Origin of the sequence: Pseudomonas sp. B21_DOA (genome assembly GCA_030544685.1) — a bacterium.
Taxonomy (GTDB): domain Bacteria; phylum Pseudomonadota; class Gammaproteobacteria; order Pseudomonadales; family Pseudomonadaceae; genus Aquipseudomonas; species Aquipseudomonas fluorescens_AO.
Map to the genome: position 1 here is coordinate 2,249,187 of CP086683.1, position 115,343 is coordinate 2,364,529.

General features: G+C 60.1%; 94 protein-coding genes, 2 tRNA genes and 24 pseudogenes (2 of these 120 cut by a window edge). 79 read left to right on the forward strand and 41 right to left on the reverse strand.

The features are described 5' to 3' along the window. The 8 genes and pseudogenes from dnaE to ispD all read left to right on the forward strand — a co-directional run. A pseudogene (gene dnaE, locus LJU32_10190) lies at positions 1–1,690 on the forward strand (DNA polymerase III subunit alpha) (it extends 1,831 nt beyond the left edge of the window). A 139-nt stretch (positions 1,691–1,829) separates the two neighbouring features. Then, the gene (locus LJU32_10195) at positions 1,830–2,777 is read left to right on the forward strand and encodes an acetyl-CoA carboxylase carboxyltransferase subunit alpha (GenBank protein WKV90483.1); all 948 of its coding nucleotides are present in this window, start codon (positions 1,830–1,832) and stop codon (positions 2,775–2,777) included. A 148-nt stretch (positions 2,778–2,925) separates the two neighbouring features. Continuing rightward, positions 2,926–4,254 (forward strand): tRNA lysidine(34) synthetase TilS, encoded by a 1,329-nt coding sequence (tilS, locus tag LJU32_10200; protein WKV90484.1) that lies wholly within the window; start codon positions 2,926–2,928, stop codon positions 4,252–4,254. Between the two features lie 274 nt (positions 4,255–4,528). Further along, a pseudogene (locus LJU32_10205) lies at positions 4,529–6,159 on the forward strand (CTP synthase). A 4-nt stretch (positions 6,160–6,163) separates the two neighbouring features. Continuing rightward, positions 6,164–7,009, forward strand: a complete 846-nt coding sequence (gene kdsA, locus LJU32_10210) for a 3-deoxy-8-phosphooctulonate synthase (GenBank protein WKV90485.1) — start codon at positions 6,164–6,166, stop codon at positions 7,007–7,009. Between the two features lie 155 nt (positions 7,010–7,164). Then, entirely contained in the window at positions 7,165–8,454 is a 1,290-nt protein-coding gene (gene eno / locus LJU32_10215; protein ID WKV90486.1) for a phosphopyruvate hydratase, read from the forward strand. Between the two features lie 169 nt (positions 8,455–8,623). Then, the gene (gene ftsB, locus LJU32_10220; GenBank protein WKV90487.1) at positions 8,624–8,902 is read left to right on the forward strand and encodes a cell division protein FtsB; all 279 of its coding nucleotides are present in this window, start codon (positions 8,624–8,626) and stop codon (positions 8,900–8,902) included. Next, positions 8,899–9,606, forward strand: coding sequence for a 2-C-methyl-D-erythritol 4-phosphate cytidylyltransferase (gene ispD / locus LJU32_10225; GenBank protein ID WKV90488.1), 708 nt, complete (start codon positions 8,899–8,901; stop codon positions 9,604–9,606). The genes ftsB and ispD overlap by 4 nt, the downstream gene beginning before the upstream one ends. A gap of 143 nt (positions 9,607–9,749) precedes the next feature. Here the strand turns inward: ispD and LJU32_10230 are convergent, their stop codons facing one another. Continuing rightward, entirely contained in the window at positions 9,750–10,646 is an 897-nt protein-coding gene (locus tag LJU32_10230; protein ID WKV90489.1) for a LysR family transcriptional regulator, read from the reverse strand. 116 nt (positions 10,647–10,762) lie between these two features. Between LJU32_10230 and LJU32_10235 the strand changes: the two are divergent. From LJU32_10235 to rpoS, 8 genes and pseudogenes are all read left to right on the forward strand, one after another. Continuing rightward, positions 10,763–11,873: pseudogene (locus tag LJU32_10235) on the forward strand (S-(hydroxymethyl)glutathione dehydrogenase/class III alcohol dehydrogenase). Positions 11,874–11,969: 96 nt separating this feature from the next. Next, positions 11,970–12,815 (forward strand): S-formylglutathione hydrolase, encoded by an 846-nt coding sequence (gene fghA / locus LJU32_10240; GenBank protein ID WKV90490.1) that lies wholly within the window; start codon positions 11,970–11,972, stop codon positions 12,813–12,815. Between the two features lie 43 nt (positions 12,816–12,858). Beyond that, on the forward strand, positions 12,859–13,332 hold the full coding sequence (gene ispF / locus LJU32_10245; protein WKV90491.1) for a 2-C-methyl-D-erythritol 2,4-cyclodiphosphate synthase: 474 nt from the start codon (positions 12,859–12,861) through the stop codon (positions 13,330–13,332). Then, positions 13,329–14,386 (forward strand): annotated as a pseudogene (gene truD, locus LJU32_10250) (tRNA pseudouridine(13) synthase TruD). The gene ispF and the pseudogene truD overlap by 4 nt, the downstream one beginning before the upstream one ends. Continuing rightward, positions 14,374–15,123 carry a 5'/3'-nucleotidase SurE gene (gene surE / locus LJU32_10255; GenBank protein WKV90492.1) on the forward strand — a complete coding sequence of 250 codons (750 nt, stop codon included), beginning with the start codon at positions 14,374–14,376 and terminating at the stop codon, positions 15,121–15,123. The pseudogene truD and the gene surE overlap by 13 nt, the downstream one beginning before the upstream one ends. A 38-nt stretch (positions 15,124–15,161) precedes the next feature. Then, a complete protein-coding gene (locus tag LJU32_10260; protein WKV91078.1) occupies positions 15,162–15,797 on the forward strand; it encodes a protein-L-isoaspartate(D-aspartate) O-methyltransferase in 636 nt (211 codons plus the stop codon). A gap of 212 nt (positions 15,798–16,009) precedes the next feature. Next, a complete protein-coding gene (locus tag LJU32_10265; GenBank protein ID WKV90493.1) occupies positions 16,010–16,879 on the forward strand; it encodes a peptidoglycan DD-metalloendopeptidase family protein in 870 nt (289 codons plus the stop codon). A gap of 106 nt (positions 16,880–16,985) precedes the next feature. Then, positions 16,986–17,992: pseudogene (gene rpoS / locus LJU32_10270) on the forward strand (RNA polymerase sigma factor RpoS). A gap of 531 nt (positions 17,993–18,523) precedes the next feature. On the opposite strand, the gene LJU32_10275 reads toward rpoS, so the two are convergent. Both LJU32_10275 and mutS read right to left on the reverse strand, forming a co-directional pair. After that, positions 18,524–18,847 carry a ferredoxin family protein gene (locus tag LJU32_10275; protein ID WKV90494.1) on the reverse strand — a complete coding sequence of 108 codons (324 nt, stop codon included), beginning with the start codon at positions 18,845–18,847 and terminating at the stop codon, positions 18,524–18,526. Positions 18,848–19,010: 163 nt separating this feature from the next. Beyond that, the gene (gene mutS, locus LJU32_10280) at positions 19,011–21,593 is read right to left on the reverse strand and encodes a DNA mismatch repair protein MutS (GenBank protein WKV90495.1); all 2,583 of its coding nucleotides are present in this window, start codon (positions 21,591–21,593) and stop codon (positions 19,011–19,013) included. A gap of 202 nt (positions 21,594–21,795) precedes the next feature. Here mutS and LJU32_10285 point away from each other — a divergent pair. From LJU32_10285 to recX, 41 genes and pseudogenes are all read left to right on the forward strand, one after another. Next, a pseudogene (locus tag LJU32_10285) lies at positions 21,796–22,538 on the forward strand (helix-turn-helix domain-containing protein). A gap of 515 nt (positions 22,539–23,053) precedes the next feature. Then, the gene (locus LJU32_10290) at positions 23,054–23,470 is read left to right on the forward strand and encodes a phage tail assembly chaperone (protein WKV90496.1); all 417 of its coding nucleotides are present in this window, start codon (positions 23,054–23,056) and stop codon (positions 23,468–23,470) included. 130 nt (positions 23,471–23,600) lie between these two features. Beyond that, positions 23,601–24,005, forward strand: coding sequence for a tail fiber assembly protein (locus LJU32_10295; protein WKV90497.1), 405 nt, complete (start codon positions 23,601–23,603; stop codon positions 24,003–24,005). 138 nt (positions 24,006–24,143) lie between these two features. Next, positions 24,144–24,482, forward strand: coding sequence for a pyocin R2, holin (locus LJU32_10300; protein ID WKV90498.1), 339 nt, complete (start codon positions 24,144–24,146; stop codon positions 24,480–24,482). Positions 24,483–24,552: 70 nt separating this feature from the next. After that, a complete protein-coding gene (locus LJU32_10305; GenBank protein ID WKV90499.1) occupies positions 24,553–25,074 on the forward strand; it encodes a hypothetical protein in 522 nt (173 codons plus the stop codon). 3 nt (positions 25,075–25,077) lie between these two features. After that, positions 25,078–25,686 carry a phage baseplate assembly protein V gene (locus LJU32_10310; GenBank protein WKV90500.1) on the forward strand — a complete coding sequence of 203 codons (609 nt, stop codon included), beginning with the start codon at positions 25,078–25,080 and terminating at the stop codon, positions 25,684–25,686. 14 nt (positions 25,687–25,700) lie between these two features. Then, positions 25,701–26,033 (forward strand): phage baseplate protein, encoded by a 333-nt coding sequence (locus tag LJU32_10315; GenBank protein ID WKV90501.1) that lies wholly within the window; start codon positions 25,701–25,703, stop codon positions 26,031–26,033. Next, positions 26,030–27,025 carry a baseplate J/gp47 family protein gene (locus LJU32_10320; GenBank protein WKV90502.1) on the forward strand — a complete coding sequence of 332 codons (996 nt, stop codon included), beginning with the start codon at positions 26,030–26,032 and terminating at the stop codon, positions 27,023–27,025. Before LJU32_10315 ends, LJU32_10320 begins: the two co-directional genes overlap by 4 nt. Beyond that, positions 27,022–27,657, forward strand: coding sequence for a phage tail protein I (locus LJU32_10325; protein ID WKV90503.1), 636 nt, complete (start codon positions 27,022–27,024; stop codon positions 27,655–27,657). Before LJU32_10320 ends, LJU32_10325 begins: the two co-directional genes overlap by 4 nt. Then, positions 27,658–30,081, forward strand: coding sequence for a phage tail protein (locus LJU32_10330; GenBank protein WKV90504.1), 2,424 nt, complete (start codon positions 27,658–27,660; stop codon positions 30,079–30,081). 13 nt (positions 30,082–30,094) lie between these two features. Then, the gene (locus LJU32_10335) at positions 30,095–30,523 is read left to right on the forward strand and encodes a phage tail assembly chaperone (GenBank protein WKV90505.1); all 429 of its coding nucleotides are present in this window, start codon (positions 30,095–30,097) and stop codon (positions 30,521–30,523) included. A gap of 101 nt (positions 30,524–30,624) precedes the next feature. Next, positions 30,625–30,810, forward strand: a complete 186-nt coding sequence (locus tag LJU32_10340) for a hypothetical protein (protein ID WKV90506.1) — start codon at positions 30,625–30,627, stop codon at positions 30,808–30,810. Positions 30,811–30,812: 2 nt separating this feature from the next. Then, positions 30,813–31,979 (forward strand): phage tail protein, encoded by a 1,167-nt coding sequence (locus LJU32_10345; protein ID WKV90507.1) that lies wholly within the window; start codon positions 30,813–30,815, stop codon positions 31,977–31,979. Then, positions 31,979–32,485: a phage major tail tube protein gene (locus LJU32_10350; GenBank protein ID WKV90508.1), complete on the forward strand. Its 507-nt coding sequence runs from the start codon at positions 31,979–31,981 to the stop codon at positions 32,483–32,485. The genes LJU32_10345 and LJU32_10350 overlap by 1 nt, the downstream gene beginning before the upstream one ends. A gap of 158 nt (positions 32,486–32,643) precedes the next feature. Then, positions 32,644–33,224 (forward strand): annotated as a pseudogene (locus LJU32_10355) (phage tail assembly protein). Between the two features lie 129 nt (positions 33,225–33,353). Beyond that, positions 33,354–34,961 carry a phage tail tape measure protein gene (locus LJU32_10360; protein ID WKV90509.1) on the forward strand — a complete coding sequence of 536 codons (1,608 nt, stop codon included), beginning with the start codon at positions 33,354–33,356 and terminating at the stop codon, positions 34,959–34,961. Then, complete coding sequence (locus tag LJU32_10365; GenBank protein WKV90510.1) at positions 34,958–35,551, forward strand: hypothetical protein; 594 nt, start codon at positions 34,958–34,960, stop codon at positions 35,549–35,551. Before LJU32_10360 ends, LJU32_10365 begins: the two co-directional genes overlap by 4 nt. Next, complete coding sequence (locus tag LJU32_10370) at positions 35,551–35,934, forward strand: phage tail protein (protein WKV90511.1); 384 nt, start codon at positions 35,551–35,553, stop codon at positions 35,932–35,934. The genes LJU32_10365 and LJU32_10370 overlap by 1 nt, the downstream gene beginning before the upstream one ends. Further along, positions 35,927–36,139, forward strand: a complete 213-nt coding sequence (locus LJU32_10375) for a tail protein X (protein WKV90512.1) — start codon at positions 35,927–35,929, stop codon at positions 36,137–36,139. The genes LJU32_10370 and LJU32_10375 overlap by 8 nt, the downstream gene beginning before the upstream one ends. Positions 36,140–36,147: 8 nt before the next feature. Continuing rightward, positions 36,148–37,170 carry a phage late control D family protein gene (locus LJU32_10380; protein WKV90513.1) on the forward strand — a complete coding sequence of 341 codons (1,023 nt, stop codon included), beginning with the start codon at positions 36,148–36,150 and terminating at the stop codon, positions 37,168–37,170. Positions 37,171–37,327: 157 nt separating this feature from the next. Then, positions 37,328–37,912, forward strand: a complete 585-nt coding sequence (locus LJU32_10385) for a hypothetical protein (protein WKV90514.1) — start codon at positions 37,328–37,330, stop codon at positions 37,910–37,912. Further along, complete coding sequence (locus tag LJU32_10390; protein ID WKV90515.1) at positions 37,909–38,091, forward strand: DUF2635 domain-containing protein; 183 nt, start codon at positions 37,909–37,911, stop codon at positions 38,089–38,091. The genes LJU32_10385 and LJU32_10390 overlap by 4 nt, the downstream gene beginning before the upstream one ends. Beyond that, positions 38,091–39,587: a phage tail sheath subtilisin-like domain-containing protein gene (locus LJU32_10395; protein WKV90516.1), complete on the forward strand. Its 1,497-nt coding sequence runs from the start codon at positions 38,091–38,093 to the stop codon at positions 39,585–39,587. The genes LJU32_10390 and LJU32_10395 overlap by 1 nt, the downstream gene beginning before the upstream one ends. A gap of 67 nt (positions 39,588–39,654) precedes the next feature. Beyond that, positions 39,655–40,002 (forward strand): phage tail tube protein, encoded by a 348-nt coding sequence (locus LJU32_10400; protein WKV90517.1) that lies wholly within the window; start codon positions 39,655–39,657, stop codon positions 40,000–40,002. Continuing rightward, positions 39,999–40,295 carry a phage tail assembly protein gene (locus LJU32_10405; protein ID WKV90518.1) on the forward strand — a complete coding sequence of 99 codons (297 nt, stop codon included), beginning with the start codon at positions 39,999–40,001 and terminating at the stop codon, positions 40,293–40,295. The genes LJU32_10400 and LJU32_10405 overlap by 4 nt, the downstream gene beginning before the upstream one ends. Positions 40,296–40,425: 130 nt before the next feature. Beyond that, positions 40,426–42,314, forward strand: a pseudogene (locus tag LJU32_10410) (phage tail protein). After that, the gene (locus LJU32_10415) at positions 42,311–43,546 is read left to right on the forward strand and encodes a DNA circularization N-terminal domain-containing protein (GenBank protein ID WKV90519.1); all 1,236 of its coding nucleotides are present in this window, start codon (positions 42,311–42,313) and stop codon (positions 43,544–43,546) included. The pseudogene LJU32_10410 and the gene LJU32_10415 overlap by 4 nt, the downstream one beginning before the upstream one ends. 4 nt (positions 43,547–43,550) lie before the next feature. Beyond that, positions 43,551–44,600 (forward strand): baseplate protein, encoded by a 1,050-nt coding sequence (locus LJU32_10420; GenBank protein ID WKV90520.1) that lies wholly within the window; start codon positions 43,551–43,553, stop codon positions 44,598–44,600. Between the two features lie 151 nt (positions 44,601–44,751). Next, entirely contained in the window at positions 44,752–45,261 is a 510-nt protein-coding gene (locus LJU32_10425; GenBank protein ID WKV90521.1) for a phage baseplate assembly protein, read from the forward strand. Beyond that, positions 45,261–45,659, forward strand: coding sequence for a phage GP46 family protein (locus LJU32_10430; protein WKV90522.1), 399 nt, complete (start codon positions 45,261–45,263; stop codon positions 45,657–45,659). The genes LJU32_10425 and LJU32_10430 overlap by 1 nt, the downstream gene beginning before the upstream one ends. Then, positions 45,649–46,692, forward strand: a complete 1,044-nt coding sequence (locus tag LJU32_10435) for a baseplate J/gp47 family protein (GenBank protein ID WKV90523.1) — start codon at positions 45,649–45,651, stop codon at positions 46,690–46,692. Before LJU32_10430 ends, LJU32_10435 begins: the two co-directional genes overlap by 11 nt. After that, positions 46,680–47,279, forward strand: coding sequence for a YmfQ family protein (locus LJU32_10440; GenBank protein ID WKV90524.1), 600 nt, complete (start codon positions 46,680–46,682; stop codon positions 47,277–47,279). The genes LJU32_10435 and LJU32_10440 overlap by 13 nt, the downstream gene beginning before the upstream one ends. Positions 47,280–47,291: 12 nt before the next feature. Then, complete coding sequence (locus LJU32_10445; GenBank protein ID WKV90525.1) at positions 47,292–48,845, forward strand: phage tail protein; 1,554 nt, start codon at positions 47,292–47,294, stop codon at positions 48,843–48,845. 1 nt (position 48,846) lies between these two features. Then, entirely contained in the window at positions 48,847–49,314 is a 468-nt protein-coding gene (locus LJU32_10450; protein ID WKV90526.1) for a tail fiber assembly protein, read from the forward strand. Between the two features lie 133 nt (positions 49,315–49,447). After that, on the forward strand, positions 49,448–50,236 hold the full coding sequence (locus LJU32_10455) for a phage tail protein (GenBank protein ID WKV90527.1): 789 nt from the start codon (positions 49,448–49,450) through the stop codon (positions 50,234–50,236). A 98-nt stretch (positions 50,237–50,334) separates the two neighbouring features. Beyond that, positions 50,335–50,781, forward strand: coding sequence for a phage tail assembly chaperone (locus tag LJU32_10460; protein ID WKV90528.1), 447 nt, complete (start codon positions 50,335–50,337; stop codon positions 50,779–50,781). A gap of 111 nt (positions 50,782–50,892) precedes the next feature. Continuing rightward, on the forward strand, positions 50,893–51,459 hold the full coding sequence (locus LJU32_10465; protein ID WKV90529.1) for a glycoside hydrolase family 19 protein: 567 nt from the start codon (positions 50,893–50,895) through the stop codon (positions 51,457–51,459). Continuing rightward, positions 51,438–51,956, forward strand: coding sequence for a lysis protein (locus LJU32_10470; protein ID WKV90530.1), 519 nt, complete (start codon positions 51,438–51,440; stop codon positions 51,954–51,956). The genes LJU32_10465 and LJU32_10470 overlap by 22 nt, the downstream gene beginning before the upstream one ends. A 67-nt stretch (positions 51,957–52,023) precedes the next feature. After that, positions 52,024–52,524 carry a CinA family protein gene (locus tag LJU32_10475; protein ID WKV90531.1) on the forward strand — a complete coding sequence of 167 codons (501 nt, stop codon included), beginning with the start codon at positions 52,024–52,026 and terminating at the stop codon, positions 52,522–52,524. A gap of 83 nt (positions 52,525–52,607) precedes the next feature. Then, entirely contained in the window at positions 52,608–53,666 is a 1,059-nt protein-coding gene (recA, locus tag LJU32_10480) for a recombinase RecA (GenBank protein WKV90532.1), read from the forward strand. 8 nt (positions 53,667–53,674) lie between these two features. Then, positions 53,675–54,142, forward strand: coding sequence for a recombination regulator RecX (recX, locus tag LJU32_10485; GenBank protein ID WKV90533.1), 468 nt, complete (start codon positions 53,675–53,677; stop codon positions 54,140–54,142). Positions 54,143–54,199: 57 nt separating this feature from the next. Here recX and LJU32_10490 read toward each other — a convergent pair. After that, positions 54,200–55,314, reverse strand: a pseudogene (locus tag LJU32_10490) (TIGR00730 family Rossman fold protein). 339 nt (positions 55,315–55,653) lie between these two features. On the opposite strand from LJU32_10490, the gene LJU32_10495 reads away from it, so the two are divergent. After that, positions 55,654–55,851 carry a hypothetical protein gene (locus tag LJU32_10495; GenBank protein WKV90534.1) on the forward strand — a complete coding sequence of 66 codons (198 nt, stop codon included), beginning with the start codon at positions 55,654–55,656 and terminating at the stop codon, positions 55,849–55,851. Here the strand turns inward: LJU32_10495 and LJU32_10500 are convergent, their stop codons facing one another. Further along, entirely contained in the window at positions 55,852–56,277 is a 426-nt protein-coding gene (locus tag LJU32_10500) for a quorum-sensing-regulated virulence factor family protein (protein ID WKV90535.1), read from the reverse strand. Between the two features lie 189 nt (positions 56,278–56,466). Here LJU32_10500 and LJU32_10505 point away from each other — a divergent pair. The 3 genes and pseudogenes from LJU32_10505 (at position 56,467) to LJU32_10515 (ending at position 58,521) form a co-directional block, all read left to right on the forward strand. Continuing rightward, a pseudogene (locus LJU32_10505) lies at positions 56,467–57,212 on the forward strand (DTW domain-containing protein). Between the two features lie 222 nt (positions 57,213–57,434). After that, a pseudogene (locus tag LJU32_10510) lies at positions 57,435–58,084 on the forward strand (response regulator transcription factor). A 74-nt stretch (positions 58,085–58,158) separates the two neighbouring features. Further along, positions 58,159–58,521 carry a diacylglycerol kinase gene (locus LJU32_10515; GenBank protein ID WKV90536.1) on the forward strand — a complete coding sequence of 121 codons (363 nt, stop codon included), beginning with the start codon at positions 58,159–58,161 and terminating at the stop codon, positions 58,519–58,521. On the opposite strand, the gene LJU32_10520 is transcribed toward LJU32_10515, so the two are convergent. Further along, a complete protein-coding gene (locus LJU32_10520; protein ID WKV90537.1) occupies positions 58,518–59,444 on the reverse strand; it encodes a LysR family transcriptional regulator in 927 nt (308 codons plus the stop codon). The genes LJU32_10515 and LJU32_10520 overlap by 4 nt on opposite strands. Before the next feature lie 132 nt (positions 59,445–59,576). Between LJU32_10520 and fpr the strand changes: the two genes are divergently transcribed. Next, entirely contained in the window at positions 59,577–60,356 is a 780-nt protein-coding gene (fpr, locus tag LJU32_10525; GenBank protein WKV90538.1) for a ferredoxin-NADP reductase, read from the forward strand. Between the two features lie 171 nt (positions 60,357–60,527). Here fpr and tsaA read toward each other — a convergent pair whose 3' ends face one another. The 6 genes from tsaA to rimO all read right to left on the reverse strand — a co-directional run bounded on the left by tsaA (position 60,528) and on the right by rimO (position 65,806). Continuing rightward, positions 60,528–61,226 carry a tRNA (N6-threonylcarbamoyladenosine(37)-N6)-methyltransferase TrmO gene (tsaA, locus tag LJU32_10530; protein WKV90539.1) on the reverse strand — a complete coding sequence of 233 codons (699 nt, stop codon included), beginning with the start codon at positions 61,224–61,226 and terminating at the stop codon, positions 60,528–60,530. Between the two features lie 182 nt (positions 61,227–61,408). Continuing rightward, positions 61,409–62,179, reverse strand: coding sequence for an SDR family oxidoreductase (locus tag LJU32_10535; protein ID WKV90540.1), 771 nt, complete (start codon positions 62,177–62,179; stop codon positions 61,409–61,411). Between the two features lie 169 nt (positions 62,180–62,348). Then, a complete protein-coding gene (locus LJU32_10540) occupies positions 62,349–62,816 on the reverse strand; it encodes a DUF1456 family protein (protein WKV90541.1) in 468 nt (155 codons plus the stop codon). Positions 62,817–62,885: 69 nt separating this feature from the next. After that, entirely contained in the window at positions 62,886–63,596 is a 711-nt protein-coding gene (locus LJU32_10545) for an rRNA pseudouridine synthase (GenBank protein ID WKV90542.1), read from the reverse strand. Between the two features lie 188 nt (positions 63,597–63,784). Then, on the reverse strand, positions 63,785–64,258 hold the full coding sequence (locus LJU32_10550) for a GNAT family N-acetyltransferase (GenBank protein ID WKV90543.1): 474 nt from the start codon (positions 64,256–64,258) through the stop codon (positions 63,785–63,787). A gap of 210 nt (positions 64,259–64,468) precedes the next feature. Further along, entirely contained in the window at positions 64,469–65,806 is a 1,338-nt protein-coding gene (rimO, locus tag LJU32_10555; protein ID WKV90544.1) for a 30S ribosomal protein S12 methylthiotransferase RimO, read from the reverse strand. Between the two features lie 289 nt (positions 65,807–66,095). Here rimO and LJU32_10560 point away from each other — a divergent pair, with 289 nt between their 5' ends. After that, positions 66,096–67,997 carry a potassium transporter Kup gene (locus LJU32_10560; GenBank protein WKV90545.1) on the forward strand — a complete coding sequence of 634 codons (1,902 nt, stop codon included), beginning with the start codon at positions 66,096–66,098 and terminating at the stop codon, positions 67,995–67,997. Between the two features lie 197 nt (positions 67,998–68,194). Here LJU32_10560 and LJU32_10565 read toward each other — a convergent pair whose 3' ends face one another. The 5 genes and pseudogenes from LJU32_10565 to LJU32_10585 form a co-directional block, all read right to left on the reverse strand. After that, a complete protein-coding gene (locus LJU32_10565; protein ID WKV90546.1) occupies positions 68,195–68,521 on the reverse strand; it encodes a DUF3077 domain-containing protein in 327 nt (108 codons plus the stop codon). 685 nt (positions 68,522–69,206) lie between these two features. Beyond that, positions 69,207–70,501, reverse strand: a pseudogene (locus LJU32_10570) (virulence factor family protein). Next, a pseudogene (gene mprF / locus LJU32_10575) lies at positions 70,501–73,139 on the reverse strand (bifunctional lysylphosphatidylglycerol flippase/synthetase MprF). The pseudogenes LJU32_10570 and mprF overlap by 1 nt, the downstream one beginning before the upstream one ends. A 278-nt stretch (positions 73,140–73,417) precedes the next feature. Continuing rightward, positions 73,418–73,494: transfer RNA gene (locus LJU32_10580), tRNA-Met, on the reverse strand. Between the two features lie 217 nt (positions 73,495–73,711). Beyond that, positions 73,712–73,788 (reverse strand) — tRNA-Met (locus LJU32_10585). A 279-nt stretch (positions 73,789–74,067) separates the two neighbouring features. On the opposite strand from LJU32_10585, the pseudogene dinB reads away from it, so the two are divergent. Then, positions 74,068–75,127: pseudogene (gene dinB, locus LJU32_10590) on the forward strand (DNA polymerase IV). Between the two features lie 110 nt (positions 75,128–75,237). Here dinB and LJU32_10595 read toward each other — a convergent pair. From LJU32_10595 to LJU32_10610, 4 genes and pseudogenes are all read right to left on the reverse strand, one after another. Then, complete coding sequence (locus LJU32_10595; GenBank protein ID WKV90547.1) at positions 75,238–76,191, reverse strand: hypothetical protein; 954 nt, start codon at positions 76,189–76,191, stop codon at positions 75,238–75,240. A 17-nt stretch (positions 76,192–76,208) separates the two neighbouring features. Next, positions 76,209–77,924, reverse strand: a complete 1,716-nt coding sequence (locus LJU32_10600; protein ID WKV90548.1) for a proline--tRNA ligase — start codon at positions 77,922–77,924, stop codon at positions 76,209–76,211. Between the two features lie 129 nt (positions 77,925–78,053). Beyond that, positions 78,054–79,612, reverse strand: a pseudogene (locus LJU32_10605) (AmpG family muropeptide MFS transporter). A gap of 43 nt (positions 79,613–79,655) precedes the next feature. Then, positions 79,656–80,009, reverse strand: coding sequence for an MGMT family protein (locus LJU32_10610; GenBank protein WKV90549.1), 354 nt, complete (start codon positions 80,007–80,009; stop codon positions 79,656–79,658). Between the two features lie 165 nt (positions 80,010–80,174). On the opposite strand from LJU32_10610, the gene LJU32_10615 reads away from it, so the two are divergent. Next, complete coding sequence (locus tag LJU32_10615) at positions 80,175–81,182, forward strand: DUF481 domain-containing protein (GenBank protein ID WKV90550.1); 1,008 nt, start codon at positions 80,175–80,177, stop codon at positions 81,180–81,182. A 116-nt stretch (positions 81,183–81,298) separates the two neighbouring features. On the opposite strand, the gene LJU32_10620 is transcribed toward LJU32_10615, so the two are convergent. After that, entirely contained in the window at positions 81,299–81,508 is a 210-nt protein-coding gene (locus tag LJU32_10620; GenBank protein ID WKV90551.1) for a cold-shock protein, read from the reverse strand. Positions 81,509–81,863: 355 nt separating this feature from the next. Here LJU32_10620 and dcd point away from each other — a divergent pair, with 355 nt between their 5' ends. Both dcd and LJU32_10630 read left to right on the forward strand, forming a co-directional pair. Beyond that, entirely contained in the window at positions 81,864–82,430 is a 567-nt protein-coding gene (dcd, locus tag LJU32_10625) for a dCTP deaminase (protein WKV90552.1), read from the forward strand. A 107-nt stretch (positions 82,431–82,537) separates the two neighbouring features. Further along, the gene (locus tag LJU32_10630) at positions 82,538–82,747 is read left to right on the forward strand and encodes a hypothetical protein (protein ID WKV90553.1); all 210 of its coding nucleotides are present in this window, start codon (positions 82,538–82,540) and stop codon (positions 82,745–82,747) included. 44 nt (positions 82,748–82,791) lie between these two features. Here LJU32_10630 and pdeM read toward each other — a convergent pair. The 10 genes and pseudogenes from pdeM to LJU32_10680 form a co-directional block, all read right to left on the reverse strand. Continuing rightward, positions 82,792–83,450: pseudogene (gene pdeM / locus LJU32_10635) on the reverse strand (ligase-associated DNA damage response endonuclease PdeM). Beyond that, positions 83,441–85,919, reverse strand: a pseudogene (locus LJU32_10640) (ligase-associated DNA damage response DEXH box helicase). The pseudogenes pdeM and LJU32_10640 overlap by 10 nt, the downstream one beginning before the upstream one ends. A 199-nt stretch (positions 85,920–86,118) precedes the next feature. Beyond that, positions 86,119–86,882, reverse strand: a pseudogene (locus LJU32_10645) (ATP-binding cassette domain-containing protein). Between the two features lie 12 nt (positions 86,883–86,894). Continuing rightward, a pseudogene (locus LJU32_10650) lies at positions 86,895–88,012 on the reverse strand (M14 family metallopeptidase). 27 nt (positions 88,013–88,039) lie between these two features. Next, positions 88,040–88,750, reverse strand: coding sequence for an ABC transporter permease (locus tag LJU32_10655; protein ID WKV90554.1), 711 nt, complete (start codon positions 88,748–88,750; stop codon positions 88,040–88,042). Further along, positions 88,747–89,475 carry an ABC transporter permease gene (locus LJU32_10660; protein WKV90555.1) on the reverse strand — a complete coding sequence of 243 codons (729 nt, stop codon included), beginning with the start codon at positions 89,473–89,475 and terminating at the stop codon, positions 88,747–88,749. Before LJU32_10660 ends, LJU32_10655 begins: the two co-directional genes overlap by 4 nt. A gap of 56 nt (positions 89,476–89,531) precedes the next feature. After that, entirely contained in the window at positions 89,532–90,314 is a 783-nt protein-coding gene (locus tag LJU32_10665; GenBank protein ID WKV90556.1) for a transporter substrate-binding domain-containing protein, read from the reverse strand. Positions 90,315–90,681: 367 nt separating this feature from the next. Continuing rightward, complete coding sequence (locus tag LJU32_10670) at positions 90,682–92,370, reverse strand: ATP-dependent DNA ligase (protein WKV90557.1); 1,689 nt, start codon at positions 92,368–92,370, stop codon at positions 90,682–90,684. After that, positions 92,367–93,399 (reverse strand): annotated as a pseudogene (locus tag LJU32_10675) (ligase-associated DNA damage response exonuclease). Before LJU32_10675 ends, LJU32_10670 begins: the two are co-directional and overlap by 4 nt. Positions 93,400–93,670: 271 nt before the next feature. Next, a pseudogene (locus LJU32_10680) lies at positions 93,671–96,146 on the reverse strand (penicillin acylase family protein). A gap of 201 nt (positions 96,147–96,347) precedes the next feature. Here LJU32_10680 and LJU32_10685 point away from each other — a divergent pair. Continuing rightward, positions 96,348–96,905, forward strand: a complete 558-nt coding sequence (locus tag LJU32_10685; GenBank protein WKV90558.1) for a cysteine hydrolase — start codon at positions 96,348–96,350, stop codon at positions 96,903–96,905. A gap of 201 nt (positions 96,906–97,106) precedes the next feature. Here the strand turns inward: LJU32_10685 and LJU32_10690 are convergent, their stop codons facing one another. The 4 genes and pseudogenes from LJU32_10690 to LJU32_10705 form a co-directional block, all read right to left on the reverse strand. Then, a complete protein-coding gene (locus LJU32_10690; GenBank protein ID WKV90559.1) occupies positions 97,107–97,310 on the reverse strand; it encodes an SEC-C domain-containing protein in 204 nt (67 codons plus the stop codon). Between the two features lie 5 nt (positions 97,311–97,315). Next, positions 97,316–97,800: pseudogene (locus tag LJU32_10695) on the reverse strand (LEA type 2 family protein). Between the two features lie 100 nt (positions 97,801–97,900). After that, on the reverse strand, positions 97,901–98,377 hold the full coding sequence (locus LJU32_10700; protein WKV90560.1) for a YchJ family protein: 477 nt from the start codon (positions 98,375–98,377) through the stop codon (positions 97,901–97,903). A gap of 4 nt (positions 98,378–98,381) precedes the next feature. Next, a complete protein-coding gene (locus tag LJU32_10705; GenBank protein ID WKV90561.1) occupies positions 98,382–98,879 on the reverse strand; it encodes a DUF6231 family protein in 498 nt (165 codons plus the stop codon). Positions 98,880–99,078: 199 nt separating this feature from the next. Between LJU32_10705 and LJU32_10710 the strand changes: the two genes are divergently transcribed. From LJU32_10710 to LJU32_10725, 4 genes are all read left to right on the forward strand, one after another. Beyond that, entirely contained in the window at positions 99,079–99,774 is a 696-nt protein-coding gene (locus LJU32_10710) for an OmpA family protein (protein WKV90562.1), read from the forward strand. 89 nt (positions 99,775–99,863) lie between these two features. Beyond that, complete coding sequence (locus tag LJU32_10715) at positions 99,864–100,586, forward strand: OmpA family protein (GenBank protein WKV90563.1); 723 nt, start codon at positions 99,864–99,866, stop codon at positions 100,584–100,586. Between the two features lie 159 nt (positions 100,587–100,745). Then, positions 100,746–101,027 (forward strand): DUF1145 domain-containing protein, encoded by a 282-nt coding sequence (locus tag LJU32_10720; GenBank protein WKV90564.1) that lies wholly within the window; start codon positions 100,746–100,748, stop codon positions 101,025–101,027. Then, complete coding sequence (locus LJU32_10725; GenBank protein WKV90565.1) at positions 101,020–101,778, forward strand: collagen-like protein; 759 nt, start codon at positions 101,020–101,022, stop codon at positions 101,776–101,778. The genes LJU32_10720 and LJU32_10725 overlap by 8 nt, the downstream gene beginning before the upstream one ends. A 197-nt stretch (positions 101,779–101,975) precedes the next feature. Here LJU32_10725 and LJU32_10730 read toward each other — a convergent pair whose 3' ends face one another. Continuing rightward, complete coding sequence (locus LJU32_10730; GenBank protein WKV90566.1) at positions 101,976–102,440, reverse strand: DUF2269 family protein; 465 nt, start codon at positions 102,438–102,440, stop codon at positions 101,976–101,978. Positions 102,441–102,538: 98 nt separating this feature from the next. Between LJU32_10730 and dinG the strand changes: the two are divergent. The 6 genes and pseudogenes from dinG to LJU32_10760 all read left to right on the forward strand — a co-directional run bounded on the left by dinG (position 102,539) and on the right by LJU32_10760 (position 111,133). Then, a pseudogene (gene dinG, locus LJU32_10735) lies at positions 102,539–104,682 on the forward strand (ATP-dependent DNA helicase DinG). Between the two features lie 94 nt (positions 104,683–104,776). Continuing rightward, complete coding sequence (locus LJU32_10740; protein ID WKV90567.1) at positions 104,777–107,245, forward strand: beta-galactosidase; 2,469 nt, start codon at positions 104,777–104,779, stop codon at positions 107,243–107,245. Between the two features lie 208 nt (positions 107,246–107,453). Continuing rightward, a complete protein-coding gene (locus LJU32_10745; GenBank protein ID WKV90568.1) occupies positions 107,454–108,599 on the forward strand; it encodes a beta-lactamase family protein in 1,146 nt (381 codons plus the stop codon). Positions 108,600–108,712: 113 nt separating this feature from the next. Then, complete coding sequence (locus LJU32_10750) at positions 108,713–109,816, forward strand: OmpA family protein (protein ID WKV90569.1); 1,104 nt, start codon at positions 108,713–108,715, stop codon at positions 109,814–109,816. A gap of 24 nt (positions 109,817–109,840) precedes the next feature. Continuing rightward, positions 109,841–110,488 carry a pyridoxamine 5'-phosphate oxidase gene (pdxH, locus tag LJU32_10755; GenBank protein ID WKV90570.1) on the forward strand — a complete coding sequence of 216 codons (648 nt, stop codon included), beginning with the start codon at positions 109,841–109,843 and terminating at the stop codon, positions 110,486–110,488. Positions 110,489–110,668: 180 nt separating this feature from the next. Further along, a complete protein-coding gene (locus LJU32_10760) occupies positions 110,669–111,133 on the forward strand; it encodes a glycine zipper 2TM domain-containing protein (GenBank protein ID WKV90571.1) in 465 nt (154 codons plus the stop codon). Positions 111,134–111,203: 70 nt separating this feature from the next. On the opposite strand, the gene LJU32_10765 is transcribed toward LJU32_10760, so the two are convergent. The 4 genes and pseudogenes from LJU32_10765 to nhaA all read right to left on the reverse strand — a co-directional run bounded on the left by LJU32_10765 (position 111,204) and on the right by nhaA (position 114,571). Next, entirely contained in the window at positions 111,204–111,455 is a 252-nt protein-coding gene (locus LJU32_10765) for a hypothetical protein (GenBank protein WKV90572.1), read from the reverse strand. Between the two features lie 20 nt (positions 111,456–111,475). Then, positions 111,476–111,721, reverse strand: a complete 246-nt coding sequence (locus LJU32_10770; protein ID WKV90573.1) for a cloacin immunity family protein — start codon at positions 111,719–111,721, stop codon at positions 111,476–111,478. 283 nt (positions 111,722–112,004) lie between these two features. Then, positions 112,005–113,215: pseudogene (locus LJU32_10775) on the reverse strand (S-type pyocin domain-containing protein). Positions 113,216–113,386: 171 nt separating this feature from the next. Next, complete coding sequence (nhaA, locus tag LJU32_10780) at positions 113,387–114,571, reverse strand: Na+/H+ antiporter NhaA (GenBank protein WKV90574.1); 1,185 nt, start codon at positions 114,569–114,571, stop codon at positions 113,387–113,389. A gap of 250 nt (positions 114,572–114,821) precedes the next feature. On the opposite strand from nhaA, the gene LJU32_10785 reads away from it, so the two are divergent. Next, on the forward strand, positions 114,822–115,343 hold the 5' end (the start) of the coding sequence (locus LJU32_10785) for a PLP-dependent cysteine synthase family protein (GenBank protein WKV90575.1). The gene runs 573 nt beyond the window's last position; the window shows 522 of its 1,095 coding nt (coding positions 1–522); it begins with the start codon at positions 114,822–114,824; its stop codon lies off the right edge, out of view.

Consider the following 115,343-nt stretch of genomic DNA (forward strand, 5'->3'; position numbering starts at 1 on the left):
TCCAGCTTGAATCGCGAGGCATGAAAGAGCTGATCAAAAAGCTCAAGCCCGACTGCCTGGAAGACCTGATCGCACTGGTGGCCCTGTTCCGTCCAGGCCCGCTGCAATCGGGCATGGTGGACGACTTCATCAACCGTAAGCACGGTCGCGCCGAGCTGGCGTATCCGCATTCGGACTACCAGTACGACGGCCTCAAGCCGGTACTGGCGCCGACTTACGGCATCATCCTGTATCAGGAACAGGTGATGCAGATTGCCCAGGTCATGGCCGGTTACACCCTCGGCGGTGCGGACATGCTGCGTCGAGCGATGGGTAAGAAAAACCCGAAGAAATGGCCAAGCAGCGCGGCGGTTTCATTGAGGGCTGCGCGACCAACGGCATCGACGCGGATCTCGCCGGTAACATTTTCGACCTGGTGGAAAAATTCGCCGGTTACGGCTTCAACAAATCCCACTCCGCCGCTTATGGTCTGGTGTCGTACCAGACCGCCTGGCTGAAAGCCCACTACCCGGCGCCGTTCATGGCCGCGGTACTCTCGGCGGATATGCACAACACCGACAAGGTCGTGACCTTGATCGAAGAAGTGCGGACGATGAAGCTGCGCCTCGACGCGCCGGACGTGAACACTTCGGAGTTCAAGTTCACGGTGAACGACGACGGCCGCATCGTTTACGGCCTCGGCGCGATCAAAGGTGTCGGTGAAGGTCCGGTTGAGGCGATCACCGAAGCGCGTCAGGCCGGTCCGTTCAAGGATCTGTTCGATTTCTGCGCGCGGGTCGACCTCAAGCGCATCAACAAACGAACTCTTGATGGCTTGATTCGCAGCGGCGCGCTGGATCGCCTCGGCCCGTATTTCCACGACGAACAAAAGGCCTATCAGGCCAACATCGACCGTAACCGCGCGGTATTGCTGGCGGCGATGGAAGAGGCGATCAAGGCGGCCGAGCAGACCGCGCGGACCCACGACTCTGGCCACGCCGACCTGTTTGGCGGCTTGTTCGTCGAAGAAGACGCCGACGTTTACGCGTCCCATCGCAAGGCCAAGGAGCTGACCCTCAAGGAACGCCTCAAGGGTGAAAAAGACACCCTGGGCCTGTACCTGACCGGCCACCCGATCGACGAATACGAAGGCGAGATCCGCCGTTTTGCCCGTCAGCGCATCATCGACCTGAAACCGGCGCGCGACACACAGACCGTGGCAGGGATGATCATTGCCCTGCGGGTGATGAAGAACAAGAAGGGCGACAAGATGGGTTTCATCACCCTCGACGACCGCTCCGGGCGGATCGAAGCGTCGCTGTTTGCCGATGCGTTCCATTCGGCGCAATCGCTGCTGCAGACCGACGCGATGGTGGTGGTCGAAGGCGAGGTCAGCAATGACGACTTCTCCGGCGGCCTGCGCCTGCGGGTCAAGCGGGTGATGAGCATGGAAGATGCGCGGACCAATCTGGCCGAAAGCCTGCGCCTGAAGCTGCACACCCAGGATCTGAAAGGCGATCAGCTACGCTGGTTGGGCGAACTGCTCAAGCGTCATCGCGGCGCGTGCCCGGTGACCATGGAGTACACCAGCCCGGATGCGAAGACCTTGCTGCAGTTCGGCGAGACTTGGCGGATCGACCCGGCGGATACCTTGATTCAAGCCCTGCGTGACCAGTTCGGGCGAGACAACGTCTTCCTCCAATACCGTTGACCGGCAAGTGCCATCATGGCGCTTGCCCGCGACCTGAATTTTTAATCTCGACCTCAGCGCGCCTCTCCCTTAAGGTAGGGCGCGAATAGACAACCGGCCGGCCCAAGCTCACTTGGGACACGACCCAAGACGGACGCCTATGAACCCGAATTTTCTAGATTTCGAACAGCCGATCGCCGACCTGCAAGCCAAGATCGAAGAGTTGCGCTTGGTCGGTAATGACAATTCGCTGAATATCGGCGATGAGATCTCCCGCCTGCAGGACAAGAGCAAGACGCTGACCGAAGACATCTTCGGCAAGCTGACCAGCTGGCAGATCGCACGTCTGGCGCGTCACCCGAAACGCCCTTACACCCTCGATTACATCGAGCACATTTTCACCGAGTTCGACGAACTGCACGGCGACCGTCACTTCTCCGACGACGCTGCCATCGTTGGCGGTATCGCCCGTCTGGAAGACCAGCCGGTGATGATCATCGGCCACCAGAAGGGCCGTGAAGTGCGTGAGAAAGTTCGCCGCAACTTCGGCATGCCGCGTCCGGAAGGCTACCGCAAGGCCTGCCGTCTGATGGAGATGGCCGAGCGCTTCAAGATGCCGATCCTGACGTTCATCGACACCCCGGGTGCCTACCCTGGCATCGACGCTGAAGAGCGCAACCAGAGCGAAGCGATTGCCTGGAACCTGCGTGTGATGGCGCGGTTGAAGACCCCGATCATCGCCACCGTAATTGGTGAGGGTGGTTCCGGCGGCGCACTGGCCATCGGCGTCTGCGACCAACTGAACATGCTGCAATATTCGACGTATGCGGTGATCTCGCCGGAAGGTTGCGCTTCGATTCTGTGGAAAACTGCAGAAAAGGCCCCGGATGCCGCTGAAGCAATGGGCATCACCGCTGAGCGTTTGAAAGGCCTGGGTATCGTCGACAAAGTGATCAGCGAGCCACTGGGCGGCGCCCATCGTGATCCGGCTGCTGCCGCCGCTTCGATCCGCGCCGAGCTGAGCTCGCAACTGGCGATGCTCAAGCAGTTCGATAACGAAGCGCTGCTCAAGCGCCGTTACGATCGCCTGATGAGCTACGGTCTCTAATCGAGCGCCGATTTGGCTGACGATGCAAAACACTGTGGGAGCGAGCTTGCTCGCGAAGGCGTTATAACAGACGACGAAATTGTTGAATGTTAATCAGCTTTCGCGAGCGAGCTCGCTCCCACACTTGGTTTCGGGCGAGGGTAAAGACATGGGTGAACGCTCGATTGATTTGCCATCCCGTCTTCTGCTGAACCTTGAGCCTTGGCGCAATGCCGCTCACTGGCGCATCGCCTTCTCCGGTGGCCTCGATTCCACCGTCCTCCTGCATCTGCTCGCCACTCTGGCGAACACCGAATCTCTTCCTGCGCTTAGCGCCATTCATATCCACCACGGCCTTCAGGCTGCGGCCGATGCGTGGCCGCAACATTGCCAAGACGTTTGCGATGCGCTGGGCGTGCCGCTGCAAGTGAAGCGGGTGACCGTAAAGGGCGGGGCGAGCCTGGAGCGGGCGGCGCGGGATGCGCGTTACGCGGTGTTCAGTTCGCTGACGCAGACCAATGACGTGCTGTTGACTGGCCAGCACCGCGATGACCAAGCGGAAACGCTGCTGTTTCGGCTGTTGCGCGGTGCCGGTGTCCGCGGGCTCGGCGCGATGCCGCAGCAGCGTCCAGTGGGGCAGGGCACGCTGGTTCGACCGTTACTGGATGTCAGCCGCGCCGAACTGGAAAGTTATGCACAGGCGCATCGGTTGCGCTGGATCGAAGACCCGTCGAATCAGGATCGACAGTTTTCCCGCAACTACCTGCGCCATCAAGTCATGCCGTTGCTGACCGAACGCTGGCCGCAAGCGCAGGCCAGCATGGCGCGCACCGCTGCGCATCTGCGTGAGGCGCAGGGCTTGCTTGATGAGCTGGCGCAGATCGATCTCGCCCAAGCCGAAACTCCCCATGAATTCGCTTGGCTGGGTGTGCCATCGCTGGAGCTGACACCATTGACGGCGTTGTCTGACGCGCGCCAGCGAAATGCCCTCAGCCACTGGCTCGAACCGTTGACCCGGCTGCCAGACGCTGACCATTGGTCAGGTTGGACAACGCTGTGCAATGCCGGCGCCGACGCTTCTCCGATCTGGCGTCTGGCCGACGGCGAGCTGCACCGCAGCGCCGGGCGCGTCTGGTGGCTGAGCGGCAATTGGTTGCGCACGCCAGTGATCGGCGCCGACTGGCAGACCCCGACTTCAGCGCTACGCTTGCCGGATAACGGACGCGTCATGCTCCACGGGCATGCTCCAGCCGGGCCTTTGCGTATTGCCTATCGGCAGGGCGGTGAAGTCATGCAACTGGCCGAGCGCGGTAGCCGGGATCTCAAGCGTCTGCTAAACGAGCGCGCGGTGCCGGCCTTCGTGCGTGGCAGATTGCCGCTGCTGTTTCGTGGCGAAGAATTGCTCGCCGTGGCGAACCAGCCGGGTCTTGATGGTCAGATGGACGAAGGCTGGACATTGCACTGGCAGCCAACAGACGAAGATCAAGGTTTGAGCTGAAAGGAGCATTCCGGTAGACTACGCTCCCTTCTTGATACAACTTCTGTGGATTCGCCTGAATTGCAGGAGTTGCCGATTACCAAGCAGTCTTTGCTGGGCGATTCCAAAAAATGTGTAGCGAGCAACGTACCGGTGTTTCATCTGCCGGTCTGTCACAACGCGGCGGTTTTTTCGAAAGGTGCACTGTGATTAATGCAGGTGATCGGGGGCTTCGGCCTTCCTTCGCTTTCCCCGGCGGCTCGTTCCGCTTTAACGCAGACTTCTAGGGTTTTTCATGACGCGCTACATATTCGTCACGGGCGGTGTTGTTTCTTCATTGGGGAAAGGCATTGCCTCGGCTTCATTGGCGGCTATCCTGGAGGCGCGGGGGCTTAAGGTCACCATGCTGAAGCTGGATCCGTACATCAACGTCGATCCAGGCACCATGAGTCCGTTCCAGCACGGTGAAGTGTTCGTCACCCACGACGGCGCCGAGACCGACCTGGATCTGGGGCACTACGAGCGGTTCATCCGCACGACCATGACCCAGAACAACAACTTCACCACCGGCCGTGTCTACGAGCACGTGCTGCGCAAAGAGCGCCGTGGCGACTATCTGGGTGCAACCATCCAGGTCATCCCGCACATCACCGACGAAATCAAGCGCCGCATCATCAAGGGTGCTGGTGACGCTGACGTGGCGATGGTCGAGATCGGTGGCACCGTCGGTGACATCGAGTCGCAACCGTTCCTCGAAGCCATCCGTCAGCTGCGATTCGAAGTCGGCGCCAAGCGCGCAATGCTGATGCACCTGACGCTGGTCCCGTACATCGCCACCGCTGGCGAAACCAAGACCAAACCGACCCAGCACTCCGTCAAGGAACTGCGTTCGATCGGCCTGCAGCCAGACGTGCTGGTGTGCCGTTCCGATCACCCGATCGACGTGTCCTCGCGTCGCAAGATCGCGCAATTCACCAACGTTGAAGAGCGTGCGGTGATCGCCCTCGAAGACGCCGATACCATCTACAAGATCCCGGGCATCCTTCACTCGCAGGGTCTGGACGATTTCGTCGTCGAGCGTTTCGGCCTGCAGTGCGGCAGCGCCGACCTGTCCGAGTGGGACGCAGTGGTTGACGCCAAGCTGAACCCGGAACACGAAGTGACCATCGCCATGGTCGGCAAGTACATGGAACTGCTCGACGCCTACAAGTCGCTGATCGAAGCGATGAGCCATGCCGGCATCAGCAACCGCACCAAGGTCAACCTGCGCTACATCGATTCCGAAGACATCGAGAATCAGGGCACTGCGCTGCTCGAAGGTGTCGACGCGATCCTCGTACCGGGCGGCTTCGGTCTGCGTGGCGTGGAAGGCAAGATCACTGCCGTTCAGTACGCTCGCGAAAACAAGGTTCCGTACCTCGGTATCTGCCTGGGCATGCAAGTGGCAGTCATCGAATTCGCCCGTAACGTTCTGGGCTGGAAAGACGCCAACTCCACCGAGTTCGATCGTGCCAGCGGCCACCCGGTTGTCGGCCTGATCACCGAGTGGGAAGACGCCACCGGCGCCGTTGAAGTGCGTACCGAAGCGTCCGATCTGGGGGCACCATGCGCCTCGGCGCCCAGGATTGCCTGCTCGAGCCGGGCTCGAAAGTGCACGATTGCTACGGCAAGGATGTGATCGTCGAGCGTCACCGTCACCGCTACGAAGTGAACAACAACCTGCTGCCGCAGATCATCGAAGCCGGCCTGAAAATCTCCGGTCGTTCCGCCGATGCTGCGCTGGTAGAAGTGGTTGAAGCGCCGGATCATCCATGGTTCGTCGCCTGCCAGTTCCACCCAGAGTTCACCTCGACCCCGCGCGACGGTCATCCGCTGTTCAGCGGTTTCGTCAAAGCCGCGTTGGCTCAACATCAAAAGAAGGCTTAACCCGATGGCACAGAAGATCATCCGCGTCGGCGACATCGAGATTGCCAACGACAAACCCATGGTGCTGTTCGGCGGCATGAACGTGCTGGAAAGCCGTGACATGGCCATGCAGGTTTGCGAAGAGTACGTGAAGGTCACCGAAAAACTCGGTATCCCATACGTGTTCAAGGCCAGCTTCGACAAGGCCAACCGGTCTTCTGTGACCTCGTATCGCGGCCCTGGCCTGGAAGAGGGCATGCGCATCTTCCAGGACATCAAGCAAGCCTTTGGCGTGCCGATCATCACCGACGTCCACGAGCCGGACCAGGCTGCGGTCGTCGCTGAAGTCTGCGACATCATTCAGTTGCCGGCCTTCCTGTCGCGCCAGACCGATCTGGTCGTGGCGATGGCCAAGACCAACGCCGTGATCAACATCAAGAAAGCCCAGTTCCTCGCGCCTCAGGAAATGAAACACATCCTGAACAAATGCGTCGAAGCGGGTAACGATCAACTGATCCTCTGCGAGCGCGGTTCGAGCTTCGGCTACAACAACCTCGTGGTCGACATGCTCGGCTTCGGCATCATGAAGCAGTTCGAATACCCGGTGTTCTTCGACGTGACCCACTCGCTGCAAATGCCCGGTGGTCGTTCCGACTCCGCTGGCGGTCGCCGCGCGCAGGTCACCGATCTGGCCAAGGCGGGCATGAGCCAGTCGCTGGCGGGTCTGTTCCTCGAAGCGCATCCGGATCCGGACAACGCCAAATGCGACGGCCCTTGCGCCTTGCGTCTGGACAAACTGGAGCCATTCCTGGCCCAGCTCAAAGCTCTGGACGAACTGGTGAAGAGTTTTCCGACGGTAGAAACCGCGTAACGCTCGATTCTCCGGTAAAGTACCGCACGATTTGTCGCTCATGCCCTCGGGCGTGAGCGTTGTCGTCTGCAAGTCTGCCCGCTGTACTTCGCTTGCCGACGATAAAGATTTCCTCTAGCTGCGTCGTTTTCGTCAACTTTGGAGTGTTTACAACAATGGCAAAAATCGTCGACATCAAAGGTCGTGAAGTTCTCGACTCCCGTGGCAATCCCACCGTGGAAGCGGACGTGCTTCTCGACAACGGCATCATCGGCAGCGCCTGCGCGCCGTCCGGTGCATCCACTGGCTCGCGTGAAGCGCTCGAGCTGCGTGATGGCGACAAGAGCCGTTACCTGGGCAAGGGCGTGCTCAAGGCGGTAGCCAACATCAACGGTCCGATCCGCGATCTGCTGCTGGGCACCGACCCGAGCGACCAGAAAGCGCTGGATCAGGCGATGATCAAGCTCGACGGTACCGAAAACAAAGCGACCCTGGGCGCCAACGCCATCCTCGCGGTGTCCCTGGCTGCGGCCAAGGCGGCTGCACAGGATCAGGACCTGCCCCTGTACGCGCACATCGCCAACCTCAACGGCACCCCGGGCGTGTACTCGATGCCGGTACCGATGATGAACATCATCAACGGTGGCGAGCACGCCGATAACAACGTCGACATCCAGGAATTTATGGTCCAGCCAGTTGGCGCCAAGTCTTTCTCGGAAGGTCTGCGCATGGGCACCGAGATTTTCCATCACCTGAAAGCCGTGCTGAAGGCCCGTGGCCTGAGCACCGCCGTTGGCGACGAAGGCGGTTTCGCACCGAACCTGGCGTCCAACGAAGACGCGCTGAAAGTGATCTCCGAGGCTGTTGCCAACGCCGGTTACAAGCTGGGCACCGACGTGACCCTGGCGTTGGACTGCGCCGCGAGCGAGTTCTACGAAGACGGCAAGTACAACCTGTCCGGTGAAGGCCAGGTGTTCACTGCTGAAGGTTTCGCCGACTACCTCAAAGGCCTGACCGAGCGTTACCCGATCATCTCCATCGAAGACGGTCTGGACGAGTCCGACTGGGCTGGCTGGAAAATCCTCACCGACAAGATCGGTGAGAAGACCCAACTGGTGGGCGACGACCTGTTCGTGACCAATACCAAGATCCTCAAAGAAGGCATCGATAAAAAGATCGCCAACTCGATCCTGATCAAGTTCAACCAGATCGGCACCCTGACCGAAACCCTGGAAGCCATCCAGATGGCCAAGGCTGCCGGTTACACTGCGGTGATCTCGCACCGTTCGGGCGAAACCGAAGATTCGACCATTGCCGACCTGGCTGTGGGCACCTCGGCTGGCCAGATCAAAACCGGTTCGCTGTGCCGCTCCGACCGCGTTTCCAAGTACAACCAACTGCTGCGTATCGAAGAGCAGTTGAACGGCAAGGCCAAGTACAACGGCCGTGCCGAGTTCCGCGGTTAAGCGCAACCTGATCAAAGGACACCGGATTGTGTCGGAAAAGTCGTGACAGCGATGGATTTGCCACTAATCTGATGCCTTAAGCACAAGCCTGGATCTTTCCAGGCTTCGTGCTATCAGATGCTGCAACATGATGCGTGGCTGTCTTTTTTCACTGGATACCTGATATTCGATGCGCAGTCCTTACTGGTTGTTTCTTGTTTTGCTCTTGCTGCTGGCCGGTCTGCAGTACCGCCTGTGGGTGGGCAATGGCAGTCTGGCGCAGGTCGCCGAGCTGAAACAGCAGATCGCCGAGCAACATGCCGAAAACGAAGGCCTGCTGGAGCGCAACCGGGTGATGGACGCTGAAGTCAGCGAGCTGAAGAAAGGCATGGAGACCGTCGAAGAGCGGGCTCGTCACGAACTGGGCATGGTCAAGGACGGCGAAACCCTTTACCAGTTGGCCCAATGATCGATTCCCTGCCGGCCTTCTGGGCCGTGATTCCTGCCGCGGGCGTCGGTGCCCGAATGGCCGCGGACCGTCCCAAGCAATATCTGCAACTGGGCGGGCGCACAATTCTCGAACACAGCCTCGGCTGTTTCCTTGATCACCCGAGCCTCAAGGGCCTGGTGGTCAGTCTTGCTGTCGATGATCCCTATTGGCCGAATCTGGCATGCGTCAACGATCCGCGCATTCAGCGGGTTGATGGCGGCGCGGAGCGTTCCGCATCGGTGCTCAATGCCTTGCTGCACCTGCATGCGCAAGGTGCCGACGATGAGGATTGGGTGCTGGTGCACGATGCGGCCCGGCCGAATCTGAGTCGCGATGATCTCGACAAGTTGCTTGCCGAACTCGCGGATGACCCGGTCGGCGGTCTGTTGGCGGTTCCTGCTCGCGACACGCTCAAACGCGTTGATAACAACGGACGTGTGGTTGAAACCGTGGATCGCAGCGTGATCTGGCAGGCGTATACACCGCAGATGTTCCGCCTCGGTGCGTTGCATCGGGCGTTGGCCGACAGCCTGGTTGCGGATGCCGTGATCACCGATGAAGCTTCGGCGATGGAATGGGCCGGTCTGGCACCGCGTCTGATCGAAGGGCGGGCGGATAATCTCAAGGTGACTCGGCCGGAAGACCTGGAGTGGTTGCGCCAGCGATGGGCTAACCGCCGCTGATTGCTGTGGCGCCCATTGCGCCGCCTTCGCGAGCAAGCTCGCTCCCACATTTGATTTGCGCCTGACACCAGATTTGCAGTCACTGCACGTCCACTGTGGGAGCGAGCTTGCTCGCGAAGGCGGCCGCACTAACAACCCATCACTCAGCTTCGATACTCCGCCCGCTCAGCCAACCCTTCTTTAAGAAAATCCACCAACTTGCGCACTTTCGGCGACAGATGCCGCTGCTGCGGATACAGCGCCCACACCGCCGTATTAGGCGGCTGATGCGCCTCGAGCAAGGAAATCAGCGCGCCGCTGTGCAGGTGCTCGAGCACGTAATAGTCCGGCAACTGACACAATCCGACACCCTGAAGCGCCGCATCCAGCACCGCCTGCCCACTGTTGCAACGCCAGTTGCCTTGCACTCGCTGGGAAAATTCCCGCCCGTTCTGTTCCAGTTGCCAGATATCCGAACTGCCGATCAGGCAATTGTGCCGACTCAGTTCCGACAGACTGTGTGGGCGCCCGTACCGTTCCAGGTAGGAAGGCGACGCGCACAGGTACATTCTTCGTGGCGCAAGGCGTGTCGCGACCATGCGAGAATCCTGTAACCGTCCCAGACGGATCGCCAGATCCAGCCCTTCATGCACCAGGTCCAGCTGGCGATTGCTCAGCTCGATATCGATACGCAGCTGCGGGTACAGCCCCATGAAGCGAGTCACCAGCGGCACGATAAAGCGTTCGCCATAGGCCACCGCGCAGGTCATGCGCAGCATGCCTTTCGGTTCGCTGGTCAGATCGCCTACCGCGCGCAAGGCTTCTTCGCGACCGTCCTGCAGGCGCTGGCAATGTTGCAGGAAAGTCTGCCCGGCTTCGGTCAACGTAACTCGCCGGGTGCTGCGGTAGAGCAGGCGCGTCTGCAAACGCTCTTCGAGTCGTACGATTTGTCGACTGATGTGCGAGGACGAGATCCCAAGACGCTCGGCAGCGGCGGTGAATTGGTTGCATTCGGCGACCGCAACGAACTCGTCGATGCCTTCCCAGCGGTTTTCCGACACTTGGATTATCCCCGTATGGCAATAATGTTTTGCTTTGGTCCCGATTATTCCTCAGGGCGCGCTGAACTACACTGTCTGTCTGCTTTTTTATTTATTGGATTCATTGGAGAGTCAGCATGATCAAGTCGCGCGCCGCCGTTGCCTTCGAGGCCAAGAAGCCGCTGGAAATCGTAGAAGTCGATGTCGCCATGCCGAAGGCTGGTGAAGTGTTGCTGCGCGTGGTCGCTTCCGGGTGTGCCACACCGATGCCTACACCTTGTCCGGCGCAGACCCGGAAGGCATCTTCCCGTCGATCCTCGGGCACGAAGGTGGCGCCATCGTTGAAGCGATCGGCGAGGGCGTGACCTCGGTTGCCGTCGGCGATCACGTCATTCCGCTCTACACCCCGGAATGCGGCCAGTGCAAATTCTGCAAGTCGGGCAAGACCAACCTCTGCCAGGCCATTCGTGCCACTCAAGGCAAGGGCCTGATGCCGGACGGCACTTCGCGCTTTTCCTACAAGGGCGAAACGATTTTCCACTACATGGGCACATCGACGTTTTCGGAGTACACCGTACTGCCGGAAATTTCCGTAGCGAAGATCTCCAAAGACGCGCCGCTGGAAAAGGTCTGCCTGCTCGGTTGCGGCGTGACCACCGGTATCGGCGCCGTGCTCAACACCGCCAAGGTCAGACCGGGTGACACCGTGGCCATCTTCGGTCTCGGCGGTATCGGCTTGTCGGCCGTGATCGGCGCGGTGAAAGCCAAGGCTGCGCGCATCATCGCCATCGACATCAATCCGGCCAAGTTCGAGATCGCCAAACAACTCGGTGCCACCGATTGCGTGAACCCGAAAGACTTTGATCGTCCGATCCAGGAAGTGATCGTCGACATGACCGATGGCGGCGTCGACTTCTCCTTCGAGTGCATCGGCAATGTGCAACTGATGCGCGCCGCGCTTGAGTGCTGCCACAAAGGCTGGGGCGAGTCGGTCATCATCGGTGTCGCCGGTGCCGGTCAGGAAATCGCTACCCGTCCGTTCCAGTTGGTCACCGGTCGCGTCTGGCGCGGTTCGGCGTTCGGCGGCGTGCGTGGCCGTACTGAATTGCCGAGCTACGTCGACATGGCCCAGAGCGGCGAGATCCCCTGGATACCTTCATCACCCACACCATGGGCCTGGAAGATATCAACAAGGCGTTCGACCTGATGCACGAAGGCAAGAGCATCCGCACAGTCATACATTTCTAACAGCAGCCCCGAGCTGCAAGCTTCAAACTGCAAGTAAAGGTGTTCGTGCTTTTTCTTGAAGCTTGCGGCTTGCGGCTTGCAGCTAGGGAGAATCCCTTGAATCTGGAAAACATTTCCTGTCAGAAGAGTTTCGGTGGCTGGCACAAGCGCTATCGCCATCGTTCCGAAGTGCTTGATTGCGACATGGTCTTTGCCGTGTACCTGCCGCCGCAAGCAGAGCAGGGCGGCAAGCTGCCGGTGTTGTACTGGTTGTCCGGGCTGACCTGCACCGATGAGAATTTCATGCAGAAGGCCGGTGCGATGCGCATGGCTGCCGAGCTCGGTCTGATTATCGTCGCCCCGGATACCAGTCCGCGTGGCCCGGATGTTCCGGACGATGCGGACAAGGCCTGGGACTTCGGTCTCGGTGCGGGGTTTTATCTGAACGCCACCCAGGAACCGTGGGCGCGGCACTATCAGATGCATGACTATGTCGTGAAGGAACTGCCTGCACTGGTCGAAGCGCATTTCCCCGCATCCGACAAGCGCAGCATCAGCGGCCACTCCATGGGCGGCCACGGCGCGTTGGTCTGCGCGCTGCGCAATCCGGGTCGTTATCAATCAGTGTCGGCGTTCTCGCCGATTACCCATCCGATCGATTGCCCGTGGGGCCAGAAGGCCTTTTCCAACTATTTGGGCGAAGACCGTTCGAAGTGGAAGGAGTGGGACGCCTGTGTGCTGATTGCGGAGGCGACGGAGAAGTTGCCGTTGCTGGTCGATCAAGGTGATCGTGACGATTTCCTCGCCACGCAACTGAAACCCGAAGCCTTGCAACACGCCGCAAAACAAGCGGGGCATCCGCTGGAGCTGCGCCTGCAACCGGGCTACGACCACAGCTATTTCTTCATCTCAAGCTTCATTGACGACCACTTGCAGCATCACGCGCGCGCTCTGCGCGGTTAATGCAGGTAGAATCACGCCCTGACAAAAATCGGGGCGTTTTTTTATGCGTATTGGCCACGGCTACGATGTGCACCGTTTCGCTGAAGGCGATTTCATTACTCTGGGCGGCGTGCAGATTGCACACGGCTTCGGGCTGCTCGCTCATTCCGACGGTGACGTCCTGCTGCACGCCTTGAGCGACGCCTTGCTCGGCGCGGCGGCGCTGGGTGATATCGGCAAACACTTTCCGGACACCGACCCGCAATTCAAGGGCGCCGACAGCCGTGTGCTGTTGCGTCATGTGGTCAGTCTGATCCACGCCAAGGGCTGGAAAGTCGGCAACGTCGACAACACCATCGTTGCCCAGGCGCCAAAAATGGCGCCGCATATCGAATCGATGCGCGCGCTGATCGCGGCGGATCTTCAAGTTGAGTTGGATCAAGTGAACGTCAAAGCTACCACCACCGAAAAGCTTGGCTTTGTCGGTCGCGAAGAAGGCATCGCCGTGCACTCCGTTGCCTTGTTGCTGCGCGCATGAATGAACTGCAATTGCTCGGCCCGCGGGCCTATGGCGAAGCGCTTGGTACCGCAGTACTGAAAGCCATTGCCGAAGACTTTCAGGTCGATGAAGTGCTGGATATCCCGTTCAGCGGTGACGGCGAACACCTGTGGATCTGGGTCGAAAAACGCGGTCTGAATACCGAAGAAGCGGCCCGTCGAATCGCCAAGGCGGCGGGTGTGCCGTTGCGCACCGTCAGCTATGCCGGCCTGAAAGACCGTCAGGCCCTGACACGACAGTGGTTCAGCGTGCAACTGCCGGGCAAGGCCGACCCGGATCTGACGGCGGCGGAAAACGACACGCTGAAGATCCTCAAGACCACGCGCCATAAGCGCAAGCTGCAACGCGGTGCGCATTCGGCCAACGGTTTCACCCTGCGCCTGACGCAATTCAATGGCGACAAAGACGCGCTTGAACAACGCCTGCAACTGATCGCCAAGCAGGGCATTCCCAATTATTTCGGCGCCCAGCGTTTCGGCCATGACGGCGGTAACGTTGTCGACGCGCGTTCGTGGGCGGCGCGCAAGGCTTTGCCGGAACAGCGCAATGTGCGCTCGCGCCTGCTGTCGACGGCGCGCAGCTTTCTGTTCAACCAGGTGCTGGCGGCGCGCGTCGCCGATGGCACCTGGAACACCGCGCTGGTTGGCGATCTGCTGGCCTTCACCGACAGCCGCAGTTTTTCCCCGCCGGTGAAACCGAATGCAGCGACCCGCGTCTGGCGATTCTCGACCTGCACCCGACCGGTCCGCAGTGGGGCGAAGGTGACTCGCCGGCTGCTGGTGCTGTCCATGAACTGGAGCAGGCGATCGCCACCCGCGAAGCGGAGCTGCGCGACTGGTTGATCCACGCCGGCATGAGCCATGAACGTCGCATCCTGCGGCTGCCCATTGGCGGGTTGACGTGGCATTATCCCCAACCTGACATTCTGCAACTGGAATTCGTCCTCCCGGCCGGATGCTTCGCCACCGTATTGGTGCGCGAGCTCGTTGATCTGGTGCCGGTGGGGCAGACGGACAGCCCATGCGTATTCTGATTTCTAACGACGATGGGGTCACCGCGCCCGGTCTCGCCGCGCTTTATGCTGCGCTGGCGGATTACACCGAATGCGTGGTTATCGCCCCGGAGCAGGACAAAAGCGGCGCCAGCAGTTCGCTGACGCTCGACCGTCCGCTGCACCCGCAATACTTGGCCAACGGCTTTATCAGCCTCAACGGCACGCCGACCGATTGCATTCACCTGGGCCTTAACGGCTTGCTTGAACGCGAAGCGGACATGGTGGTTTCCGGCATTAATCTGGGCGCCAATCTTGGTGACGACGTGCTGTATTCCGGGACCGTAGCGGCAGCCCTTGAAGGACGATTTCTCCAGCGCCCATCGTTTGCCTTCTCACTGGTCTCGCGTCAGGTGGATAACCTGCCGACTGCGGCCTACTTTGCGCGCAAACTGGTCGAGGCCCACGCCGGGCTCGATCTGCCACCGCGCACGGTACTCAACGTGAACATCCCCAATTTGCCCATCGATCACATTCGCGGCATTCAGTTGACCCGCCTCGGCCACCGCGCTCGCGCGGCAGCCCCGATGAAAGTGGTCGATCCGCGTGGCAAGGCCGGATACTGGATTGCCGCTGCCGGCGACGCTGAAGATGGCGGCCCGGGCACCGACTTTCATGCCGTGATGCAGGGCTATGTGTCCATCACGCCGTTGCAGCTCGACCGCACCTTCAATGAAGCTTTCAGAAGCCTGGATGGCTGGCTGGGAGGGCTGAGCTGATGCGTGAACATGACGACCGCCTGCGCAGCGGCATTGGCATGACCTCCCAACGCACCCGTGAGCGACTGATCCAGCGTCTGTATGAAGAAGGCGTGTCCAACGCCAAAGTGCTGGAAGTGATCCGCCGCACCCCGCGTCACCTGTTTGTCGACGAGGCGCTGGCGCACCGCGCTTACGAAGACACCGCGCTGCCTATCGGCAACAACCAGACCATTTCCCAGCCTTACATGGTTGCGCGCATGAGCGAGCTGCTGCTGGAAGCGGGTCCGCTGGATAAAGTGCTGGAGATCGGCACGGGCTCCGGCTACCAGACGGCCGTGTTGTCGCAATTGGTTGAGCGGGTGTTTTCCGTCGAGCGCATCAAGGTGCTGCAGGATCGCGCCAAGGAGCGTCTGGTCGAGTTGAACCTGCGTAACGTGGTGTTTCGCTGGGGCGATGGCTGGGAAGGCTGGCCGGCGCTGGCGCCCTACAACGGCATCATCGTTACCGCCGTGGCGACCGATGTGCCACAGGCCTTGCTTGATCAATTGGCTCCTGGTGGACGCATGGTGATTCCAGTCGGCTCCGGTGAAGTGCAGCAACTGATGCTGATCGTGCGCGAAGAACATGGCTTTTCCCGACACGTTTTGGGCGCTGTACGTTTCGTGCCTTTGCTCAACGGGCCACTGGCCTGAGCATTTGTAAACAGGCGCTGAATTCCTTTCAACGGCGCCGGTCTTACACCGGCAGCCAGGTTTTAAACGCAGCGTATTTGCCACTGGCAAACGTGTGCGCCCGGTGATTTCGCTTCATTAAAGGTAAAGCCGGTTCGGCCCGTTATACTTGCGACACCTCATGCCGCAGTGCGGCATTCAGAATTTTCAGCCACCACAAAAGGGAGCGGCGGGTGAGTCTCACAGTCATTGCGCAGCGTATGGGTAACACGAGCTTTCAGCGCCTGGTGACTGGCCTTGTCTTGAGCACCTTGCTGGTCGGTTGCTCCAGCACCAAATCGAGCAACGTGCGGGTTGTCGATCGCAACAATGCGGTGGCACAACGTCCTACCGTAACCACCGGGCAGTATGTAGTCCGTCCTGGCGATACCTTGTTTTCGATCGCCTTTCGTTACGGCTGGGACTACAAAACCCTCGCCGCGCGGAACAACATTCCTACGCCGTATACGATCCATCCGGGTCAGACAATTCGCTTCGACGGGCGCAGCGGTTCAACGCCGACAGCGGTGGTGAGCAACGCCAGTTCTTCACCTTCTTCGTCGAGTAAAACCACGGTAATCCGGCGCCAGGCGAATGGCACCACAACCACTACAACCACCGGTTCCAAAGGGGTTGTACCGTCCGTCGCGAGCAAACCTGCGCCCGCGCCACTGCCTCCGGCAGGCCCGGCCCCGACCGGCTGGGGATGGCCATCTAATGGCGTTCTGATTGGAAAATTCTCTTCAAACGGTAGTTTGAATAAAGGAATTGATATCGCCGGAGATTTGGGACAGCCTGTTTTAGCTGCGTCTGATGGGACGGTCGTATACGCCGGGAGTGGCTTAAGGGGCTACGGCGAATTGGTCATCATCAAACACAGCGAAACCTACGTCAGTGCTTACGGACATAACCGCAGGCTGTTGGTTCGGGAGGGGCAGCAGGTCAAGGTCGGACAGACAATTGCCGAAATGGGGTCAACGGGTACAGACCGGGTGAAACTGCATTTTGAGATTCGCCGCCAAGGTAAACCTGTGGATCCGCTGCAGTTCCTGCCAAGACGTTGATTTGAAGGCCAGCCTGTTCCGTCGCGTAGAGGGGACAGGCTCCAGCGTTGCCAAGGATAAAGGCGTCGCTTGAGCTTGGGGTCGAACTCACCAAAGGACTATAACAATGGCTCTCAGTAAAGAAGTGCCGGAGTTTGACATCGACGATGAGGTTCTCCTTATGGAGACCGGCATCGATTCGGACTCGATGTTGAATGATGAAGGGGCTGCTCCACCTTCCGTTCGTTCCAAATCCAGACACTCCGCCACACTCAAACAACATAAATACATCGACTACACTCGGGCACTTGATGCCACGCAGCTGTATCTCAACGAAATCGGCTTTTCCCTCTGCTGTCCCCGGAAGAAGAAGTTCATTTTGCGCGCTTGTCGCAAAGTGGCGATCCGGCCGGGCGCAAGCGCATGATCGAAAGTAACCTGCGGCTGGTGGTCAAGATCGCCCGGCGTTACGTTAATCGGGGGCTGTCGCTGCTGGATCTGATTGAAGAGGGCAACCTCGGCCTGATCCGCGCGGTGGAAAAGTTCGATCCCGAGCGCGGCTTCCGCTTCTCAACCTACGCCACCTGGTGGATCCGTCAGACCATCGAACGCGCGATCATGAATCAGACCCGGACCATCCGGCTGCCGATTCATGTGGTCAAGGAGCTCAACGTGTACCTGCGGGCCGCACGCGAGCTGACGCAAAAACTCGATCACGAACCTTCACCCGAAGAAATCGCCAACCTGCTGGAAAAACCGGTGGGCGAGGTCAAGCGCATGCTCGGCCTGAACGAACGGGTTTCTTCGGTCGACGTCTCGCTGGGTCCGGATTCGGATAAAACCCTGCTGGACACCCTCACTGATGATCGTCCAACGGATCCGTGCGAACTGCTGCAGGATGACGACCTGTCGCAGAGCATCGATCAATGGCTGTCGGAACTGACCGACAAGCAGCGCGAGGTGGTGATCCGCCGCTTTGGCCTGCGCGGCCACGAAAGCAGCACGCTTGAGGACGTAGGCCTGGAGATCGGTCTGACCCGCGAGCGGGTACGGCAGATCCAGGTGGAGGGCCTAAAGCGCCTTCGCGAGATCCTGGAGAAGAATGGCCTGTCGAGCGAGTCGCTGTTTCAGTAAGCGCCTGATCGACCGCCCGCAAAAAGCCCCGGCTGATTTGATCAGTCGGGGCTTTTTGTTTATGCCTGTCTCGTGCATCGGGGCTGGCAGGCGAGGTGCCAGACGAGCGGTCAGCATTTTCTGAGTTTGTAGTCTCGCGCTGTAAGCCTTTGCTTACTGTGTCGTAAGTGTTCGCTATTTTTACACTTCGGAGGAAGGCGATTGCACTCGTTGCCAAACGGTAACTTTCTGATTTTGCAGAAAATTTTTCAGTTGTTATGTCTTTATGTCAGCGTAGTCATGCACCTGAGCCTGATTGCTCCGCTGCGGAAACTCTCTAATATCAGGGCTGTGTCGACGGACAGACACGCCCTTCACGGAAGAGGGGAACGGACATCGCAGGAGGCGATTCATCAGGACGATGAAAAGGAATACAGGGAATAGGGAAAAATGTGGGCGGGTCATACCGCCCCTTTTTTCGCCTGCAGAAAAGTACAACCTGCACAAAGCAAAAAGGCCCGCAAGGGGCCTTTTTAGTCGACGCGAGGCAGATCAGCGTTCGAGGTCAGCAATTTTACCGGTCTTGCCATCCCACTCTTCAGCGCCCGGCAACGGATCTTTCTTCTCTGTAATATTCGGCCAGATATCCGCCAGCTCGGCATTGAGCTCGATGAAGTTTTCCATGCCGCTTGGGATCTCGTCTTCCGAGAAGATCGCCACAGCCGGGCATTCAGGTTCACACAGCGCGCAATCGATGCACTCGTCCGGGTGAATCACCAGGAAGTTCGGGCCTTCGTAAAAGCAGTCCACCGGACAGACTTCTACGCAGTCGGTGTACTTGCACTTGATGCAGTTGTCGGTGACGACGAAGGTCATTTCTAATTTTCTCCTCAGGCGGCGGCAGCGTTGCCCCTTCACGGTTGGGGTCGCCAGGTTCGGGAGCGATACCTGCTGACCAGGCTATGAGCCAGCAGCATCCCGAACCGCGCGAGATTCTAACAGCTTGAAGCGATTTGCGTTATATCCGCTTCTTCAGTGCTTATATCCGGTTCTTCAGTGCATAGAGCATTTCCAGCGCACGGCGTGGCGTCATATCGTCCAGATCCACTTTCGCCAATTCGTCGAGTACCGGATGCGGCAGCGAGGCGAACATATCGCTTTGCTGCGGTATCGACGGTTTGCCCTTGGCCGCCGGTTTCGGCGCCTCGTGGGGCAGGGCAGTGTCTTCCAGGCGACTCAGATGCTCACGCGCGCGCAGGATCACTTCGCTCGGCACACCCGCCAGTTGCGCCACTGCCAGGCCGTAGCTCTGGCTGGCCGGCCCAGGCAGAACGTGGTGCAGAAACACGATGCGTTCGTTGTGCTCGGTAGCGTTCAGGTGCACGTTGGCTACCAGAGGTTCGGCTTCCGGCAGCACGGTCAGTTCAAAATAGTGCGTGGCGAACAAGGTGTAGGCGCGCAGGTGAGCCAAGCGCTCGGCCGCCGCCCACGCCAGCGACAGACCGTCAAAGGTGCTGGTGCCGCGCCCGACTTCGTCCATCAGCACCAGACTGCGCTCGGTAGCGTTATGCAGGATATTGGCGGTTTCGCTCATCTCGACCATGAAGGTCGAACGACCGCCGGCCAGATCATCGCTTGAACCGATACGGGTGAAGATGCGGTCGACCAGCGACAACTCACAACTGGCGGCCGGCACGAAACTACCGATATGCGCCAGCAGCACGATCAAAGCGGTTTGCCGCATGTAAGTGGATTTACCGCCCATGTTCGGCCCGGTGATCACCAGCATGCGCGTGTTGTCATCCAGGCTCAGATCGTTGGCCACGAACGGCGTGGTCAGCACTTGCTCGACCACCGGGTGACGCCCCTGAGTGATGCGCATGCACGGCTCGCTGACGAAACGCGGGCAGTTCAGGTCAAGATTCAGCGCGCGCTCGGCAAGGTTGCTCAGCACGTCCAGCTCGGCCAGTGCGCTGGCAGTGTCCTGCAGCGGTGGCAGTTGGCTGATCAAGTCTTCGAGCAGCGCTTCGTAAAGCATCTTTTCCCGAGCCAGCGCGCGACTCTTGGCCGACAGTGCTTTGTCTTCGAACTCTTTCAGCTCGGGCGTGATAAACCGCTCGGCGCCCTTCAGCGTCTGCCGGCGGATGTAGTCCGCTGGCGCCGATTCAGCCTGCTTGCTCGGCAATTCGATGAAATAGCCATGGATGCGGTTGTAGCCGACTTTCAGATTGGCCAGACCGGTACGTGCTTTTTCGCGGGCTTCGAGATCGATAAGGAACTGGCCGGCGTTTTCGCTCAGTGATTGCAGTTCGTCGAGTTCGCTGTCGTAACCGGTTTTCAAAACGCCGCCGTCACGGATCACCGCCGGCGGGTTATCGATAATGGCTTTTGCCAGCAGCGCCGCCAGTTCCGGGTAGGTGCTGGTGGTGGCCGCCAGATGCTGCAGGTGCGGCGCTTCCAGATCGGTCATCGCCACTTGCAGTTCTGGCAGCGCGCCGAGGGCGTCACGCAGACGCGCAAGGTCACGCGGTCGCGCATTGCGCAGACCGATCCGCGCCAGGATCCGTTCGATGTCGCCGATTTCCTTGAGCTGCGGTTGCAGCTTTTCGAAGCGATAACCGTCGAGCAGGCAACGGATTGAGGTCTGGCGGGCCAGCAGCACGGTGAGATCGCGCAGCGGCCGGTTCAGCCAACGAGTCAGCAATCGGCTGCCCATGGCGGTCTGGCAGCGATCGACCACCGATTGCAGGGTGTTGTCGCGGCCACCGGCCAGGTTGGTGTCCAACTCGAGATTGCGCCGGCTGGCGCCGTCGAGCACCACGGTGTCATCGAGACGTTCGTGACGCAGGCTGCGCAAGTGAGGCAGGGCGGTGCGCTGGGTTTCCTTGGCGTAGGCCAACAGGCAACCGGCAGCGCCAATGGCCAGGGTCAGGTTTTCGCAGCCGAAGCCTTTCAGGTCTTGGGTGGAAAACTGCTGGCAGAGACTTTTCAACGCAGAGTCACGCTCGAAGTCCCACGGCGCACGACGACGCACGCCACGGCGTTTTTCCGCCGGCAGGTCTTTCGGCCAGTCATCCGGGATCAGTAGCTCAACCGGATTCACGCGCTCCAGCTCGGCCAGCAGGTTTTCCCAGCCTTTGATTTCGAGCACAGTGAAGTTGCCGCTGGTGATGTCCAGCACCGCCAGACCAAAAAGACGCTCGTCGCCCAGCACTGCAGCAATAAGGTTATCGCGACGCTCATCGAGCAGCGCTTCATCGCTGACCGTCCCCGGCGTGATGATCCGCACCACTTGGCGTTCAACCGGGCCTTTGCTGGTGGCCGGGTCGCCGACCTGCTCGCAAATCACCACCGACTCGCCGAGCTTGACCAGTTTCGCCAGGTAACCTTCCGCCGCATGGTAAGGAATCCCACACATCGGAATCGCCTGACCCGCCGACTGCCCGCGCGCGGTCAGGGTGATGTCTAGCAACTTGGCGGCTTTCTTCGCATCTTCGTAGAAGATTTCGTAGAAATCGCCCATGCGATAGAACATCAGCTGATCTGGGTGCTGATTCTTCAGGCGCCAGTATTGCTGCATCATCGGAGTGTGGGAGGACAGGTCGGAGACGGCTTTATTCATCGGATTGTCGGGCAACTCGTTAAAAGATGTAGGGCAAAGCGCGGGCAGTGGCCGGGCTTTTCCGCGATGGGCGCAAGGTTACCATGGGCAGTCAGCCCGACGCAGGCACTGCGGTCGGGAGAGCGTTTACTTGCAGTGAAAAGTTGATCCATGCACGATTTATGCAAATCAGCATTTGTCTTCGCGAAAAACTTCAAGCACTATGCGCGTTATGCAAAAACGCAACGTTTCGTCCGTCTTAAGAGCACTGCTCGACCAGCACGGGATCTCCCCACGGAGCTCCACCGTCGCACCGGCGTGCCTCAATCCACGCTCTCGCGGATTCTCAGCGGGAAGATTGTCGATCCTTCGGATAAACATATCTCGAAGATCGCCGAGTATTTCAACGTCAGCACCGATCAGTTGCGCGGGCGCGCGGATGTCACGCCAAGGACCGGCGGCACTCGCGCTGACGTGCATGCGGAACTCAAGGACATAAGCCTGTGGGACGACGACACGCCCGTCGATGACGACGAGGTGTCGGTGCCCTTTCTACGTGAGGTTGAATTGGCTGCTGGATCAGGAAGATTCGTCATCGAAGAGAGCGAACGCTCCAGCCTGCGCTTCGGCAAGCGCAGCCTGCGCCACAACGGCGTGCAGTTCGACCAGGCCAAGTGTGTGACCGTACGTGGCAACAGCATGTTACCGGTCCTGCGCGATGGTGCGACTGTCGGCGTCAACGCCGGCAAGTGCGGTATCGGCGACATCATCGATGGCGACCTGTATGCGATCAATCACAACGGCCAGTTGCGCGTTAAACAACTCTATCGCCTGCCCACCGGCATCCGTCTGCGCAGCTTCAATCGCGACGAGCATCCGGACGAGGACTACAGCTTCCAGGAAATCCAGGAAGAGCAGATCGTCATCCTCGGTCACGTCTTCTGGTGGGGCATGTACGCCCGCTAACTCTCGTTCATCCAACTGAAACCTGCCCCTCGGCAGGTTTTTTCGCCTGCAGAAATCTCCCCACCCCTTGGCCCGCTTGGGTTTCATGCGCAAGCGCAAATTTAATGCATAAATAAATGCATTTACGCATTGACTGTATATGCATCCATGCATATTCTTGCCACCAAGCCGCTCGACAAAGCGGCTGGCAAGACAAGCTCTTTAGTTTCACAAGAACAGGCAGCGATGAACCGGCCTCAACGGTTCAGAGGGTTGGCAACTGACCCGGGTGTGCAGCGTAAAGCACCAGAAGCAGTTATCCGGCGGGCAGGGACCGCGGTCGGAAAAACAATCTGAATGGACTCGTACCGCGCCAGTAGCGCCGAAAAGTCAGCTTCCTTCTCGAACACAGGATTGAAGGAAGGCGAAGGAGCGCATTACTGAAAAGCCCGGTGTACAAGCGCCGGGCTTTTTGGAATGCCTACCGGGCAGAAACTGAAACGCCGGGATGCCGGCACTCAATAAGGATGATGAGCATGAAGAAATACGCACGTGTTGTCGCTGGCAAAGTAGACAACATTTTTGAAACCGCGAACCCGATCACCGATGAGTTTCCGGCGGATCAAGTCTGGGTGGATGTCAGCGCATTGCCCAAGATCGATTATTCCTGGAACGCGGTGAACACCGACGGCGTCTGGACATTTACTGATAGCGATATGTGGGGGCAACCGTCCATGTTGGCTATTCAAATGCGTAACGAAAGAATGACTCGTTTCGACAAAGTCAACTTCACCCTGGCATCGTCGGCACTGGTGCAAAAAGTCGAGCTGGGGCTGGCAACACCTGCTGAAGAGGCCGCACTGCTGGCCTACAAGCAGTTCTTCATCGCGATGAGCCAAGTCAACAAACAGCCGGGCTATCCACTGGGCGTCATTTGGCCTGAAGTGCCATAAGCGACGCTTGGCGCATCCGCAATATTGAAATGCGCAGTGCATTACTAAAGCCTGGCCTTGTTGCCGGGCTTTTAAATACCTGCCAGTTGCACGGCGATATTCCTGCCAAAGAGTAAATGAGGAAGACCCAATGAGTCTTTATGCATTGGTTGAATACAACCGAGTTGTCCAGTTGAAAGAAAGTGAAGTGATTCTTGAACCACCCGCTTCGCCAACCTCGGTTTGGGTTGATGTAACCGGCAGTACGGATATTCGGGTGGGTTGGAGCGCAACCTTCAATGGGGTCTGGACCTTCTCTGCACCGACCGAAGAAGAGCTGCGAAACGAAGCCGAACAGCAGAAGTGGCAATTGCTGAATGGGGCCGCCAACTGGTTACTGATGAACTCGCTGCAGTTCAAAGTCGACGTCGGCGTCGCCACCAGCGACGACCAGGCTCGGCTGTTGGCCCACAAGCAATACTGCATCGCCCTCAGCGAAATCGATCAGCAGTCTGGTTATCCGGCGAACATCGCGTGGCCAGTCGCACCTTACTGATTCCAACTCGAGTAATCGATCGGCGGGACCGCATTGCTGAAAAGCCTGGCGCAAGGCCGGGCTTTTGGAATGCCTGCCTGAAGAGACATTATTTGAACTCAATTCCCATCTATCACCCACTGCCCACGGAGGCGTGACATGACAAACGAGCAACAAGCGTTGGCGGACATGCCGATCTGGCTGGTCATCCTCCTCGCCGTCGTCGGCGGGGTGTCCGGCGAAATGTGGCGTGCCGACAAGGAGGGTGCCCGCGGCTGGTCACTGGTACGGCGGCTGGCCCTGCGCTCCGGTGCCTGCATGATCTGCGGCGTGTCGGCGATCATGCTGCTGTATGCCGCCGGCATGTCGATCTGGGCCGCTGGTGCGTTTGGCTGCCTGACCGCCATGGCCGGCGCCGACGTCGCCATCGGCCTTTACGAACGCTGGGCGGCCAAGCGCATCGGCGTCTGCGAAGTACCGCCGCGCGACCAGCCTTAACCCTGAATATTTTCCGTGCCGCCATGTTGGCGGCAGGGCTGCGCGTGGACGAATGAAAAGGAGGTCATGTATGCCCACACCGATCCAGCAGCCGTCGCAACTGTTTACAGCCATCGCGACGACACTGCGCAACACCGCCGGTCTCAACCTCAATGTCGGCGGTCCCGATGACTTCACTGCGGCGGGCGATCAGGCCTGGATACTGATCGACTTTGACCGAAACGCGTCCGGCGTGCGCGCCGCAGATGGGCGTATCGCTCATGTAATGACGTTGTCACTGCAAGTCGTGCCGGCGCTTTCTGCGACCGCATTTACGACATGCGACCTGATCGCTGTGCTGAAAAACCTGATCACCGACAACCGCTGGGGATTGCCCGGCGATCAATGCGATCTGCCCACGAATATCGATGGATTGCCCTCGTTGCTCATTCGCGGCGATCAGCCATACAAAGCCTGGACCCTGACCTTCGAGCAGACCCTCTACCTCGGTCCGACCCTGCTCGATGATCCGCTGGGCGTGCCCAAATTTGCCCGCACCTGGGAGGTCAGCAATATCGACGATCCCGAGCAATACACCGCGCTGGAGGGTTGACCGATGTTCGACGCATTACTGCGTATGCAGCTCGGCCCGATCATTGAGCGTCTGGCGGAAATGGAAGCGGAAATCGAAGACCTGCATCGCCGTGCCGAGAGTTTCTGTCGTATTGGTATCTGTCAATCGGTCGATGCGGCTAGCAACACTTGCCAGGTCAGCCATGGCGGATTGCTCACGCCGGCGATCAAGTTTTTCAACCCCAGCGCCGGTGCGCAAAGCGAATCGCGAATCCCGACGGTGGGCGAGCAGTGCCTGCTGTTCAACTATGGCAGCGGTGAAAGCGGTGCGCAGAGCGTGGCGTTGTTCGGTTTGAACAGTGACCGTTTCCCAGCGGCCTCGACCGTACCGACGCTGACCCGTCGGGTGCATGGCGACGGCAGCGAAAGCGGTTACGACGATGCCACTCACACCTTGCACTGGCAAAACGGCCCGGCCGCGTTCAACGGTTCTCGCGAGTCGCTCCAGTTCAGCATCGGCCCGGCGCGACTGGCCATGACTCCGCAGTTGATCACCCTGCAACTGGGCGCCGTCGGCCTGAGTATTGACGCCTCGGGCGTGCATTTCAGCGGCCCCTTGGTCGATCACCAGGGCCGCGTCATCAGCCCCTGATTCAAGAGCCTCCCATGATCGGAATCGATAGAGAAAGCGGGGCCACGGTCGACGACTGGCTGCAGTTTGTGCAGCGCGCGACCCGGGCCCTGACCACGCCGCTGGGCACCCGGCAAAAACGCCCTTTGTATGGATCGCTGATCCCCACGCTGCTCGGGCAGAACCTCGGTGACGACGTTCTGCTTCTGGCGCAGAGCCACGCCGCGCAAGCGTTCTACAACTCGCAAAACGGTATCGATGATTTTCAGCCGCAAGTGATTGTTGCCAGTCGCCACGGCGACGGCCTGCTGCTGCGATTTGCCGGCACCTGGAAAAACCGCCAACAAACTTTCGAGGTGGCGACATGAGCATGCTTATCCCGGGCCAGAATCAGCTGGCCGAACCCGCGCTGATCACAGTCGAAGCGTTTGAAGATCTGCTCGCCGAGTTCAAGACTTTCGTCATCGAATACGTGGGTGCTCGTTCGCCGACCAGCGCCGAAAAACTCAAGACCAGTCTGGAAAACGAAAGCGAATTGCTCACCCTCGCGCTGGAAGCGTTCTGCGTGCGCCTGCAAACCCATGAGCGCAAATACAATGCGCGCATCAAGCAGATGCTGGCGTGGTGGGCGACTGGCAGCAATCTGGATGCGCGGCTGGCGGACATGGGCTTGGAGCGGCAATTGATCGATCCCGGCGACCCGGCGGCATTTCCGCCGGTGCCGGCGATTTATGAAAGTGATGACGACGCTCGGCTGCGTTATTACCTGGCACCTCATGCACCGGCGGCTGGTTCGCGGATGCAGTATCGCCGTGAGGTATTCACCCTCGGCGAGCGGCCCACGGTGCAGGTCGAGTCCACTGATTCCGGCGTGGTAAACGTCACCTACACCTTCGATCCCGACGGCCTCGCCGCGCAGGTCAAGGATGGCAATGGGCGGCGCACTGCGCCGGGCGAGGTGCAGGTCACCGTGCTTTCGCGAGAAGGCGATGGCACACCTTCCGAAGCATTGCTCGACGGCGTCCGTCAGCATTTCGCCCGACCGGATGTGCGCCCGGAAACCGACCTTGTCACCGTCAAGGCTGCCGAGATCCAGCGGTACAAAATCCGCGTCATTGCCAAGATCAATTCCGGCCCCGATTCGGGCCTGACCAAGGTCGCGGCGCAAGCGCAATTGCAGGCTTACGCCGACAGTTGTCATCGCCTCGAAGGTCGGGTCGATCCGAGCTGGATCGACTACACGTTGCACAGCGCCGGCGCCGTGCAACTGCAGATTCTCGAACCGCTGACGCCGATCGTCACCACCGCATTTCAGGCGCCGTACTGCACGGCGGTCGAAGTCGAGGTGCTGACCCTATGAGTGAACCAACGCAACATCCGACACTGCTGCCGGCCAACAGCTCAGCCCTTGAGCGCGGGCTCGATCTGGGCTTTGGCGCCTTGCTCGATCGCATCGCGCCGCCGTTTCCCGAACTGATGAACCCCAGCGCCACCCCGGTGGCTTTCCTGCCTTACCTGGCGGCCGATCGCGGCGTCGCCGAATGGAGCAGCGATGCGCCGGAAGCGGAAAAACGCCTGACCGTCGAACTGGCCTGGCCCACTGCACGCCAGGCCGGCACTCGAAAAGCGCTGGAAAACGCCGCCAAGGGGTTGCAACTGCGCCCGGAAATCCGTGCCTGGTACGAACAGACACCGCCCGGCGTGCCGTACAGCTTTTCCGTACGAGCCTTCAGCGACCAACCCTACAGCGAAGAAATCGATGCACGTCTCGACCGCCGTCTGGCCGATGCCAAAAGCGAGCGGGACATTCTCTCGGTGTCGGTGGGCTTGAGCGCGTTTGGCAATCACGTCATCGGCGCCGCGACGTTCTGCGGCGAGCTGACTACGGTTTATCCGGTGTTCACCGAAGGCCTTGAAACCTCTGGCGAGGCGTTCATGGCCGCGGCTTTGTACACCGTCGAAACATCCACTATTTATCCTCAGGGGGCCTGAATGGCTGACTATTACACCCTGCTCACCAACGCAGGGATTGCCTACGAAACGGCGTGCAAGGCCGCAGGTACGCCGATCAAGCTGACGCAGATTTCCGTCGGCGACGGCAACGGCGCGGTCTACAACCCGGCCGCGACCGCCACCGCGCTGAAACGCGAAGTCTGGCGCGGGCCGCTCAATGCACTGTTCCAGGACGAGAAAAACCCGAGCTGGCTGCTCGCCGAAGTGACCATCCCGCCGGATGTCGGCGGCTGGTATGTGCGTGAAGCCGGCCTGTGGACCGACACCGGTATTCTCTACGCCATCGTCAAATACCCGGAGTCGTTCAAACCGGTGCTGGCGACGTCGGGCTCGGGCAAGGAGTTCTACATCCGCTCGATTTTCGAGACGAGCAATGCGTCGCTGGTGACGTTGTTGATTGATGACACGGTGGTCAAGGCCACGCGTGCCTGGGTCATGAGCTATCTGGCCGAAGAACTCGGCAAGCTCGATGGCAAGCAATCGGTGCGTGTTGCGGCGACTGGCAATGTCGTGTTGAACGGCGCGCAGCAGATTGATGGTGTGGCGGTAATCGCCGGCGACCGTGTGTTGCTGCCGAGCCAGACCTTGGCCAAGGACAACGGGCTGTGGATCGTTACCAACGGCGACTGGCAGCGCGCGACTGATGCCAACAGCAGCGCCAAAGTCACGCCGGGCCTGACGGTGATGGTCGAGGAGGGCTCGGCGAACGGGGATTCGCTGTGGCACCTGACCACCAACGCGCCGATTACGCTGGGCACTACGGCCCTGACCTTCAAGATGCTGGCCGGGCGAACCGGGATTGCTGCCGGGACTTACAAGAGTCTGACGGTTGATGAATATGGGCGCGCCACGGCCGGGGCCAATCCTGAAACGCTGGCCGGTTTTGGCATAAAGGATTCGTATACCAAGGCCGAAGTTGAAGCGCTGATTGCCAACGCCTCGGCGCTGCCGGTGGGGTCGATTGTGGCGTTCCCGGTTGATGCGCCACCGCCGGGGTTTCTGGAGCTGGATAACAGCGTCAAGAGCAGTGCGACTTACCCGGACTTGAGCGCCTATTTGGGTGGCAAGTTCAACAAGGGTGATGAGGGGGTTGGCAACTTTCGGCTGCCGGAAGCGCGTGGGGAGTTTTTGCGGGGTTGGGATCATGGGCGGGGAGTGGATGCTGGCCGCACTCTTGGCAGCACGCAAACCGATAACTTAAAGGCACACAGCCATTACCTTCCGACTGGTTCTGGCGGTGGGCAAGCGGTTGATCCTAATGGGGAAATACCGTCCGTAGTGTTAAAGGATACCGCCTCTGACTGGGCGCTACGTTCAACGTTCGGAGGCGACAACGCTGAGCTGTCCATCGGAAGCGTCAGGACTTACAACTACGGCTCCGCGACTGAAACCCGCCCCCGCAACATAGCCGTCATGTGGTGCATCAAGGCCTGGAATACCCCGGTCAATCAGGGAAACATCGACGTAGCAGCACTGGTCAAGGAGGTTTCGCGGCTTGGTTCTGCCGTGCCGGTCGGTGCTGTAATGGCCTTTCCTACAGGCATCGTCCCACCCGGATTTCTGGAACTGGATGGCAGCGTGCAGAGCACCGCTACTTATCCGGATCTGGCTGCTTACCTCGGTACGAAATTCAACAAGGGCGATGAGGGCGCAGGCAACTTCCGGTTGCCCGATTCGCGTGGGGAGTTTTTGCGTGGGTGGGATCATGGTCGCGGCGTAGATGCTGATCGAACCGTCGGTAGTTCCCAGAATCATCAATTTCAATCTCACTTGCATGCTCTCCGGCAAACAATGACCACGGCAGCAGCGTCCGGCTCTGGTCTGGCTCTTGCCATGAGCGGAGCCGGAACTGGCGCCAATTCGGATGTCCCGATAACCGGCAACGTGGGCAATGAAACGCGCCCGCGTAACTTGGCGGTGATGTGGTGCATCAAGGCCTGGAACGCGCCGGTCAATCAGGGAAGCATTGACATTGCGGCACTGACACCGCTCGCACAGCAATCGACTGAGTCCAATCAAGGTACTGCGAAACTGGCCACCCAGGCGCAGACCGATGCAGGCGCAGATGACAAAACCATCGTCACTCCGAAGAAGCTGCGCTGGGGCTTTTCCGTATCCAGGGAACGCACCGGTTATCTCATGCTGCCAAGCTGGTTGGGCGGCGTGATCATCCAGTGGGGGACGATCAATGCGATTGAGGCAGGCGGACAAGTAAGCGTCACCTTTCCGATAGCCTACCCAGTGGCTCAGGTGATGACACTGGTCGGAAACAGCTCTTCGACGGGCTCTACTTCAATCACCTCCACCCTATGCGTTATGTACGGTGGCCTTACGAAGTTCACTGTTTCTGCCATCGGCAGCAGCGGTCAACCGAACGGGCCATGGATTTCCGTTGGCTGGTAACAGGGAGATACCGATGTCTATTTTTTATGCCGCCTCAACTGGTGGCTTTTATGACGACGCTGTGCATGTTGCAATGCCCGACGATGCTGTTGAGATCACTGCAGAACTGCGCTCCGAGCTATTGGCGGGAGAGGCACAAGCTTTGGTAATCGATGCGAACGAAAACGGTCGACCGGTGCTTAAAATACCTGAATTGGACGGTCAGTCTCAGGCCAACCGCGAGCGCATCTGGCGTGATGGTGAGATCGAAAGGATCAAATGGTTGAGAGAGCGTCACCATGATGAAGTTGAAATGGCAAGCGCTACGACGTTGTCCGCTGAGCAATATGAAGCGCTATTGAACTATCTGAAATCACTGCGCGATTGGCCGCAGTCTGAGGGTTTTCCAGGCGAGCAGGCGCGGCCTGATCGACCTGCCTGGATCGCATCGCAAACTCGCTAGAACGTCCCGGCCCCGGGGCGTTTTCTATCCCTCTTAAAACACCCAACACCCGCCAAAGTCCCTCTCTCCGAGGGGCTTTCCCGTTTATGGAGAAACGAAAAATGGCAACCCGCCAAACCTACACCGTGCTCGTTCCATTCCCCACCGGCGGTGGGCATTGGTCGAGCGCTGGTCAAGAACTCGATCTGCTCGATGTCGAGGCCAGTGCCTTGCACTTTGCCGGTCGACTTGAACCGAAAACCCCTATCCCCCAGGCCAAAAAGGCCGCTGCCAAGAAGGCTGACTGAACATGGCTGAGGTTCTGAACTTCGAGCACAACGGCATTACCGTCAATGCCAGCGAATCCCCCGAGGCCATGGGTGGCCTGGGTGACAACGTCATCGGTCTGGTCGGCACCGCGCCGAAAGCCGATCCACTGATTCCGCGTAACGCGCCGTTCCGCATCAACAGCTTTACCACTCACGCGCTGCTCGACCCGACCGGGTCGGAAGAGGGCACGCTGTATCACGCGGTTTACCAGATCCTCAAAGTGGTCAAGGTGCCGGTGTACGTAGTCATCGTCGAGGCAGGCGCGACGCCGGCCGACACGGTCAACAATGTGATTGGCGGTGTCGAGCCGGCCACTGGCCGCAAGCTGGGTCTGGCGGCGCTGGGCAGTGTCCCGGAAGACCTGACCATCATCGGTGCGCCGGGCTTTACCGGCAGCAAAGCGGTGGCCGGTGAGTTCGCCGCGTTCGGCAAGCGCATCAAGGCCCGTGTGGTGCTGGACGGCAAGGATGTCTCGGTGGCCGATCAGGTGCTGTACAGCCAGGAACTCGGCGGCGCCGAGCTCGGTTTCGACCGTTGCCTGGTGGTGCACAACATGCCCGCCGTGTATTCGAAAGCGGCGAAGAAAAACGTCTTCCTGTCGCCGTCCAGTCTGGCGATTGCCGCGCTGGCCAAGGTCAAGCAGTGGGAGAGCCCTGGCAACCAGGTGACCTACGCCGAAGACGTCTCGCGCGTCGTCGAATACAACATTCTCGACACTTCCACCGAAGGCGATCTGCTCAACCGTTACGGCGTCAGCTACTACGCCCGCACCGTGCTTGGCGGCTTCTCGCTGCTGGGTAACCGCTCGGTCACCGGCAAGTTCATCAGCTACGTCGGCCTCGAAGACGCGATCAGCCGCAAGCTGGTCAAGGCCGGCCAGAAAGCCATGGCCAAGAACCTCACCAAATCCTTCATGGATCAGGAGGTCAAGCGCATCAACGACTGGCTGCAGACCCTGGTTGCCGACGAAACCATTCCCGGCGGCAGCGTCTATCTGCACCCGGAACTCAACAGCGTCGAGAAGTACAAGAACGGCACCTGGTACGTGGTCATCGACTACGGCCGCTACGCGCCGAACGAACACATGGTTTATCAACTCAACGCCCGCGATGAAATCATCGAGCAGTTCCTGGAGGACGTTCTCTAATGTTTACCAACCGCGTAAGACAGGCCATCGCGGCCACCCTGCAAGGCCTGCCGTTGTCGGCGACCGTTGAGGAATTCACCCCGCCGAAAATCGAATTCGACATGGAAGAGATGCGCGGCGGGCGCTTCATCGTCGAAGAAATGGCCAAGGGCGGCAAAGCGCTCGGCGCCAAGCTGACCCTGCAAGGCCTCGGCGCCGAAGTGCTGCTGGCGCTGGGCGTGAAGCTGGGCGACGACATCCTGCTGAACGTGCGCGAAGCCGGTCAGGATCAGGACGGCAACACTTGGTTCACCTACCACACCGTCGGCGGCCAGCTGAAATCCCTTGAGGAAACCGCAGTGAAAATGGGCGAGAAACCCAAGACCAACCTGGAACTGTCCTGCCGCACTTACAACCGCCTGGAAAACGGCGTGCCGGTGATCGACATCGACGTGCGCACGCAGAAATTCGTGCTCAACGGCGTCGACATCCTCGGTGATGCCCGGCGTGCGGTGTTGATGCCGTAAACCAGCAGCACGCCACACACAAAACCTGTGGGAGCGGGCTTGCCCGCGATAGCTGTGGGTCAATCAACTCAATGTTGGAAGTGCCGCCCTCATCGCGGGCAAGCCCGCTCCCACAAGGGATTTCAATAATTCCCAAAGAATCACCAAGGACTTCATACATGCCGTGGATGCCACCCCAACACGAACTGCTGTCGCCGATCACCGGCGATGACGGTTCGCAGATTGAAACGATCCAGCTCAAACCGCTGTTCTACGCCGCCCAGAAAGAAGCGCTGGAACGCGCTGGCGATGACGAAGACGATCAGTTTTTCGAGCTGGCGTTGCTCGCCACCGGCCTGTCGGTCAAGGAACTCGACCAGCTCAAACGCCCGGATTACGTGAGCATCGCGCAGTACGTCCATGAGATGTCCACCCGGCCGAGTTCGTACTTTCTCGAACAGGTCGAAGACGGGAAAATGTCTGTCGATCCAGACGAGATTCAACTGTTGCAACCGCTCGCCGTGACCGGCCGCACCGTGACGTCTCTGAGTCTGGAAATGCCCGTGCTGCGCGCCACCAAAGTGATGAAGAAACTGAAAACGGCGAAGGAACGCGCCGAATTCATCACTGCCCACTGCACCGGCCTGATGATCCCCGATCTGGCCCAGCTGACCGTCCCTGACTGGACGCAATTGCAGGTGCGCATTGATGATTTTTAAACCAGCCGGCGGCCTACTTTCGGAACGCGACATCGAAGTAATCCTCGATATCGTCCCGCTCATTTACTCGGTAAGTGAGGCGGAGATTCTGGAATGGGACGCCGAGAAGGCGTTGCGCCGCTACGACATAGCGATCACTCGCCTTGGCGTGAAACAGGAGTAGAGCGGCAATGGCAGTGAATCAATTTGCGCTAACGAATGCTGACGACAGCAAGGGCCTCGCGCTGGCCAATATCAGCCTGAGCGCAGCGGCGTTGGGAGCAGCACCCGGACCACTTCTCGCCACAGACCAGACGGGCGGCCTGCATCAGGCGTTACTGACGGCCAGCGGCAAGATCAGTCTGCTCACTACGGCGATAGACGCGTTGAACGTGACGCTCGCGGCGCTACGTTCTTTGTCACTGACGTCCAGTGCTGGAGCGAAGGGCGACTCATCCGGCGCGCGCAAAACCGAGGAAAAACCCTCAGCGAATGCTGAGCTTCCAGCAACCCGCAAGTCGGCGCTGGCAATGGATACGGCGGCGGCCGCGCTGAGCAGCGTCGCCGGAATTTCGCGCGAGGATGGAAAGGACGTCGCCCAGTCCAGCCTGATCATGGCCAGCGCCCCGCTAGTAGCGGCGGGTGGCACTACCGGGGTGGATCTGGTCAATGTCGCAAGCGTGGCAGCCAAAGCAGGGCTTGGCAGCCAATACGCCAATGCTTCTGACAAAAAGCTCGAGTTGCTGACCTTTGCCAACGACGTGGCGATCACGGCGGCGGCCTTCAAGCTCCCGGCGATGGAAGTGGCCGAAATGACCAAGGTCTGGCGGACCTCGATGAAGCTTACGCGGGACGAGGCCGTTGATCTGGCGGACGCGGTCAACCACCTCGGCAAGCTGCCTGGGGATGTGCAGTCAGCCGACATCGGTGCAGTCCTGCAACAGTCGGGTGAGTCAGCAGTAGCCGCCGGCCTGCAACCGGAAAAGGCAGCGGCGCTGTCGGCAGCACTGCTGAACGCTGGCGCGAAAAAGGATGATGCCGGCGTTGCGCTGAAAAACATTTCCGATGCGTTGGCTAAAGGCGACCAGGCCTCCGCGGCTGAAGCGGCCGCCTGGCAACAATTGAAGCTTGATTCCAAAGCTGTTGCGCAAGCCTTGCGCGATACCGGCAACCAAGGCTCGCAACAAGGCGCTGTGCTGACGGTGCTGGCTGCGCTGAACGCCAAACCCGTCGAACAACGTACGGCATTGGCCCGCACGCTATTTGCCGACAGTGGCAATGCCGCGCTCGCGCTTTCGCAGAACCTGGCACAGGTCAACGAAGCGTTTTTCCAGGTAACCGATAAACGCCAATATGCGACCTCGGCCCTGGGCGACAACGCCTCGGTGAAAGCGTCCGCGCTGGCGCTCGCCAATACCCAACAAGGGCAGTTGAACATCAAGAATGCGCGAGAGGAGCGCTTGTCGGTCGCCAAAGGCGACGCATTGGCACCCGACATCGAGAAACCGGGCGATACGCATTCGACCGATAAGTTGAGTGAGCTGGCCGAGACCTATCCGAAAACCACCGGTGCCGTTTTGACGGCGGCTGAGTGGGCCAAACCAGTGTTCGACTTCGTTCTCGAATCGGTTGCCGATCAACTCAAGGAGCGTTTAGGCAAAGGCATTGTCGATAAAGCCGCCAGCCGTATTCCTGATCGCTGGAAACCGGCTGGATCAGCGGGTGCCGCTGTGAACTCGCTTACTCAGGGGCGGGGCCCGTCATTGCCAATCGGGCTTCCAGCGCCAGCAACGGGTTGAAGATATTCGAACAGGCAGCATGGCCCAGTGCTCCGCGCCTGGGCGCTGCGGCCGCTGAAATTCGCCCCGTGTCACGAATCATGCCTTGGCCGGTGAAGGCGGCAATCGGCGCCGCCGATGTCGTCGAAGGCGTAGCCAGCGGTGACAAGCGCAAAATGGCGACAGGCCTGGGTGCCGCTGGCGGTGGCTGGGCCGGTGCGGCCGCCGGTTCCGCCATAGGTGCATCGATAGGCAGCATCGGGTTGGCGCCGGGCATGGTGGTAGGCGGCCTCATTGGTGGGCTCATCGGTGGGTGGCTCGGCTCGGAAGGAGGCAGTTGGCTGGGAGAGAAACTGGTTGCGCCAACACCGGACAAGCTCGCTGCGCCCGAGCAGGTCAGTAAAGAACTGACGACTGCTCAGCCTGCAGCGCAGCCGCTGACGTATGCACCGACTGTGCAGGTCTACTGCAGCGATCCCGGCAGCTCGGACAAGATCGGTCTGTTGGTCGCGCAACATCTACAAAACCAATTCATGCAAATCACCCCATTGATGACCAACAACCCTCTTGCCACGCGCCGCGATGCAGCCCTGACCGATGGAGTCGCCTGATGAAACAACAAATGGCACTGGGCAATTTCATCTTTGGCCTGTCGCGCAACTTTGCGTACCACCAGTTACTGCGCAAGTCTGACGGAGGCTGGACCGAGATACAGATCCTCACCAGCAAACCCAAGTCCAGCCAGACCGGACAAAAACCGGAAACCCTGACCATCACCGGCAAGTCGATGTACGCCGTAGCCATGGATCGGCTCGATGAGTTGCGTGCGCTACAGGCTCTGCGTACTCCGCTGCCGTTGATCGATGGGATTGGTCGCAATTGGGGTCTGTGGCGGATCAGTAGCGTTCAGGAAACCCAGACCCAGATCATCGATGACGGCACGGCGATGGTGGTCGATTGGGTCATTGAATTGGCGGAGTTCAACAATGCGTAAGGCACGAAGCGTGGCCGGTGACTCGGTGAATCTGCTGCTCTTTCGGGAAACCGGGCGCAGTGATGACACCGCTGAAGAGGCGCTGTGGAAACTCAACCCGACCTTGGCCGAGCACGGGTCGATTCTGCCCGCTGGCGTCTGGGTCGAGCTGCCGGAACTGGACGTGAAACCTGCGGTGGTCAAAGCAGCGACGGCCTGGGATTAAGGAGGGGCATGGCACTGGGATTTACGCCGGCGGTGAATATCTACGGGGCCAACGCGGCCCTGCTCAATCAGCGTCTGATCAGTTGGGAGCACATTGATGCCGCCGGTTTCGAGTCCGATCAGCTGACGCTGACCATCGATCTGGAGGGCCTTGAAGGGCTGCCGAGTCTGGGCGGAAAAATTGGTCTGCAAGTCGGTTATCGGGAAACCGCAATGATCGATAAAGGCCAGTTCAAAGTGACGCGTCTGACGCCGACACTGTTCCCGTTTCGCCTCACACTGGTGGCCACTGCGGCGCCGTTCAGCAAGGATGATGAAACCGGCTTCAAGCAGCGCCGCACCGTCAGTCATGGGCCGACGACGCTGGGCGGGTTATTTCGCAAGCTGGTAGAACCCCACGGCTTTTCGCCACGGGTCGCGCCTGAAGTTTCGTTGATCCGCATCGAGCACATCGACCAGTCCAACGAGACCGACATGGGTTTTGTCACGCGTCTGGCGAAAAAGTACAACGTCGTGGCCAAGCCTTACGGCGACGTGTATGTGCTGGCGCGGCCCGGGCAGACCAAGTCGTTGTCGGGGCAGATTCTGCCGGACGTGGCCCTGTCGGTTACGCACAACAATCGCCCTGGCGATCACGCATTCATCAGCGCCACGCTGGAAGAATCGGCCCGCGAGCAGGTCAAGGGCTGCAAGACCTGTTTCTGGGATGCGGCGGCCGGGGTGTTGCGTTGGGTCGAGACGGGCGTAGCGCCGTTCAAGACCGTGCGCCAGAAGCAGCCCAGCGAAGCGGATGCCATCGCGGTAGGCGAGGGCGAAGTACGCAAGATGCTGCGCCAAAAGTACAAGGTGAAGATCACCTGCCCGGGCGATCCGCGCCTGGCGGCCGAAGGTCTGCTGTTGCTCGATGCGAGCTGGCCGGACTTCATGCGCGGACGCTGGTCGATCGACAAGGTTACCGCCAGCGGCAGTCGCGAGAACAGCTATCGCTGCCTGATTGATGCGTCGTGCCTGGATCCCAAGGCTGAACAGTAATCCTGAACCGAATGCATATTCCTGTGGGAGCGAGCCTGCTCGCGAAAGGGAGGTCAGCTTCAGCATCGATGTGACTGATCGACCGCTTTCGCGAGCAGGCTCGCTCCCACAGGGACTGCGGCGTTCACTGTAATTTCTCTTACTTCGGAACACCCCCATGAAGATCACCCCGATCCTCACGCAACTGCGTGGGCAATGCCCTGGGCTTGCCAATCATATTTCGGTGGGCCTCGATCTGGCGCTGCTGCAAGGCAACCCGGATCTGCCAACACCTTCGGCCCACGTGCTGCCAATCGCCGATCTGGCCAGCAACAGCACCACCCAAAACCTCGTCACCCAACCGATCCGCGAGCGCTTCGAAATCGTCCTGGTGCTTGACGCGACCGACGCGACAAAAGCGCTGGATCTGTTGCACGACCTGCGCGCCGAACTGTGGCGCGCGCTGGTGGGGTTCAAGCCCGATGCCGACTACAGCGCCATCGTCTACGACGGCGGTGAACTCGCGTCGATCAACAGCAGCTGCGTGTTCTATCGGCTGCGTTTTTATGCCGAGTTCCAGCTCGGCCGCAATCTGCCAAGTCAGCCTGCGGAGAGTTGGCACGAGCGCGAACTGGACGCTTTGTCGTCCTTTACCGGGATGACGGTGCGGGTCGATGCGATCGATCCGGCTGACCCCAATCTGCAACGCCCGGGCCCGGATGGCCGGGTGGAAATGACTTTCTCTGGAGACGTAACCCCATGAGCAACCGCATCACCGTAGTGCCGGCCGCTGGCCGTGTCGTACCTGACCCGGAGGCGGGCGACTTGCTACCTGCCGAAGGCCGTGAAGTGCTGGACAGCGCCTGGTGGCGCCGGCGTCTGGCCGACGGCGATATCACACTCAAAACCGCAAAAGCGGCTAAACCACAGGGAGCCAAATAATGGCGATCGGATTCAGCAACATCCCGGCGGACATTCGTGTGCCGCTGTTCTATGCCGAAATGGACAACTCGGCCGCCAACAGCGCGACCTCGGCCATGCGCCGTTTGATCGTCGCGCAGGTCAACGACAATATTGCCCCGACTGAAGTCGGCAAACTGGTGCTGGTTTCCAGCGTGGCGCTGGCGAAAAGCATCGGCGGCCAGGGCTCGATGCTCGCCTCGATGTACGAGACCTTCCGTAAGGCCGACCCGATCGGCGAGATCTGGTGCCTGCCGCTGCACAACACTGAAGGCGCAATCGCCAAGGGTGTGCTGACTCTGACCGGCACCGCGACCCAGGCGGGCATGCTCAACCTGTATGTCGGCGGCGTACGTGTGCAAGCCACCGTGGTCAATGGCGCCACCGCCGCGCAAGCGGCCACTGCACTGGCGCAGAAAATCAACGCCACTGCCGACCTGCCGGTCAGCGCAGCCGCTGCTGAAGGTATTGTCACCCTGAACGCCAAATGGACCGGCGACAGCGGCAATGACATCAGCCTGCAATTCAATCGCCTGGGCAAGAGCAACGGCGAAGAAACTCCGGCTGGCCTGACCAGTGCAATCACCGCCATGACCGGCGGCGCCGGTGTACCAGATCAGATCGCCGCCGTCGCGGCACTGGGCGACGAGCCTTTCGAATTCATCGCCTTGCCGTGGTCCGATCTGGCCACCCTCAACACCTGGCAAGCGGTCATGGATGACAGCACCGGGCGCTGGTCGTGGGCCAAGCAACTGTTCGGTCACGTCTACAGCGCCAAACGCGGCACGGTCGGCACGCTGGTCGCCGCAGGCCAGGCGCGTAATGACCAGCACATGACCATCCAGGCGCTGGAGCCGGGCGTACCGCAACCGTTCTGGGTACAAGCGGCGGCACTGGCAGCGCGCACGGCGGTGTTCATCTCCGCCGACGCCAGCCGCCCGACACAAAGCGGCAGCCTGCCGGGCGTCGACCCGGCGCCGGCAAGCGAGCGTTTCACCCTGACCGAGCGTCAGTCGCTGCTCAACTACGGCATCGCCACTGCTTACTACGAAGGCGGTTACGTGCGCATCCAGCGTTCGATCACCACCTACCAGAAGAACGCTTACGGTCAGGCCGACAACTCCTATCTGGACAGCGAAACCATGCACCAGTCGGCGTTCATCGTGCGTCGTCTGCAAAGTGTGATCACCAGCAAGTACGGCCGCCACAAACTGGCCTCCGACGGCACCCGTTTCGGCGCCGGCCAACCGATCGTCACGCCAGCGACCATTCGCGGTGAGCTGATCGCGCAGTACGCCAAGCTTGAGCTGGAAGGTCATGTGGAGAACGCCGAGCTGTTCGCCGAGCACCTGATCGTCGAGCGCGACGTGCAGGACCCGAGCCGCGTGAACGTGCTGTTCCCGCCGGATTACATCAACGGTCTGCGCGTGTTCGCACTGCTCAACCAGTTCCGTCTGCAGTACGACGACGCGGCCTGATCGGCGCCGTCGTCGCTAAGCATTCAGCCCACCTCGCGTGGGCTTTTTTATTCAAGGGAGAAACACCATGGGTCAACTGATTGCAGGCACCTGCTACGTCAAGGTCGACGGCGCACAACTGACCATCAATGGCGGCTGCGAAGCCCCGCTGATGGCCGTCAAACGTGAAACCGTCGTGCCCGGTTTCTACAAGGAAACCGACATCGCACCGTCGTTCAAAGTGACCGCGCTGCACACCGCCGACTTCCCGCTGAAGAAGCTGATCGAAGGCACCGATATCACCGTCACCTGCGAATTCAGCAACGGCAAAGTCTACGTGCTGGCCGGCGCCTATCTGGTCGAGGAGCCAGTCTCCAAGGGCGACGACGCCACCATCGAACTGAAATTCGAAGGCATCAAGGGGACCTGGCAATGAGCGGCGCCGTGAAGCTTCAAGTAGCAATCGAAGCCCACGGCGAGCCTCTGACCGAACTCGTCCTGCGCCGTCCGACGGTGCAGGAAGTGCGAGCGATCAAGGCGCTGCCGTACAAGATCGACAAGAGCGAAGAAGTCAGCCTCGACATGGACGTGGCGGCCAAATACATCGCCGTGTGCGCCGGCATTCCGCCGTCGTCGGTCAACCAGTTGGATCTGGCTGACCTCAACACGCTGAGCTGGGCCGTTGCGAGTTTTTTCATGAGTGCGGCGTCGGCGCCATCACCGACCTGATCGCCGTCGCCTATGACCTGGCCTGGTTCTGGAAGGTTGACCCCGAACAGATGATGGCCAGGCCACTGGATGTGCTCCGCGAATCGCTGGAGCACGCGCAACGGATCAATGCGATGCAGCAGGTGCAGTGATGGCAGACGAAGAGAAGAAAACCCCGAAACCGGTGCTGATCACCGGCATCGATGAACTCTCGCCCAAACTCGGCGCCCTGCGCGTGAAGGTTGAGAGTTTCAAAAACAATCTCGAGCAGACCGGCCTCGGCAAACTGGACATCAGTGGTCTGTTCAAGGGCGGCAGCGTGATCACACCGTTCGTGGAAGGGATCAAGTCGGCGGCTGCGTTCCAGGGCAAATTGAGCGAAGTCAGCGATACGGCGAAAACCGTCGAGCTGCCCGCCGCGCCGAAAGTCGCGGCGCAGAACATGAATGTGTTCAGCGCTTCGATGGAAAAGGTTTCGGCTTCGGTCGACGCCGCGCTGGTGCCGGCCGTCGGGGCCTTGGTGGTTGGTCTGGAACCGGTGCTGACTCAGGTCGGCAGCCTGCTCGCTGACAATCCGCAACTGGTCGAAGGCCTGGCGGCGGGGGCGATTGCCTTCTCCGCCATGCAAACCGCGGTCACCGGTATGACCCAGGTGATGGACGTCATGAGCATGGTGCTCAAGACCAACCCGATCATGTTGATCGCCATGGGCATTGCCGTGGCGGCCGGTTTGATCGTTGCCAACTGGACACCGATCAGCGCGTTCTTCACCGGGATGTGGGAAGGCGTGAAAAACGCCGGCGCGAGTGCGATGGCGACGTTGCGCTCGATACTCGACTGGCGACCGCTGGCCGCCCTGGCGGCGTTGTGGCAACCGGTCACGGGATTGTTCTCGGCTATCTGGGGCAAGGTCATGACTGTGACGGCGCCAGTGATCGACTTCTTCAAATCGGTTTTCGCGTGGTCGCCTGCCGGCATGATCATCGAAAACTGGGGGCCGCTGACCGGCCTGTTCTCGGCGATCTGGGAATTGCTCAAGGCCTTGAGTGTGCCGGTGATGGCGTTTCTCAGAAACCTGTTCGATTTCTCGCCGATGCAGATGATTACCGATGCGTGGGGTAGTGTCGTGACGTTCTTCGAACCGATGTTCAGCGGTCTGCGAAAAGTCGCGCTACCGGCGAAAGAATTCCTCGTGTCGCTGTTCGATTTCTCGCCGATGCAGATGATTACCGACGCGTGGGGTGGTGTCGTCACGTTCTTCGAACCGATGTTCACGACGCTGCAATCGGCGGTGCAAAGCACCCGGGACATCGTGCGGACGCTGTTCGATTTTTTCCCGATGGAAATGCTGACCAGTGCCTGGGGTGGGATTGTCGGGTTTTTCGAACCGATCTGGATGGCGCTGCAAACATCTGTGCAGCGGGTCAGAGGCTTTTTCTCCAGCCTGTTCGAGTGGTCGCCGCTGGAGCAGATTGCCCAGTATTGGCAGCCAATCGGTGAGGTCTTTTCGGCGATCTGGGGCGTTGTATTGGCACTGTCCGCGCCGGTCGTGGATTTTTGCACGGCCTGTTCGAATGGAAGCCTCTGGATCAGATCATCGAGAGTTGGGGACCGATCACCGAGTGGTTCGGCGAGTTGTGGCAAAAGCTGCAAACCGTCATCGCGCCGATCAAGGAATTGTTCGAGGGTGGCTTCGCCGGACTGATCGCCAAGGTCACCGGCAAGGTTGAAACTCTCACTGAAGCACAACGCCAGACCAATGCCGAAGGCAAAGGCGAACTGGCGCCGGCGTTCTTCGCTGCCAACCCGGCGCCTGTTGGCAATGGCACACTGCAAAGCGGTTCGTTGCCGCAAACCTCCAGCGCGCTGATCCAGCAAAGCGCTGCCAACAACCGCACGCAACTTGAAGGCGGCCTGACCGTGCGCTTCGAAAATGCACCGGCCGGCCTGCGCACCGAACAACCGCAAACCAATCAACCGGGCCTGGCCGTGTCTTCACGCATCGGCTATCGCTCACTGTCGATGGGAGGTTCCCAATGAACTGGCGTGACCGTTTGTTGCCGGCATCCTTTCGCGGTGTCGGTTTCTGGATCGACCAGGCGAAAACCCCGGTCGGTCGCAAAGGGCAGTTGCATGAATACCCGCAACGCGACCTGCCGTTTTTCGAGGACCTCGGCCAGCAGGCCAAGACCCACGATCTGACGGCGTTCATCATCGGCCCCGATTGCCTGGAGCAGCGCGACAAGCTGCTCAAAGCGCTGGAGCAGGGCCGTGGCGAACTGGTGCATCCGTGGCTCGGACGTCTGCAGGTCAAGGTCGGCGAATGCGACATGACCCACACGCGCCAGGACGGTGGGCTAGTGACATTCGCGCTGAAGTTCTATCCCGACCAACCCCTGCCGTTTCCGACCGCCACGGTCAGTACGCAGAAAGTGCTGCTGGCCAAGGCCGACGGTCTGCTGGGTTCGGCGGTGGCGCGTTTCGAACAGGCGATGACGTTGATCAAGGCAGCGCGGATCGGCATCACCAACCTGCGCAACAGCCTCACCGGGGTTTACGAGGTGATCAAGGAGCAACTGAAACCTTTGATCGAGCAGTACCGCCAGATCACTGAACTGGTCAAAGCCGTGAAGGAATTGCCCAAGGAAGTGGCGGCGGAATTCAAGGGTTTGCTCGGTGATATCAAGGAGCTGAAAGCGTTCGCCAAGGAAGGCTACCGTGGCGTGATTGCCGACGTGTCGCAGCAGCTCGAAGCGATTCGCAAGGCTGATGCGCCGAAGATCACCACGGGCAAGGACACCAATGCCGCAGCGCAGGCCATGGCCGATCTGGTGCAGGACACGATACTGGTCAAAGTCGCGCAGTGGGTCGCGTCGATGCCGGTGGCGAGCACGCCGGTAAAACTGGCGTCGACACCGTCGGTGGCTCAACAGTCGACGTCGCCGGTCAGCCGTCAGGAAGTCCCTGTCAGCGATGACATGCAAGCCCTGCGCGCTGCGGTGACTGCCGCCATTGATCCAATGCTGGCGAAAGCCGGACCTGCGCACTTCCAGGCCATCAACGATGTAAAGGAAGCGCTGGTGGCTCATCTCAAAGCGGTGGCGTCCTCCGGCGTGCGGCAAGTCAGCAAATCGTTTCAGGAGAGCTTTCCGGCAGTGGTCGTGGCCTACAAGCAGTTCGGCGACGCCACGCGAGTCGAAGAGGTGACTCAGCGCAACGCGATCACCCATCCGGGTTTCTCGCCCAACAATGTAAAAGTCTCGCGGGAGTGACGTCATGAGCGAGATGGACAATCACGTCACGCTGACGGTCAACGACATGGAATACGGCGGCTGGAAAAGCGTCGAAATCACCGCCGATCTGGAGCGTCAGTTCCGCACTTTCAAGCTCGACATTACCTGGCAGTGGCCCGGTCAGACCGTAGATCAAAGGATCAAACCCGGCGACCCCTGCGAAGTGAAAATCGGCAAGGACCTGGTGCTCACCGGTTACGTGTTCAAAGCACCGATCCGCTATGACGGGCGGCAGATCAGCCTGACCATCGAAGGCAGTTCCAAGACCCAGGATCTGGTCGATTGCGCCGCCCGCAACCTGCCCAGCCAATGGCAGCAACAACCCTTGCTGACTATCGTCCGCGATCTGGCGAGCGAATATGGGCTGTCAGTGGTCAACGAGATCAGCGAAACCACACGCCTGACCAAACACACCATCGTGCCGGGTGAAACGGCATTCCAGTCGATCGACCGATTGCTCTCGCTGCTGCGGGTGTTTTCCACCGACAACGAGCTGGGCCAGTTGGTGTTGGCCAAACCCGGCAGCGGTGGCCGCGCCAGCGATGCGCTGGAGCTGGGCAAGAACATCCTGTCGGCCAATGCGCCGATGGATTTCAGCCAGGTGTTCTCCGAGTACCGGGTGATCGGCCAGCAGAAAGGCTCGGATGCAAAAAGCGGCGCGGCGGTCAGCGAAGTCGAGTCGACGGCGGCCGATCTGAGTTTCAAGCGGCGGCGCACCACGGTGATCAATGAAGGCACACAGCTGACCTTTGAGTTGGCGCAGCAGCGTGCCCAATGGGAAAGCGCGACCCGCATGGGCCGCGCACAGACCACCACCTATCAGGTGCAGGGCTGGCGGCAGAGCAATGGCGATTTGTGGCGCCATAACACGCTGGTGAAGGTCAAGGATCCGGTGCTGGATTTCGATGGCGACATGCTGATTTCCAAGGTCACCTATTCGTTGTCGGCGCAGGGTTCGGTGACCACGCTGCAAGTGGCCCCGCCGCATACGTTTGATCCTGATCCGACACCCCCGAAGCAATCCCAGGCCTGACGCAGGATCCTGCTGGCGACAATGGCCCCTGTGGGAGCGGGCTTGCCCGCGATAGCGGTCGTGACAACAAATACATTTTTTCCCTGACACACCGCCATCGCGGGCAAGCCCGCTCCCACAGGGTTTGTGTCGACAAAGTCTAAGGAAACCCATGAGCCTACTGACACGCCTGCTGGCGCGCGGCACTGTCGTGCTCGCCAATTCGGCATCCAAGCTGCAATCGCTGCAAATGCGCCTCACCGCCGGTGAAGTCAACGACGACCTCGAACACTTCGAGCCCTATGGTTTCACCAGCCATCCGTTGGCTGGCGCCGAAGGGGTCGTCACCTTCATCGGCGGCGACCGTTCCCATGCCATCGCCCTGGTCATCGCCGACCGTCGCTATCGCCTGCAAGCACTCGCTGCCGGTGAAGTGGCGATCTACACCGACGAGGGTGACAGGATTCACTTCAAGCGCGGGCGAATCATCGACATCGAAACCGCCACGCTGAACATCCGCGCCAGCAGCGCGGTTAACTTCGACACGCCGGTGATAAACCAGACCGGCAAGATCGTCTCCAGCGGTGATCAACTGGCCGGCGGCATCAGCCAGATCAAACACGTGCATGTTGGCGTGCAGGCCGGTAACGGTCAGACCGGCGCGCCGGCAGGAGGCCAGTGATGTTCATCAGCCAGAACCTCCACGCCGCGCTGACCCGTGCCGTGCTCATCAGTCTGTTCACCTGGCGTCGCGCCGCTGATGACGACGCCCTCGATGACGAAGAACGCTTCGGCTGGTGGGGCGACAGTTTTCCCACGGTTGCCGACGATCGCATCGGCTCGCGGCTGTGGCTGCTGCGCCGGGTCAAGCTGACCCGGCAGACGCAAATGGACGCCGAATTCTATGCCCGCGAAGCCTTGCAATGGCTGCTCGACGACGGCCACTGCAGCGCCATCGACATTATCAGCGAACGCCTCGACGCCCAGCGCCTGAACCTGCGCACGGTCCTGACCCTGGCCGACGGTGAACGTCTGGACATCAACCCCGATAACAGTTGGCAGGTGATCTATGCCGTTTGAAACCCCTTCGCTGCCGGTGCTGATCAAGCGCACCCAAAGCGACCTGGCCGGCGATTCGCTGCGCCAGTCCGATGCGCAAGTGCTGGCCCGCACCCTCGGCGGCGCCGCTTATGGCCTGTACGGTTATCTCGACTGGATTGCCCAACAGATCCTGCCCGACAAGGCCGATGAATCGACACTGGAACGCATCGCCGCGTTGCGCCTGAACCAACCGCGCAAAGCTGCACAAGTGGCTACCGGCAGCGTCGGTTTTACTGCAACACCTGGCGCGGTGCTCGACGTTGACACTCTGCTGCAAGCGAACGATGGCCGCACCTACAAAGTCATCGCCGCGCGCACTACGGTCAATGGCAGCAACACCACCACGATTGCGGCGCTGGAGGCCGGCAGCCTGGGCAATGCCGACGCCGGTCTGACGCTGACCCCGGTGCAACCGATTGCCGGGATTGTCGGCAACAGCTTCGTGGTGCTGGCGCCGGGCCTCAGCGGTGGCGTGGCCCGCGAAAGCCTCGAGTCGCTGCGCTCGCGGGTGATTCGTTCCTATCGGGTGATTCCCCATGGCGGTTCGGCCAGTGACTACGAGACGTGGGCACTGGAAGTACCGGGCGTGACCCGTGCGTGGTGCCGTGGCGGCGATGGCGGCATGGGCATTGTCAGCCTGTTCATCATGCGCGATGACGATACGCAGCCGATTCCCGGGGCTGAGCAATTAGCCGAGGTTCAGGCCTATATAGAACCATTGCGTCCGGTGACCGCCGAAGTGCATGTGCTGGCTCCGGAGCAGGTCCCGGTCACCTATAAAATACGCTTGAGTCCTGATACCAGCGCCGTGCGGGCCGCGGTGCAAGCGCAACTGCATGACTTGCACAACCGCGAGGCCGGTCTGGGCGACACCTTGCTGCAAAGTCATATTCGCGAAGCGATCAGTAGCGCCACCGGCGAGTATGACCACCAACTGATCGCGCCCGTTGGCAATGTCGTGCCGACCGAGAACCAGTTGCTGACCTTCGGGGGTTGCATATGGGAGGCATAAGAACTGCGGTGCAATATCAGGCCCAGTTACGCAACTTGCTGCCCAGTGGTCCGGCCTGGGATCCGGAACGAGTGCCTGAACTGGACGCAGTGCTCGTGAGTATTTCCCAGGAGCTGTCGCGTCTGGACGCCCGCGCCGTTGACCTGCAAAACGAAATGGATCCTGCCGGCGTCAGCGAGTTGGTACCCGATTGGGAGCGGGTCATGAATTTGCCTGATCCGTGCCTTGGACAGAAGCCGTTGTTCGACGACCGTCGTCTGGCGGTGCGCCGGCGCCTGCTCGCAGTCGGTAGCCAGACCATAGGCTACTTCGTCGAAATCGCCAGAACCCAAGGCTATCCCAACGCCAGCGTGGCTGAGTTAAGAGCACCACGAATGGGGCGCTCACGTTTCGGTAAAGGGCACTTTGGCAGTTGGCAGGCGCAGTTCATGTGGACGCTCAATACCGGTGGTCGGCAATTCATCGGCCGCCGTTTCGGCGCCAGTTATTGGGGTGAGCGCTTTGGTGTAAATCCCGGTAGCGCCCTGGAGTGCCTTATCCATCGCAGTGCACCTGCGCATACCCGTGTGCACATCAATTATGACTAGAGGTTAAAAAGTATGGATTACCCGAAAAACACCCCCGGTGTCGGGCTGGTGAATGGACAGTTTGTGGACGAGAACCCGGTCGCAGGAACACCTGGGTCTTTGATCCCGGCAACTTGGGGCAATGCGGTTACCCAAGAGATCCTGAACGTGATCAAAGCGGCGGGGATGGAGCCCGAGGAAGATGTTTCAACGCAGTTGCTGCAAGCCATCCAGAGTTTTGCCGCTCATGACTTCAAGAACTCGGTGCGGGTAGCGACCACGGGAACAATTGCCCTCAGCGGTTTGCAGAACATCGACGGTGTACAACTGGCCGTGGCAGATCGAGTGCTGGTGAAAGACCAGGCCAATGCATCGCAAAACGGTGTTTACGTGGTGGCTGCCGGCTCATGGGCGCGCGCCGTGGATGCCGCGCAGGACTATCAAGTGACCAGCAGCTTTGTCATTGCGACCGATGAAGGTGTGGTGAACAGGTCCCGCCTTTGGCAACTGACCACACCAGGTCCGATCAAGGTCGGCACCACTGCGCTGACGTTTGAATTGCTGGCGGGGTACACCGGGGTCGCATCTGGCGAATACCGCAAGGTCATGGTCAATGCACGGGGGCAAGTCACAGCCGGCTCCAATCCGACAACCCTTGATGGCTACGGCATAGTGGATGCGTACACGAAAGTGGCTGCCAACAGCGCATTTGTGAAACAGGGCGGTGGCGCCGGGCAACTTGGCAACACGGTATCCATTGGCTGGGACGGCAAGAACATCTTGATCCAAGTGGACGCTACCAGTTTTGGCAACCTGTGGTGTTCGGCCAACTTTGACCCCGGGACCAAGGCCAACGTCGCGGACGTGTACAGCAAGAGTGCGACGAATGGCTTGCTGGACGCCAAAATCGCTTCGGATACATGTTCTGTGGCCGGTTTCGCAGGTGGGAACTCCGCTTCTCCTTATATGCGAAACAAGAACAGCAACGAAGTCGTGATGCTGGCGAAAAGTGCCTCGACGCTTGCGGGCTATGGCATCACGGATGGGATGACGCGTGCCGAGATTACCGGCCAGGTCAGTGCTCGGGTGCTCAGTGACGGCATTACTTGGGCAGGGTTTGCCAGTAATGATCCGAATCAGCCCTATATGCGGCGTACTTCCGATAACGGCGTCTATCTTTTGCAGCCTCGTCTGGGGTTCACACCGGTTCGCCAGGGCGGAGGAAACTTCCAGTCGAACAATACGGTAATGATCGGCTGGGCGGCCGACGGTACGTCTCTGCGAGCACAAGTCGATGCAACTGATTTGGGCAGCATCTGGACCGACGGCATCGGTAATGCCAAAGCGGTCGCTGCGCAATCAACCGCCGAAGCAGGAGTGGTCGGTTCTTATGCGTTGTTAGTCGTTGGCGGAGGAGGCGCTACAGGGCCGGGCGCACTTGCTGCCGGCGTCAACTGCCGGTTCACGGCCACCGACGGTTCTGCCTGGGGCGGCGCACCTGCCGGCACTTGGCGAATCATGGGGGCAATCCGAAATGCCGACGGTGCCAGCCCTGACTCAACTGTTCTATGCCTGAGGGTTTATTGAAATGATGACAATTCTGAGTGCGCGTCAGCCCTGCTGGAACGACGTGGAACATACCTCGTTGAACCTGTTGGTAACTTTCGAAGAGACCAGAGAATCATTGGGTGAAGTACCTTTTACGGCTTCGCCGAACGATCCGGAGCGTCACGGTCGAGAATTGTTTGAACGGGCAGCTGCTCTGGAATACGGCGACATTGCCGAACCCGACGAAGAACAACTGAAAGATGCAATGCGTATGAAATCTTCCGCGCTCTCGGCGCTGGCTTCATCGATGATCGCAAAGTTGCAGGGTGACTTGAGCACTCTGCAGGACTCCGAGGCGCTGGGCATGGCCACAGATGAGGAAATCACGCAGTTGCCATTGACTCAGGCAAAACTTGATCTCTGGAGAAAGTACCGGGTACTGCTTTCAAGAGTCGAAAGCCAGCCCGCTTTTCCTCGCGCGGTCGATTGGCCACCGCAGCCTGATTGAATGTTTGGTGCATGAGCCGAGTACATGGCCCTTAGAATGCTGCACAGCATTTTTGCTACTTGCAGAGCGGTCGCAAGACCGGGCCGGCTGCGTGCACTCTCGGCGTCGAATGAATAACAGCCGGAGACTAAAAATGGATTATCCAAAGAGTGTGCCCAATATCGGACTGGTCAATGGCAGGTTCGTGGATGAAAACCTTGCAAGCGGAGCGCCGGGCTCGCTGATTCCTGCTGTGTGGGGTAATGGCGTAACGCAGGAAATTCTGAGTGTTGTGCAGGCGGCAGGTCTAACGCCGGACGAGACGACCAATGATCAATTGCTGGGCGCACTTCGCAGTCCGGCGCTGTTTTTGACTGCTGCCCAGTTTGATAAAGGTCGGTCAGTGGCCACTGCGGAGTTTGTTCAGCGTGCGTTGGGCAATTACGCAAGTGCACGGGGAATATCCGCCGCAACGCAACTATCGATCGCTGATATCGGCTGCTCGATCGGAATGGGCGGGACCGTTACCTATACCGTTACCCTGCCTGACGTCGCCTCGGTACCTGATGGTGCGAGTATTGGCCTGCACTGCCGCAACAGCGCACCGGTCACGGTTGCGAGTAAGTCCGGTGCACAGATCAGCCCCCAAGGCGCCTATCTGACCTCGATTGTGATGAACAGCGGGGAGAGCGCCAACTTTGTCAAAGAGAGCGGCATCTGGACTGTTTACGGTACCGCCAGTTTGAAATATGCCGCGCTGTTTTCCGGAATGGTCAGCAATCCCGGGTATCAAAAACACGCCAGTGGCAACATCGATCAGTGGGGCACGGGGATATCGAACGCCGAGGGGGATGTCTACGTGACATTTCCGATGACGTTTCCCAAGGCATATTTCTCGCTGGTGGCGACACATACGGGGGCGATGCGGCGATGGTTGCGGTAACGGCGTACAGCGCAAAGGGCTGCACACTGAGAATTCGCAATGCTGCTGGTCAAGTCAGCGCCGGTTGGTCGGTGAATTATTTTGCAAAGGGCTACTGAATGAACCCCTTCACCGTTTTATTCAGCGCCAGCACCAAGGGCGCGTATGTGCCGGGTATCAATTCGACGGATATTCCCGATGACGTAATCGAGATTCCTCAGGGCTACTGGATCTCATTACTGCAACAGTTGGCGGTTACGCCAAAAATGATTGGCGTGAGCGAGGCTAACGGCTACCCGATTCTGGTCGATCCACCGCCACCCTCGCCGGATGCAGCCGCTGACGCCGAGCGCGCCTGGCGCACGGCCCAGCTGGCCGCCACTGACGGTTTGGTGGCGCGTGACCGGGACGAACTTGAGGACGGCGGCGGTACCACGCTGACTACCGAGCAATACACACAATTGCAAGTCTATCGTCGTGAGTTGCGTGACTGGCCGCAGGGATCATTTTTTCCGTTCAGCGAGTATCGGCCGTTGGCTCCGGGGTGGTTGGCTGCTGCAATCTGAAGCAGCTTGATCAAGGCTCTATTGCCTGAAAACTTCAGAAAGAAATGGCTGGCAAGCATCAGCCGTCAACCGTGATTCAATCGGGGCAACATCCAGGGAGGATCAAGCATCATGCAATTAACTGAAAAACACCTTATCGACATCATGCCCAACGCCCGCTCCCAAGCGGGCGTTTTTGTTTCGGCACTCAACGCCGCCATGGCCAGGCATCGCATCGATACGCCCAAGCGCATCGCCGCGTTTCTGGCACAGGTCGGCCACGAGTCGGGCCAATTGCGTTACGTGCGCGAACTGGGCAACAACCAATACCTGAGCAAATACGACACCGGCACGCTGGCGCTGCGTCTGGGCAATACGCCCGAGGCGGATGGCGACGGGCAAAAGTACCGAGGGCGTGGACTCATTCAAATCACCGGTCGCGCCAACTATCGCCAGTGTAGCCTCGGCTTGTTTGGCGATGAGCGTCTGTTGGCATTGCCCGAGTTGCTCGAACAACCGCAGTGGGCGGCCGAATCGGCGGCATGGTTCTGGGCGCAGAAGGGCCTGAACGAGCTGGCCGACGCGGACCAGTTCAACACCATCACCCGGCGTATCAACGGTGGGTTGAACGGTTTGCAGGATCGTCTGGAAATCTGGGGGCGGGCGAGGGCGGTACTATGTCCGGCTCCTGGCGGGTGATTGGTCTGTTGTTGCTGGTGGCCGGAGCTTTCGTCGCGGCGTGGCAGTTTCAGGACTGGCGCTACGGGCGGCAATTGGCCGAACAGGCGCGGTTAAACGCCGAGACGCAGAATCAACTCACCCAGACCGCCTTGAGCGCGCAGCAGGCCGAGCAGGATAAACGCCTGGCCCTGGAGCAACGGCTCGCGGCGAGTGAACAAACCCATTATCGAGCGCTGAGCGATGCCCAACGTGATCAGGATCGCCTGCGCGATCGCCTTGCTACTGCCGATGTGCGGCTGTCAGTCCTTCTCGACGCCGGCGACGTTGCCCACGGCTGCGCGGTGCCAGCCACCGCCGGCACCGGCGGCGTGGATTCTGCAACCGTACGCGCCCGACTTGACCCGGCGCATGCTCAACGAATTATCGCCATCACCGACACCGGGGACCGTGGATTGATCGCTTTGCAGGCTTGTCAGGCCTACGTCAGAGCGTTGGCGCCCGAACATTTTGAATGATTCTGTGTATTGAAAGCGCGTCCGGCTCGTGTACGGTGAAGGCATTCCACACGATCCGGAGCTCGCCGTGAAAGAGACCACCCAACTGGCCGCAGAACTGGGCCGACGTCTGCAAATGCTCAATGCCCACGTTACTACCGCCGAGTCCTGCACAGGCGGCGGGATTGCCGAAGCGATCACGCGGATTCCCGGCAGTTCGGCCTGGTTTGAAGCGGGTTACGTGACATATTCCAATCGACAGAAAACCCGGCAGTTGACTGTGCCGGGCGATTTGTTCGAGACGGTGGGCGCGGTCAGTCGTGAAGTGGTCGAGGCGATGGTGCGCGGTGCGCAGCAGCACAGCCTGGCGCATTTTGCCGTGGCGGTCAGCGGTGTTGCCGGTCCCGACGGCGGCACGCCGAACAAGCCGGTGGGTACGGTGTGGCTGGCCTGGGGCGTGGGCGATGCGATTTACAGCGAGGTTCAACACTTCCCTGGCAACCGCGACGAAGTCCGCCGACAAACGGTGAAGGCCGCGCTGGAGGGGCTTGTGCGACTAGCGGCACGAGAAATCGAAAATCAGGGGTAGGCGATCTTCGAACGCTGTGGAATAATACTGGCTACTTATACAGGTGTTGGCCGTCAGGCCTTATTGATTACGTGAGGACTTTAATGGACGACAACAAGAAGAAAGCCTTGGCTGCGGCCCTGGGTCAGATCGAACGTCAATTCGGCAAGGGTGCCGTAATGCGTATGGGCGATCAAGACCGTCAGGCGATCCCATCCATCTCTACTGGCTCTCTGGGTCTGGACATTGCACTCGGCATCGGCGGCCTGCCAAAAGGTCGTATCGTTGAAATCTACGGTCCTGAATCCTCCGGTAAAACCACACTGACACTGTCGGTCATCGCCCAGGCGCAGAAAGCTGGCGCGACCTGCGCATTCGTCGACGCCGAACACGCTCTCGATCCAGAGTACGCCGGCAAGCTGGGCGTCAACGTTGATGACCTGCTGGTTTCCCAGCCGGACACCGGCGAACAGGCCCTGGAAATCACCGACATGCTGGTGCGCTCCAACGCTGTTGACGTGATCATCGTCGACTCCGTGGCCGCATTGGTACCGAAGGCTGAAATCGAAGGTGAAATGGGCGACATGCACGTCGGCCTGCAAGCACGTCTGATGTCTCAGGCGCTGCGTAAAATTACCGGTAACATCAAGAACGCCAACTGCCTGGTCATCTTCATCAACCAGATCCGAATGAAAATCGGCGTGATGTTCGGCAGCCCGGAAACCACCACCGGTGGTAACGCGCTGAAGTTCTACGCCTCGGTTCGTCTCGACATCCGCCGTACTGGCGCGGTGAAGGAAGGCGACGAAGTGGTCGGCAGCGAAACCCGCGTCAAGGTTGTGAAGAACAAGGTGGCTTCGCCGTTCCGTCAGGCCGAGTTCCAGATTCTTTACGGCAAAGGCATCTACCTCAACGGCGAGATGATCGACCTGGGTGTGTTGCACGGTTTCGTCGAGAAGTCCGGCGCATGGTATGCCTACGAAGGCACCAAGATCGGTCAGGGCAAGGCCAACTCGGCCAAGTTCCTGGCAGACAACCCGGAAATCGCCGCGAAGCTCGAGAAGCAACTGCGTGACAAGCTGCTGGCCCCAGTGGCAGACGTCAAGGCTTTGGCCTCCCGGGACAAGCTCGATAACATGGCCGAGGCCGATGTCGACGTTTGAGTCGTTGAATGACACTTGTACTCGATACTCTCGTCGCGGTGCGGCGAACCGCCATGGACCTGCTCGCACGTCGCGAGCATGGTCGAGTCGAGTTGACGCGTAAGCTGCGTCAGCGCGGCGCCGAGGCGGAGCTGATCGAAACAGCCCTCGACCGTTTGACGGAAGAGGGTCTGCTTTCCGAAGCCCGTTACCTTGAAAGTTTTGTCTCCTACCGCGCCCGTTCCGGCTATGGCCCATTGCGAATTCGTGAGGAGCTCAGCCAGCGGGGTTTGCAACGCATCGATATTGAAATTGCCCTGCGCGAAAGCGGTATCAACTGGCAGGCGCAGCTTCAGGATACGTGGCAACGCAAGTTCTCCGGGCATTTACCGATTGATGCGAAAGAACGGGCCAGGCAAGGCCGGTTTCTGGCGTATCGGGGGTTTTCGATGGAGATGATCAACCGCTTGTTCAGCGGTCGAGGGATGGACGATTAGACCGATTCAACAAAAAAGGCCCGCTATTTTTAGAAAATAGCGGGCCTTTTTTTGCCTTCAAATTACGTTGAAAGGCTCGCGTGAGCGTTGTGCAGCGGGCGGTTTTGAGTCGGCCCAGTTTTCCGCCAGGTTGATGAAGTCCACCAATTCCCTCAGCCGACCATGAGTGCGGCCATTGAAGGCAAACGCCAATCGCGCCAAGTGGCTGAACTGCGCATCGTCGTGTTCTTCACCGCTGTAGGCGTGTTGATGAAACCCGTCGCTCAGGCACAGATCAGCAAATTCCTCCTGCATCTGCGCCAGTGCCTGGTCGTTGAGCTTGTGGTTCATGCGAATCACAAACTGCCGCTTGAGCCAGCGACTGGAGTGGAAGTTGCTATAGAACTGATTGATCTCGTCCACCGCTTCTTCAACGCTGTAAACCAGTCGCATCAGCTTCATATCGGTCGGCAGGATATAGCGATTTTCTTCCAGCTGATCGCGGATGAAGTCCAGCGCACCTTGCCAGAAGGTGCCGCCCGGAACATCCAGCAACACCACCGGCACCAACGGGCTTTTGCCAGTCTGAATCAGCGTCAGCACTTCCAGCGCTTCATCAAGGGTGCCAAAACCGCCCGGGCACAGCACCAGCGCATCAGCCTCTTTGACGAAGAACAGTTTGCGGGTGAAGAAAAAGTGGAACGGCAACAGCTTGTCAGTGCCATCCACGGTCGGGTTGGCGTGCTGTTCGAAGGGCAGGGTGATATTGAAGCCCAGGCTGTGGTCACGTCCGGCCCCTTCGTGGGCGGCGGCCATGATGCCGCCGCCAGCGCCAGTGATGACCATCATGTCTGCCTGCGTCAGCGCTGCGCCGAGTTCGCGGGCCATTGCATACAGAGGATGTTCCACTGGCGTACGTGCCGAGCCGAACACGGTGACCTTGCGCCGGCCCTTGAATTGTTCGAGCACACGGAACGCCTGCTCCAGTTCACGCAGGGCTTGCAGAGTGATCTTGGCGTTCCAGCGGTTATGGTCTTCCTGAGCCATGCGCAGCACGGTGAGGATCATGTCGCGGTAGATAGGGATGTTCGGGCTGTTGGGGAAACATGGTTGAGTTGTGCTTCGACCTCGCGGATGAGGTCGCCGCTTTCCTCAAAATGACGGCTCAAGAGGTCATTCGGTTGATAAGGCATTCAACGTCTCCTTCTGTACAGGGCGGCTAGCCCTGACAACCAGCGTCCGGGCCGCACTGCAAAAACACACAGGGCCGGCAGTTCCATTTCTGCCGTTAACGAATGATCGGGAATACTCTCAATCTAGACCCTCGCACGCATTCGCGCTGACTTGAACAGTGCGCTGTAACGTTTCGCCTGGCAACCGCTTACTGATTCGCGCCAAAGCCTCGCCGCTCGTCTGAACGTGTCGCAAAGGGCCATCACTCTGATTTACTCAACTACAGATGTCGCAAGACAACCTTGCGTTAGCGCAAGGCAGGCAATTCAAGGATTCGTGGTGGCAAGGAGGCGGGATGCATGGTCAGAGTGGTTTTGGAAATCGATACTCAGCTGTATCGAATGTTGCAGGAGTCGGCCGAGACGCATCAATTGAGTCTCGAGGAGGAGTGCTGCCGACGATTGGCCGGCGGCGAACGCCGCTCGCGCTATTTGCAGGCGCTGGTGGCGGAACTGCGCGCCGAGGATGAACAGCGGCGCGCCAAGGCTTCGCGCTGATTACTTCTTCTTCGCTGGCGCGGCTTTCGGGCAATCGGATTCCTGATAGCTGGCCGAACCGATGGCTTTGTTGGTTTTCACTTCGGTGAAGTCGTAACGCATGATCGCGCCCTTGGCCATCAGCTTGCGGTACGACGGGTTGTTGCAGACCGACGCGCCCAATTGGAAATACACAGCCTTGGGATCGGCGCGCATCTTGTCGGCGTGGCTCTTTTGCACGCTCAGATGGTTGATCAGTTGCGTGCCTTCGACGGTGTAGCCTTGATCAAGAATGTCTTCATTGATCGCCCGTGGCGTGCCGACGCTGCTTTGGGCGGCGACGTTGCGCAGCTCTCGGTTCAGATTCTGCTCACTCAGGGACGCAGCCTGAGCGGTAAAGGACGACGCCAGCAGAATGGCAGCGGTGGGAACGATAAGGCGCAGCATGAAACTCTCCTGATTCGGTGACTGGTGGTTCGACCCGTCACGGGGCGGTGCGTTCAGTGGCGGCGAATTATAGGGGAGCCGGTCTGGACGGTACAGGCTTGTGGCCGTCGCTCTGGTAAACTGCCGGCCTTTATTGCCCTGCCGAGTGTCGTTCGTGTCGAGTTTCCCAGTCTGCCGGTGTTGCCCGTGATGAACCATGCCCCCAACGCCGTGGCCCGCCTGCGCGATCAGCGCGAGGACGAAGGCATCAAGCCGATTCAGGCGCGTGGCTTTCGCTCCGAGCGTTGCCGCGATTGCCGGGTCATCATCAGTCATTGCCTGTGCGCGTGGCGACCAAGCGTCGACACCCGTTCTGGCGTGTGCCTGATCATGACCGGCAAGGAAGTCTTCAAGCCAAGCAATACCGGTTGGCTGATTGCCGACGTGGTGCGCGACAACCATGCGTTCATCTGGTCACGCACCGAGCCCGACCCGCAAATGCTAGCACTGCTCAACGATCCGCAATGGCAGCCATATCTGGTGTTTCCGGGTGAATATGTCGAGCCGTCGCGGGTAACCAACACGGTGAGTGTCGATAGCAGCAAGCGCCCGCTGTTCATTCTGCTCGATGCGACCTGGACTGAAGCGCGGAAGATTTTCCGCAAGAGTCCGTATTTCGACCGCTTACCGATCCTCAGCCTGCTGCCGGACAAACTCTCGCGTTATCGCCTGCGTCGTTCGACCCGCAGCGAGCACCTGTGCACCGCCGAAGTCGCAGCGTTGTGCCTGGAACTGGCCGGTGACAGCGATGCTGCTTCGGCGCTGGACGCTTATTTCGATGTGTTCAGCCAGCATTACCTCGGTGCCAAGCAGCAACTGGACCTGAACGAATCGACCCCGCTCACGCGGAGCTGTTGCCTTATATACGAAAGCCGCAGCCGGAGTTGGCCCGATAGTGGCCCATACTGTCGCTAGCGCTGGCCATGTTGCTTGACCACCCCGGCTGCGCTGGGCATGCTTGGCGCCGATTAGGGTGCGGCCAAGGTTTGAAACGCCGTGTTTGTTGCTGATTGGCGTTGAACGTGCCCCTGTGGATGTCGCCGGAATGTGGCATCTTGAGTTGCTTTGGTCTGACCGGAATGCACTGGCGGGCCATCAAAAACAGGATCATTTGAAAAATGGCCACATACGACATCCTGATTGCCGATGATCACCCCTGTTTCGCAGCGCCCTGCACCAGGCAGTGACGCTGGGCCTTGGCTCGGACGTGCGGTTGGTGGAGGTGGCGAGCATTGCCGAACTGGAAGCGCGCCTGGCCGAAAAGGCTGACTGGGATCTGGTCCTGCTGGACCTGAACATGCCCGGCGCCTACGGTTTTTCCGGCTTGGTGCTGCTGCGCGGGCAGTACCCGCAGATTCCGGTGGTAATGGTCTCGGCCCAGGAAGAAGCCTCGGTGATGGTCAAATCCCGCGAGTTCGGCGCCAGTGGCTTCATTCCAAAATCCAGCGATCTGAGCGTGATTCAGGAAGCCGTGCGCAAAGTGCTCGATGGCGATGTGTTCTGGCCGCCGCAAGCCTTCGAAGCGGTGAGCGTGTCCGATGAGGCGAAAGCCGCCAGTGATGGCCTCGCCAGCCTGACGCCGCAACAGTTCCGCGTGCTGACCATGGTCTGCGAAGGTCTGCTGAACAAACAGATCGCTTATGAGCTGAGCGTGTCGGAAGCGACCATCAAGGCCCACGTCACGGCGATCTTTCGCAAATTGAATGTGCGCACTCGCACACAAGCGGCTTTACTGCTGCAACAACTTGAGTCAATTCCGAGCCAGTGATGGCTGGCGGTTTCACGCTTTTTTGACTTTCGTTGATCTAGCTTCCCCACTCCTTTTTGGCTGGTTTCTTTCTTATGTCTCCTTTCAAGGGCCAGACCGGCCTGAAACGCATTCTCAACGCTTCCGGCTATTCGCTCGACGGCCTGCGCGCCGCCTTCACCGGCGAAGCGGCGTTCCGTCAATTGGTGCTGCTCAACGTGGTGCTGATTCCGCTGACATTCTTCCTCAATGTCAGCCGTGTCGAGCAGGCGGTGTTGATTGCTGTTTGCTTGCTCGCTCTGATTGTCGAGCTGCTCAATTCAGCGGTGGAAGCGGCCATCGACCGCATCTCGCTGGAACTGCACCCGCTGTCGAAGAACGCCAAGGACATGGGCAGCGCTGCGCAGTTCGTGGCGTTGAGCATGATTGGCCTGGTGTGGGCGGTGATTCTGCTTTAAGCAATGGTCGGCAAGACGATCTCGTCGCTGCGCTGCACTCCGGCGGTGAAGGCGCGGCACAGCTCGAGAAACTCGCGCATGGCCGAGGTCTGGTATTTCTGTTTGTGCCAGATGAAATAGAACTGCCGGGCCAGATCCAGGTCCGGCGTCTCCACCGGCACCAGACTGCCGCGCCGGAAGGCATCGCGCAGCGCCAGCCGCGAAATGCAGCCAATTCCCAGCCCTGATTCCACTGCGCGTTTGATCGCTTCGGTGTGTTCCAGCTCAAGACGGATGTTCAGCGCGCTGCGATGGTGACGCATGGCCTGGTCGAAGGTCAGCCGCGTGCCGGAACCCTGTTCACGCAGGATCCACGCCTCGTGGGTCAGTTCTTCCATCGTCGCGCTGCCGCGTTTGGCCAGCGGATGTTGCGGCGCACAGAACACCACCAGCTCATCCTCGACCCAGCTCTGCACTTCGATGTCGGGGTGGCTGCAATCGCCTTCAATCAGACCCAGATCAATTTCGTAATGCGCGACTTGCTGCACGATATTGGCAGTGTTCTGCACGTGCAGCTTGACCTGACTTTCCGGGTGCCGCTGCATGAAGCTGCCGATCAGCAGGGTGGCCAGATAGTTGCCAATGGTCAGCGTCGCCCCCACTGATAAAGAGCCGAAACCGGATTTGCCATTGAGCAGGTCTTCGATTTCCTTGGCCTGGTCGAGCAGGGCCACCGCTTGCGGCAACAGTTGTTTGCCGAGGGCGTTGAGGCTCAGGCGTTTGCCGGCGCGGTCGAACAGCTGGCAGCTGGACTGGCGCTCGAGCTCGGTGATCGAAGTGCTGGCCGCCGATTGCGAGAGGTTGAGCAGACCCGCAGCACGGGATACGCTTTCCTGCTGGGCGACGGCGACGAAGACTTGCAGTTGACGGAGAGTAAATCGCATATCGATATAACCGATAACCCTTATCTTAATAATCCAGTTAACAGATATTGTCGTCGCTATTAGAATGCGATGCAATTGCGCACGTTAAGCCTCATTGAGCCGCGCAGACCAATCTCCAGGAGTCAAACGTACATGAGCAACATGAACCACGAGCGTGTCCTCAGTGTTCATCACTGGAACGACACTCTGTTCAGCTTCAAGTGCACCCGCGATCCGGGCCTGCGCTTCGAGAACGGTCAGTTCGTGATGATCGGCCTGCAACAGCCCAACGGCCGCCCGCTTATGCGCGCTTACTCGATCGCCAGCCCGAACTGGGAAGAGCATCTCGAATTCTTCAGCATCAAGGTTCAGGACGGTCCGCTGACCTCCCAGCTGCAGCATTTGAAGGAAGGCGACGAGATCATCATCTCGAAAAAGCCTACCGGTACGCTGGTTCTCGATGACCTGAACCCGGGCAAGCACCTGTACCTGCTGAGCACCGGCACCGGTCTGGCGCCGTTCATGAGCGTCATTCAGGACCCGGAAACCTACGAGCGCTTTGAAAAAGTGATCCTGGTCCACGGTGTGCGTTACGTCAACGAAGTCGCCTACCGCGAATTCATCACCGAGCACCTGCCGCAGAACGAGTTCTTCGGCGAAGCGCTGCGTGACAAGCTGATCTACTACCCGACCGTGACCCGCGAGCCGTTCGAAAATCAGGGCCGTCTCACCGACCTGATGCGCAGCGGCAAGCTGTTCAGCGACATCGGTCTGCCACCGATCAACCCGCAGGACGACCGTGCGATGATCTGCGGCAGCCCAAGCATGCTCGACGAGACCAGCGAAGTGCTCGACAGCTTCGGCCTGAAGATCTCGGCGCGGATGCGCGAGCCGGGTGATTACCTGATCGAGCGTGCGTTCGTCGAAAAATAACCTGCGATAACTGTGGAGCGAGCCTGCTCGCGAATGCGGTCTGTCATCAACGTTGATGTTGCATGACACGATGCCTTCGCGAGCAGGCTCGCTCCAACAGTGGTTTTTCGGTGTGACAGTAAAAGCCCGCGTTGCCTGAGAAGGCAGCGCGGGCTTTTTCGTTTGCGGGTTTTATGCCTCGGCCGGGATGACTTCCAGCACGCGGATCTGTTCGGGCGTCGGGTAATGCCAGCGCACGTCCAGATCCCAGAACTGCGCACCATATTCACGTTCCGGCGCCGGCGTCTGATACGCCGGGCGCGGATCCTGCGCCAGGCACTGCTCGATCAGCTCAACCAACGGCTCATCGAGCCGCTGAGCGTGGGCGTGCGCCTGTTTCAAAGCCGAATCCGCCCACTGCACGTCGATCAGCTGCGGCGCGGCGCTGGCGATGTCATTGATCGCCCCAGGGATGATGTCGGCATACGGCACATAGGGTTTGATATCCAGCACTGGCGTGCCGTCGAGCAGATCGATGCCGGAAATAAACAGGCGATTGCCTTCGATTTTGTCCAGCTTCACCACCGATTGGCCGATGCCGTTTGGCCGGTGCGTGGCGCGGGTGGCGAATACGCCCATCGACTTGTTACCACCCAGGCGAGGCGGGCGCACCTTCAGGCGTGGCTTGTCTTCGAGGGCCTGATGGAACAGAAACAACAGCCAAACATGACTGACCTGCTCCAGCCCCTGCACGGCGTCACCCTGGTCGAACGGCGCGACCAGTTCCAGCACGCCACGGGCGGCCGGTGCCAGTTGCGGCTGGCGGGGGATGGCGAACTTCTCCTTGAAGCAGGAGCGCACGAAGCCGATGGGGGAGACGCTGTAAGTCATGGTCTAGGATCGAAGCGGGTAGGGCGGGCATGATAACCCGGCTCGCTTCAAGTCTGGTGGTGACAGGGCGGACGCCATCGCTGGCAAGCCAGCTCCCACAGGTTTTTGAGTGAACCTGGATTGTTCAAACACCAAAGAACCCTGTGGGAGCTGGCTTGCCAGCGATAGTCACACCGCCGATGTCAGAGGCTGAACCCACCATCCAGAGGAATGATATTCCCGGTCATATAAGCCCCCGCCGTACTCGCCAGGCTGATCGCCAGCGCCGCCATCTCTTCCTCGCGCCCCCAGCGCTTCATCGGAATCAGCGCAGTATCCTCAGCCAACGCCTGTTCATCATTACCAATATGCTGGGTCATCTTGCTCGGGAACCGTCCCGGCGCAATCACGTTGACGTTGATGTGCTGGCTCACCAGTTCCCGCGCCAGAATTCGCGACAACTGATGCAGGGCGGCCTTGCTCGGCCCATAGGCATACGCCTGCTCGCCAAACGAAGAAATCCCCGCCACCGAACCGATATTGATGATCCGAGCCGGATTCGCCGCCGAGCCAGCCTTGCGCAGCAACGGCAGAAACTGCTGGATGCAACTGAACACCGAGGTCACGTTGAGCTGCATGACCTTCTCCCAGCCCTTGACCGGATAACTCTCCAGCGGCGCGCCCCACGTGGTGCCCGCATTGTTCACCAGAATGTCCAGATGAATGATCTGCTCGCCCAGACGCGCGGCCAATTCCCGCACGCCTTCTTCGGTCGCCAGATTTGCCGCCACGCCGTGGCAAGTGCCCATGGCGCCAAGTTCTTCGGCGGTTTGATGGCAGGCTTCGACGTCGCGCGAGCACACGTAGACATGGGCGCCGGCCTCGACGAATGCCTTGGCGATCATCTTGCCGATACCACGAGTACCGCCAGTCACCAGAGCGGTGCGGCCTTGCAGGGAAAAGTAGGGATGCATGGCGAATCCTGAAGATTAGGGATCAGTACACCCTAGTCGTCAGCCGCGAAAAGCGGAGCCACTATTTTCGGAGGGAATGAGGGGCCATGCGGCCAGCTTCGAGCTGCAAGCTACAAGCGGCAAGTCAAACACCGTGCCCGGCCTTGCAGCTTGCAGCTTGCAGCTGTTTTCAGGCTCTCACGCGCAGCGTGAGCCCTTTGAGGAAATTACGCAGCAACTGGTCGCCGCACGGGCGATAGTTGGTGTGGCCGACCTTGCGGAACAGTGCGCTCAGCTCAGGCTTGGATACCGGAAACTCGGCGGCCTTGAGGATCGCGTGCATGTCGTCTTCTTTCAGTTCGAAGGCCACGCGCAGTTTTTTCAGGATAATGTTGTTGGTCACCGGCACTTCGATCGGCTGTGGCGGACGGCTTTCGTCCTTGCCACGCTTGAAGATCACCAGCCCGTCGAGGAAGTGCGCGATGACTTCGTCCGGGCAGCGTACGAAGCCTTCTTCGTCTTCTTCTTTCTTGTCGAGCCAGGTGATGACATCGGCGAGCGTGACGTCCATGCCGCCCAGTTTGATGATCTCGACAACTTTCTTGTCGCTGATGTCGAGCATGTAGCGCACGCTGCGCAGTACGTCGTTATGAACCATGTCGGTATTCCTGATACGTGTGGGCAGCGCTCGCGGGCGCTGCCGGAATGTGGGGCGGCAGGGGAAGTCTTAGAACTTCTCTTTGCCGGACAGGTAGCGCCATTGGCCGAGCGGGACCTTGCCGATCGAGACGCCGCCGATGCGGATGCGGCGGATGCCGATGACCTTCAGGCCAACCGCTTCGCAGAACTGCGCAATAATTCCCGGCTGCGGGTTTTTCATGGCGAAGCGCAGTCGGTTTTCGTTCTGCCAACTGGCCTTGACCGGCGGCAGCTCCTTGCCCTTGTGGGTCAGGCCATGCTGCAAACGGTTGAGGCCGTGGGCAGCCATCTCACCTTCGACTTCGACGATGTACTCCTGCTCGATCTTCGCAGCGTCGGCGGTGAGCTTGCGCAGGATTTTCCAGTCCTGGGTGAACACCAGCAGGCCGCTGGCCTTGGGCTGCAGGTCGGCGCTGGCGGTCAGGCGCAGGAAATGCCCGCGCAACGGACGCTTGCCATAGCGATGCTCTTCGCTGAGGGTTTCGGCGCTGAGCGATTGCATGGCGCTGTCGACATCCATGCCAGGCGGCGCGTTGAGCAGGATGGTCACCGGCTCCGGCGCGGTGGCCTTGGCGTCCTTGTCGAGCTCGACCTTTTGCTCGCCGACCTTGAATTGCGGCTCATCGATGACTTCGCCGTCCACGGTGACCCAGCCGCCCTCGATGAACAGCTCGGCCTCCCGGCGGGAGCAACCGACCAGTTCGATGAGGCGTTTGGACAGGCGAATCGGGTCAGTCATGACAGGGCCGTAACAAAAAGGGGTGGGCATTGTACCTGTGTGGAAGCGGTTAAGCCCGGTTCCATTTGCTGGATGGTCGCTTTGCCTGTGGGAGCTGGCTTGCCAGCGATGGCATCGCCTTGGCATTTGTCGGTCACCGCGGCGTCTGCATCGCTGGCAAGCCAGCTCCCACAGGGTTCTATGTGGTGTCAGGCATGGTTCGCGCGCTGCTGGTTTTGCCGCAAGCGCATATGCAGCAGCGGATACGGCTGGCCCATGCCATCGACTTCCGAGCGGCCGATCACCTCGAAGCCCTGCTTCTCGTAAAAACCCAAGGCTTGCGGATTTTGTTCGTTGACGTCGAGTTCGTCGGCGTTCAGTCGTTCGATCGCATAGCGGAGCAACTGCTTGCCCAGTCCCTGGCCACGATGGTCAGGATCGATGAACAGCATTTCAATCTTGCCCGCCGCCACCCCGGCAAACCCGGTGATGCGCTGGTGGACGTCTTTGGTGCAGATCAGCATCACCGCATCGAGATAGCGGTTGAGCACCAGATTGCGCAGCAGCTCTATGTAGCTGTCCGGCAGGAATTGATGAGTCGCACGGACCGAGGCCTCCCAGACCCGGGTCAGTTCTTCGTAATCGCTGATTATCGGTGTGTGAATGACCGAATGCTGACGCATGTGCGTGTGCCTCTTGTGCGGTTCAAGGGAGTCCGTCCCCCGCTAAACGATAGCCGCAAAAAAGCCCCGCATCGAGCGAGGCTTTTTGATTTGTGCACTGCCCCTTGTGGGAGCGAGCCTGCTCGCGAAGGCATTGTGTCAGGCAATATTTACAGCGACTGACCCAGCGCATTCGCGAGCAGGCTCGCTCCCACAGGTATTTTGCGGTGCTTAGATCTGCTCGGCCCACAGGTCGTATTCGTCGGCGTCAGTCACCTTGCACCAGACCTTGTCACCCGGCTTCAGGTTGCTGCCGTTATCGATAAACACGTTGCCATCGATCTCAGGCGCGTCGAAGAAGCAACGGCCCACCGCGCCTTGTTCATCAACCTCGTCCACCAGCACTTCAATCTCACGACCGATGCGCATTTGCAGACGTGCCGAGCTGATCGCCTGCTGGTGCGCCATGAAGCGCTCCCAGCGATCCTGCTTGACGTCGTCCGGCACCACTTCCAGATCCAGATCATTCGCTGGCGCGCCGTCAACCGGCGAGTACTGGAAGCAGCCGACGCGGTCGAGCTGGGCTTCGGTCAGCCAGTTGAGCAGGTACTGGAAGTCTTCTTCGGTTTCGCCCGGGAAGCCGACGATGAAGGTCGAACGGATGATCAGGTCCGGGCAGATTTCGCGCCAGTTCTTGATCCGCGCCAGGGTCTTGTCTTCGAACGCCGGGCGTTTCATCGACTTCAGCACTTTCGGGCTGGCGTGCTGGAACGGGATATCCAGGTACGGCAGGATTTTGCCCGCGGCCATCAGCGGAATCAGCTCGTCGACATGCGGGTATGGATAAACGTAGTGCAAGCGGACCCAGACGCCCAAAGTGCTCAAGGCTTCGCAGAGTTCGGTCATGCGGGTTTTCACCGGCGCGCCGTTCCAGAAACCGGTGCGGTACTTCACGTCAACGCCGTAAGCGCTGGTGTCTTGCGAAATCACCAACAGCTCTTTAACGCCGGATTTGACCAGGCGCTGCGCCTCGTCGAGCACATCGCCAACCGGACGGCTGACCAGTTTGCCGCGCATCGACGGGATGATGCAGAACGAGCAGCTGTGGTTGCAGCCTTCGGAAATCTTCAGGTACGCGTAGTGGCGCGGGGTCAGCTTGATACCTTGTGGCGGCACCAGGTCGATCAGCGGGTTGTGATCCTGACGCGGCGGCACCACTTCGTGCACGGCGTTGACCACTTGCTCGTACTGCTGCGGGCCGGTCACGGCGAGCACGCTTGGGTGTACGTCGCGGATGTTGCCTTCTTCCACGCCCATGCAACCGGTGACGATGACCTTGCCGTTTTCCTTGATCGCTTCGCCGATCACTTCCAGCGACTCAGCCTTGGCCGAATCGATGAAGCCGCAGGTGTTGACCACCACCACATCGGCGTCCTGATAGGTGGACACCACGTCATAGCCTTCCATACGCAGCTGGGTCAGGATGCGCTCGGAGTCGACCAGTGCTTTCGGGCAACCCAGAGATACGAAGCCAACCTTTGGATTGGCCGGCGCAGGAGTGGTGGACATGTCTAACCTCGGTGTTTTGTGACGTCGCTGGCCACGCGCGGCAGCTGACGGATGGGCGCTTGAGATGCGCCTCTGATCAAAAAGTGCGCAATTCTAGCGGCGGGCAACGCACTTGACCAGCTTTATACGGGGAAATACGACGAGTGCTGCGCTATGCTTCGCGCCGTTGAGCTTTACCGATTTCTTGCAGTCAATCATTGGTCTGTAACAACAGGTAAAACAGCGCATGCTGCAACTCAAAGCATAGTGCTTCCTTCAAAGAAGCCGGTATCGAGATCAGGAGTGTTGGATGGGTCAGGCAAGTAGTCATGCGGCGGGCGCCGAGGGTTCGGCAAGCAGACCGCTGAGCATGCTGGTCGCGGCAGTCGGGGTGGTTTATGGCGACATCGGCACGAGCCCGCTGTACACCCTCAAGGAAGTGTTTTCCGGCGGTTATGGTGTGCCGGTCAATCACGACGGCGTGCTGGGCATTCTGTCGTTGATCTTCTGGTCGCTGATCTGGGTGGTCTCGATCAAGTACATGATGTTCGTCCTGCGCGCCGACAACCAGGGCGAGGGCGGCATCATGGCCCTCACCGCGCTGGCACGGCGGGCAGCAGCGGGGCGCAAGCGTCTGCGCACGCTGTTGGTGGTGTGCGGGCTGATCGGCGCGGCGCTGTTCTACGGCGACAGCATGATCACCCCGGCCATTTCGGTGCTGTCGGCGATCGAAGGCCTCGGCCTGGCGTTCGACGGCATCGATCACTGGGTGGTGCCGCTGTCGCTGGTGGTGCTGGTCGCCTTGTTTCTGATTCAGCGCCACGGTACCGCGCGGATCGGCATTCTGTTCGGGCCGATCATGGTCACCTGGTTCCTTGTTCTCGGCGCACTCGGCGTGTATGGCATCAGCCATACCCCGGAAGTGCTGCATGCTATCAATCCGATGTGGGCGGTGAATTTCTTCATCGTGCATCCAGGCATGGGCGTAGCGATCCTCGGCGCGGTAGTGCTGGCGCTGACCGGCGCCGAAGCGCTGTACGCCGACATGGGCCACTTCGGTCGCAAGCCGATCGCCCGCGCCTGGTTCCTGCTGGTGCTGCCGGCGCTGGTGCTCAACTACTTCGGCCAGGGCGCATTGCTGCTGGACAACCCGGACGCGGCGCGTAACCCGTTCTATCTGCTGGCGCCGAGCTGGGCGCTGATTCCGCTGGTCGGCCTTTCGACCCTGGCCACGGTGATCGCCTCGCAAGCGGTGATTTCCGGCGCGTTCTCCCTGACCCGTCAGGCGATCCAGCTCGGTTACATCCCGCGCATGTACATCCAGCACACCTCCAGCGACGAGCAGGGGCAGATCTACATCGGCGCGGTGAACTGGGCGCTGATGGTCGGCGTGGTGCTGCTGGTGATCGGCTTCGAATCCTCCGGCGCACTGGCCTCGGCCTACGGCGTGGCGGTGACCGGGACCATGCTGATGACCACCATTCTGGTGTCAGCGGTCATGCTGCTGCTGTGGAAATGGCCACCGATCCTCGCGGTGCCGGTGCTGCTTGGCTTCCTGCTGGTGGATGGCCTGTACTTCGCCGCCAACGTGCCGAAGATCGTTCAAGGCGGCGCGTTCCCGGTGATCGCCGGTATCGCCCTGTTCGTGCTGATGACCACCTGGAAGCGCGGCAAACAACTGCTGGTCGAACGCCTCGACGAAGGCGCGCTGCCGCTGCCGATCTTCATCAGCAGCATCCGCGTGCAACCACCGCATCGCGTGCAGGGCACCGCCGTGTTCCTCACCGCTCGTTCCGACGCCGTGCCGCATGCGCTGTTGCACAACCTTTTGCACAATCAGGTGCTGCATGAGCAAGTGGTGCTGCTGACAGTGGTTTACGAAGACATCCCGCGCGTACCGCCATCGCGGCGTTTCGAGGTCGAAGCCCATGGTGAAGGCTTCTTCCGGGTGATCCTGCACTTTGGCTTCACCGACGAGCCGGACGTGCCGCAAGCGCTGAAGCTGTGTCATCTGGATGATCTGGACTTCAGCCCGATGCGCACCACGTACTTCCTCAGCCGCGAAACGGTGATTGCCTCGAAACTTGAGGGGATGGCGCGTTGGCGGGAAGCGTTGTTTGCGTTCATGTTGAAGAATGCCAATGGCAATTTGCGGTTTTTTAATCTACCGCTGAACCGGGTGATCGAGTTGGGGACGCAGGTGGAGATGTAAGCCTCGCCTCAACTGAAAAAGCCCCCATCGGCCTTGTGGCTGGCGGGGGCTTTTTTGTGCCTGCACATAAACTTCAAACCCACGCAAATCCCCTGTGGGAGCGAGCTTGCTCGCGAAGGTTGAGTGACAGGAGAAGCATTCTTCGGCTGACCCACCGCATTCGCGAGCAAGCTCGCTCCCACAAGGGTTCTGTGGTGTTAGTGGCTTTCAGGCAATTCTTCTTCGGATTCGGTCTTTGTGCGAGCAGGTCGTGGGATCAGCGCTTGGATCACGTCATCAATCAAGGCCTTGCCCATCACCGTCAGGTAATGCGCAGCCCAGGCATGGCGGTCGGTGTCTCTGATGAAGGCAGCATCCTCGGCGAAGGATTTGGCGAGGGACAGCAGGTCGGAGGATTGCGACAAGGCATCGATGATCGGAATGCCGGAGCGGACGTTGAAGAACGCTTGATCCGAGTTGTAGAGGAAAGGGGTGAAGCCGATGGTTTTAACGCTTGCGAGTCCGTGCAGATCAGGTTCGGTCATCGTGTTACTCCTTAGTTCGAAGCGCCGCGACTTTCGTTACCACGCGAAAGGGAGGCAACTGTACGCAGGGTGGTAAACCGGGAACCAAGGAAACCGGCACGCTCGAAAGCGTCCCACGCACAGCCGCCATAACTCGAGGAGCGGGCTGTTGCGATGGTTTCTCCGGGTTACCACACCCGATCGCTGAATGGGTCAGCGACGTCCGGAGAGTATCCCGTCGAAAAACAGCGCAATAGAGCGGCAAAGCGCCCGAATACGAGATTCGGAGTTTGCCTACAAGGTCTGTGGGCGTCATCTGATATTGCGAGATCAGACGTAAACGAAACTAAACGTTGCTGGCGGTTACGTGGGTATTTGTTCGGTAGATGAATGAGTGTGGAGTTGACGATTCGATAATGCCAATTAAGCAGGTGTCCACGTTTTATGGAATGTGGACACTTGGCGTTTTTGGCTTCCTGAAGAGTCAAGAGATTTGCGAGCCTTGGCACAAAACTGTTGAATCCAGCGCAATTCCCCTGTGGGAGCGAGCTTGCTCGCGAAGGCGTAGTGTCAGTCGGCGAATGTGTTAACTGACCTGCCGCTTTCGCGAGCAAGCTCGCTCCCACAGGAATTGATGCTGTTCTTGAAAAATGTAAAAAGCCCCGTCATCGCGAGATGGCGGGGCTTTTTGTGGGCGTGGCTCAGATCACTCTTCGGCGACCGAGTCCTTGTTTTGGCGCTTCTCGATCAAGTCCACCAAGCGCTTGGCCAGCGCCGGGTAGTTCTCGTCGAAGTGGTGGCCGCCAGGCAGTTTCACCGCTTCACCAACAGCAGTCTTGTCCGTGCAGCCACTCTCATCCGTCTCTTCTTCACCATAGATGCACACAACCTTGGCCGCCGGCAGTTTGGCCATTTCCGGGCCGGTGGCGGCTTCTTTGCCGGCGTTGCCGAGCCAGCCTTCGACTTCGATTTCGAAGCTGCCGGTGCGGGCGAAGGCGAGCAGGATGATCGCGTCGACGCGTTGCTGTTCGTTTTCTGGCAGGCGGTTGTAGATCGCCGGGAGTACGTCAGCGCCGAACGAGTAGCCGGTGAGGATGAAGCGTTTGGTGCCCCATTTCTGCCGGTAGTGCTGCATCAGTTCGGTGAGGTCGAGTGCGCTTTGCTCCGGGCTCTTGTGCTGCCAGTAGTAGCGCAGGGTGTCGATGCCGACCACCGGGTAGCCGATCTTGGCCATTTCCCCGGCCACGTCGCGGTCGAGGTCGCGCCAGCCGCCGTCGCCGGAGAGGAACAGCGTCACCGTGTCGTTGGCCTGACCCGCCGGCACTTCCACAACCGGGATCGCCAGGCCGCCGTTGGCCTTGTCGCCGCCGACGAGGATTTTGCGCAGTTCGTTGTTCAGCACTTGCGGCAGGTTGATGTCGTAGTCGCTGATGCTGGTTTCGGCGTTCGGCTGATCGCGCACGAAGCCTGCGCTGGCGTCGTCCGGGTTGTCGTTCCACGCCACCAGCCAGTGGCCGTGGGCGGCGGATTTCGGCAGCAGGTGGGTGCAGCCGGGTTTTTCCAGGGCCAGATCGACGGAGACGGCCTGGGCCTTGTCGTCTTTCTGTTCCGCCAGCCAGCGCCACGCCAGCACAGCCCCGGGCCGATGCCGCTGACCAGGGTGGCCGGGCCATTGAGTTCGCGCAGGCCAGATTGCAGGGCGCGGCTTTGCAGCAGGCAGTCCTTGGGCAGAATCACCTGAACGATCTGCGCCGAAGCGCTGCGGCTGAGGGTGGTCAGTTGTTTCTCGGAGAGCTTCTGTTCGTCGGTGACGGCCACCAGCACCTGAGCCTTCGGCTTGCTGCCCGGGATCACGCGCGTCATGGTCGTGCCGTCGGCCGGTTTGAGTTGTTCGACGGTCGGTTCCGGTGCCGGGCGTTTGAGGTACCAGTAACCGCCGCCGGCAATCACGGCCAGCACCAGCAGGGCGGCCAGGATGTACTTCAGGGAGCGTTGAATCATCAGCGTTTCACCAATCCAGTCAAGCCGCCCGCGATCAGGGCAGCAGTGTCGGCCAGCGCCACGAGCGGATCGAGTCCGGCGGGCACGGCCATATAACGGGGTTCCCAGTCAGGCTGGAACTTGTCTTTGAAACGGCGCAAGCCTTGGAAGTTGTACAGCTGCTCACCACGGCGGAAAACCATCGAGCCCAAACGCTGGGTCAGCGGTGCGCCACGCCGGGGTTGCAACCCCGACAACGGCACCATGCCCAGGCTGAAGCGCGCGTATCCGTGACTCTTATAGTGTTGAATCAGGCCGACCATCATGAATTCCATGGTCAGCTTCGGCGCTTCCGGGTGCGCGCGCATCAGGTCGAGACTGGCCAGATCGTGGCTGTAGGTCTCGAGCAGATTGGCGAACGCCACCGGGCGGCCTTCGAAGCGAATCACCGCAATGCGGAAATGCTTCAGGTAATCGTCGCTGAAGCGGCCGAGGGAGAAGCCTTTCTCGCGCACGTTCTTGCCGGTCAGCCAGGCATCGGAAATCACTTTCAGCTCATCCATCGGCGCCTGCCCCGGCTCATGGATTTCCAGCGACAGACCATCGCGGGTGCCGCGGTTCCAGGTGTAGCGCAGGTCCTTCATCTCCTTGCCCTTGGCTTCGAGATCAAAGCGCTGCAGATCGACCCGGGCCTCTTCGCCGAGCTTGATCGCCGTCAGGCCGATGTCCATGTAATACGGCAGGTTCTCCGCGCGCACTTGATAGAACACGGGGCGCGTGTGATGGATGTCGCAGAGGTCGCGGAACTGCCAGATCATTTCCGCGCGCTGCTGGCTCGGCCCGATCGGGTCGTACAGCGCCACCAGACTGCGGCCACGGCGGGCGTACATCAGGAACGCCTCATCGTTGGGATGAAACAGCAACGCCTTGTCCCCGGTCAGCGCGAGGCCGCCGTCGGGTTGCGACGAGGCCATGAGGATTTTTGCCGCGCGGTCGAGTTCGTCCGGCGTCGGCAAATGAATCACCGGGCGCGCGGTGCGCAGCAGCCAGGTCAGCGAGATGATCACCAGCAACACCGCCGCACCGAGCAGCGAGCGCAGGCCGCGCGGCGCGTCAGCGTCGAGGGTGAACTGCCACCACAGTTGATGGCTGTAGGGCACGTCCTGATAGGCGAACAGCAGCAACCAGGCCGAAGCCCCCAGCACGCAGAGACTGGCGACCAGATACAGCGGCGAAAACGGCAGTTCGGTCAAACGGCTCGGGCGATAGAACGAGCGACGAAACACGCCAAGCAGCGCGGCCGTAAGCGTCATCAGCGTGGCTTCTTCCCAGTCGAAGCCTTTAAGCAGCGAGAGCAGGGCGCCGACCAGCAGCAGAATGGTGGTCAGCATCCACGCCGCCGACAGACGCCGGCGCAGGCCTTGGGCTAGCAACAGGCACAGCACGCCAATCAGGCTGGCGCCGAAGTGCGAGGCGTCGACCAGGCGATGCGGGATCAGAAAACCGATGTGCTCCAGGCGCGTGTCGATCTCTGGGGTCGCGCCGGAAAAAGCAACACCACGCCCGACAGGAACACCAACACCGCCAGAATCGGCGCGGCCAGACCGGACGCGGCGCGCATGGTCTGGGTCTGAAACAGGCGCTGGCCTTCGTTGATCAGCAGCAATACGCAAGCGACCAGCAGCGGCAGCACCACGTAGATCAGGCGATACAGCAGTAGGGCAGCGGCCAGCGGCGCGGCGCCAAGCTTGTCGGCAAACGCCGCGAGCAGAATAGCCTCGAACACGCCAACACCGCCCGGTACATGACTGAGCACGCCCGCGGCCAGGGCCAGCAGATACACCAGCAGGAACGGCGCAAACGGCGGCGCTTCCGGCAGCAATAAATACAGAACGGTGGCGGCAGCCGCGACATCGAGAGCGGTGATCACCAGTTGCAGCAAGGTCAGGCGCCGACCCGGCAGGCGCAGGGTGCGCCGACCTGCACGGACCAGCAGATTGTCGGGGTAGGGCTGTTCCGGCAGACGACGGCGATAGATGCCGATTGCCAGCACAGCACCGACGATCAATACGGCAGCGGCGACAGAACCGAGCAAGACTTCGGACAATCCCAAGGCCTGCGAGGCGGCCGGCAGGTTACTCAAGGTCGCCAGCGCGGCCAGCGGCGGCAAGGCGCAGCCCAGCGAGAGGCTGGCGAACAAGGTCATGTGCGCGACTTCCGACGCACCGACGCCCAATCGCGCATATAAACGATAGCGAACCGAGCCACCGGAGAGCAGCGACAGGCCGATCGCATTGCCGATCGCAAAAGCGGTGAAGCCGCCGAGCGCGAGCATGCGCGGCGGCAGTTTTACACCGGCGTAGCGGCTGGCCGACCATTCATAGCCGAGCAGGATGATGAAACCGACCACCGTCGCGCCAATGGCGCCGAGCAGGGCCGGTTTCGGTACATCGAGAATCGAGTCATGCAGCGCATCGAGATCAAGCTCGGCGAGCAGATGGCGGCAGGCAATCAGGGCAATGGCAAACAGCAGCAACGTGACGGCCAGACCGATCGGCTGACGGTATTTGCTTAACCGATCCAGCCAGCGCAAACGCTCGGGTTTGATCGGTTGTTCTGCTGTAACGGTGTCTTGTGGGTCAGACGAGTTGGCGCGCATCAATCACCTCTTGGATTGTGCGCGACAGGATGGAGGTATCCAGCCAAGTTACCAATCCCTGTAGAAAAAATAATCACAAAATACTACGCCTCTCGTCGGGCATCGGCGAGGGCAGTTCCTGGATTGCAGAAGCCCTGTCTGCGACTCAAGCATAGTCGCAACTCAGCGTTTCCGATGATCCCCAGCGGTTCACTGCACAGTGACAGATCATTGTTGCGAAAGGACTTTTTCAACAGATACAAAAAAGGCCACTCTTTCGAGTAGCCTTTTTTGATGTTTGGTTGCGGGAGCCGGATTTGAACCGACGACCTTCGGGTTATGAGCCCGACGAGCTACCAGACTGCTCCATCCCGCGTCTGTGTGGCGGCATTCTACAGGCGAACGGCGAGGTGTCAACCGCTAATCCTGGAATGGGTCAAATAACTGCGAAATCGCGGCAAACGGTCGCAGGTAATGTGTAAGTTTCGGAAATGCAACGAATTGCCGTTTTGCTTGCGATTGAGCGGGGCGCTCATTTGCAAAACAGACGCGCACAAAAAAGGCCACTCTTTCGAGTAGCCTTTTCTGATGTTTGGTTGCGGGAGCCGGATTTGAACCGACGACCTTCGGGTTATGAGCCCGACGAGCTACCAGACTGCTCCATCCCGCGTCTGTGTGGCGGCATTCTACAGAGGTTCGCGCGTGTGTCAACCGTCGATCTGGATAAATCTGTTGAGGTTCAAGTGCTTAGCGTATGTTAGCGGCGGTTGGCCGGCGCACAGGGCAGGTGGCGCAAGGCTTTCAGCTCTATTGCATCTTGATTTGTGATTGAAAAAATAAATTCACCTGAAATCTCCTACGGTCGGAAAAGAACATTCAACCACTGGTGCTATATACAGGTGTCAGTGAGATACTGCCGCTCCGGCTTGCCACGTTGTCTTTTTCCAACATGACCCAGCGAAAAATCATCCACATTGACTGTGACTGTTTCTACGCCGCCATCGAGATGCGCGATGATCCTCGTTTGGCCGGCAAGCCGTTAGCGGTGGGTGGTTCGGCGGATCGACGTGGAGTGATCGCCACCTGCAACTATGAAGCGCGCGCCTATGGAGTGCGCTCGGCAATGGCCTCAGGGCACGCGCTGAAGCTTTGCCCGGACCTGACCATCGTCAAGCCGCGCATGGAGGCTTATCGCGAAGCGTCGAAGGAAATTCATACGATCTTTGCCGACTACACCGACCTGATCGAGCCGCTTTCCCTGGACGAGGCCTACCTCGACGTCTCCGACAGCGCGCATTTCGGCGGCAGCGCCACGCGCATCGCCCAGGACATTCGCCGCCGCGTCTCCAATCAACTGCACATCACCGTTTCCGCAGGCGTCGCGCCAAACAAGTTTCTGGCGAAGATCGCCAGCGACTGGAAAAACCCAACGGTTTATTCGTGATCACCCCGGATCAGGTCGAGGATTTCGTCAGCGGTCTGCCGGTGAGCAAGCTGCACGGCGTCGGCAAGGTTACCGCCGACAAGCTCGGCAAGCTTGGCATCGTTGACTGTCAGCACCTGCGCGAGTGGGGAGGCTGGCGTTGGTGCGCGAATTTGGCAGTTTCGGCGAGCGCTTGTGGAATCTGGCCCGTGGGATCGATGACCGTCTGGTGCACAACGACAGTCGGCGTCAGTCGATCAGTGTGGAAAACACCTACGATGTTGATCTTCCGGATTTGCGCGCCTGCCTCGACAAATTGCCCGAGCTGCTCGATACCTTGCAAACCCGCATGTCGCGGATCGACAGCAGTTATCGACCGGGCAAGCCGTTCGTCAAAGTCAAATTTCATGATTTCACCCAGACCACACTGGAACAGGCCGGGGCAGGGCGCGATTTGGGTAGTTATCAGTTGCTGCTGACGCAGGCGTTCAATCGCGGCGGCAAACCGGTGCGGTTGTTGGGCGTGGGGGTGAGGCTGGAGGATTTGCGCGGCGGGTTTGAGCAGATGGAGTTGTTTGAGCGGTAGATTCGCGGCGCCTGGCAGGGCGTCTTCGCGAGCAGGCTCGCTCCCACATTGGATCTGCGTCGTTCACAAATCCCTTGTGGGAGCGAGCCTGCTCGCGAAGTTTCTAAGCTTTAATTCGGTCCCGGATCAGCCACTAAACGCCCGGCATCCTTGGTCAACGCCTTGAGAAACTCAGCCTGCAATTCAGGATCATTGCGGGTCAGTTCGATCAGGCTCTGTTCCAGTTCGCTGGCTTCTTCTTCCAGGCCCAGTTCCGACAGACGTTTGACCCGGTGAACCCACTGGCTCACTTCGTCATCTTCCAGGTCGTCGTAAATCAGCCCGTGCGCCTCAATCAACTTGCCGCGCAGGTGGCCGCTGAGCATCAGCGTCGAGTCGGTATGCACATCGTCCTTGGCGTCTTCGACACTGATCTGCAAGCGGCCGATATGGTTGAGGTCATGTTCGGCAAACGGACTGTCGAGCAGGTTCAAGCGCAACACGCCGTTGCGGTCGGTGGTCATGTCAAATGTTTGCTTGCCGGCCTTGACCTGCACCGGCCGCTCGCTCCATGGCAGGCTCGAATACTCCGTGCGCTTGTCGCGCTGGACTTCATCGATGCCGGCGAGGTTCTGCTGTGCGCGACCGTTGGACTGCACGTTCATGAACGGGTTGAGCCCGGCGAAACCGTAGCTCAGCCAATCCCGGGTGACGCTGTCCGGCAGATTGCCGAGTGCGAACACGTTGACCACGTTGGCACCGACACCACCGACCACGGCCACCGCGCCCAGCGGAATCTCATAGACTTCGCGCCAGGGTTGATAAGGCGTGTAGCGGTCGTAACGGCGGGTGACCTCGAACTCGGTGACTTCGAAAGTCTTCTGCTCGTTGATCTTCACGCGTCGCTGCGGCAGTTCGAGCACCTTGGGCTCGCCTACATCGATCTGCAGGCTGTGGTTGAGCAACTTTCGCTCGACCCGCTCTTCGTGCTCGCTGCGTTGCGACATGTGATTGGCGCAGCCGCTGACCAGCAGGGCGCCGCACAGGGCGGCGCCACCGAGGCCTAAGGTGTTTCGCTTGAACATGACGTCTCTATCTGGTTTCAGCGGCGGATACGGGCCTGAAGGAAGGACACAACATCGGCCACCGGCAGCGCTTGCGCCTCTGCTTCGGAACGACTCTTGTATTCCAGGTTGCCTTCGGCGAGGCCGCGGTCGCTGACCACGATCCGGTGTGGAATGCCGATCAGCTCCATGTCCGCGAACTTGATGCCCGGGCTGGTTTTCTTGTCGCGATCGTCCAGCAGCACTTCGAAGCCGGCCGCCGTCAATTCGGCATACAGCTTGTCGGTGGCTTCGCGCACCTGCTCGGTTTCATAGCGCAGCGGTACCAGCGCGATCTGGAATGGCGCCAGGGTGTCGCTCCAGATGATGCCGTTGGCGTCGTTGTTCTGCTCGATGGCAGCAGCCACCACGCGCGATACGCCAATGCCGTAGCAACCCATTTCCAGAGTCACCGGCTTGCCGTTCTCGCCCAGCACTTCGCACTTCATCGCCTTGCTGTACTTGTTGCCCAGCTGGAAGATGTGGCCGACTTCGATGCCGCGCTTGATTTCCAGTGTGCCTTTGCCGTCCGGGCTTGGGTCGCCGGCGACGACGTTGCGCAGGTCGGCAACGGTCGGAACCGGCAGATCACGCTCCCAGTTCACGCCGAAGTAGTGCTTGTCATCGATGTTCGCGCCGATGCCGAAGTCGCTCATCATCGCCACCGAGCGGTCGATGATGATCGGCAGTGGCAGGTTCAGCGGGCCGAGCGAGCCGGCGCCGGCGCCAATCGCGTCACGCAGTTCGGCATCGGACGCCATGACCAGCGGGCTGGCCACGCCAGGCTGGTTGGCAGCCTTGATTTCGTTCAGTTCGTGGTCGCCACGAATCACCAGCGCGATCAGCTTGCCTTCTTCTTCGGCGTGGACGATCAGGGTCTTGATGGTCTTTTCAATCGGCAGATTGAATTTTTCCACCAGCGCTGCGATGGTCTTGGTGTCCGGCGTGTCGACCAGACGCAGTTCTTCGGTTGGCGCAGGGCGTGAGGTTTCCCGTGGCACCGCTTCGGCTTTTTCGATGTTAGCCGCGTAGTCGGAACCGTTGCTGAAGACGATATCGTCTTCGCCGGACTCGGCCAGCACGTGGAATTCGTGGGAGCCGGCACCACCGATCGAACCGTTGTCAGCTTCCACCGGGCGGAATTTCAGGCCCAGACGCGTGAAGATGTTGCAGTAGGCTTCATGCATGCGGTCATAAGTGATCTGCAGCGACGCCTGATCAGCATGGAAGGAGTAGGAGTCCTTCATGATGAATTCGCGGCCGCGCATCAAACCGAAGCGCGGGCGGATTTCGTCGCGGAATTTGGTCTGGATCTGGTACAGGTTGATTGGCAGCTGTTTGTAGCTGCTCAACTCGTTGCGCATCAGATCGGTGATCACTTCTTCGTGGGTCGGGCCCGCGCAGAAATCACGACCGTGGCGGTCTTTGATGCGCAGCAGCTCAGGGCCGTATTCGTCCCAGCGCCCCGATTCCTGCCACAGCTCGGCCGGTTGGGTGCTCGGCATCAACACTTCCAGAGAACCGGCAGCGTTCATCTCTTCGCGAACGATGGCTTCGACCTTGCGCATGACTCGCAGGCCCATCGGCAGCCAGGTGTAGAGGCCCGAGGCAAGCTTGCGGATCATGCCGGCGCGCAGCATCAGCTGGTGGCTGATCACGACCGCGTCGGAAGGCGTTTCTTTCTGTGTGGCGAGCAAAAATTGACTGGTGCGCATGGTTGGCCGTTGTCGGTTGCTATGACTGGAAATGACGGAGCAGTGTACCGGCGAGTTTTGCTGACGTACAGAAGTGTGGCCGGCGGAAGGCGCCAGCGGCGGGATTCTTCCCGCCATTGGCGAAGCGTCCTACGATTCTTCGGTGACCGGCGTCGGTGCAGGCTCGGGCGTCGGTGTTTGTCCTTCGCGGCGGCGTTCCTGGAACCAGTGCAGCGCGATCAGTAGCAGCGTCGGCACGCCGAGCAGCGCGGTGATGAGGAAGAAGCTGTGATAGCCGAACTTCTCGACCAGCACGCCGGAATAGCCGCCCATCAAGCGCGGCAGCAACAGCATGATCGAGCTGAGCAGGGCATATTGCGTCGCCGAGAATTTCAGGTTGGTCAGGCTCGACAGGTAGGCGACGAACGCCGAGGTCGCCAGGCCCGAACTGAAGTTATCGAGGAAATGGTCACCACCAGCATTTGCAGGTTCGGGCCCATGTCCGCGAGCATGACGAACAGCAGGTTGGTCGCCGCCGAAGCCACGCCACCGATAAACAGGATCGGCAGAATACCGAAACGCACGATCAACAGCCCGCCCATGCCGGCGCCGACGAGGGTCATGATCAGGCCGAAGATCTTGCTGACACTGGCGATCTGATCCTTGGTGAAACCCTGGTCGATGTAGAACACGTTGGCCATCACGCCCATGACTGTGTCCGACATCCGATAGGTGGCGATCAGGCCCAGCAGCAACAGCGCCTGCCAGCGATAGCGCAGGATGAAGTCATTGACTGGCGTCAGCACCGGTGCCAGTCCGCGCCGGCCCATGGCCGACAGACACATCCCGGTGAGCAGGGTATAGAGAATGGCGCGCAGGAAAGCACGGTCTTCGAGCAGCAGATCGAGCGGGCTCATGTCACCGAACAGCACGCCGGCAAAATCGGTGTTGTACAACTGGGTAAACATCGCCGGTACCGACACCAGCAATATGATCAGCACGAACACCGACATCAATTGATGCATGAACGTGTAGCGGCCGGCCTGCAACTGCGTGCGCAGTGGCACGGGCGGCTCACGCATGAACAGCGTGGTCAGCAATGCGGGGACCATCAATGCGCCGAACAGCACATAGGTACCGGTCCATGCTGCGTGCTTATAGTTGAACCCGGTGGAGCCGAAACCTTCGGCAAAGAACAGCGCGCCGGCGGTGGCGAGCAGGGCGGCGACGCGGTAACCGGACATATAACTGGCGGCGAGGGCAGCCTGGCGGCTGTCATCGGCGATTTCCAGGCGATAGGCATCGACCGCGATATCTTGCGTAGCAGAGGCAAAAGCGACGACGACGGCAATGGCGATCAGCCAGGACAAATGCTTCTGCGGATCACAGAAACCCATGCCGATCAGGCCGAGAATCACCAGTGCCTGGGAGAGCACCAGCCAGGAACGGCGGCGGCCGAGCTTGCCCAGCAAGGGCAGGCGCCATTGGTCGAGCAGGGGCGACCAGACCCATTTGAACGCATACGCCAGGCCGATCAGGCTGGCATAGCCGATGGTTTCACGGGCCACGCCCGCTTCACGCAGCCATACGGAGAGCGTCGAGAACACCAGCATGTACGGCAGGCCGGCGGCAAAACCGAGCAACAACAGCACGAGCGTCGAAGGACTGGCATAGGCGGCGAGCGCGGCGCGCCAGGTTTTACGGGGCATGGGCTGAAGTCTGCCTCAAAATTGCGAAAACAAAGCGCGCACTCTAACCGCTGTGCTCTACCGGACGCCAGCCATGGCGCCGAATATCCACACGATTGTTCTGGACGGTGATGCCTTCCATGCGCAATCGCGCACGTTGTTCATCACCGGAGGGGCTGCCGACCGGCAGACTGATGCGTCCGCCGGCGCCGAGTACGCGGTGCCAGGGCAGCTTGGTGTCGCCGGGCAACTGACTCAAAGTCCGTCCGACCCAGCGCGCGGCGCGGCCCAGTCCGGCGAGTTCGGCCAACTGTCCATAACTGACAACTTTGCCTTCGGGCACTAGAGCGAGCGTCGAGTAGAGTGCCGTGCGTCGGATTTGCGCATCGTTTTCGACGCTGTCGAGCGGGTCTTTCACGTACGCGGCTCCTGAGCATTGGCGTGACGATGGCGACAAGGGTAAACGCTCGCGGTCCAGTTGAGAAATGAACTCAATTGAAATAGTCCGGTCAGTCCTTGTCATGGGCAAAATCCTACGGATAATGCCGACCTTTTTCGCCAACTCTGAGCCCCCGATCTGCTTATGTTTCCCAGAACCCTGTTGTGCCTTGCTGTTTTCAGCGCGTCCACGCCCCTGCTTGCCGACACCGTCTGGTTGAAAAACGGCGACAAGCTGAGCGGCACCATCACGGTATTCGACGGCGGCAAGCTGTTGATCCAGACCAAATACGCCGGTGCGGTGGCGATTGACTGGAAAGAGGTCAAGACCCTCGACAGCGATCAGCATCTGTTGGTGAAACAGGATGCCTATGCCGGCGAAGTGTCGAAGTCACTGACGGCGGCCGACGATGGCAAGGTCACCCTGGCCAACGGCGAGGCGCCAAAGACGGTCGAGCTGGCGAGCATTCAGCAGATTCTCAAGCCCAAGCCGATCGTCACCGACCTGGTGTGGAAGGGCAATGTCGATCTGGCCCTGGATTACCAGCGCGCCGAAAAGGACACCGACGATTACGACGTTGCGTTCAAGACGTCGGCGCGGCATGGTCGCTGGCGGCATACCGCCGAGGGCGAATACAACCGCGAAGTGCAGGATGCGGAAACCACCACCAACAACTGGCGCGCCGAATATTCCCTCGACCGCTTCCTCACCGATCAGTGGTTCTGGCAGGGCCGTCTGAACTACAAGCGTGATCACATTGAAGAGCTGGCGCGCCAGCGTGTCGTTGGTACCGGTCCGGGTTACCAGTTCTGGGACGACGAGCTTGGCGCGTTCTCGCTGGGTTCGTTGCTCAACCGCACCGACTACGAATATCGCGATGGCAGCAAGGACAACTTCTATTCCGTCGCGATGAAGTGGGACTACAACCGCTACCTGATCGGCAAGAAGGTCGAATTCTTCACCAATGGCGAAGTCGGCAAGCCGCTTTCGGGGGTTGCTGATTACGCGCTGGATGCCGAGCTGGGCCTGCGCTACAAGGTCACCGACTGGGCATCGCTCAACCTCAAGGCCGAGCGCGACATCATCAGCGGCACCAACGATGCGGATTTGAACAAGACCCGTTATACCGCAGGGTTTGGCGTGGCTTGGTAAAGGCACAAACAAAAAATCGCAGACTTTCGGGCTGCGATTTTTTTGCCTGAAAAAACAGGCGCCCACAAAAAAGCCCCGCTTTTAAGGGCGGGGCTCTTTTCTAAAGAAGCTACAAGTTAGATAACTTGTACTTCTTCAGCTTGCATGCCTTTCTGACCGCGGGTAGCGATGAAAGAAACCTGTTGGCCTTCTTTCAGGCTTTTGAAGCCGTCGGATTGGATAGCTTTGAAGTGAACGAACAGGTCGTCACCGGATTGTGGAGTGATGAAGCCGAAGCCTTTTTCATCGTTGAACCACTTAACGGTACCGGTTTGGCGATTAGACATGGTGTAACTCCTTGAACAAAGATAACTGCGACTCAGGAAGAACCCTGGCCGAGACTGAGTGCAAAGAGCAGGAAAAATTCTTGTAGATGGTTGGATCGAAATTCAACATATCGTGTAGAGATTCTCAGTGACACAAGCAACACAGTGACGCCACCTTAACCCTTTTTCCGGAACGTGCCAATGTTTCTTGCAAAGGATTCTGTGTTTTAGGGATCGGCGGTGCGACGGTTCGTCGCCACATCGCGTAAATACGGGGTGTTCGCCGAGAATTGCGTTGCGCACTTTGAACGAGACGACGCGCCCGGTAAGATGCCGGACAGAATTTTTCCACCTCGCTATTCAGGACAAACCCGCCATGAGCATCAAATCGGACAAGTGGATTCGCCGCATGGCGCAGGAACACGGCATGATCGAACCGTTCGTCGAGCGCCAGATGCGCGGCAGCGACGACAGCCGGGTGATTTCCTACGGCGTGTCGAGTTACGGCTACGACGTGCGTTGCACCAACCACTTCAAGGTGTTCACCAACATCAACTCGGCCATCGTCGACCCGAAGAACTTCGACGCCGGCAGCTTCGTCGACATCCACAGCGACGTTTGCATCATTCCGCCGAACTCCTTCGCCCTGGCCAGCACCGTCGAGTACTTCCGCATTCCGCGCAACGTGCTGACCATCTGCCTGGGTAAAAGCACCTACGCGCGCTGCGGCATCATCGTCAACGTCACTCCGCTCGAGCCTGAGTGGGAAGGCCACGTGACGCTGGAGTTCTCCAACACCACCAACCTGCCGGCGAAAATCTACGCCAACGAAGGTGTGGCACAGATGCTCTTCCTCGAATCCGATGAAGAATGTGAAGTTTCCTACAAGGATCGTGGCGGCAAATATCAGGGCCAGCGTGGCGTAACCTTGCCGCGTACCTGATCGACCATCCGACGGATGTCGGGAATTCTTTGGCGGGCAGACACTCTATGGGGTGTACTGCCCGTTTTTGTTACACACAGAATCGGGCCTTCACTGAGGAGTGCCCTATGAAGATCGACCCGCGAATCAGCGCTGAACTGGCAAGGCTTGAGCCCAATCAGATAGGCGTTCTGGCCTGGTCGTTACTGGCGAATCCGTCTTTGAGCCTGTCCGGCGGAGTACCCGGCCAGCCCGATCCCGATACTCCCAACGAACAACCGACCGAACCAGGCGAGCCTACGCTGCCGGACGAACCGCCTCCGGCGCCTGTCGCCTGATCCATTGACATGAATATGGCCCGTCAGTCTGATCGATTTGCGATCTAGCTGACGGGCCATATTTCGTTGTCGCCGATCACGAAGACCTTGCAGCTGTCGTCGCGCTCGACCTCATAGCCGCCGGTAAACGCACCGAAGGCCGGCATCAGGCTGATGCGCTCCCCAACCTGAAGCAGGCCAGGCGCAAGCTCTGCCGACCTCTGCCGTGCAATCGATAAACCGGATGCACGTGGCCCGCGAGCACGTGCCGCTCGGGATGCGCATCGGGCTCATGCTGCAGGGCGAATGGCCCGAGCAATAGCGGCTCGGGCACCACGCGGATATTCAACGAGGCCGGTGGGTCACCTGCGCGTTTATCGTGGTTGCCGCGAATCAGCGTCATCGGCAGATCCGCGTGCCGTGCTCGCCACTCTGCCAGCGCATTGAGTGTGGTTGGGACATGTGAGCCAGGCCCATGCAGGAAATCGCCGAGGAAGATCAACTGGCGACACGGCAACCGCGCCAGCAACGCGTCAATCGCCTCGATGTTGCTCGCGGTCGTGCCATGTGGCACTGGCTGGCCGAGGCTGCGATAGGCCGCCGCTTTGCCGAAATGCACGTCGGCTATCAACAGCGCCTCCTGCGCTGGCCAGTACAGCGCTTTCTCCGGCAGCAGCCACAACTCCTCACCGGCCAAACGTACCGGGTACGCGCTCACGACGATTTACCGTTGTCAGCGGTTTTTTCCAGGTCACCGACCATTCTTCTGATCCTGTCAGCCAGTTTTTCCGAACTCATGCTTTCGCGCATCCGCTCCACCAGCAGCGGAAAGCCTAGTGGTGTAGGACGTTTAACCTGATGCACGTCCAGTTTCATTTGATTGATGCGCTCCAATGTCTGTTCCAGACGACGAATATCCAGTTCTTCGCGAAGGACCTCTTCCCCGGCCTGGGCCAGCAGCAGGTTGTCGGCGTCGTATTGTTTGAATACCTGGAAAAACAAGCCACTCGACGCCTGCACCTGGCGGGTACTCTTCGGTGCGCCCGGATACCCGGCGAACACCAGCCCGGCGATGCGCGCAATTTCGCGGAAGCGGCGCAACGCCAGTTCACCGGCATTGAGGCTGGCCAGCACATCCAGCAACAGGTCATCGGCGTTGAACAGGTGCGCGTCGAGATGCGCGGCCCAATCCACCGGCGTGGCGCTGAGCAGCTCCAGGCCGTAGTCATTCACGGCAATCGAGAAGGTCACCGGTTGGCGCTGACTGACGCGCCATGCCAGTAAGCTCGCCAGTCCCAGATGCACCTGACGCCCGGCGAACGGATAAAGGAAAAGATGCCAGCCTTCGCGGGATTTCAGCACTTCGGCGAGCAGATTCTCGCTGGTGGGCAAGCCGGACCAGCGTATCTGCGTCTCCAGCAGCGGCCGCAAAGCGTGCATTTCCGGACCGTTGAATTGCCCCTGAGCAGCGGCGCTGAAGCGCGCCACCACCGCTTCGGCCAATTCGTTGGATAACGGCATGCGCCCGCCATTCCAGCGCGGCACGGCGGCTTTTTTGCGGTGCTGCGTTTGACGTAGGCGGTCATGTTTTCCACCCGCACCAGCTCGAGCAAGCGGCCGGCGAAAAGGAAACCGTCGCCAGGTTTCAGTCGCGCGATAAAGCCTTCCTCAACGCTGCCCAGCTGTTTGCCACCGCCACCCTTGCTCCAGAATTTCAGATTGATGCTCGCGTCGCTGACAATGGTGCCGATGCTCATGCGATGGCGCCGCGCCAGACGCGCATCCGGCACACGCCAGACGCCGTGTTCGTCCGGTTCGACCCGGCGGTAATCCGGATAAGCTGTAAGAGACATCCCGCCATGGCGTACGAACGCCAGCGCCCAGGCCCAGTCCGCCGCTGTCAGGTCACGATAAGCCCAGGCACCGCGGACTTCTTCGTACAAGTCTTCAGGAATAAAGCCACCGCCGAGGGCCATGCTGACCAAATGCTGGACCAGTACATCCAGCGGCTTGTGCGGCGACAGGCGCGGCTCGATGCGCCGTTGCTCGACGGCGTCGCGTGCGGCGACCGCCTCGATCAGTTCCAGGCTGTGGGTCGGCACCAGCGTTACCCGCGAGGTGCGCCCCGGCGCGTGGCCGGAACGCCCGGCACGTTGCATCAAGCGCGCGACGCCTTTCGCCGAGCCGATCTGCAGCACGCGCTCGACCGGCAAGAAATCCACGCCCAAGTCCAGGCTCGAGGTACACACCACCGCTTTCAATTGGCCATTCTTCAACGCCTGCTCTACCCAGTCGCGGGTATCGCGTGACAGTGAGCTGTGGTGCAACGCAATCAGCCCGGCCCAGTCCGGCCGCGCTTCCAGCAGTGCCTGATACCAGATTTCCGATTGCGCACGAGTGTTGGTAAACACCAGGCTGCTGGCGCAGTCATCGAGTTCGGCCACCACTTGCGGCAGCATCTTCAGACCGATGTGGCCGGCCCAGGAAAACGCTCGATGGCCGGTGGCAGCAGGGTGTCGACCTTCAGCGTTTTTTCGCTTTGCCCCTGAACGCTGACGCCGCCGCCCTGTGGGATCAGCACTTGCTCTGCGTGGGATTGATTACCGAGGGTGGCGGACACGCCCCAAACGATCAGTTCCGGCTGCCAATGACGCAGCCGGGCGAGGGCCAGTTGCAGTTGCACGCCGCGTTTGTTGCCGAGCAACTCGTGCCATTCATCGACGACGATCATGCGCAGGCTCGACAGCGCCGTGCGCGCATCGGCGCGGGCCAGTAGCAGGGTCAGGCTTTCCGGGGTGGTGATCAGCGTTGTCGGCAAGCGCCGACCCTGACGGGCGCGTTCGCTACTGCTGGTGTCGCCGGTGCGCAGGCCGATGGTCCATGGAATCTGCAAATCATCGACCGGGCTTTGCAGTGCGCGGGCAGTGTCGGCGGCGAGGGCGCGCATCGGCGTAATCCACAGCACTGTCAGCGGTTCGGCCGGCGGTTTGCGTTTGCGCGGTGTAGCCACGGGCGGATGCAGGCGGGCGAAGCGGTTGAGAGCAGCAAACCACACCGCGTAGGTTTTGCCGGCGCCGGTGCTGGCGTGGAGCAATCCGGATTCGCCGCTTTTCACCGCCGCCCACACCTGTTTCTGAAAGGCAAACGGCTTCCAGTCGCGAGCGCTGAACCAGGTTTTTGCAAAGTCGGGGATTTCGCCATGCCGGCTGCGTGCGCTCTGGAGGTGTTGTTTCAGAGACAGCGAAGCGGGGGACAAGTTTAACTTTGTCGGTCGGTGGATTCCCCTGTGGGAGCGAGCCTGCTCGCGAATGCGATGTCACATTCAACATTGATGTTGACTGATAAACCGCTTTCGCGAGCAGGCTCGCTCCCACACAGGGTTGGGTGCCAACTTATTTAAGATTGCCGCTCAGGAACTGCTTCAGCCGTTCGCTTTTCGGGTTGCCCAGCACTTCTTCCGGCGCGCCTTCTTCCTCCACCAGACCCTGATGCAGAAACAGCACCTGATTCGACACCTTGCGCGCAAAACTCATTTCGTGAGTGACCATGATCATCGTCCGGCCTTCTTCGGCCAGACCCTGAATCACTTTCAGCACTTCGCCAACGAGTTCCGGATCGAGCGCCGAAGTCGGTTCGTCGAACAGCATCACCTCCGGCTCCATCGCCAGTGCCCGGGCGATCGCCACGCGCTGTTGCTGGCCGCCGGAGAGAAACGCCGGATATTGATCGGCAACCCGCGCCGGCAAACCGACCTTGTCCAGATAACGCCGGGCGCGATCGTCGGCCTCCTGTTTGCTGCAGCCCAGCACCCGGCGCGGGGCCATGGTGATGTTTTCCAGCACGGTCATGTGGCTCCACAGGTTGAAATGCTGGAACACCATCGCCAGCCGCGTGCGCAGGCGTTGCAGTTCATCGGCGTCGGCGACGTGCATGCCGTGGCGGTCGGTGACCATGCGGATCGATTGGCCATCAAGGCTCATGGCGCCATCATTGGGCTGTTCGAGAAAATTGATGCAGCGCAAAAGGTGCTTTTGCCCGAGCCACTGGCACCGATCAGGCTGATCACGTCGCCGGTCTTGGCCTTGAGCGAAACGCCTTTGAGCACCTGATGATCGCCATAGCTTTTATGCAGGCCTTCAACGGTCAGTTTGTACATGGACGAGCATCCTCAAGGCGAAAGTAGGTAGCCGCTGCGATAGGCTTCGGCGCCCGCGACGTGGGCGATGACCATGCCGGCAGTGGCCATGCGCCGCAGCGAGCGCGCATACAGCAGGCCGGCGGCGGTGCAATGAATGGGGTGACCTTGTCGTGGACCGGGTCGATGATCTCGGCGATTTGTTGCCCGGCCTGCAGGTATTGGCCGGGCGTGGCGCAGTACACCAACAGGCCGCCGACGGGCGTGGTCACCGGTTCGACACCGGCCAGCGGCGTGGCCGGGTAGGGCTGCGGCGGTTGCGGCTTGGTCTCGCCGACGATGGCATCGAACTGGATCAGATAGTCGATCAGCGCCTGACAATCGCGACTGGCCAGCGGGTGATTGACATCGCCCTGGCCGCGCAGCTCGACGGTCACCGAGAAACTGCCCAGCGGAATCTCGAAGTGCTCGCCGAAGCGCTCGCGCAATTGCCACCAGAGCAGGGTGAAGCATTCGTCGAACGACTGCCCGCCGGAATCGGTAGCGAGCAGGCTGGCCTGGGCTTCGATATAGCGCGCCAGCGGCTCGACCTGCGGCCACGCCTCGGGCGTGGTGTACAGGTGCACCACGGATTCGAAGTCGCAGTGCAAGTCGAGCACCATGTCGGCATCGCAGGCCAGGCGTTGCAGGGTCAGGCGCTGGGATTGCAGTTGGGTGGTCGGCGTCTGACGGTCGAGGGCGTTGCGCAGGTTGGCGCGGATCAGTTCGAGGTTGTGCTGCGCATCGTCGTTAAGTTGGCCTTCGATGGCGTTGCCGATTTCTTCGCTGAGGTCGACGAACCAGCGATTGAAGTTCTGCCCACTCTCCAGGTCGTAACGGCCCAGCGGCACGTCCATCAGCACTTGTTCGAGGCCGACCGGGTTGGCCACCGGCACCAGTACGATTTCGCTGCGCAGGCGGCCGGCGGCTTCCAGCTCGGCCAGACGCTGTTTCAGGTGCCAGGCGACCAGCATGCCCGGCAGTTCGTCAGCGTGCAGCGACGCCTGAATGTAAACCTTGCCCTTGGCCTGTTGTGGGCCGAAGTGGAAGCTGTGAATTTGCCGTGCGGTCCCCGGCAGCGGGGCCAGCAAGTCATGGATCTGGTGGCGCATTGTTATCTCTTTATTTTCAAACCGGTGCTAGTGAGTCGGCCCGAGGAAGGCCAGCCAGCGGCGTTCGGCGAGGCGGAACAGGCCGACCAGCGCAAACGTAATGGTCAGGTAGATCAGCGCGGCGATGCCGAATGACTGGAAGGTCAGGAAGGTTGCCGAGTTGGCATCCCGCGCGACTTTCAGGATATCGGGAATGGTCGCGGTGAACGCCACGGTGGTCGAGTGCAGCATCAGGATCACTTCGTTGCTGTAGTAAGGCAACGAGCGGCGCAGTGCCGACGGCATGATCACGTAGGCGTACAACTTCCAGCCGGTCAGGCCATAAGCCTTGGCCGCTTCGACTTCGCCGTGGTTCATGCTTCGAATCGCCCCGGCGAAAATCTCCGTGGTGTACGCGCAGGTGTTGAGGGCAAAGGCGAGGATCGTGCAGTTCATCGCGTCGCGAAAGAAACTGTCGAGGATCGGCTGTTCGCGCACGGCGGCGAGGCTGTAGATGCCGGTGTAGCAGATCAGCAACTGGATATACAGCGGCGTGCCACGGAACAGGTAGGTGTAGAACTGCACCGGCCAGCGAATGTAGAAGTGCGGCGAAACCCGCGCGATCGACAGCGGAATCGAGACGATGAAGCCGATGCAGATCGAGGCGGTCAGCAGCCACATCGTCATCGCCAGCCCGGTGATGTTCTGGCCGTCGGTATAAAGGAAGGCTTTCCAGTATTCCTGGAGGAGTTCGATCATCGTACGGCCTCCCGGGCACCGGCGGCGTAGCGGCGTTCGAGCCAACGCAGGATGAAGTTCGAAGCACTGGTGATCAGCAAATAGATCAAGGCGGCAAGGACCAGAAAGTAGAACAGTTGATAGGTGCTTTTACCGGCGTCCTGCGCTGCCTTGACCAGATCAGCCAGACCGATGATCGACACCAGCGCGGTGGCCTTGAGCATGACCATCCAGTTGTTGCCGATGCCTGGCAAGGCAAAACGCATCATTTGCGGAAACACCACGAAGCGAAAACGCTGGCCACGTTTGAGGCCATACGCGGTGGCGGCTTCGACTTGGCCGCGCGGCACCGCGAGGATGGCGCCACGGAAGGTCTCGGTGAAATACGCGCCATAAATGAAGCCCAGCGTCAGCACGCCGGCGCTGAACGGGTCGATTTCGATGTATTCCCATTCCATATAGTCGGTCAGCGACGTCAACCAGGTTTGCAGGCTGTAGAAGATCAACAGCATCAGCACCAGATCCGGCACGCCACGAATCAGCGTGGTGTAGAGCTGCGCAGGCAGGCGCACCAGTTTGACTTTCGACAGTTTGGCACTGGCGCCGAGCAGGCCGAGCAACACGGCCACCAGCAGCGACATCGCCGATAATTTGATGGTCATCCAGGTGCCTTGCAGCAGCAACGGGCCGAAGCCCTGCAGACTGAAGGAGGCCAGCCCCAGATTTTGCAGAAGGGTTTCAAACATAAATCAGCAACCTGAGCGGATGGAAAAGGCGCCCATCGGGGATGGGCGCCGGGGCATTATTTACCGCTGTACAGATTCAGGTCGCCAAAGTGTTTCTTTTGAATCTCGGCGTATTTGCCGTCGTCGTGTAACGCTTTGATACCTTTATCCAAAAGTGCCTTCAGCTCAGTGTTACCTTTCTTGATACCGACAGCCGTTTTGGCTGGCAGCAATTCGCTGTCGACCGGCTGGCTGATTTCATACTCGGCGCCTTTTGGCGACTTCAGGAAGCCCAATTCGGCTTGCAGCATGTCCTGGATACCGGCGTCGAGACGGCCGGAAGTCAGGTCGGAATACACCTGATCCTGGTTCTGATAGGCCTGGGTTTTCACGCCAGCCTTGTCCAGTACGGCTTTGGCGTAGGCTTCCTGAATGGTGCCTTGCTCATAGCCAACGGTTTTGCCCTTGAGCGAAGCGACATCGGCGGTGATGCCGGAGCCTTTCTTGAACACGTAAGCGGTCGGGCCGGAAAACAGTTCGCTGGAGAAGTCGATGACTTTCTCGCGGGCCGGGGTCACGGTCATCGACGAGATCACACCGTCGAACTTGTTGGCCTTGAGGCCCGGAATCATGCCGTCGAAATCGCTTTCGACCCACTTGCACTTGACATTCAGTTCGGCGCAGATCGCGTTGCCCAGGTCGATATCGAACCCGACCAGGCTGCCGTCGGCCGCTTTCGACTCGAACGGTGCGTACGAAGGGTCAACGCCAAAGCGCAGCTCTTTGTATTCCTTGGCCAGCGCGGAGCCGGCAGAAATGCACAACGCCAGTGCAGAAAGGGTCAGCAATGCTTTTTTCATTATTCAATCCCTAAGAACCAATATGAGCGCTTGTGGCGCAGAATTATTGTTACTGCAACGCTTACGACCTGTAGAAAGTAGCAATTTCCGAACCAGAGTGCCGAACAGGTGTTTTAAAAGGTCGAGTGCAGAGAGGCAAGGGTAGTTGAATGCACGGAAACGGGCATTGCTGTTTGCATGCACTGTTTTGGATCAAACGCGTAGCTCGGAGCAGTTGAAACTGTGGCGAGGGGCTTTATCCCGATCGGCTGCGCAGCAGGCGCAAAAACCTGAGTGCACGATTTCAGGGGAAATTGCTGGGGGCCGCTGCGCCGCCCAGCGGGGATAAATCCCTCGCCACAGGGTTCTGCGATGTGTCGAGAATGAATCAGGCGAGCAAGTCTTGCAGGGTAGCGAGACTGTCCGCTTCTTCGACGGTCTTGTCCTTGCGCCAGCGCAGCATGCGCGGAAAACGCACGGCGATGCCGCTCTTGTGCCGGCGCGACAGGGCGATGCCTTCGAAGCCGAGTTCAAAGACCAGACTCGGCTTCACACTGCTCACCGGGCCGAATTTTTCCACCGTGGTTTTGCGCACGATGCTGTCGACCTGGCGCATCTCTTCATCGGTCAGCCCCGAATACGCCTTGGCGAACGGCACCAGCGAGCGCTGGCTGGATTCCGGCGGGCCGTCCCACACGGCGAAGGTGTAATCGCTGTACAGACTGGCGCGGCGGCCGTGTCCACGCTGGGCATAAATCAACACGGCATCGACGCTGAACGGGTCGACCTTCCACTTCCACCACACGCCCATGTCCTTGGTGCGGCCGACGCCATACAGCGAATCGCGGGCCTTGAGCATCATGCCTTCAACGCCGAGTTTGCGCGACGCTTCGCGCTGGCGGCCGAGGTCGAGCCAGTCTTCGCCGGTCAATACCGGCGAGGGCAGCAGTACCGGGCTGTTGCAGTGCGCGATCACTTCCTCGAGTTGCGCACGGCGCTTGACCTGCGGCTGGTTGCGCCAGTCTTCGCCCTGCCATTCCAGCAGGTCGTAGGCGAGCACCACCACCGGCACTTCTTCGAGAATCTTCTTGTCGAGCGTCTTGCGACCGATGCGTTGTTGCAGCAGGGCGAACGGTTGCACGGCCGGCGGCTCATCGAATTGCGGATCGAAGGCATCTTCGGTGGTTGGATGGGTGCTCTTCCACACGACGATTTCGCCGTCGATCACCGTGCCGTCGGGTAAGCCGTGGACCAGCACATCGAACTCGGGGAAGCGCTCGGTCACCAGTTCCTCGCCGCGCGACCACACCCACAGCTTACCGTCGCGCTTGACCACTTGCGCGCGAATACCGTCCCACTTCCATTCCACCTGCCAGTCGCTGGCCGGGCCGAGCAGAGCTTCGAATTCGTCGACCGGTTGCGACAACGCGTGGGCAAGAAAGAACGGGTAGGGCTGACCGCCGCGCTGGGCGTGTTCGTCGGCGGATTCCGGGGCGATCAGTTTCAGATAGCTGGCGGCGTTGGGCCGGTTCGACAGATCGGTGTAACCGACCAGGCGCTGGGCCACGCGTTTGCTGTCGAGCCCGGCCATCGACGCTAGGGCGCGGGTGACCAGCAGCTTCGACACGCCAACGCGGAAACTGCCGGTGATCAGCTTGATGCACAGCATCAGGCTCGGCCGGTCCAGTTGCGCCCACAACATTGGCAGTTGGCGCGTCAGGTACTCCGGCGTTTCTCCGCGCAGTGGCAGCAGCTTGTCTTCGATCCATTCGGCAAGACCGGCCTCGGAGCTGTGGGAATTTTCCGGCAGCACCAGAGAAATGGTCTCGGCCAGATCGCCGACGGCTTGGTAGCTTTCTTCGAACAGCCATGGCTCCAGTCCCGAAACTGCGACCGCCAGCTCACGGAGGATGCGCACCGGTACCAGTTGCCGAGGTCGCCCGCCGGAAAGGAAGTACACCGCCCATGCGGCATCTTCCGGCGCGGCCTGCGCGAAGTAAGCCTGCATCGCCGCCAGCTTGGCGTTGCTCGACGTGGTGGCGTCGAGTTCGGCATATAACTCGGCGAAGGCTTTCATGGCGATGTCTCGGCAACGGTGGGTTCGGTGGCGATGTTGTCGTCTTCGTCATCGCCGTATTCGGTGGTGAAGCCTTGAGCATCGAGGCCCTGTTCGCGCAGATGGCGCACGAGCACGCCGATCGAGCCGTGGGTGACCATCACCCGTTCCGCGCCGGTCTGGTTGATCGCCCACAGCAGGCCGGGCCAATCGGCGTGATCGGAAAGGACGAAACCGCGATCGACGCCGCGCCGCCGCCGGGTTCCGCGCAGGCGCATCCAGCCGCTGGCAAAGGCATCGCTGAACTCGCCGAAACGACGCATCCAGGTACTGCCGCCTGCTGACGGCGGCGCAATGACCAGCGCCTGACGCATGATCGGGTCGCTTTTTTACGTCGCCCGCATAGATCGTCGGCGGCAGGTACACGCCGGCATCGCGGTAGACGCGGTTCAGCGGTTCGACCGCGCCATGGCTGAGGATCGGCCCGAGGGTTTCGTCGATGCCGTGGAGAATCCGCTGCGCCTTGCCGAAGGAATAGCAGAACAACACGCTGGCCTTACCGGCGGCGATATTGGCCGCCCACCACTGATTGATCTCGGCGAAGATCTGCGCCTGCGGCTGCCAGCGATAGATCGGCAGGCCGAAGGTCGATTCGGTGATGAAGGTGTGGCAGCGCACCGGTTCGAATGGGGTGCAGGTGCCATCCGGCTCGACCTTGTAATCGCCCGATGCGACCCAGACTTCGCCGCCGTATTCCAGGCGCACCTGCGCCGAACCGAGGACATGCCCGGCGGGGTGAAAGCTCAGGGTCACGCCGTGGTGGGTCAGGCGCTGGCCGTAGTCGAGTGTTTGCAACTGGATGTCCTGACCCAGACGCGCGCGCAGAATCCCGGCGCTGGCGCTGCTCGACAGGTAGTGCTGATTACCGGTGCGCGCGTGATCGCCATGGGCATGGGTGATCACCGAACGCTCGACCGGCCGCCACGGATCGATATAGAAATCCCCGGCGGGGCAGTAGAGACCTTCAGGTCGGGCAATAACAAGATCCATGTCGTGACCGGAATGGGGGCTTGTTAACTATGAGGCGGGCGTGAAGCTGGAAGTTCGATCGGCTTTAAAGCGCTACCCTCACCCCAGCCCTCTCCCAGAGGGAGAGGGGCCGACCGAGGTGTCCGGTGAGGTACATCGACCTGGGGGACCGAGTTGAATATGGATCCGGCACAGCCTTGAGCCTGATCCAATATTGGATTCACCGTCTCTCTTTCAGGTCGGCGCAAGACCCAAGCATCCCCCAATCAGTCCCCTCTCCTCCGGGAGAGGGCTAGGGTGAGGGGCTGTTGATCTTTGCTCTATTTCCCGGGGTGAGGGTCAAGCGCGCCTTGCCATACACCCGATCAAAGTTCTGCGGCTGCATCGGCAAGCCGATGTACTGACCTTTCAGCCACGCATCGATCCCGTTCAGGTAATTCGGACTCAGTGGATTGCCCGACTGCCCCGTACCGTTCTGCGCCATCAGTGGCTCGCTCTGGCCGAAGTCGACGATAAAGCGCATCGACGGCGCGCGCGTAGTGACGAAGTCCTGGCCCCAGGCAAACGCCGAGCTGTTCAGCGTGGTGTGATCGCCACCGGCTGCCAGCGGCCCGCGCACAGTCTGACCGTTGCTGTTCTTCCACGCATAGCTGTGCAGTTTGCCCCACTGCCAGGCGCGATGATCGCCGCCCAACTGGCTGTCTCCCGCTGTAATCGCTGCAGCGAGGCTGCGGGCGAGAATCACGGATTTGTCTTCCTTCTGCGGCGTGCGCAGATCATCCCAGAACGGACTGTCCTCACGCCCCAAGAGATGATCGGCCTGCGCCGCGTAGGACAGATCGCCATTGGCGACAAAGGCCTTCCACGCCGGGCTCGACTCAGGACCCAGTTCATCGAGGAAGATCTGCTTCATGCTTTCCTGCAGGAACAGTTCGTAGATCGCCGCATCCGCCGAGGTCGGGCTGAGCTTGCCGTCGAACGCCATCAAACGGGTGAAGGCTTCGCGCGCCTTGCTGCGTTCGGCTTCCGGCAGGGCGTCGATCGCCTGTTTCAGCGGTTGCTTCATGCCCGGCGCTTCGAAGACTTTTTCAGCTTGGCGGCGAAGGTGGTGGTCTGGTCGTACTGCATGGCGATCACGCTGCGGCTGTCGTGCTTGCCGCTGCCAGCCATTTCCGCCAAGCGTTCGCCACGCTCCGGTGCCGCCCAGGATTTCGACAACTGCATGCCGTAGCCGTCGGGGATGACACGCTGGTTGGCGGTGCCGAGCCAGCCTTGTGCCGGGTCCTGATCGTAGGGTGCAGCATCGGGTCGGCATAACCGTCCCAGTCGTAGCGACCGTCCCAGCCCGGCGAGGGCAGCAGGCCTTCGCCTTCGCGACGGTTGGGGAAGCGCCCGGTGACTTGCCAGCCGATATTGCTCGCATCGGCAAAGACCAGATTGAGGGTGATGGCGCGGATTTCGCGGCTGGCGTCCGAGGCGCGCTCGACGTTCTGCGCGCGGGTCAGGTCGAAGAAGGCATCCAGGGTTTTGTCGTCAGTGAAGCTTGGCGTCTGCAAGGCGAGGCCGAAACCGCTGCCCTGCGCCGCTGCCTGGGCACTGTTGAGCAGCGCGCCGTGGCGGGTTTCGTAGACGGCTTCGCGAATCGGCCGCTGGCCTTTGATGAAGTAGGTTTCGTTGCGCACGCCCAGCGGCTGCCATTTGCCGTTGACCTCGTAGGTCAGGCTGCTGCCCTGACGGCGGATTTTCTCGAGGAACAGATCCTGGTTATCGCCGAGCACGCTGGTCATGCTCCACGCCACTTTGCCGTTGAAGCCGCCGAGCACCATCGGCAGACCGGCAACCGTGACGCCGGCGGCCTGATATTTCGGCGCACGTATCTGCACGAAACTCCACAGCGACGGCGCGGCCAGCGGTCCGTGCGCATCGCTGGCCAGCAGGCTCTTGCCGCTGCGGCTGCGTTGCGGGGCAATCGCCCAATTGTTCGCAGTTGGCGTGGCGAGCAGGTTCAGCGCCGACAGTTGCTGGCTGGCGCTGCTCAGTTCCGTCAGCCCCGGAATCTTCCCGTTGAGCTTGAGGCCTTGCAGTTTGTCGGCTTCAGCCACTGGCAGGTTTTCATCAGGCGCCGACGGGCTCAGCCAGGCGAGTTTGTCAGTGGTCACGGTTTGCGCGAGCACCAGCGACTGGATTTCCTCCGGCAGGTTGGCCGACTGGCTGAAATTCAGCAGGGCAAAAATCAACGCCGAATCTTCCGGTTTCCAGTATTCGGGCTTGTAACCGCTGGCGGCGAGGTCACCCGGCAACTTGTCGGCGTAGCGGAACAGGTAGGCGTTGACGCCCCGTGCATACACCTCGAAGAAGCGCTTGAGCCGTGGCGACGAGGCCTTGTACAGCTCTCCGGCGCTCTTCTTCAGATTGACCGCGCGCATGTAACGGTCGGCATCGAGCATCGACGCGCCGGACATTTCCGCCAACCGGCCCTGAGCCAACAGGCGCAGGGTGACCATCTGATTGATGCGGTCGCTGGCGTGGACGTAACCGAGACTGAACAGCGCGTCATGGAAGCTGTTGCTTTCGATCAGCGGCATGCCCATCGCATTGCGCCGCACCGAAACGTTCTGCGCCAGGCCCTTGAGCGGTTGCACGCCGGAGGTCGGTGGCAGGCTGTCCTGGGCGTTCCAGGTCTGGCAACCGGACAGGCCGAGAACACCGGCCACTGCTGCGGCAACGCCGAACCGGGGAAGAAAATGTTTAAGGGCTGGCGAGGCCATGGCGAAGCTCCTGCGGGGGTATAAGGCTGGGGGCGCAATAAAGCCGCTACGTTAGTGAGGGCGCGAGGGCCGCGCAAGCGGGGCGAGTGGTTATTTATGCAGTTGTCGGCTGATCGGTCAGAGGCGTGACAGTTGCTTGTGGGAAAGCGCTGATGTTGAACTACCGAACAAGTCCCGTGCCCTGTCAGGAGAAAGATCGCTATGGAGCTTCAGAGCAACGCTGCGCTGATCATCATCGACCAGCAGAAAGGCATTCTGCATCCGCGTCTGGGGCGGCGGAATAATCCTCAGGCCGAAGAGCGAATGCTTGAGTTATTGGCGCTGTGGCGCCTGCGCGGGCGCCCGGTGATCCACGTGCAGCACTTGTCGCGCTCACCTGATTCGGTGTTCTGGCCCGAGCAGGACGGAGTGGAGTTTCAAGAGCGATTTGTTCCTCGGGACGGGGAATGGCTGGTGCAGAAACAGGTGCCGGATGCGTTTTGTGTCAATGGGCTGGAGGCGCAGTTGCGTGAGGCTGGGATCGGGCAATTGATCATCGTTGGTGTGGCGACCAATAACTCGGTTGAGTCGACGGCGCGCACTGCGGGCAACCTGGGGTTCGACACATGGGTGGCAGAGGATGCGTGTTTTACCTTCGACAAGGCCGATTATTTCGGCACACCGCGTACCGCTGAAGAGGTGCACGGGATGTCGCTGGGCAATCTGCATGGGGAGTATGCGACGGTGGTCAGTGCTGCCCTGATTCTGACAGCCAACTGATAGACCTGTGGGAGCTGGCTTGCCAGCGATTGCGGTGAATCAGGCGACATCAATGCAGGGATGTGCCGCCCTATCGCTGGCAAGCCAGCTCCCACAGGGGCTGCGCAGGTTCACAAAAATGTGTTGAGTGCAGATCAACTGTGGGAGCGAGCCTGCTCGCGAAAGCGGTGTGTCAGGCGAAGAAGACCTTCGCCAGTGACATCAAGCGCCGTGGCACTTCTTGAATTTTTTGCCGTTGCCGCATGGGCAAGGGTCGTTGCGGCCGACGTCTTTCAGGGCGTTGCGCACTGGTTCCTGGTGGGCGTGGCCGCAGTTCGGGCCGTGGACATGGCCATGGTCGTGATCGTGATAGTGGTCATGATCGTGGTTGCAGTCAGGGCCATGGACATGGGGTTGCTGGGTCATCGAGGTCACTCCGGAGTTAGATCGGCGGGGATTATCACGCCATTGCGCTCAAGGTGCACGTAGTGGGCGATGAATAAACCGGTTTCCATTTCCCCTGCAATCGATAGGGAATCTGCTGGTTCGGATTTTTCAGCAGTTTCACCACGTGTTTGACCTTCGGCCACAGGTTGGTGCGGATCGGCACTTTGAAGTAAGCGCTGCGCTTTGGCCCCACGGTAAACCAGTGTTCGTGCTCGCCCTCGGTGAGCAGCATGTCGGCCAGGTGAATCCGGTATTCGAGGCCGCGCACGGTCAGATCGCTGTCGTTGGGATTGTCGACGCGAAAGTGCAGGATGAATTTTTGCTCCAGCAGTTTGGCCCGCACCACCTCGACTTTCACCAGATGCACGGCGGGCTCGACGCTTTCATCGCTGAACCACGAGGCACAGCCGCCGAGGTTTAGGATCAGCATCAACAGCAGAAAATGTAATGTGCAGCGACGACCGAGCATGAAATGGACTCCCTTTGTGCCCAGTCTAGACCTTAAAGATTTCAGCCTTCGGCTAATCCCGTGTAGGAGCGGCCGAAGGCTGCGATTTTTGATCTTCAGCTCAAGCGCCGAAATAACCCGCACAACACTTCTTGAACTTCTGCCCGCTGCCGCAAGGGCATCCGTCATTGCGTCCCAGCTTCATCTGCACCGTGGGATCGATGAAATACCAGCGCCCGGCGTTCTGCACGAATGAAGAGCGCTCGCGATGGCTGTGCTCGCCCTGGCTGTCGTGCCAGCGCGCGGTGAAGGTCACAAACGCGTGTTCCGGCTGGCCGCCGAACACTTCCGAGCTCTCGACCTCAAGGCCAAGCCAGGTGCTTTGGGCACTCCAGTCGCTGATCGATTGCCTGTTCAATCCCGCCTGCTGGGCGGGCAGGGTAGTCGCCACCAGATACTCGACCAGCCCCAGCACATAAGCGCTGTAGCGTGAGCGCATCAGGGCTTCGGCACACGGAGCCGGGTGACCGTCATGATAAGGGCCGCAGCAGGCATCCAGCAGATTGCCGCTGCCGCACGGGCAAATGGCTGTACTCATTGCATTACCACCAGTATTTCCCGAAGTTTTCCGGATTGGCCCAAAAGCGTGAATTGAGCCAGTCGGGGACTTGTTTGTAGTCAAGCAGATCGTAGGTGAACAGGGTCAGCACCTGCTCTTCGCGCTGGAAGCGCTCGCTGGCCTGCAGAGCCAGCGAATAGAAATCGGTTTCCTGCCAGCCACTGGCCGCCAGATCCGCCAGCACCGCGATGCGGCTGGCGTTGAGATTGCGGATGCCGCCCAACAGATTCAGGCCATCGCGCTTGGGCAAATGTTCCAGGCAATCGACTACCAGCGCCAGATCGAAGCGTTGCGCGGCCAGTTCGGCGGGCAGCGCGCCGGGTGCGGCATGGGCGACCAGGGTGTCGGGGTGCGCGTCCTTGAAAGCGCTCAACGCCGGAAACTCGCTGGCGCCGATCAACAGCAGTCGGGCCGGGGCGTAGCGATCCAGCAAAGCGGCCAACGCCTGTTGTGGCGTGCGCGAAGAAATGGCGACGTTCATCGAAGCTCCTCAGTCAGACCGCCAAGACTAGCCTGCCGGACTGCGTCGGCAAAGCGCCCGCTGGCGTCGGTTTTCGCCAAATGAGCCAAACCCCTGTGAACACGGTCGCAAACAGCGGTGGCCTATTGCTGGCGGAGATTAAAACTCCGGTCTTTACTCCCTGAATCGGTTTTAAGCCGATCCCTCAGGAGAAAACTAGATGAGCATAGTTCGGACAGCATTACCCTTGGTTCTGCTAACCAGTGTGTTGACTGGTTGTGCAGGTTTGCAGAAAACCGACTGGCCGACCTGTGCGGCGGTCGGTGGTGTGGTCGGTGCCGGTCTCGGCGCGACTGAAAGCGCTTCGTGGGCCGGCTACGGTGCGCTGCTGGTCGGCGGCACGGCAGCGGCCTATTGCTGGGTGCACGGCGATGGCGATGAAGACGGCGATGGTGTGCCGGACAGTCGTGACAAGTGCCCAGGCACGCCAAAAGGCGTGCAGGTCGATGCTGACGGTTGCCCGCCGCCGACGCCTGCGCCAGTGGTCGAAGAAGCGGTAGTGGTCAAGGAAGAAACCATCGTCATTCGTGATGTGCATTTCGAGTTCGACAAAGCCACGCTGACCGGCCCTGACAAGCAAGTGCTGGACAAGGTCGCCGATCGCCTGAAACAGGAGTCCTCTACCGCGCAACTGACCGTGACCGGTCACACCGACAGTGTCGGCAGCGATGCCTACAACAAGAAACTGTCGGATCGGCGTGCGCACTCGGTGGTGGAATACCTGATCCAGCAGGGCGTGCCGCGTGCCAGCTTCGTTTCGGTGTCGGGCCTTGGTGAAAGCCAGCCTGTCGCTGACAACAAGTCGGCCGATGGTCGTGCACAGAACCGTCGCACCGAAATCAAAATCGTCCGCTAGCCCCTCTCGCATCCGCGGCTTGTGCAGTCGCGGATGCGGGTCTTACTCCTGTGTAACCGGTATGGGCCGGTACACAGGAGCGTTCACAAATGCGTGTTTTCTCAAGGTCCGTCTTGCCGGTGCTGCTGCTTGGCAGCTTGCTCACCGGTTGTGCCACTCACAGCGATGGCACCGCCCCTCTCAATCAACGTACGTGGCCGATCTGCAGCCTGCTTGGCGGCCTGGTCGGCGGCGGTCTTGGCGCCATTGAAAGCGCCGGCTGGGCCGGTGGCGGCGCGGCATTGGGTATCGTCACCGGCGGGCTGATCTGTTACGCCCAGGATGGCGACGAGGACAGCGACGGCGTTTTCGACCGCCGCGACCGCTGCCCGGACACACCGGAAAATACCGAAGTCGATCACCGTGGCTGCCCCTTGCCGCAATATCCGGTCGCAGTGAAACCGGTCGAACCGGCGCCGCAAACTGAGGTGATCACCTTGAGCGATGCTGGCAATGTGCTGTTCGATTTCGACAAGTCTGATCTGACTCCAGCGGCAAAAGCCCAGCTCGATACCTTGATGGACAAGCTGCGCAATGCCGATGTGGTCAGCATCAAAGTCATCGGGCACACCGACAGCAAAGGCTCCGACGCCTATAACCAGGCATTGTCGGAACGCCGTGCGAGCAGTGTTGCGGCGTACCTGCTGAGCCAGGGCCTGGCGCCGAACAAACTCACCAGCGAAGGTCGGGGCGAGAGTGAACCGGTGGCCGACAACGCCAGCGATGAAGGCCGCGCGGAAAATCGCCGGGTCGAGCTGCACATCAATCGGTAGGAAACCTCTGTGGTACGCAGGCTAGAGCTGCCGGGTCGAAATTGTCGGCCCGGCAGCCATTTCATCAGCGTTTGCACAAATTTCATTTTTCCTCTGGCTTATCCCCCGCAGAAGCCGGTACTGTGCGTGCAAAGAATAATTCGCAACACGGGGGAGCGTATGAAGGTGTTCTGGGGGCTGGGGCGTTTGCTGACCCTGCTGTTCTACTGCGTGGTACTGGCCAATCAGTTGGTGCCGTTTGTTCATCCGCTGCATCTGCTGGTCAATCTGGCCGGCGCTCTGTTGTTGCTGATTCATTTACTCGAAGTGCTGCTGTGCAACCGCAGCCTCAAGGGCCGTCCGCACCCTTGGCGTGATCGTGGTCGCATCCTGTTGTTCGGCGTTTTCCACCTGCAAACCATCCCGGCCCCGGCCGCTCCGGAGGCTTCTTCCCATGCGTAAACTTTGCCTGCTCGCTGCATTCATCAGTCCACTGGCCTGCGCCCAGGTGGTCAATGTGCAAAGCAATTCACTGATGCGCTTGCCCAACACCACCAGCACGCTGCAACTGGAGAAGCTGGAAGTCGCCGATTACGGCACCTTGCTGATCCCGTCCAACGTGACTGAGTTGAACATCGATGAACTACGCCTCGGCCACGAAGCGCGCATCGCCATCGTTCCGGCTGAACAAACGCTGGAAGTGAAGGTCAAGCGCGCTGAATTGAGCGAGGGCAGCCAGATCACCGCACGCGGCGCCCCCGGCACTTATGAAAAAGCGGCCCGGGCCGGGCGCAATCTGAATCTGCAATTCCAGGCCCTGAGCGCGCCGCAACTGACGGTCGATGCCCGTGGCGGCAGGGGCGCGCCGGGTTTCGTCGGCCTCGACGGCGGCAACGGCGAAGATCCGGGCTGCACCTATGGCTCGGCCGGCCACGGTGCCGATGGCAGTGACGGCAGCGATGGCCAGCCAGGCGCGCCGGGTGCGCTGGTGCGCCTCGCCGTACCACGGGGTTTTCCGGTCGAGCTGATCAAAGTCAACGTGGCTGGCGGTGCCGGCGGCCCGGCGGGTGTCGGTGGGAAAGCAGGGAAGGGCGGCAAATCCAAGGGCTGCCTGGTCTACCGCGCTGACGGCGGCAAGAACGGCAAGGCCGGCGTGGATGGCCAGCCGGGGCCGGAGGGAGCGGCGGGTTCGGTTACCGTGCAACGCCTCTAAAACTGCGACCCACTCTCTGATCAATAAAATGCTTTGGTGAGTGAAGATCTTTGGTGAGTGAAATTATGTGGCGAGGGATTTATCCCGCTGGGTCGCGAAGCGGCCCCGCTCTAAAAATCAAAAGCGGGACTGCTACGCAGCCCAGCGGGGATAAATCCCTCGCCACAACTGTGTTCACAGCAGAAAAATAGTGCGATTCAGAGCATCGGTCTCGCCGCCGCCACCGCCACCAGCACCAACCCGACCAGCAGATTAAGCCCCACTACCCGGCGAATCCGCCCCAGCACTGCCGCACCCGCCGGCCAATCCTTCGCCTCAACCGCCGTGCGTAACTCCGGTAGCATCAACCCCTGAATGCGGATGAACAGCGCCGTCATCACCACATACAAACCGATCATCACCTGCACATACTTCGGCACGGTTTCGAAGCCGACCTGCTGTAGATGCAACATGCCCACGCCGCTGATCGGCAACAGGATCACCGCGACCCAGACCCAACGGAAAAAACCTTGAAACACTTCCACCCACAGGGTCAGTCGAGCGGGGCCGTCCAGCGCCTTCACAGCCGCAGGGCGCAAGACCATCCAGGCGAAAAACATACCGCCGACCCACACCAATGCGGCGAGGACATGCAGGGGGTAAACGAGGCTAAAAGGTGTCATTCGGGCACTCCGTTCTGCGCAGGATCGATTAGGCAGGTATGATAGCCGCCGAATCAAACCACTGAAAATTTATCCAGCGTTTTTGCGCCCGACACTCAATGATCAGCACTGAACTCAAAACCACGATCCAGGGCGCCTACTCGCGTTTTCTAGAGGCCAAGAGCCTCAAGCCGCGTTACGGCCAGCGCCTGATGATCGCCGAAATCGCCAAGGTCCTCGGGGATATCGATACCGACGATGAAGGCCGGCGCAGTGGCGACCCCGCGATTGTCGCGGTGGAAGCCGGCACCGGTACCGGCAAGACGGTGGCGTACAGCCTGGCGGCGATCCCTACGGCGAAACTGGCCGGCAAGCGTCTGGTAATTGCCACCGCGACCGTCGCCCTGCAAGAGCAGATCGTCTACAAGGACTTGCCTGACCTGATGCGCAACAGCGGGCTGAATTTCAGTTTCGCCCTGGCCAAGGGCCGTGGCCGCTACATGTGCCTGTCCAAGCTCGACATGCTGTTGCAGGAAGGCCACGCGCAAACCGCCACCGCGCAACTGTTCGAGGAAGAAGGCTTCAAGATCGAAGTCGACGAGGCCAGTCAGAAGCTGTTCACCAGCATGATCGAAAAGCTCGCCGGCAATAAATGGGACGGCGACCGCGACAGCTGGCCGAACGCGCTGGAAGACGCCGACTGGGCGCGCCTGACCACCGATCACAGCCAGTGCACCAATCGTCATTGCCCGAACTTTGGCCAGTGCGCCTTCTACAAGGCCCGCGAAGGCATGGGCAAGGTCGATGTGATCGTCACCAACCACGACATGGTCCTGGCTGACCTGGCATTGGGCGGCGGCGCCGTGCTGCCGGATCCGCGCGACACCATTTACGTGTTCGACGAAGGCCACCACCTGCCGGACAAGGCCATCGGCCACTTCGCTCATTACACGCGCTTGCGCTCCACCGCCGACTGGCTGGAGACCACCGCCAAGAACCTGACCAAACTGCTCGCGCAGCATCCGCTGCCGGGCGATCTCGGCAAGCTGATTGAGCAGGTGCCGGAGCTGGCGCGGGAGATCAAGACCCAGCAGCAGTTCATGTTCACCGCCTGCGAGCAGATCGCCGATTTCAAACCCGGCGAAGATGTCGAAGGCCGCGAGCGCCCGCGTCATCGCTTTGTCGGCGGGGTGATTCCCGAGGACATGCGCGAGATGGGCATCGAGCTGAAAAAAGGCTATTCGCGCCTTAACGACCTGTTCCAGCGCCTGACCGACCTGCTCAAGGAAGGCATGGATGGCGAGGTCAATATCGGCATCGCCAGTAATCAGGCCGAAGAGTGGTATCCGCTGTTCGGCAGCCTGTTGTCCCGTGCTTCCGGCAATTGGGAACTGTGGACCGCGTTCACCGCCGAAGACCCGGAAGACAGCCCGCCGATGGCGCGCTGGCTGACCCTGGCCGAAAGCGGCTCGCTGTTCGACATCGAGGTCAACGCCAGCCCGATTCTGGCGGCGGAAACCTTGCGTCGCAGTTTGTGGAACGTCGCGTACGGTTGCCTGGTGACCTCGGCGACGCTGACGGCGCTGGGCACTTTCGACCGTTTCCGCATGCGCGCCGGTCTGCCGAAAAAGGCTGTCACGGCGGTGGTGCCGAGCCCGTTCCACCATGCCGATGCCGGCGTGCTGCGCGTGCCGGACCTGAAGGCCGACCCGCGCGATGCCGCCGCCCACACGGCGGCGATCATTCGCGAGCTGCCCGATCTGGTCGAAGGGTCGCGCGGCACGCTGGTGCTGTTCTCCTCGCGCAAACAGATGCAGGACGTATTCGACGGCCTCGACCGCGATTGGCGCAAGCAAGTGTTCATTCAAGGCAATCTGTCGAAACAGGAAACCCTGAACAAGCACAAGGCGCGGGTCGATGGCGGTGATTCCAGCGTGCTGTTCGGGCTGGCCAGTTTCGCCGAGGGGTCGATTTGCCGGGTGCCTACTGCGAGCACGTGGTGATCGCCAAGATTCCGTTCTCGGTGCCCGATGATCCGGTTGAGGCCGCGTTGTCGGAGTGGATCGAGGCGCGCGGCGGCAATCCGTTCATGGAAATCTCTGTGCCCGATGCCTCGCTGAAACTGGTTCAGGCCTGCGGCCGTCTGCTGCGTACCGAAGAAGACCGCGGCACCATCACTTTGCTCGACCGGCGTCTGGTCACTCAGCGCTACGGCAAGGCGATCCTCAATGCGTTGCCGCCTTTCCGTCGTGAAATATCCTGAGACTCGGGTGGGCCGATTGGCCCACCGCGTTGTCTATCTCTCTGCCACCGCTGTTCCACTGGCCTTGACTGGTCGTTAGGAGAACTCCGTTCTTATGATCCGCCGTTCGTTGCCCGCTGTTTTCGCCTTGATCTTTGCCGCGCCGCTGCTGGCCGCGCCCGCCGGTCAGCAGACGCTGTTCAACTTCGTACGCCCGGCCGACGTGGTCAAGGTCGTCACGGAAAACGCCGACTTGCCGCAGGCCAATGCCGAACAGACCGCGGAAGGCGAAGTGCTGCGCCGGGTGACGTTCAACCCGGTCGCCCGGCCGACCTTGCGCCTGACCCCACAGACTGGCGCCTGGGACTGGTCGCAGTCCGGCATGATGAGTTTGCGTCTGCAGAGTGCGATGAACTGGGCGGTGACGGTTTATGTGCAGATCCAGAGCAACGATGGCCGCACCCTGGTCAGCCGCGTCGATCTGCCGGCCGGCCCCGCGCAGACCTTGCTGGTGCCGCTGGTGGCTTCGACGCCACTGAGCCAGGGCATGAAAGCCGGGCCGCCGATGCCGATGACTGTCGATGGCCAACGCATTCTGCTGGCCAGCAGCACCGGCGAGATCGACCGCAGCCAAGTGGTTTCGGTGAGCCTGTCGATGGATCAGCCGAACGTTGCGCAGAGCCTGTTGCTTGAGCGGTTCGGCGTGCAGGACGGCGAATCGGTGACGAAGGCGGTGTACGGCAATCTGGTCGACGCTTACGGGCAATCGACCCGCAGCAAATGGCCGGAAAAAGTCAGCAGCGACGAGCAACTGAAAAACGCCGCCAGCAAAGAGCAGCAACAACTGAACAGTTGGCTGGCCGAGCGCGAAAAGTCCTCGCTGGACAAATTTGGCGGCTGGAATAAAGGCCCGGCGTTCAAGGCCAGCGGTTTCTTTCGCACGGAAAAACGTGACGGCCGCTGGTATCTGGTGACCCCTGAAGGCCACCCGTTCTATTCGCTGGGCGTCAACACCGTCAGCGCGCAGGTCAACCAGACCTACGTGGCTGGTCGTGAGTACATGTTCGAATCGTTGCCGAAGAACGACGACCCGCTGGCCGCGCATTTCGGCGAGGGCGACAACCGTGGCGGCAACGGTGCCGATCAGGGCCGTGGCTACGGCAACGGCCGCTGGTACGACTTCTATGGCGCCAATCTGCAACGCCTGTACGGCGAACCGTGCAAGGCCGACAGCGACAACAAGGCCGGGATTGCCGAAGCGGCGAAGGCGGGGGCGGCTGAGGCCGGCTCGGTGCAGGCTGCTGAAACCGCAGCGGTGCCTGTTGAGCCGAAATCCGGTATTGCCGAAGCGGCGCAGACTGACGCGGTGCAAGCGTCCAGCGAGGAAACCGCCCCGTGCACAGCCACAATGGATGAAGAACGCTGGACCCGCCATACCCTCGATCGGCTGCAAGCCTGGGGCTTCAACACGGTGGGCAACTGGAGCGCGCCGTCGCTGGCGGATGCTGAGCGCGTGCCGTACACCTTGCCGCTGTCGATCGTCGGCGATTACGCCAGTATCAGTACGGGCAGCGATTGGTGGGGCGGCATGCCGGATCCGTTCGATCCGCGTTTCGCCATGGCCACCGAGCGTGCCGTGGCCATTGCCGCCCGCGATCACCGCGATGATCCGTGGCTGATCGGTTATTACGCCGACAACGAACTGGCCTGGGCCGGCCCTGGCGACGATCCGAAGGCTCGCTACGCGCTGGCCTACGGCACGTTGAAAATGACCACCGACGTGCCGGCCAAGCGCGCCTTTCTCAAGCAACTGCGCGACAAGTACCGCAATCAGGCCGGGCTGTCCAAGGCCTGGGGCATCGAGTTGCCGGCATGGGAATTGATGGAAGACCCTGGCTTCGTGCCGCCGCTGCCAAACCCGGAGCATCCGGAGATCGAAGCGGATTTCAAATACTTCCAGAAGGTCTTCGCCGATACCTATTTCAAGACCATTTCCGATTCGCTGAAATGGCACGCGCCGAACCAGATGCTGCTTGGCGGCCGCTTCGCTATCAGCACGCCTGAGGCCGTGGCGTCCTGCGCGCAGTATTGCGATGTGTTGAGCTTCAACATGTACACGCTCAAGCCGCAGGACGGCTACGACTTCGCCGCGCTGGCAGCGCTGGACAAACCGCTGCTGATCACCGAATTCAACTTCGGCTCAGCTGACCGGGGCCCGTTCTGGGGCGGCGTGACGCAACTCGCCAAGGAAGAAGATCGCGGCCCGGCCTATGCCAACTTCCTCAAACAGGCGCTGAGCGAACCGTCGATTGTCGGCGTGCACTGGTTCCAGTATCTCGACCAACCGGTGACCGGGCGTTTGCTCGACGGCGAGAACGGCCATTTCGGTCTGGTCGGGGTGACCGATCTGCCTTATCAGGGTTTTGTCGAGGCAGTGCGCAAAAGCAATCTGCAGGCGCTCGAGCAACTGGGCAAGGAGGCGCAGAAAACCCCGGCGGCGGAAGTTGAAGGCGGGCGCAAGGCCGAGGCTGGCAATGCGCCGGGGGCTGCACAGGCGGGTGGGCATTCGGGGAATGGTCACTAGGTTTCAGATCGCGTTATCGTTCTTCGCGAGCAGGCTCGCTCCCACAGGGGATCTCCGCTGCTGTTGAGATCCAGTGTAGGAGCGAGCCTGCTCGCGAAGGATCACCATAAATTGCCGATCAACCGTCTGGCCCGCGCCTGTTCCCAAATCCCTCAAGGGCTGGAACAATGCGGGCCACTTTGTAGAGCGTTTTCGCGGGGAGTTGCGGGTGCAGTTTCAGGGACATTACGAGCTTCAATTCGAAGCGGTGCGCGAGGCTTTCGCCGCACTGTTCGACGATCCCCAGGAACGCGGCGCAGCCTTGTGCATCAAGGTCGGTGGAGAAACCGTTCTCGACCTCTGGTCCGGTACAGCCGACAAGGACGGCGCCGAAGCCTGGCACAGCGACACCATCGCCAACCTGTTCTCATGCACCAAGACCTTTACCGCCGTTACCGCGCTGCAACTGGTGGCCGAAGGCAAGTTGCAACTCGACGCCCCGGTTGCCCGCTACTGGCCGGAGTTCGCCGCCGCCGGCAAAGAATTCGTCACCCTGCGCCAATTGCTCTGCCATCAGGCCGGCCTGCCGGCCCTGCGCGAACTGCTCGCCCCTGAAGCCCTGTACGACTGGCAAACCATGGTCGACGCCCTTGCGGCCGAAGCCCCATGGTGGACGCCCGGCACCGGTCACGGTTATGCCGCGATCACCTACGGCTGGCTGGTCGGCGAATTGCTGCGCCGCGCCGACGGTCGTGGGCCGGGCGAGTCGATCGTCGCTCGGGTCGCTAAGCCGTTGGGCCTGGATTTCCATGTGGGCCTGGCCGACGAAGAGTTTCATCGCGTGGCGCACATCGCCCGTGGCAAGGGCAACGCCGGCGACGCTGCGGCTCAGCGCCTGCTGCAAGTGACCATGCGCGAACCGACGGCCATGACCACCCGCGCTTTCACCAATCCGCCGTCCGTGCTGACCAGCACCAACAAGCCGGAATGGCGACGCATGCAGCAACCGGCGGCCAACGGCCACGGCAACGCGCGCAGTCTCGCCGGGTTCTATGCCGGCCTGCTCGATGGCTGCCTGCTCGAGAGCGAGATGCTCGAAGAGCTGACCCGCGAGCACAGCCTCGGCGACGACAAGACTTTGCTCACCCGCACTCGCTTCGGCCTCGGCTGCATGCTCGATCAACCGGACGTGCCCAACGCCACCTACGGCCTCGGCCCGCGCGCGTTCGGCCATCCGGGAGCGGGCGGCTCGATCGGTTTTGCTGATCCTGAGCACGATGTGGCTTTCGGTTTCGTGACAAATACCCTGGGGCCTTACGTTTTGATGGATCCGCGCGCGCAAAAGCTGGCGCGGGTGCTTGCCACTTGTCTGTAAAGCTTCAACAAAGGTTCCAGGGTCGGAACCTCGAAGGGATTTTCGTTTCAAAACGGCTGTTTATCCGGGCGAAAGTGCTCTGATTTTTCATTACTTCATTTTGTGGATTTTCAATGTCATCTAAAAAGACCCTCGCCTTGGCCCTGTGTGTAGCGATCACCGGTTGCGCACAGAACCCGAAAAACGATGCAGACGGCGGCAGTTGGTGGCCGTTCGGTTCTTCCGACAAAGTCGCGGCCAAAGATCCGGCACCGGCTCCGGCTCCTTTGAAACCAGCGGCGACTGCGCCAGTGGCCAAGGCTGAGAGCAGCAACCCGTGGTACTGGCCGTTCGGTTCCAGCGATGAAGCGGTCAAGGCTGATCTGAAGGCCGAGGTCAAACCTGAAGCCAAACCGGTCGAAGTGGCCAAAGCCGAGGCGCAGTCCAATGGCAAATGGTGGTGGCCGTTCGGCGGCAAGGACCAGCCAACCGCCAAAGCCGTGCCTATGCCGGATCCGAAGGTCACTCAAGCCTGGCTCGACGACTACGAGCCGCGTCTGCGTGAAGCGGTGAAAGACAGCAATCTGCAACTCGAGCGTCGCGATAACGTACTGGTGGTGACGGCGCCGGTCGAAGGCTCGTTCAATCCGGACCGCCCGGCGATGCTGCTGCCGGTCACGCTTGGCCCGTTCACTCGCGTAGCGAAAATCCTTGAAGCCGACCCGAAAACCGCAGTGCTGGTGCTCGGTCACAGCGATACCAGCGGTGCGGCGCCGGCCAACATCAAGCTGAGCCAGGAACGTGCACAATCGGTTGCAGCGATCTTCCGCCTCAGCGGCTTGCAGCGCGACCGTCTGATGCTGCGCGGCATGGGTTCCGAAGCGCCGCGTGCGGCCAACGACAGCGTTGAAGGTCGCGCCTTGAACCGTCGTGTCGAACTGCTGGTGACGCCGCAAAACACCATGGTTGCACTGCTGAGCAAATACAACATGCCGGCGCCGAAGCCGGTGACGATGGTTGCTGCGCAAGACGTCAAGCCAGTGGCCAAACCCGCCACCCCAGCGCCTGCTGCCAAGAAAGCTGCTGCCCCGGCGGCGAAAAAAGCGCCAGCCAAAAAAGCTGCCGCCAAGGCTCCAGCGAAAAAGGCGCCGGCCAAGACTCCGGCGAAAAAGACTGCGCCAGCCAAAGCCGCCGCGACCGACAAGAAAGTCGCCGCAGCCGACGCCGCCAAGAAGTGATCCGCTAACGAAAAGGAATCCGCCATGACCCAGGCTCTGGCCGATATGCGTCGCGACTACACCCGTGACGGTTTGACCGAGGCGCAAGCCCCGGCCGAGCCGTTTGCGCTGTTTCACCAGTGGTTCGCCGATGCGGTGAAAACCGAGCAGGCGCCGGTCGAAGCCAACGCCATGACCTTGGCCACGGTCGATGCCGACGGTCGTCCGCATTGCCGCATTCTGTTGCTCAAGGGCCTGGACGAGCAGGGCTTCACCTTCTTCACCAACTACGACAGCGCCAAGGGCCAGCATCTGGCGGCCAATCCGTTTGCCGCCATGACTTTCTTCTGGCCAACACTGGAGCGCCAGGTGCGCATCGAAGGGCGGGTGGTGAAGGTTACGCCGCAGGAGTCCGATGCTTATTATCAAGTGCGGCCGCTGGGCAGTCGCCTCGGCGCCTGGGCCTCGCCGCAGAGCCGGGTCATCAACGGCCGTGGCGAGCTGGAAGATTTGCTCAAGGCCACGGAGCAGCGCTTCAGTGACAGCCAGCCGCACTGCCCGGAACATTGGGGTGGTTACCGCTTGTTGCCCGAGCGCATCGAGTTCTGGCAGGGCCGTCCGAGCCGCCTGCACGATCGCCTGAACTACCGCCTCCAGGGCACCGAGTGGATTCTGGAACGACTGGCACCCTGAGCAGTCTACCGAGCGAGATAAACGCGGATGGCGCAGGATCGCTGATTTGACGCTACCTTGAGTGGACGCTCGCGGGCATCTGTACCAGGCCTGAATGGAAGCCAATTTTATCCGGATGGTGTCGTGACAGGCGCCAGGCCACGGGGTTTAATGAACACATGTTCTTTTGGAGTTGATGCTATGCGTAAGTCTGTTCTGCTGGTTGCTTCCTTTTCGACGATGGCGATGTTGCTGACCGGCTGCCAATCGAGCCTCACCGGCGACTCCTACTCCCGTGACGAAGCGCGTCGTGTACAGACGATTCGCATGGGCACCATCGAATCCCTGCGACCGGTAAAAATCGAAGGCACCAAGACCCCGATCGGCGGCGCAGCAGGCGCAGTGGTCGGCGGCGTCGGCGGTAGCGCCATCGGCGGCGGCAAGGGCAGCATTGTCGCTGCAGTCATCGGCGCAGTGGCCGGCGGCCTGCTTGGCTCGGCCACCGAAGAAGGCCTGACCCGCACCCAGGGCGTGGAAATCACCGTCCGCGAAGACGACGGCAGCATGCGCGCCTATGTGCAGCAGGTTCAGGAGAATGAAGTATTCCGCGTTGGCGAGCGGGTACGGATTTCCACCGTTGGCGGAACCAGCCGCGTTTCGCACTAAGCGGGAAGCCGGGTAAAGAAAACCCCGATCAGGTGACTGGTCGGGGTTTTTCTTTGCTTGAATTGCTCATTCAGTATGTGACGCAGGTGCCCATGAAGTATTCGAGGCCCTTTGGAAAACTGAAGTTGAGCAGGTTTTCCAATGCGGTTACCTGATCCTGAGTCAACAACAGCGCGCCGGGTTCCACCTCATCCAGGGGCTTGGATTCAATGAGCTGAGCCACTTTTTCATTTATCTCGCTGCCTGTGATATCCAGCTCGAATTGCAAGGAGTCATCTTGGACTTCGTCAGTAAAGAATCCGGTAATCGAAAGAAAGCGCATGAAGAACTCATCCCGGTTATTTAACTGTAATCGAACGAAATCTGGTAGTCGCAGGTATTGAGTGTGATTTGATGTTGAAAGTACGGCTGAATGCTAGTTACCCACTTTTCGATGACGTTGAAGCCGCCATTATTGATGTTGCCTTCCAGCGGAATACTCAGAGCATTCAAAACTGATTCATCGTCCCCCAGATCTTTTGACGATTCCTCGCCCTGAATTTCTAGGGTTGCTGTGTCGTACCACTCCAGCCTCAATACCAGACCCATGTCTTCCTCGCAGATACTTTGATGTTGTTCTTCACATTGCTCGCTTACGGCTAATCGGGGCCGTTACATGTCAGTTGAAAGTAATAGCGTGAATCTGCGATTGATATCTGCATCAGTTTTTCAAAGGCTTGAACTTGTTTCTGATTCAAATCGTAGCCTTCCCACCCTTGCTGCTTGGTCGTCCAACCCATAATCGACTTAATGTGCTCTGCATGCTCTTTGGGTATTTCGGTTACCGATACTTGGTAATCAGTCTGCTTATCAAAAGCTTCTATCAAAAATCTCAAAGCTCAACGCTCCGTTTTTTTCCTTTCTTCGAGTTTTTATTCTTTTTTGTAGACGTGGGCTCACCAGTCGCTGGATCGAATTCCCCGATGTGGTTTCCCCGAGGATCATATTTTTCAATCGTTCCGTGCATGGAGTCCCATTCAAGAATATGCCCTTTGGCGGTTTTCCATCTTTTGCGTTTTGAACCACCGCCTTGGACTACTGTTTTACGGCCGACGATTCTGGCATCGGGAAAAGCCGGCAGTATGTCAGGCGGCGGATGATATTCGTGATCCCCAGCGCGAGTACTGATGACGATGTAGACCGGTTTAATACTAGATCCGGCCGGAAACACCAAAATAAAGTCTTTGTACTCCGGCGGATAAACCGGATTCACCAGTATCCCGTCCGCCGCTTTCGTCGGTGGATAGACCCAGATATGCGGTGCCTGCGGGGCAGCCTCCAGCGCTGGAATGCCGAGAATGTCCGAGCCATCCACCGCCGGGGTCCAGAGCAGTTCGACGCCTTCACCCAGATCCGCAACGAACCGGTCGCCGCGTGCAGTGAATTGCACGACATCGACCATTTCCCAATCGCGGTTCTTGCCGGTGTAGAAACCGTAACCCTTGAGCGTGCCATCGGCCTGTTGCTCGACGCGCAGGCGCACGCGGGTTCGGGCTTGTTTGAGTGTGCTTAGTTGCTCATCGGTGTAGAGCGCGCTGTCGCCCAGGCTTGACGGCATCAAAAGCGCAACCAGGCCCACCAAAGGCGCAGCGGCTGCGCTTGATGCGAGCGCTGGCAGCGCTTCAAAAACCGAGCCTGCCAAGGCCAGACTGCCGAACCCGACCGGGATGGCGTTGGCGCTGATTTTCTTGAGTGGAATGCCGCCGCTTGGGTCGGCTTCGCGAGCGCCGAGCAGAATCAGCTCGCCGTAATCCTTCAGGCTGTCGGTCGGCACCATGCCGGAAGGATTACTGTAATCAATGATCGCATCCGGCAACTTGCAGGACTTGGCGAATACACAGCCGGCACGCACGGCTTCAGGTTTTTCGCCGCCACTTCACGGCTGTGCTCGAACGCCTCCTGCCGCGCCAGCATCGCGTCGTAAGCGTTTTGCCCGGCTTCGCGCTCGGCCAGTTCGGCGGCCGTCATATACCGCCAGGTAACGTGATGTCCGTCGCCCTGCGGTGGGTTTTGCACCCGGGGAATGTCCTCGTTCCGCGCCACTGATCGTCCCTTCGTTCACCATCGACAGCCCCTCGAAAAGGGGCTGCACGACGTTATCGAAGCGGGGAAAGCGTGGCTGTAGGACGGGTCGCTAATGACGTGGGGATTGTTCGCTGCGTAACTGTGAGGCGGTAAATTTGCGGCGAGGGTCAAGCTCCCTCGCCACAAGGATTATTGCAGTTGTGAATTCTTGCGACTCGCCGCCGCCGTCACCGCATAACCAATCACCGCCGCGAGGATCGAGCCGGTGAGGATGCCCATGCGATCCATGCCGGCGTAATCACTCACGCCGGGTTCGAAGGCCAGCGAGCCGACGAACAGGCTCATGGTGAAGCCGATGCCGCAGAGAATTGCCACGCCGAGGACCTGGCCCCAGTTGGCGCCTTGGGGCAGGGCGGCGATGCCGATCTTGACCGCCAGCCAGGTCAGGCCGAACACGCCGACGGTCTTGCCCAGCAGCAGGCCGATGGCGATGCCCATCGGTACGTCGTGGGTGAAGCTTTCGACGGTGACGCCGCTCAGCGACAGGCCGGCGTTGGCGAAGGCGAACAGCGGCAGGATGCCGTAGGCGACCCAGGGGTGCAGCGCGTGTTCGAGGGTCAGCAGCGGCGACGACTCGGCGTTTTTCGTGCGCAGGGGAATGCAGAAAGCCAGGGTCACGCCGGCCAGTGTCGCGTGGACACCGCTCTTGAGCACGCAGACCCAGAGGATCAGGCCGATGATCATGTAAGGGCCGAGCTTGACCACGCCGAGCCGGTTCATCGCCACCAGCGCGGCAATGCACGCAGCCGCCAGGCCAAGGGACAGGGTCGAGAGTTCGCCGGAATAGAAGATTGCGATGATGACGATGGCGCCGAGGTCATCGATGATCGCCAGGGTCATCAGGAACAGTTTCAGCGACACCGGCACGCGTTTGCCGAGCAGGGCCAATACGCCGAGGGCGAAGGCAATGTCGGTGGCGGTCGGAATGGCCCAGCCACTCAGGGCGGCGGGGTTGTCGCGATTGAGGAACCAGTAGATCAGCGCCGGCACCAGCATGCCGCCGATCGCTGCTGCGCCGGGCAGGACGATCTGCGAGGGCTTGGACAACTGGCCGTCGAGCACTTCGCGTTTCACTTCCAGGCCGATCAGCAGAAAGAACATCGCCATCAGGCCGTCGTTGATCCACAGCAGCAGGGGTTTGGCGATTTTCAACGCGCCGATCTGCGCCACCACAGGAGTGTCGAGCAGGCCGGTGTACAGCCACGACAGCGGTGAGTTGTTGATGATCAGCGCGAGAATGGCTGCGGCGATCAATAGCAGACCGCTGGCGGCTTCCAACTGAAAGAAACGCGTGAAAGTGCTACGCAGAGGCAAGGTCGCTCTCCATCGAATCAAGAAAAAGGTGAAACACCCTAACCCGTACCGTTAGTTGTTAAAACAAAAGTTATATTCTTTTTTGTTATATGTCGTTACAGGCTGTCTCGCTCGGGCAGCACTGAGCCTAGCAGTTGCCTGACACATTGAGACTCAGCTGTATCTTTGCCGCCTGCGGGATTTTTCCTAAGCTTGTGGCAGACCTTTTCAGAAGACCGATCTTCTGGCTGATTCAACGAGAACCGAAACCATGAGCGACAACCGACAGTGGGCCCGCGAAGCCATCCGCATCATCGAGGCGGACTTCCAGCGCAGCGCCGACACCCACCTGATCCCCTTGCCGCTGCCAGGTTTTGCCGGCATCGAATTGTATTTCAAGGACGAGTCCAGCCACCCGACCGGCAGCCTCAAGCATCGCCTGGCCCGTTCGCTGTTCCTTTACGCGCTGTGCAACGGCTGGCTGAAACCCGGCGCGCCGGTGATCGAGGCATCCAGCGGCTCGACGGCGATCTCCGAAGCGTATTTCGCGCGCATGCTCGGTTTGCCGTTTATCGCGGTGATGCCGGCGACCACCTCGAAAGAGAAGATTGCCCAGATTGCCTTTTACGGCGGGCAGAGCCATCTGGTGCAGGATCCGACGCAGATCTACGCCGAATCCGAGCGCCTGGCCCGCGAGCATGGCGGTCACTTTATCGACCAGTTCACTTACGCCGAACGTGCCACCGACTGGCGAGCGAACAACAACATCGCCGAGTCGATCTTCCAGCAGATG

What these genes read in the sequence shown, in the direction of transcription:
- LJU32_10195 (WKV90483.1), top strand. Translation starts at nt 1,830, where the DNA reads ATGAACCCGAATTTTCTAGATTTCGAACAGCCGATCGCCGACCTGCAA.
- tilS (WKV90484.1), top strand. Translation starts at nt 2,926, where the DNA reads ATGGGTGAACGCTCGATTGATTTGCCATCCCGTCTTCTGCTGAACCTT.
- kdsA (WKV90485.1), top strand. Translation starts at nt 6,164, where the DNA reads ATGGCACAGAAGATCATCCGCGTCGGCGACATCGAGATTGCCAACGAC.
- eno (WKV90486.1), top strand. Translation starts at nt 7,165, where the DNA reads ATGGCAAAAATCGTCGACATCAAAGGTCGTGAAGTTCTCGACTCCCGT.
- ftsB (WKV90487.1), top strand. Translation starts at nt 8,624, where the DNA reads ATGCGCAGTCCTTACTGGTTGTTTCTTGTTTTGCTCTTGCTGCTGGCC.
- ispD (WKV90488.1), top strand. Translation starts at nt 8,899, where the DNA reads ATGATCGATTCCCTGCCGGCCTTCTGGGCCGTGATTCCTGCCGCGGGC.
- ispF (WKV90491.1), top strand. Translation starts at nt 12,859, where the DNA reads ATGCGTATTGGCCACGGCTACGATGTGCACCGTTTCGCTGAAGGCGAT.
- surE (WKV90492.1), top strand. Translation starts at nt 14,374, where the DNA reads ATGCGTATTCTGATTTCTAACGACGATGGGGTCACCGCGCCCGGTCTC.
- LJU32_10260 (WKV91078.1), top strand. Translation starts at nt 15,162, where the DNA reads ATGACCTCCCAACGCACCCGTGAGCGACTGATCCAGCGTCTGTATGAA.
- LJU32_10275 (WKV90494.1), bottom strand. Translation starts at nt 18,847, where the DNA reads ATGACCTTCGTCGTCACCGACAACTGCATCAAGTGCAAGTACACCGAC.
- mutS (WKV90495.1), bottom strand. Translation starts at nt 21,593, where the DNA reads ATGAATAAAGCCGTCTCCGACCTGTCCTCCCACACTCCGATGATGCAG.
- LJU32_10290 (WKV90496.1), top strand. Translation starts at nt 23,054, where the DNA reads ATGAAGAAATACGCACGTGTTGTCGCTGGCAAAGTAGACAACATTTTT.
- LJU32_10295 (WKV90497.1), top strand. Translation starts at nt 23,601, where the DNA reads ATGAGTCTTTATGCATTGGTTGAATACAACCGAGTTGTCCAGTTGAAA.
- LJU32_10300 (WKV90498.1), top strand. Translation starts at nt 24,144, where the DNA reads ATGACAAACGAGCAACAAGCGTTGGCGGACATGCCGATCTGGCTGGTC.
- LJU32_10305 (WKV90499.1), top strand. Translation starts at nt 24,553, where the DNA reads ATGCCCACACCGATCCAGCAGCCGTCGCAACTGTTTACAGCCATCGCG.
- LJU32_10310 (WKV90500.1), top strand. Translation starts at nt 25,078, where the DNA reads ATGTTCGACGCATTACTGCGTATGCAGCTCGGCCCGATCATTGAGCGT.
- LJU32_10315 (WKV90501.1), top strand. Translation starts at nt 25,701, where the DNA reads ATGATCGGAATCGATAGAGAAAGCGGGGCCACGGTCGACGACTGGCTG.
- LJU32_10320 (WKV90502.1), top strand. Translation starts at nt 26,030, where the DNA reads ATGAGCATGCTTATCCCGGGCCAGAATCAGCTGGCCGAACCCGCGCTG.
- LJU32_10325 (WKV90503.1), top strand. Translation starts at nt 27,022, where the DNA reads ATGAGTGAACCAACGCAACATCCGACACTGCTGCCGGCCAACAGCTCA.
- LJU32_10330 (WKV90504.1), top strand. Translation starts at nt 27,658, where the DNA reads ATGGCTGACTATTACACCCTGCTCACCAACGCAGGGATTGCCTACGAA.
- LJU32_10335 (WKV90505.1), top strand. Translation starts at nt 30,095, where the DNA reads ATGTCTATTTTTTATGCCGCCTCAACTGGTGGCTTTTATGACGACGCT.
- LJU32_10340 (WKV90506.1), top strand. Translation starts at nt 30,625, where the DNA reads ATGGCAACCCGCCAAACCTACACCGTGCTCGTTCCATTCCCCACCGGC.
- LJU32_10345 (WKV90507.1), top strand. Translation starts at nt 30,813, where the DNA reads ATGGCTGAGGTTCTGAACTTCGAGCACAACGGCATTACCGTCAATGCC.
- LJU32_10350 (WKV90508.1), top strand. Translation starts at nt 31,979, where the DNA reads ATGTTTACCAACCGCGTAAGACAGGCCATCGCGGCCACCCTGCAAGGC.
- LJU32_10360 (WKV90509.1), top strand. Translation starts at nt 33,354, where the DNA reads ATGGCAGTGAATCAATTTGCGCTAACGAATGCTGACGACAGCAAGGGC.
- LJU32_10370 (WKV90511.1), top strand. Translation starts at nt 35,551, where the DNA reads ATGAAACAACAAATGGCACTGGGCAATTTCATCTTTGGCCTGTCGCGC.
- LJU32_10375 (WKV90512.1), top strand. Translation starts at nt 35,927, where the DNA reads ATGCGTAAGGCACGAAGCGTGGCCGGTGACTCGGTGAATCTGCTGCTC.
- LJU32_10380 (WKV90513.1), top strand. Translation starts at nt 36,148, where the DNA reads ATGGCACTGGGATTTACGCCGGCGGTGAATATCTACGGGGCCAACGCG.
- LJU32_10385 (WKV90514.1), top strand. Translation starts at nt 37,328, where the DNA reads ATGAAGATCACCCCGATCCTCACGCAACTGCGTGGGCAATGCCCTGGG.
- LJU32_10390 (WKV90515.1), top strand. Translation starts at nt 37,909, where the DNA reads ATGAGCAACCGCATCACCGTAGTGCCGGCCGCTGGCCGTGTCGTACCT.
- LJU32_10395 (WKV90516.1), top strand. Translation starts at nt 38,091, where the DNA reads ATGGCGATCGGATTCAGCAACATCCCGGCGGACATTCGTGTGCCGCTG.
- LJU32_10400 (WKV90517.1), top strand. Translation starts at nt 39,655, where the DNA reads ATGGGTCAACTGATTGCAGGCACCTGCTACGTCAAGGTCGACGGCGCA.
- LJU32_10405 (WKV90518.1), top strand. Translation starts at nt 39,999, where the DNA reads ATGAGCGGCGCCGTGAAGCTTCAAGTAGCAATCGAAGCCCACGGCGAG.
- LJU32_10415 (WKV90519.1), top strand. Translation starts at nt 42,311, where the DNA reads ATGAACTGGCGTGACCGTTTGTTGCCGGCATCCTTTCGCGGTGTCGGT.
- LJU32_10420 (WKV90520.1), top strand. Translation starts at nt 43,551, where the DNA reads ATGAGCGAGATGGACAATCACGTCACGCTGACGGTCAACGACATGGAA.
- LJU32_10425 (WKV90521.1), top strand. Translation starts at nt 44,752, where the DNA reads ATGAGCCTACTGACACGCCTGCTGGCGCGCGGCACTGTCGTGCTCGCC.
- LJU32_10430 (WKV90522.1), top strand. Translation starts at nt 45,261, where the DNA reads ATGTTCATCAGCCAGAACCTCCACGCCGCGCTGACCCGTGCCGTGCTC.
- LJU32_10435 (WKV90523.1), top strand. Translation starts at nt 45,649, where the DNA reads ATGCCGTTTGAAACCCCTTCGCTGCCGGTGCTGATCAAGCGCACCCAA.
- LJU32_10440 (WKV90524.1), top strand. Translation starts at nt 46,680, where the DNA reads ATGGGAGGCATAAGAACTGCGGTGCAATATCAGGCCCAGTTACGCAAC.
- LJU32_10445 (WKV90525.1), top strand. Translation starts at nt 47,292, where the DNA reads ATGGATTACCCGAAAAACACCCCCGGTGTCGGGCTGGTGAATGGACAG.
- LJU32_10450 (WKV90526.1), top strand. Translation starts at nt 48,847, where the DNA reads ATGATGACAATTCTGAGTGCGCGTCAGCCCTGCTGGAACGACGTGGAA.
- LJU32_10455 (WKV90527.1), top strand. Translation starts at nt 49,448, where the DNA reads ATGGATTATCCAAAGAGTGTGCCCAATATCGGACTGGTCAATGGCAGG.
- LJU32_10460 (WKV90528.1), top strand. Translation starts at nt 50,335, where the DNA reads ATGAACCCCTTCACCGTTTTATTCAGCGCCAGCACCAAGGGCGCGTAT.
- LJU32_10465 (WKV90529.1), top strand. Translation starts at nt 50,893, where the DNA reads ATGCAATTAACTGAAAAACACCTTATCGACATCATGCCCAACGCCCGC.
- LJU32_10470 (WKV90530.1), top strand. Translation starts at nt 51,438, where the DNA reads ATGTCCGGCTCCTGGCGGGTGATTGGTCTGTTGTTGCTGGTGGCCGGA.
- recA (WKV90532.1), top strand. Translation starts at nt 52,608, where the DNA reads ATGGACGACAACAAGAAGAAAGCCTTGGCTGCGGCCCTGGGTCAGATC.
- recX (WKV90533.1), top strand. Translation starts at nt 53,675, where the DNA reads ATGACACTTGTACTCGATACTCTCGTCGCGGTGCGGCGAACCGCCATG.
- LJU32_10495 (WKV90534.1), top strand. Translation starts at nt 55,654, where the DNA reads ATGGTCAGAGTGGTTTTGGAAATCGATACTCAGCTGTATCGAATGTTG.
- LJU32_10500 (WKV90535.1), bottom strand. Translation starts at nt 56,277, where the DNA reads ATGCTGCGCCTTATCGTTCCCACCGCTGCCATTCTGCTGGCGTCGTCC.
- LJU32_10515 (WKV90536.1), top strand. Translation starts at nt 58,159, where the DNA reads ATGTCTCCTTTCAAGGGCCAGACCGGCCTGAAACGCATTCTCAACGCT.
- LJU32_10520 (WKV90537.1), bottom strand. Translation starts at nt 59,444, where the DNA reads ATGCGATTTACTCTCCGTCAACTGCAAGTCTTCGTCGCCGTCGCCCAG.
- fpr (WKV90538.1), top strand. Translation starts at nt 59,577, where the DNA reads ATGAGCAACATGAACCACGAGCGTGTCCTCAGTGTTCATCACTGGAAC.
- tsaA (WKV90539.1), bottom strand. Translation starts at nt 61,226, where the DNA reads ATGACTTACAGCGTCTCCCCCATCGGCTTCGTGCGCTCCTGCTTCAAG.
- LJU32_10535 (WKV90540.1), bottom strand. Translation starts at nt 62,179, where the DNA reads ATGCATCCCTACTTTTCCCTGCAAGGCCGCACCGCTCTGGTGACTGGC.
- LJU32_10540 (WKV90541.1), bottom strand. Translation starts at nt 62,816, where the DNA reads ATGGTTCATAACGACGTACTGCGCAGCGTGCGCTACATGCTCGACATC.
- LJU32_10545 (WKV90542.1), bottom strand. Translation starts at nt 63,596, where the DNA reads ATGACTGACCCGATTCGCCTGTCCAAACGCCTCATCGAACTGGTCGGT.
- LJU32_10550 (WKV90543.1), bottom strand. Translation starts at nt 64,258, where the DNA reads ATGCGTCAGCATTCGGTCATTCACACACCGATAATCAGCGATTACGAA.
- rimO (WKV90544.1), bottom strand. Translation starts at nt 65,806, where the DNA reads ATGTCCACCACTCCTGCGCCGGCCAATCCAAAGGTTGGCTTCGTATCT.
- LJU32_10560 (WKV90545.1), top strand. Translation starts at nt 66,096, where the DNA reads ATGGGTCAGGCAAGTAGTCATGCGGCGGGCGCCGAGGGTTCGGCAAGC.
- LJU32_10565 (WKV90546.1), bottom strand. Translation starts at nt 68,521, where the DNA reads ATGACCGAACCTGATCTGCACGGACTCGCAAGCGTTAAAACCATCGGC.
- LJU32_10595 (WKV90547.1), bottom strand. Translation starts at nt 76,191, where the DNA reads ATGTTCAAGCGAAACACCTTAGGCCTCGGTGGCGCCGCCCTGTGCGGC.
- LJU32_10600 (WKV90548.1), bottom strand. Translation starts at nt 77,924, where the DNA reads ATGCGCACCAGTCAATTTTTGCTCGCCACACAGAAAGAAACGCCTTCC.
- LJU32_10615 (WKV90550.1), top strand. Translation starts at nt 80,175, where the DNA reads ATGTTTCCCAGAACCCTGTTGTGCCTTGCTGTTTTCAGCGCGTCCACG.
- LJU32_10620 (WKV90551.1), bottom strand. Translation starts at nt 81,508, where the DNA reads ATGTCTAATCGCCAAACCGGTACCGTTAAGTGGTTCAACGATGAAAAA.
- dcd (WKV90552.1), top strand. Translation starts at nt 81,864, where the DNA reads ATGAGCATCAAATCGGACAAGTGGATTCGCCGCATGGCGCAGGAACAC.
- LJU32_10630 (WKV90553.1), top strand. Translation starts at nt 82,538, where the DNA reads ATGAAGATCGACCCGCGAATCAGCGCTGAACTGGCAAGGCTTGAGCCC.
- LJU32_10655 (WKV90554.1), bottom strand. Translation starts at nt 88,750, where the DNA reads ATGATCGAACTCCTCCAGGAATACTGGAAAGCCTTCCTTTATACCGAC.
- LJU32_10660 (WKV90555.1), bottom strand. Translation starts at nt 89,475, where the DNA reads ATGTTTGAAACCCTTCTGCAAAATCTGGGGCTGGCCTCCTTCAGTCTG.
- LJU32_10665 (WKV90556.1), bottom strand. Translation starts at nt 90,314, where the DNA reads ATGAAAAAAGCATTGCTGACCCTTTCTGCACTGGCGTTGTGCATTTCT.
- LJU32_10670 (WKV90557.1), bottom strand. Translation starts at nt 92,370, where the DNA reads ATGAAAGCCTTCGCCGAGTTATATGCCGAACTCGACGCCACCACGTCG.
- LJU32_10685 (WKV90558.1), top strand. Translation starts at nt 96,348, where the DNA reads ATGGAGCTTCAGAGCAACGCTGCGCTGATCATCATCGACCAGCAGAAA.
- LJU32_10690 (WKV90559.1), bottom strand. Translation starts at nt 97,310, where the DNA reads ATGACCCAGCAACCCCATGTCCATGGCCCTGACTGCAACCACGATCAT.
- LJU32_10700 (WKV90560.1), bottom strand. Translation starts at nt 98,377, where the DNA reads ATGAGTACAGCCATTTGCCCGTGCGGCAGCGGCAATCTGCTGGATGCC.
- LJU32_10705 (WKV90561.1), bottom strand. Translation starts at nt 98,879, where the DNA reads ATGAACGTCGCCATTTCTTCGCGCACGCCACAACAGGCGTTGGCCGCT.
- LJU32_10710 (WKV90562.1), top strand. Translation starts at nt 99,079, where the DNA reads ATGAGCATAGTTCGGACAGCATTACCCTTGGTTCTGCTAACCAGTGTG.
- LJU32_10715 (WKV90563.1), top strand. Translation starts at nt 99,864, where the DNA reads ATGCGTGTTTTCTCAAGGTCCGTCTTGCCGGTGCTGCTGCTTGGCAGC.
- LJU32_10720 (WKV90564.1), top strand. Translation starts at nt 100,746, where the DNA reads ATGAAGGTGTTCTGGGGGCTGGGGCGTTTGCTGACCCTGCTGTTCTAC.
- LJU32_10725 (WKV90565.1), top strand. Translation starts at nt 101,020, where the DNA reads ATGCGTAAACTTTGCCTGCTCGCTGCATTCATCAGTCCACTGGCCTGC.
- LJU32_10730 (WKV90566.1), bottom strand. Translation starts at nt 102,440, where the DNA reads ATGACACCTTTTAGCCTCGTTTACCCCCTGCATGTCCTCGCCGCATTG.
- LJU32_10740 (WKV90567.1), top strand. Translation starts at nt 104,777, where the DNA reads ATGATCCGCCGTTCGTTGCCCGCTGTTTTCGCCTTGATCTTTGCCGCG.
- LJU32_10750 (WKV90569.1), top strand. Translation starts at nt 108,713, where the DNA reads ATGTCATCTAAAAAGACCCTCGCCTTGGCCCTGTGTGTAGCGATCACC.
- pdxH (WKV90570.1), top strand. Translation starts at nt 109,841, where the DNA reads ATGACCCAGGCTCTGGCCGATATGCGTCGCGACTACACCCGTGACGGT.
- LJU32_10760 (WKV90571.1), top strand. Translation starts at nt 110,669, where the DNA reads ATGCGTAAGTCTGTTCTGCTGGTTGCTTCCTTTTCGACGATGGCGATG.
- LJU32_10765 (WKV90572.1), bottom strand. Translation starts at nt 111,455, where the DNA reads ATGCGCTTTCTTTCGATTACCGGATTCTTTACTGACGAAGTCCAAGAT.
- LJU32_10770 (WKV90573.1), bottom strand. Translation starts at nt 111,721, where the DNA reads ATGGGTCTGGTATTGAGGCTGGAGTGGTACGACACAGCAACCCTAGAA.